The organism is Litoribacter populi (assembly GCF_007483685.1).
Classification (GTDB): Bacteria; Bacteroidota; Bacteroidia; order Cytophagales; family Cyclobacteriaceae; genus Litoribacter; species Litoribacter populi.
Genome location: NZ_VMKN01000001.1, coordinates 3,393,440 through 3,508,782, shown reverse-complemented (window position 1 = coordinate 3,508,782; position 115,343 = coordinate 3,393,440). Strand labels below are relative to the sequence as shown.

Genomic DNA, 115,343 nt, shown 5'->3' with positions numbered 1-115,343 from the left:
TCGAAAGATACTTGGATTCAGAAGTGGAGCTGGAAGTCGCTGTCGGCATAATTCTTTGATCTGAAAGTTTATGATCATAAAATTAAATGTATCTTTCGGCAGAATTTTGAATTTGATAATGATGAAATTGTCGGATAAGTTGATCCTTTTATTTTTGGTTTTCTCTTTTGGGGCTGGGCAGATGGTTTTTGCCCAAGAGGAGGAATATGAGCTTCGCTATAAACTGAAGTCTAAACAGCAGTATACATTAAATGTAGTTTCTCAGCAGGTAATTGAGCAGGATTTGGACGGGATGGCCCAAACTATTCATAACCTTTTTCAAAGTGATTTGGATATTTCGGTAGACCGTGTCATTTCTGACACTATTGGCCTTTCAATCAAATATAGAAACCTGCACCTAGAAGTTCAGGGGCCAATGGGTGAGGAGATGATTTTGAGCAGTGAAGGAAATATGGAGGATCCAATCAACCAGCTGATGAGAAAAATGATCAATCAGCCAGTTCAAATTGCTATTAGTCCCCGAGGGGAAATCCTGGAGGTCCATGGTGTAGAGGAGATGATGGACAGCGTAATGTTGGGTCTTGAAGAGCTGGATGAGTCTCAGAAACAAAGTTTAAAAGCAAGCTTGGATAACCAGTTTGGCAAAGAAACCTTTAAAACCTCAATCCTTTCCGGTTTGATCATATATCCTCAGAAGCCGGTAAATATAGGGGAGGAGTGGACTTGTTCAAGAGAGGAGTTTGCCACTGTACCAGTAGTTACTGAAACTTCGTGGAAATTAAATAGAGTCAGAAGAGGACAGGCAGAACTTGCAGGCTCCTCAATACTTACAAGTTTGGACTTGAAAAGCAGCGATGAGGTGAAAATGGAAGGTACTCAGGAAATTACCGCATCTATTGATTTGTCTACAGGTTGGATGACAGAGTCCAATCAACAATCAGAAATTAATGGTATAATGACCTTGCCAGCAAATGAATATTTTGATGAACCGGTTGAGATTCCATTGAATATTAAAACTGTCACCAGAACAAGATTAAACAAAAAATGAGGCTCAAAAGCCTCATTTTTTGTTTTTAGTTAGATTCTCCACGTATTTTAAAAACCGCTCCATCAAGTTCCTCGCTGATCCTAACCTGACAAGCAAGTCGGCTGGTTGGAGTTGGATTGGGAAGATTGTCGATTTGATCTAGTTCCACATCGGATGCCTCTCCAAGTCCATCTTTACCTTCCAAAACCTCCACATGGCAGGTGGCACAAAGGGCCATACCGCCACAGGTGGCTAAAACTGGATATTCAGAAGCCTTCAATACTTCCATTAAGCTGAGCCCCATGTCTTCAGGGACCTCAATTGGATGACGTGTACCGTCCTCGTGTTCTATATGAAAAGTTACCATAATACGATTAGAATGAATTTACACCGTTTACAGTGGTGTATTTAAAGCTTAATTTTTGGTCTGGGTAAACATATTTGAAAGCACTGTGCATCATGATGGCAGCTTCATGGAAACCGCAAAGAATCAATTTCAACTTACCTTCGTAAGTGTTGATGTCACCGATGGCATAGATTCTTTCCACACCCGTAGAGTAATCACGAGTATCAACCTCAATGGCGTTTTTGTCAATAGTCAAGCCCCAGTCGGCTATAGGTCCCAATTTTGGGCTTAGGCCAAACAATGGAATAAGGTAATCAATGTTAAGCACAATTTCTTCCTTAGCTTTGTTTTCCAGCGTGATGCTGTCAAGTTTTCCGTTGCCGCCAAGTGATTTAAGATTGGCACTCAAGATTAGGTCAATTTTACCGTTGTTGGCAAGATCAAATACTTTTGAAGCAGAATCTGGTGCACCTCTGAAAGTTTCGTTTCTGTGAACCAAAGTTACCCTCTCAGCCACATCCGCTAAATAAATGGCCCAATCCAATGCAGAGTCGCCACCTCCTGCCAATACTACTTTCTTGTTTCGGAACGTCTCAGGGTTTTTCACCATGTAGGTGATTCCTTTTCCTTCAAACTTTTCCAAGTTTTCCAAAACCGGCTTTCTTGGCTCAAAACAGCCTAGGCCCCCAGCAATGACAATAACCTGAGCATGTACCTTAGTTTTATCGCTTGTGGTCAGGACATAAGCGCCGTCTTCTTGTTTAGTGATGTGATCGACGCGTTCACCCAAAGAAAAAGTTGGGTTGAAAGGCTTGATTTGCTCCATCAGATTATCTACAAGTTCTTGAGCTTTAACTTCTGGATAGCCCGGGATGTCATAGATTGGCTTTTGAGGATATATTTCAGACAACTGCCCGCCTACCTGTGGCAGGGCGTCAATCAAATGACAACGCATTTTCAGCAATCCTGCCTCAAATACTGCAAAAAGACCCACTGGGCCAGCTCCTATTATGCAAATGTCAGTAGTAATCATGATGTCGTATTTTTTGAATAAACCCTTGCGGGCAAATTATGTTCGTACAAATATAGTTAGTATAACAACTATTCCCACGGATGAGACAAATTATCTATTCGAGGTTTTCATAAATAGTGTTGAGAATGCGCTTAAATTCCTGAAAGTCCTTTTCATCGAGGTTTTCCCAAGCTTTTTCTCGGATGGAAACAATCTGTGGTCTGAGTTCGGAAACCTTAGATTTACCGTCTTCAGTGAGCAATAGTTGAAAGCTTCGACGGTCATTTGGATGAGGAAGCCTTTCTACATAGCCCTTTTTACAAAGGATGTCGATAATTCGGGTAAGGGTAGGATGGTCCTTGAAAACCAACTGGGCCAATTCCGTCTGGCTAAGAACTCCGTTTTCTGATAGGTTCTTGATGACCAGCCACTGATCCACCGTTACGTCAAAATTGCCGTTTTTGAATTTCTGCTGCGCGTATTGTTTTACCCGCCGGGCAGTCCTGTCAAGGAGGAATGAATATTTGCTAAATTGCTCGTATGTCATGCTAATAGTTAGTGCGACAAATATATGGATTTTTGCACAAACCGTTTTCTTCTGATAAGCTATAATTTCCGTTTAGACAAAAAATTGAAGAGACTTCAAAGGATGGTAAGTCATTGATTAGTAGTAAGAAAAATAATAACCTTGGTGAAAATAGGGCTTGCTGATAGTATATTTGTAGTACTATGAAAACTTTATCAATAAAATTAGACGACGAAATTTTTGAGGATGTGAAATACATCATTAAAACGAAAAAGATGGGCCGAAACCGTTATTTCAACCAGGCTTTGGACTTTTATAACAAATATCACAAGCGTGAAATCCTAGCCAAAAACATCTCTGAAGAAGGAGCTTTGGTTAAGGAAGAGTCTATGAGTGTTTTAAGAGATTTTGACAGTTTGATTGATGGGGATTAGGCAGCGATTGAAAATAAATGAATGATAGAAAAAATCGGGCAATTTCCACATGATTTGGCAGTGAAGGTTAAGGAAAACCTTCAGATAATACTTGATTTGGATTTTTGAATATGCTCAATCATTTCAGTAAGGGATGAATGCATTGTTTTCCCTGAGCTATCTGTTACTTCATACCGCAAGGGAGCTTCTAGAATTTGGATTGAAAAATGTCGGTTAAGAGTCTGAGTGGAAATGTTTTTTTTCTTCAAGGCACTATTCACCCATTGAATCAAATGAGCAGGACCTTTTACATCAATTGATGGGGAAGGAGCTTTGATCTGTACTTTTCCAGACACCAGGCTAAAATAGAGTTGGTCGCTTTGGAGGAGCTGATCGATTTTGTCCTGAAGTACTAGCTCCTCTGGCAGCCCGGTAATCAACGGTGCTCCACACTGCATTATCCAAAATTGATCTGCTGTCTCCAGTGCTATGTCCAAATCATGGGTCACAACAAGGATTGCCTTATTTCTGGTTTGAGCAATTTGGCGAAGCAAATGCATGATTTCATAGCGATTAACTAAGTCCAGGTGAGCAGTAGGTTCATCCAGTATCATCAGTTCACCGTCTTGGGCCAGGGCCCGGGCGATCATTACTTTTTGCAATTGCCCATCGCTTAGTTCCGAAAGACGCCTATCGTGCAGGTATTCCGTATTGGTGGCTTTAATGGCATTTTCCACAATTTCTTTATCTGTTGGATTCAATCTACCTAACCAGCCCGTATGCGGAGTCCTTCCCAAGGCTACCAATTGCCCGACAGTGAGGTTTGCGCTGGTGATTTTTTCGGTTAACACAACAGAGATTTTTCGGGCCAGATCCGTTTGGTCAAAACTGGATAGCGGTTTCCCTTCAAATAATAGGCTTCCCTCTAAAGGTGGGTTCTGCCCGTGTATCGCTTTTAAAACTGTAGATTTCCCCACGCCATTTGGACCCAGCAAACAGGTCAGTTCCCCAGTTTTAAGTTCAAAGGAGATATTTTCGGCCACTACAGTTTCTTTTGGGCCTTTTCTGTAACCTAGCTTTAGGTCTTTAGCTTGCAATATGGTTTTCAGATTACTCAAAATTCTTTGCTGAAATTTCTCCTTAAAATTAACCAAATAACCATAGGGGCGCCAATAAGGGATGTGACCGAATTTATGGGTAGGGTTTGTGCTGAAGAAGGCATTTGGCTGACTGCATCACACAATAGTAAAACGGCCGCGCCAATGATGGCCGAGGCTGGGAAAAGGATTCTATGGTCGCTGGTTTTGAAAACCAATCGTGCAATGTGAGGTACCGCTATACCGATAAAAGCAATGGGCCCGCAAAATGCAGTAGTTGCACCGGCCAAAATCCCTGTACTGATAATCATCGCCCAGCGGAGGCGATGTATATTTACTCCCATGCTTTCAGCATAAGTTTCTCCCAAAAGCATGGCATTGAATGATTTCAGAAAAACAATCACTGGAATTACTCCAATCAAGATGGCCAATAGAAACACCTGTAGTTGTCCATAATCCATACTGCCCAAACTTCCCATGGACCAAATAGTGAAAGTTTTGAGTTGCTCAGCATCACTGAAGTAGGCCAGGACGCTTATAATGGCCGATGTGGCACTGCCAAACATTAAACCTACAATCAGCAAAGTCATGCTGTCCTTGACCTTCCAGGCAGTCAGGCTCATTAGCAACAAAACTGATATAGCTCCAACTGTAGCTGAAATAATAGTAGCCCAAATGCCCACACCACCTCCAAAGAATGTAAAACCGAATGCTGAACCCGCCATCACTAAAATAGCAACACCCAAACCCGCCCCCGAACTGATACCCAGTACAAAAGGGCCTGCTAAAGGGTTTCTGAAAAAGGTCTGCATTTGTAAACCACTTATGGAAAGGCCGATTCCAGCCAAGATGGCTGTAAAAGCTTTCGGGATGCGGTAGGTATTGATAATCGTTTCCCAGCTTGACCTGCTGAATTCCCCGCTCCAAAGACCTTGAAAAATTTCTCCCACGGGGATATAGACTGAACCTATGCTAATGTTCAGCACAAAGAGGGTTAAAGTCAAAACCAATCCCGCAACAATCAATATGGTCGAGGAGCCGCCTTTATCCATCTATTTGAGTGTAGAAATACAGTTGATAATCCGGCAAGAGTTCAGGATGAAGAATCTTGATTAGGTCCTTCAAAATCAGGTCTGGGCGCATGTAACCCAATTCAAAATACTCCACTCCACCTGTTTCTCCTTTTTTTGAAGTGTAAGTGTAAACCTGTTTTTCTTGGACAGGGCGGAGGTTGGCATATCTGCGGTCAGTACTGGTGATGTCACTCAAGGATTTGAAGTCAGCCGCTCCGATCCAAAAGTCCGCTTCATCGGTATTTTCCAGCACATATTCGTAACTGAGTTGAACACTGCCAGTTCCTTTTTGGTCCTCAAAAATATATTGACCGCCAGCTGCTTTTAGTAACTTGGTGCCCCAAGAATCATTTCCAGGGGCATACCAGATATCCTTATACATCACCCCGCTCATCACCTTCGGTAAATTGGCGTTTGGGAGATTAAGGGTAAGTTTTTCTGCTTCTAGGTACTCTTTTTCTATGTTTTCAAAAACTTCCGTTGCTTCTTCCAATTTTCCAAAAAGTGCACCAGTGAATTTTATCCATTCTGCTCTTCCCAGTGGATTTTGCTCTACATACTCTCCATTGAGTACTGCCGGAATCCGCGCAGACTTAAGCAGTTCCAAATTTTTTACCTCATCACCCAAAGTAGAAATCATAATCCAGTCGGGCTGCAGGTCAATAATCATTTCCACATTACTCTGAGCGGCTCTACCCAAATCTTGTATAGAACCGTCTTTTATTAAGCTTCTGACTTCTTTTGAAGAAATCAGGTCAAGGTTTGGAAAACCGATCAGTTTGTCTGTTTCCTCAAGATAATCAAGATGGGGGATATGAGTAGTGGAGGTGAGGATGACTCTTTCAGCAGGTAATAAAATTTTTCCGTCAAACTTTCTTGTAGGAATTACTACATTTTCACTTTCCTGAATTAAGTACCGGTATGGTTGGTGCTTTTCAGGAAATGCTTTCAATACTTCCAGTACTTTGAAGCCTTTTCCTTGATAGATTTTGAACCCCTTCGCATAGCTCAAATTGATTTCCTCCATCTCCTCCGATTGCTCACGTTCCTCTTGAGGCTGACAGGAAAGCAGGCACCAAGCTGAAATTACAGCGATGATAAAAGATGTGAATTTCCCCTGTGGATGAATCATGATTAATCTTTTTTGTTGAGCGAAAGAAAGCTTGGATGGCCTTGCATTCGGAAACAAATCTTCAAAGAAAATTTTTCCAAAGCAATTTTTACGTTACATTTACAAATGAAATTGGTTCACAGTTGTCGCTTCAAGGCAACTGGGATTAAAATGGGAATCCGGTTAAATTCCGGAGCTGTCCCCGCAACTGTAATCCCGATCTGATACTTCAGATCAAGCTTTTGTCCTTCTAAACCATTGTTCCGAGTGTCGGGATGAGAAGGTCGGCAAAAGTCGGGAAAGCCAGGAGACCTGCCTTTTTCAGACAATTCAAAGCTTTCGGGAGAAAGGCTGAGGTGGATACCGTTTCGAGATTAACCGCAAAGGACGCAAAGAGTCGCATAGAAAAGCTTTCAGGTTAATTTTGATTTTCAGTTAATATCTCAATTTTACTACTTGAAATGGCTTTGGGTTAAATATTTGGTTTTGTTCCATATTTAATTCAAAAGGCATTGTATTTCGAAAATGTAACTAGGGTTATATTTATAACCTGCTGTTTGCTTCTGGCAGTTTCTTATGTAAAGGCCCAAGAAAGATCCCTCGACATGTCGGTAGATACGGTCGCACTGGATAGGGTTGACGTGTATGCCCCGGATTACAAAAAGTATTCCCTTGGACATACGGTCAAGTCCGTGGCTAAAGAAAATCTGCAGGAGTTCCAGGGGCAAGACCTCGGATCTCTACTACAACAGCGTTCGGGAATTTTTGTACGCCAATACGGTCCCGGAATGCTGGCATCGGTTACCATGCGCGGGGCCTCGGCCGGACATACGGCTGTTTTTTGGAATGGCCTCCCTATCAATAGTCCCTCTTTAGGGCAAACCGATTTTTCCATTCTCCCCGTAAGTGGCATCGATCAAGCCACTATCCATTTTGGTGGCTCAGCAGCCTTGTATGGTACTGATGCCATAGGCGGGTCCATTCACTTAGGCAATGAATTAAAGTTTAATCAAGGCCATCATGGAGAAATCCAGCAAGGACTTGGAAGCTTTGGAAGGTTTAATAGCCAAGTCAAATATGGTTACTCCAACGGAATAATCGCCCTTCGTACCTCCGCTTACCGAAATTCTGCTCAAAATGATTTTCCCTTTCGAAACAGGTCAAAATTAGGCCAACCTATAGAAAGACAGGTCAATGCTGCCATTGAGCAATATGGGGTCAATCAGGATTTCGGTTGGAATGTTGGAACTAGGTCACAGATTAAAAACAGCATTTGGTGGAACCTTACAGACCGCCAACTTCAGCCTCTGATGGGTTCCAATGCCAGGGAAGTACAAAAAGACCAAAACCTAAGATGGGCAATGGACTATTTGCTTTTTGGTGAAAAATCTCTTCTGAATTTAAAAGCAGGGATTGTTCGTGATGAGATGATTTTTGACAGAAATTCAAGGAATCTAGTGACCCAATACCTTTTTTCCACAGACATCGAAAAGCAAATAGCTAATAATTGGGACTCCAAGAGTGGAGTTCGCTACACTATAATCGATGGTAACCTGAGCAGTTATCGGGCAACCGACAACCGTTTAGAAGTTTATCATAGCTCCAGTTTTCGATTTACGGATAGATTTAGTACTTCGTTAAACTTGCGACAATTGGTTTATGAAGGTAATTGGGCTCCATTTACGCCTTCATTGAGTGGAACTTATCGTCTTTTCAAAAATGAGAGACATCAATTAGATGCAAACACTGCACTTTCACGCAATTTCAAAGTTCCTACGCTTAATGACCGTTTCTGGCAGCCAGGAGGCAATCCGGACTTGTTACCTGAAGACAGCTGGAGCAGCGAGATCGGACTTTTGCATAATTGGGACCTAGAGAATACCCAAGTGGAAACCCGGGTTAATTATTACCGGATGACAGTGGAAAACTGGATTATTTGGCAGCCGACGGGTAATTTTTGGTCACCCTCAAATATTCGAGATGTGACTAACAGTGGAGTGGAAACCTTTCTGGAAATGAGGCAGAAAGTTGGGCTGGGGGTGATAGGTTTAAACCTGAATTACAATTACACTAGTGCGCAGATTTCTTCTGATGATAATGAATCTACTGTAGGAAGTCAGTTGCCTTATACTCCACTGCATAAAACCAATTTGCAGATTAGCTATAAATTAAACTCTCTGCGGGTATTTGCAGCCCAAACCTACGTAGATGAAAACTTTGTCACCACTGACAATAGCCTTGAAATCCCTTCTTATACCCTTTATGATATTGGGGCCATTTGGGATTTGCAGCTTTTTGGACAGGACTTGATGCTTCAAGGCCAGATTCATAATCTATTAAATACCGAATACCAAGTCCTAAGACAACGGCCCATGCCTGGAAGAAATTATCACGTTAATATTCATTTTAAATTTTAATACATGAGAATCAATCAGAAAATCACAACCAGCTTACTTTTCAGTGCACTAATAGCGCTGGCTTCCTGTAATAATGATGCGGAAACCATCAACAATGCAGACACTCCTTTTGGAGAGGGGGTTTTTATTGTCAATGAAGGCAACACCCAAACCAACACGGGTGAAATTACCTTTTATAATCCTTCGTCTGGCGAAAAGTCACATAATATTTTCACCAAAGTAAATGACATGGATTTGGGAATTTATGTGCAATCAATTAGTGGACATCTAGGGAAAGGCTACATTGCGGTGGATAATATGAATCGTATGTACGTAGTTAACCTGGATGATTTTGAAATGGAAGGAATCGTGGAGGGAGTAGAAAAGCCTCAGACTTTCGTAGGCCTGAATGAACAAAAAGGGTATGCATCCCTTTGGGGAGAATCAGGGACTGGTAATGAAGTAGCCGTAATTAATCTGCAAGACCTTTCTGTGTCAAAAAAAATAACAGTAGGTACCGGGCCAAAAAATATGCTAGTAAATGGGAATGATTTGATTGTATTGAATTCGGGCGGATTTTCAAGTGACAACAGCATAAGTATTATCAATACCCAAACTGATCAAGTAACCCAATCAATTGCTGTAGGCGATGGACCTAACAGTGTCGTAGTGGATAGAAATGGGCAAATATGGGTTCTTTGCGGCGGAAAATACAAAGCAGATTGGAGCGGCCTTGAAACTCCTGGCCAACTTTATAAAATTAATGGCTCTAATTACAATATCGAAGAAGTCTTAGAATTTGAAAGTGAGTTTTCGCAACCGAGTAAGTTGAGGATAAATGGTGGTGGCGACGAATTGTATTTTACCTATGATGGGGGCGTGCACCGGTTATCTGTTGACCAAGAACTTGAGTTAGGTGATCCTGTGCTGAATAGGAGCTTTTATGGGTTTGACTTAAATCCTAAAGACGGCTTGCTTTACGGAACGGATCCTAGAGATTTCGCATCTGCGGGTTGGGTGATTCGTTTTACCCCAGAGGGAGTATTGCAGGATTCCATCCAGGCTGGAATTATTCCAAGTCAAATGTTATTCAATTATTGAAATAGAAAGAGGGAAATATTCAGGTAATCTGGATATTTCCTTTATTCAATTGGATAAAAAAGATTTGTTTCCAGGCTAAAATCTCCATAGGTTTGTTTCAATAAGTTGACCCCAAAATGCCCTACATTCAAAAAAATAACCCCATTAAAGTTTCTCTAAGCTGGTCCGGAGGGAAGGATAGTGCTTTTGCACTTTGGAAACTCCAAAAGGACAAGCGCTATGAGGTGGTGAGTTTGCATACTGCTTTCAATGAGGAAACCAGACGGGTAGGTTTGCATGGGACACCCGAATATCTAATAGAAACGCAAGCTGATGCAATTGGAATTCCTTTAGAAAAAATATTCTTCCCCAGCGAAGCCACCAATGAGGCTTATGAAAATGCTATGGAGGAATTTTACGACAAAATGATATCTGACGGGGTGCATCACGTGGCCTATGGTGATATTTTTCTTGAGGATCTTCGTAAGTATAGAGAGGATCAGCTTTCTAAAAAGTCACTTCAGGGAGTTTTTCCTTTATGGGGCAGAAATACCGAACGGCTGATTCATGATTTTCTTTATAATGGTTTCAAAACTTTGATATGTGCAGCTGATGGAGAAAAAATAGAAGAAGAGTGGGTGGGGCGCACCTTGGATAATAATTTTTTAAAAAACTTACCTCCCTCTGTAGACCCTTGTGGGGAAAATGGAGAATACCATTCCTTTTGTTTTGCTGGACCGGTTTTCAAGAAAACAATACTCCCAAAAGTGACTGAGGTGATCCCAAAATCCTATACGATTAAACTTGAAAATGGTAAAGTTGAAAAAAGATGGGTTTGGTTTGCAGACCTTGAAATGGCGGATTAACTAGCATCTTCCTCAATCTTTTTCATTTTCCTTTCGAAATTTTCCAAATTGATAATAAATTTCTTTGAAGTCTTTTCCATCAATGATTTATTGATGTCCTCATTATAAAGGGGAGAGGCTTTAATTCTGTCAATTATCATTTCTAGCCAATTTTCCCCATCATCTATCAAGTCAGAATGGAAAGCCTCGACAGTGAGGTCTCGAGGTCCTGTGATACCGGTGTGGCCAAGTTCTCTGAAATATTCAATCATGGTATTGAGGGCCATCTCATGGGTGAGTTCAAAGGAACGTATGATTTTATGCTCCAACTTTTCCGAGAATCCTTTTCGCTTTAATTCGTCCAGATATTCTCTCAATTCAGAAAGCGCGTCCGAAAAATCTTTAAGTCTTTTGTGCCAATTCACCACGGGAGTTTTCATCTTAATTTGGGTTTTATTAAAAATAGAAATTTAAATACAAGGGTCAAAGAAAGTACATGTTTTATTGGTAGTACAGTCGAATAACCATTAGGGGGAATAAGGTTTGGTTAAAATGAACATATACTTTTGTTAAAAGTATATATCTCCTAATTATAGTTAAGTGTAAGTGGTATTTATAATCTATGTAAAACCATTAATTAACCAATGTCAGACTTTTCTTAGACTGGTTAAACACTGGTTTTACATTGATTTAAGACTGGTTCAAAGAGAGATAAAACTCAGCTGGTTATCTGAACAAACTGCCTACTATAACTACTTTCCTACCTTACGTTATAAGATTGCATAAACCTCTGACCATTGGGAGAAACTCCCTCCAAAAGAAGCCGCCCGCTATATTTTTCCAAAAACTCACCAATTTCAGTAGGATCCGTGGCTGGTTCCTTATTGATATGCGTGATAATAAACCCATCTGCTAGCCCTAGTTCTCTTAAGTATCCTCTTGTAATAGCTGTGATTTTAATTCCATGATCAATGTCCAGTCGATCCCTTTCGATGGCGTTAACAGCCTCCAGTCTTCCACCGAGAACATTTGAGCTATAAAATTCCCTTTTCACCACTCCTGTGCCACCTTCAAGATTTAGTAGGGTGACATTTGCAACGTTTCTGCTATTGCCTCTTAGATAGTTAAATTGAATCTTGTCTCCTGGGTAATAGTAGGAGATCGCCTCCTCAAAGCTGCCCTTTCCAGAGACATTGATGTCCTCAATTTGGAAGATTACATCGTTTTTACGGATGCCTGCTTTTTCTGCTGCCCCGTTTCTTTGCACATGGGTAACGATTACCCCATCCATGGATTGGAGGTTCATTTCCTCGGCAAGTTCGGGAGTGATTTCTACCACATCTACGCCAGGAAGGGCTTTCTGTACTTCACCAAATTTGATTAAGTCATTGGCCACCTTCACGGCAATGTCCACTGGCACTGCAAAACCATATCCAGTATAGGACCCAGTTCTGGAAAGGATAGCCGTATTGATTCCGACTAGTTCCCCTCTAGTGTTGACTAGGGCTCCTCCGGAATTGCCGGGATTAATGGGAGCGTCTGTTTGGATAAATGACTCCAAGGGAAAATCACCTCCAAGGATGTTAATCTGCCTTTCTTTTGCTGACACAATTCCAGCGGTAACCGTGGAAGTAAGGTTAAAGGGGTTTCCTACTGCAATTACCCATTCGCCGATTCGGAGTTCGCGGCTGCTGCCTTGGGGTATTGCAGGTAAATTTTCGGCCTCTATTTTTAATACCGCAATGTCTGTGTTCTTATCCGTGCCTATCAATTTGGCCTTATAAGTCCGTTTTTGATGCACCACTTCGATGGTTTCTGCACGATCAATTACGTGGTTGTTGGTGACAATGTAGCCATCACCGCTAATAATGACCCCTGATCCAGTGCTAACACGCTGGTTTGGTCCGGTGCCGAAGAAATAATCAAACATACTGTTCCGACGGGGGTCCGTTCCTGAAAAGTTTTTGATGAAGACCACCGAGTTTTTGCTTCTTTCGGAAGCTTCCACGAAGGAAACTGGAGGGTTGTAATTGGCTGGTTCAGTAAATTCAGCCCGGCTGACTTGCTGAGAGAAATTCTCTGTGGGGTAAACCATTTGGGATATTTCTGTTTGGGGTGTCATCTGATTGAAAAACCAAGCCCCTCCTAAACCGGAGAAAAAGGATACAAGAATAATTTTGATGTTTTTCATAAACTTACCTTATAGAGTAATTCCACTTAATGTGCTTTCATTTACGATAAAAGAAAAAGCCGCGGACATCTTTTTTAAAAAAGAGTTTTTGGGCCTGTTTCGACTTCAAATATAATTTACAAATCGACTCCCAGCCGTTAAAAAGTGTCAAAAAACACAGGAAAAGTCTTTTAACCTTGTAAATTTGTTGGCATATTGGAAAACTTTTAGCTGGCAAATGCCATTTTAACTGCAATCAACTGAGTCCGAGAGATTAATAATTACATGTCAGAAAAGAAAAGAGTAGCCATATTGGGCTCGACGGGAAGTATTGGAACTCAAGCACTAGAGGTCATCGAAAGTCATTCAGACAAATTTGAGGTAGAAGTTCTGACCGCTCAAAACAATGCAAAACTTCTGATTGAACAAGCTATAAAATTTCAGCCCAATGCAGTGGTGATTGCCAATGAGCAATTTTACGATGAAGTGCGGGATGCCTTGTTCAGCCATGATATAAAAGTTTATGCTGGTACAAATGCCCTTGCCCAAGTGGTGGAAATGGAAAGTATCGATGTGGTACTTACCGCGCTAGTGGGGTATTCAGGTCTCATGCCGACCATCAAAGCTATCGAGGCGGGTAAAAGTATTGCTTTGGCTAATAAGGAGACACTTGTGGTGGCCGGTGAAATGATCACTAAGATGGCTAGGGAGAAAGGGGTTAATATTTACCCTGTGGACTCCGAGCACAGTGCGATATTTCAATGCCTGGTTGGGGAGTTTCACAACCCAATTGAAAAAATCATACTGACCGCATCAGGAGGGCCTTTTAGGGGTAGAGATAGAGATTATCTGCATCATGTTACAAAGGAGCAGGCACTTAAGCATCCAAACTGGGATATGGGAGCTAAGATCACTATTGATTCTGCTTCTATGATGAATAAAGGGCTGGAAGTAATCGAAGCAAAATGGCTTTTTGGGCTAAAAGCTGAGCAAATAGAAGTAGTGGTTCATCCCCAGTCCATCGTACATTCCTTAGTGCAATTTCGTGACGGATCTATAAAAGCGCAACTCGGACTGCCAGATATGCGTATCCCCATACAGTTCGCTTTGAGTTACCCCGATAGGTTTGATTCCACATTTCCCAGGTTTGATTTTCTGCAATATCCAAACCTGACCTTTGAGCAACCAGACCTAAAGACCTTCAAAAACCTTCAACTGGCTTATGATGCCATGGAAAAAGGCGGAAATGCGCCATGTGTACTGAATGCTGCTAACGAGGTGGTGGTCGCTGCTTTTTTGAAAAACGAAGTGGGCTTCCTAGAAATGTCGGACTTGATCGAGGAAACTATGCATGCGGTGGACTTTGTTAAGCATCCAACTTTGGACGACTTTGTCGCAACTGACAAAACGTCAAGAATTAAAACTGAAGAATTAATCAAGAGTAAAGTATAAATAATGGATACATTGATCATGGTGGCCCAGTTATTACTGGGATTATCTATATTGGTAGGATTGCATGAGTTGGGTCACCTGCTCACGGCGAAGATGTTTGGAATGAGGGTTGAGAAATTCTCTATAGGTTTTCCCCCAAAGATCATAGGTTTTAAATACGGAGATACAGAGTATTCTATTGGAGCAATTCCATTAGGTGGCTTTGTGAAAATCTCGGGGATGGTCGATGAGTCCATGGATACCGAGCAGCTTGCCCCCGAGCCACAGCCTTGGGAGTTTCGTGCCAAGCCGGCCTGGCAAAGATTAATCGTAATGCTGGGTGGTATTATTGTAAACGTGATTACCGGTGTGGTGATCTTTACTTTCTTGATTTACGATCGAGGAGACACCTACTATTCCAGAGACCAAGTTATAGAGCATGGTATCGAAGTACGTTCCATAGGTGAAGAAATAGGTTTCCAGGATGGAGACAGGGTGTTAGATATTAATGGTGAGCCCTATAAGAGATTTGATGATTTGAGCGGGGGAGAAGCCCTTTTAAGCAGTGGAGGTTATTATACTGTGCTTCGAAACGGGGAAGAGGTCAAAGTAAATATTCCTAGAGGATTTATAAATTCCTTTTCTAATGAAGATGCACTTTCCAACTTTATTTCTCTGCGTACTCCGATGGAAGTCGGAGAGGTGGTCAAAGGAAGCCCGGCCGACGAAATGGGGGTACAACCAAAGGATAGAATAGTTGCAGTTAACGATCAAGAAGTCGTTTATTTCAATGATATTTCAGGTGCTTTGGAACAGCTTTCTTCAACAGAGACGAATTTGACGATCGATCGTGGAGGAGAGTTAATTACTTTAAGTGGCACGGTCAAATCCGATGGTACTATTGGCGTATATTTTAACCCACTGTTGGAGCCTGTTAGAGAAAAGTATTCGTTTATTGAATCCATCCCCAAGGGCACAGAGAGAGCTTTCAGCGCGGTAGTAATCAATGCTAAAGCTTTGGGCAGAATGTTTACCGGGGAGGTTTCTGCCAGAAATGTCAGCGGACCTATCGGGATGGCAAAAATCTACGGCAATACTTGGGATTGGGTTAAATTCTGGAGTATTACAGGGTTGATTTCCATGATCTTGGCATTTATGAATTTGTTGCCAATCCCGGCACTTGATGGAGGACACGTAGTCTTTCTTCTATATGAGATGATTTCAGGTCAATCTCCATCTGAGAGATTTCTTGAAAACGCTCAAAAAGTCGGAATGGTCTTGCTGCTGGCCTTAATGGTATTCGCCATTGGAAATGATATTTTAAAAATCTTTACCGGCTGGTAAAACTTATTTAAATAAAGAAAATAAAAATGAGTTGAAGGCTGACTTCAGCTCATTTTTTATATCAAGTTGTTTTTTTGAAACCACTTTTAGGTCAGTAATTTCCCTCGAGACTGCCAATTTGTGTTTATTAGAACATTGGCATATCCATTGAGTTTTATAGGGGAATTGCCCTAAAAGGGAAAACAAAGCATTTACACATTATACATGGCAGTCAAACTGTCAGTTTGTCTTTTATATGAATAAATTCGAAAACCAATTTTACCAATCGCTTATGTTAGGAGATTTTGCCGGAGAGGGGGATTTGATTCAGCTCATTACCGATGATGAGTCCGAGGACTTGATCTCTCAGGAAGATTTCTCTGATGAGATTCCTATTCTGTCGGTTAGAAATACAGTACTTTTTCCTGGCGTAGTCATCCCCATCACGGTGGGTAGACAGCGCTCTATCAAACTAGTCAAAAAAGCTCAGAAGGGCGATAAACTTATAGGCGTTTGCGCCCAACTCAACCCCAACGTGGATGATCCCTCATGGGAGGATATTTATCAGGTGGGTACACTCGCCAAGATCATCAAAATGATAGTGCTTCCTGATGGCAATACAACCATCATTATCCAAGGAAAGAAAAGATTTGAAATCTCCGAACAAGTGACTGAGGATCCATATTTCTTGGCCAAGGTGAATTATTTGGAGGAATCTTTTCCGGAGGGTAACAAAAAAATTGAAGCCTTGGAGGAATCCCTCAAGGATGCAGCTGCCAAAATTCTGGACTTAAACCCTGAAATCCCACGAGAAGCTCAGGTAGCACTTGAAAATATCGACAACACCGCATTCCTGACACATTTCCTTTCTTCCAATATTAATGCTCCTGTGGAATCCAAACAGCGGCTTTTGGAAATCAATGATGGCATTGACCGGGCTACTCTTCTTCTGGAGTTTATGATGAAGGATATCCAAATGTTGGAGTTAAAAAGCGAAATCCACAAGAAAGTTCATACTGACATTGATCAGCAGCAAAGGGATTATTTCCTGCGCCAACAGATGAAGGTTCTTCAGACTGAACTTGGAGAGGAAGGTCCTGAAAAGGAAGTGGAAGAACTTCGCTTGAAAGGCAGAAAGAAGAAATGGCCAAAAGAAGTGGCCAAACATTTTGAAAAGGAGCTGGACAAAATCCTTCGCATCAATCCCCAGGCTGCCGAATACCCGATAGCGTTGAATTATGCAGAACTGATGGTCGAACTCCCTTGGAATGAGTTTACTGAGGATAATTTTGACCTAAAGCGTGCCAAGACTGTTCTCGACAAGGATCACCATGGCTTGGACAAGGTGAAGGAAAGGATCATCGAATACCTTGCTGTGTTGAAATTGAAAAACGATCTAAAAGGTCCGATTCTATGTTTATATGGACCTCCGGGTGTTGGTAAAACTTCTTTAGGAAAGTCAGTTGCCAAAGCATTGGGGAGAAAATATATCCGAATGTCACTAGGAGGCCTGCATGATGAGGCTGAAATCCGTGGTCATAGAAAAACGTACGTAGGCGCCATGCCTGGTAAGATTATCCAGAACATGAAGAAGGCCAAAACCTCCAATCCTGTTTACGTATTGGATGAAATTGACAAGCTTTCATCTGATTTCAGGGGAGATCCATCTTCCGCATTTTTGGAGGTGCTTGACCCTGAGCAAAACAGTGCGTTCACTGATAATTACCTTGAGGTGGACTATGACCTCAGCAAGGTGCTCTTTATAGCTACCGCCAACTCGTTGGATAGCATTCAGCCGGCCCTGAGGGATCGAATGGAAATTATCGAGGTGACTGGGTATACATTGGAAGAAAAGGTTGAGATAGCCAAGAAACACCTAATTCCAAAGCAGCGTAAGGAGCATGGTTTGAAAGGAAAGGACATTACGTTCGATTCAAAAGCTGTTGTGAAAATTGTGGAGGACTACACCCGGGAATCCGGAGTAAGAAGCCTTGAAAGAAATATAGGCAAGGTGGTGCGAAATGTGGCCAAATCCATAGCTATGGAAGAGGAATATTCTAAACGCATTACTCCAGCTTTAGTGAGAGAAATCCTCGGTGGCGAAGTGTTTGATAAAGAAATTTATCAAGACAACAGTGTGGCAGGTGTAGTGACAGGGTTGGCTTGGACTTCTGTCGGAGGCGAAATTCTTTTCATCGAAAGTTCCTTGAGTAAAGGGAAAGGAAAGCTTACCCTTTCTGGACAGCTAGGCGATGTGATGAAGGAGTCAGCTATGACTGCCATTTCTTACTTGAAATCGAAAGCTGAAAAGTTAGGAATTGATCATCGCGTATTTGATCAATATGACTTGCATATCCACGTGCCTGCTGGAGCTGTGCCAAAGGATGGACCTTCGGCCGGTATTACTATGATGACTGCTTTGGCCTCACTATATACTCAAAAGAAAGTGAAAGCAAAAGTTGCAATGACCGGAGAGATCACCCTAAGAGGTAAAGTGATGCCTGTAGGAGGGATTAAGGAGAAAATCCTTGCGGCAAAGAGATCAGGGATTACCGAAATTATCCTTTGCAAGAAAAATCAGAGAGATATTGAGGAAATAGACAAAAATTATTTGGAAGGGCTAAAATTCCACTTCGTCGATAATGTGGATGAGGTGTTGGATATTGCCCTTATGGATGAAAAGGTGAAGGATCACATAGTGTTTACTTTTGAAAAAGAGAAGGAAGCGCTAGAAACCAGAGTTTAATGAAGTGAATAAGGCATGCCCAAAGGTGTTCCTTAGTACATAAACCTCTAAATGAGGGGAAATTTGAACCCAAAATTATGGATAAGATAAAAGATTTAACGCCAAAACAGATTGTTGCGGAATTAGATAAATATATCATTGGACAGCAAAATGCCAAAAGGAATGTGGCCATTGCCCTGAGAAACAGAATCAGAAGACTTATGGTCAAGTCTGATCTTCAGAAGGACATTGTGCCTAACAATATTCTGATGATAGGTTCGACCGGTGTGGGTAAGACTGAAATCGCCCGAAGGTTAGCCAAAATAGCTAATGCGCCATTTACCAAAGTGGAGGCGTCAAAGTTTACCGAAGTTGGTTACGTTGGCCGAGATGTGGAAAGTATGGTCCGTGATGTGGTGGAACAAGCTGTTCACTTGGTGAAAACCAAAAAGAATGAGGAGGTAAAGGAAAAGGCTGCTGTTATTGTCGAGGAGATAATATTAGACATCCTTATTCCTCCGGTAAAAAGCCCTTCTTTTTCTAAATCTACAAGTGGGGATAATGACTTTAATCCGGAGACGGCATCAGAGAATGAGTTAAATGAGAAGACCCGTGACAGATTTAGGGAGAAGCTTAAAAACGGTGAGCTTGAGGAGAGAAAAATTGAAATTAATGTCAAACAGTCTTCTTCTGTAGGTGTAGGAATGATCGGCAACGGCATGATGGATGATGCCAGCATGGCTGGGCTTCAGGATATGATCAGCGGAATGATGCCGAAGAAGACCAAGAAAAGAAAGCTAACGATAGCCGAGGCAAGAAAAGTGCTGATGGAAGAGGAAGCCTCCAAATTGATCGATTTTGACGAGGTCAAGGAAGAAGCTATTCAATTAGCAGAAAACAACGGGATTATCTTTATCGATGAGATAGATAAGATTGCCTCCAAAAGCGGAAAAGGCAGTGGTGGACCAGATGTGAGCCGAGAAGGAGTGCAACGTGACCTTTTGCCAATTGTAGAAGGTAGCGCAGTGACCACTAAATACGGGGTGATCAATACAGACCATATTCTTTTCATTGCGGCAGGTGCATTCCATGTAAGCAAGCCATCCGATTTGATACCCGAATTGCAAGGGCGTTTTCCAATCAGAGTGGAGCTTAACAGTCTGACTCAAGAAGATTTCCAAATGATCCTTAAGGAGCCGAAAAATGCGCTTACAAAGCAATACAAGGCATTGTTTGAGGCGGAGGAAGTTTACTTGGACTATGCCGATGATGCCATTGATGAGATTGCGAGATTGGCTTTCAAAATCAACGAAGAAGTGGAAAACATTGGAGCGAGAAGGCTTCATACCGTTATGAGTCACTTGCTCAACGACTTCTTGTTTGATGTGCCCGACACGATTGAAGCTAATTCAAAAATTATGATTACCAAAGATATGGTTACCGATAGGTTGAGCCAACTGGTTCAGAATCGAGACCTATCGCAGTACATACTTTAAATATTGATATGCCTGCCCCTTACCGGGCAGGTCTTTTTTATTATGGAAAACCTAGTAATAGTAACAGGCTCAAGTCAGGGGCTGGGTAAGGCCTTGGTAGAGCTCTTCTGCAGTGAGAAGCACAATAGGGTTATTGGTTTATCCCGAAGTGGGCTCAATTATGATTCAACCAATTTTTCAGACCTGAAAATTGACCTTTCCGATTTTGAAGAAGTAAAAACCAATTTGGCTAATATCTTTCCTAAGGGAGATTTCGAGAATATAACTTTGATCAACAATGCCGGATGGATAGGGGAGATTGCCCATTTTGGAGATCTTTCAGCAGAAGCCATTACCAAAATCCATCTTATAAATACTATTGCTCCAGCTGTTTTGATGAATGAATTTGTCAAATCATATAAGGACAATCCTGCGATAAAAACAGTTGTCAATATCAGCTCAGGAGCTGCAGAAAAAAACATTGACGGTTGGTCGGGTTATTCCAGTAGCAAGGCAGCTGTTAACCGATACACGGAGATTGCACAGGAGGAAAGTGATATGAATAAGTGGGAGATAAAGTTCTATGCCCTTTCCCCTGGAATCATTGATACGGGTATGCAAAAGGATATTAGAAGTGCTAAACCTAATGGTTTCAGCAGACTGGAGGCATTCAAAGGTTTTAAAGAAAACAAAGAACTTGCAACGCCAGAGGAAGTGGCTGAAAAAGTGAAGTTTTTAATTGACAATCGGGATGATTTTAAATCGGTAATGCAAGATGTTCGTCAATTCTGATCCGGTCTGTTCTTCGGGAAGTCGAAAAACCAGGTTTTGGCGTTCTTTTTACCTATGTCAGCCCAGTCTTCCACATCGAAGGTAAAACCAAAAATACCAGCAGTAGGTAAATTTTCTAAATCCTCCCCAAGTTCTACTACCAGGTCAGTAAATCCGGGGTTATGACCGAAAATGAATAGTGTATCTACAGATGAAGAAGTTTTGCGGATATGTTTGAGTATTTCTGTCGGTGATGCTAGGTATAGTTCCGAAGTGAGTTGAAGGTTGTTTTTACCAACCCCTAAAATATCCGCAAAAATCTTTGCGGTCTGCTTAGCTCGTTCTGCATTAGAGGAAATAATTAAATTTGGTAAAATTTTTTTTGAAGCCAATCTATAGGCCATTTCTTTTGAGTTTCTAATCCCTCGGGGCGCTAGAGGCCGTTTATGATCGGCTAAAAAGGGCTTATCCCATGAGGATTTGCCGTGCCTACAAAGAAAAAGTCGCTTCATAAAGGTTTTTCTTATATATTTTTTTGCATAATTTAACATAAATTTTTACATTTATTATTCATTTAACCACATATTTTAAAATTACATTATGCTTACTGGAACAATTAAATTTTACAACGATTCAAAGGGGTTCGGTTTTATCATTGATGACCAATCTCAAAGTGACATTTTTGTGCACGCGACTGGGCTGGTCGACAAGATAGCTCAGAATGACAAAGTTTGTTTTGACCTTAAGGAAGGTAAAAAAGGGCCTAATGCCATCAATGTGAAAAAAGTCTGATTTTTTGAGCATTAGGAAAAAAAAAGAGTCTTGATACAGGGCTCTTTTTTTATGCCCAAAAAAGGCAGACCTTATAGTGGGGCCTGCCTTTTTTTTATTCAATTTAGGTTAAAATAAGCGGTACCTCAGCCCAACATTCATTCCGATGCTATTGAAGAATGTGGTAGTTACCAACTCATCCATTGGACGATTTTGGTCGACATTTGGGTTAAATTCAGCATTGTTGCTAGAGGGGGTCAATTCAGTTACATAATTCGTTTCTCTTGAGTAAGTAGGCAATGCATCTAAACCGTCTTGACCTCCCACTCTAAAGGTCACCGTTTCGGAAACTCGTCTTGGTACGGCTAAGTGAATGGCTTCAAGTTCCCCAAATATTTTCAAACGGTCGTAAACCTCATATTCAGCACCCAAAGTTCCAGAGAAGCCAACTGTGAACTGTCCTCTGACTTCTTCCACTTCTAATACAGAATTACCGCTAGTGGATAATGAAGCAGGAACTCGATATTCTAAAGATGTCACTCCACCTACTGGCAGTACTAGTCCTAACCTCGAATAGGCGCTTAAAATTTGGTCGCTACCTGTGGAAAATACGATAGCAGGGTTAATTCGAGCCTGCCTGGTATGCCCGGATACGGCCAGGACATCACCGCCTACTCTGAATTCAGAAATCGGGACTTTATTGCCGATTAAATAATTCAAGCCGATATCTGCACCTACGTTAGGAGTGATCATATAGCCAGCTCTAACCGTAATGGGTATTCCTCCCCCCAATTTGTTGTTTACAGCTTCAATACTTGTGGGGACACCATCAGGCCCAAGGGTAGTGATATCACCGATTGCGCTACTGGAGGTGGGAAGTGCAAAACCACCCCCAATTTGGAGATAGGTATCCTGAGCCATCAATTTTGAACTGGCAAACGCCATGATGACCATGGCTAGCATTTTTAAGTTTAATCTCATAATTACTGAAATTGGTTTAAATCAGTAACTATGCAAAAACGATACAAAATTTGTTAAAATATCAATAACCTACCTGCCTAAAGGTGGTTTAGAATTCGTGGACGATTGTGAGGGCAGGATCCAGCGACATTCCACCAGGATTCAGTCCGGGCTCCCCTTCTGGTATTTCGATGCCCAAATCCTCAAAATAGCTTTCTCAGATACCGAAAGTCTCACCAGTGTCAGGGTCTTCGAAAGTCATCGGGTTGATTTCAAATATTGGGTTGCCAAGATTGGCCTTTTGAAAGGCGAAGTGAATAAGCTCGGAACAATAATAAGCGTCATTGTGAAGGTTGAAAGCGGAGTCATAAGGCTTTCCTATCAGGGTTCTGGCATAATTTAACGCAGTGGGAATAAGATGTTGATATTCCCCGGTTACCCTCCCCACTATTACGCGAGGTGAACCATCTTCATTTGTGTGGCGGGTAAGAAATTCATGCAAGGGTGTTTGGGAAACGCCTTTGGAAATAGCTTCCAAGACATACCAATCCCCATTTTCTTGCATCAATAGACCATTGTGGGAAAAGTCCCTACCGTCATAGCCATCGGTAACTTTGCGGATTGCCTCACAGAAATCCCCGCAGTCCCCGTCTTGAAACAAGATATCTCCCTCTTTCCAGGCAAACTCATATTCTGTTTGGCAACCTGCAAGAAATCCGATGAGTATTGCAGCTATAATTAAAGGTCTCTTCATTAAACAGCCAGGATAAAAAACATAATGGCCACAGTTAAAATCAACGTCATTTTTTGAGCTTTTTCTTTTATAGTAGGCGCAATTTTTCTTTTGCGAAGCACCAAAACAGCGATGCTCAAGGCAAACATTTGGGCAGCAAGCCCCACTCCATGGACGATGTTGATAATATTATTTGCCGCAAAAGGGCTGTAATTTTGGTACAAAGGCACTAGGCATAGGATAATCCCGGCAAGGCCAACAGCAAAGGACCGCTTTAAAAGCAGGTTTTCATCTTTATCGAAATACTTCATCAAATCTTGGATTGAGTGATTTACTTTTTGATTGTAGCTTTCCTTTTCTCAAAGTAGACTTCCATTTCATTTTTATCGAGGGCATTCAAGGTCATATCCTTGGATAACCCGCCTTTTCTTCCTACCAAAACACCGTAGTGCATATGATTGTAGGTGTTTTTATCATGGGAATCTGGATTGATAGCGATCATCACATTTTGAGTCAAAGCATAATGAACCCATCTCCAGTCCAAGTCGAGCCTCCAAGGATTTGCATTTATTTCAATAGCCACATTATGCTTGGCACAAGCATCGATTATGGTTTTGTGATCGATTGGATAACCGTCCCTTCTAAGTAAAAGTCTTCCAGTCGGATGTCCTAATATTGTCGTATATGGATTTTGAATCGCTCGAAGCAGTCGGGCCGTAGCTTTTTGGGTGTCCATGTTTAGCACACTATGGATTGATGAGACTATGAAGTCAAATTTCGCCAAAACTTCATCCGGGTAATCTAAGCTTCCATCTCCTAAAATGTCACTTTCAATTCCTTTGAAAATCTTAAATGGTGCAAGTTCTTTGTTAAGCTCTTCGATTTCCTGATGCTGTCTTTCAATTTTGGCAACGTCCAATCCCCCTGCATAAACTGCCGTTTGGCTATGGTCGGAGATTCCCAGGTATTCATATCCGAGGTCCCTGCATTGCTCAGCCATTTCTCGAAGGGAATGTTTTCCGTCACTGTAAGTGCTGTGGTTGTGCAGAATGCCTTTTAGGTCTTCGTTTTCTACCAACTTCGGAAGCTTATGCTCCTTGGCGGCTTCCACTTCAAAGTAACCTTCTCTTAGCTCGGTAGGGATATATTGCATACCTGCTTCTTCATAGGCTTCCTCCGGAGAGGTATATGCTTTCTTCCTATAAATATGGGCCATTGTTTGCCCATCGTTTGCCGGAAAATTAAGGTGTTCTGGACTGGAAGTTCTTATCAAAAATTCATTTACAAACATCTCCTCAGGATACAGCCTGAAAGTAAGTGCAATTTCGGGATCATTGAGATGACCATTCCAGGTGAAAGGGGAGGAGAGTCTATAGTTTTGGGTCAAGCCTTCAAACTCATTCAATTTTGTGTTCGCTTCAGACCTGTTTTCAGTTTTGATCAACCACTCAAGATTGGAAATGATCTCCAGGTTTCTTGCAAAATCTCCAACTCGCACCACATTGTTTTCTCCAAAAACTTCCTTAAGGTTTCCATCAAGTTGAAAAGCCAATTCTTCGATTTCCGCATAAAGGTATTTTCCCAGATTGGACGCCTGAAATTCCAAAGCTGCGATAATGGTGTCTTGAGTCTTTTTTCCAAACCCCTTTAAATCTGCTACTTGGCCGGATTGGCATGCTTCCATCAGTTCGTGGGTGGAGGTGATGCCAAGTTCTTTCCAAAGGGTCTTGATCTTTTTAGGGCCTAGACCTTTGAGTTGCATTACCTCCAAAAGCCCCTCGGGGGTGTTGGACAACATTTCCTCCAAATAGGGAAAAGAACCGGTCTCGATAATAGATCGAATGACTTCGGCGATGCTCTTGCCGATACCATTGATTTTTTGAAGTTCTTCGGGGTTCATTTCCATTAGACTAATTTCTCCTCTATCAATGGTAATGACGGCCGACTGGTAACTTCTGATTTTGAATGGGTTTTCTTCGTGAAGTTCCATTAACTGAATGGTCAACTTCAGTTTTTTGATAATGCTCTTGTTGTCCAATTTTAAGTGGGTTTCTTTGAAGGATAAGGCAAATGTCCACAATAAATGTTTCAAATTAAAATCCTAAGACGTATCTTAATAGCTAGAAGCAAAAAATATAGGAATGAAATATTGGCTGGTGAAGACAGAGCCCGAAACTTATGGTTGGGATGATCTCGAGTCGAGAAAAGAAGATATATGGGATGGCGTCAGGAATTACCAGGCCAGGAATTTTCTGAAGGAGATGCAAGAGGGTGATGCGGTTTTGGTGTATCACAGTGGAAAGCATAGAGAAGTGGTAGGTGTGGCAAAAGTTAGTAAAGCAGCTTTTTCTGATCCTGCGGATAAGGAGGAAAAGGGTTGGGTCGCCGTGAAACTTGCTGCGGAGAGAAAGTTGGATAGAGCGGTTTCACTTCAGGAGATTAAAAGTCAGGCGGAATTGTCCGAGATGCTTTTGCTCAAGCAATCCCGCTTATCAGTGATGGGGTTGACAGCCGGTGAATTTGAGTACATTTTACAATTAGGGGAAAAATGAAAAGCTTATTTTCAGTAGTAATTTTATTTTTTATATCATTTGAAGGCTTCTCCCAAGTTCAATTTATAGAGCGGTTGGAAATAGAAACCAAACAGAGCGAGGAGAATTTCATGATTTTTCCTTATGGGAGTGGTGTTTTGGGCTTCAGGGTGCAAGGTGATCGTGGACTGGTACTCAAACGTAAATTTCAATATTTCTTGGGGTCCTCCAACTTACAGAAAGAGGAACTGCGTGAAGTGGAGTTGCCAGATTATCATGACTTGATAGCATATGATTTTGAGGAGGAATATTTATATCTGCTGATTGGCAGGAGTAATATTGGTAAAGAAAGAAAAATCTTCCGCATTAACTTAGAAAACTCCGCACTCGATAAGTTTGATGTAGGTAATACCTTGCAGATAGACCTCCAGGATTTCCAAGTGCTGGATCAAAGAGCGATTATGATGGGGCTTTTGGAGTCCCGTCCGGTGGTACAGGTTTTTGACATTGAAGAGGAAAGTGTATTTACTCTACAAGGCATCTATTCTAATGATGCTAAAATAATACAACTCCAAAAGCAATCTGAATTCGAGGTATTTGATGTGGTAATGAGCCGGCGGGATATGTATAAAAATAAGCTCATTTCAGTGCTGACATTTGATTTGGATGGACAGAAACTTAGAGAGGTGAAAATTGACAAACTTGATGATCCTAAGTTCGAGATTTTGGAGGCTGTACTTACTGAGCCAAACGCTTACAGACAGGCAATGTTTGGTCCTTATGGTCTTCGCAAAAGAGACGCGTTTCAAGGTATCTATTTTGCCAATATCAATGAGTTTGGAGAGTATTACAACCATTATTACAACATGGAGGACTTTCCGAACTTCTATAATTACCTTCCTGAGCGGGCACGGAAAAGGAAAAACAGAAGTGTGGAAAGGGCAATCGAACGGGAAAAGAGCATTACCATTCCAAATGTTTTAGCCACCAGGGAGGTCATGGCAATTGATGATGGATATCTAATCTACAATGATTATTTTTCTCCCTCATCTAGCAGATACATGCAGAACAGAAACTTCTATCCTGGTTCTGAAGCCTACCATAACCAGCATCAGCGTATGTATCCTCCATTGGGTACAGGAATGACTACAGGGGGCTTTGGCCGTCCTGTTTATTTTCAGTTCAAATATATGGCCGCCCAGTTTATGTTTGTGGATTCACAAGGGAAGCTTTTATGGGAAAACTCACTTCCCCTCGGTAACAAGATCAGTGAGTCAGATAATAAATTTGGGCAAGTCAGTTTTGATGGTCAAGATCTTTATTATCTCTATTTGAACAAAACAGATTTGGTCCTTAGCCATATCAGAGACGGGGATGTGATAATGGAAAACGAAAAGTTTGAAATTGAACTTTTGGACGAAAATGAAAGGATTCGCGAGACTCCAGAACATTCACTTTCATTGATGTGGTGGTACGACAATTACTACTTGCTTTCTGGAACTCAAAAAATCAGATACCAGACCGAAAGCGGCCGTGAATCCACCCGACATGTGTTCTTCGTGACTAAAATTAAGGTGGATAATACTGAGATGCGGTTTGCAGAAGGGGGGTAGGGTTTTATCCCGTTGATGATCTTTCCAAAAGTGTGGCAGGCAATTCTTTCTTGACAACCTCCATCTTTCCTTTTAGCTGGGTTAGGATAATATCCATAAGGTTTTTGGATATGTCGTCCAAAGGTTGAACAAGCGCTGTAATAGACGGGTCATAAAGAGAGAAAAGTATATTATCATCAAAAGCCACCACGGCTAGGTCTTCAGGTATTTTCCGCTTCAATCTCTTGATAGCACTGAGTCCATTGATGGTTAAATAGTTTGTGGTGAAAAACAATGCGTCCAATTGGTCATTGGTCACGATAAACTTTTCAATTTCCCTGATTACTTTTTCTGAATTGAAATCATCGAAGCTTACTTCTTTGACGAGAGGCCTTAGATTATTTTCGATCAGGGCATCAAGATATCCATCAAGCCTGTCAGCCATTTGAGTTTGGGTGCTCTTCAGAGTAACCAATCCAATTTGTTTGTAGCCTTTTGCAATTAAGAATAGGTTGGCATCTTTGGAAGCCTGATAATTATTAATGACGACGTGGCTAGTCTCTACTTCTGGGAAAAATCTGTCAAACAACACCACAGGAATATTTTCACTCATTAGACTTTTAATGTCCTCCTCTATCCCCTCGGTGGGTGTAATAATATAGCCATCTGCATGTCTTCCCTTGAAAAGTCTGATGAGTTCTTGCGCCTTCTCCTTTTTGTTGTCAGTACTGCAGTATATAATTTTATAATCATTTTCGAGAGCCTTGCTTTCAATATTTCGGGCAATATTAGAAAAAAACGGGTTAGAGATATCCTCAACCATGAATACTATGATCTTGGATTTTCCTGTTCGAAGGCTTTGGGCAAGCTGATTAGGCTTATAACCTACCTTTTTCACATGCTCAAGGACTTTTTTTGTAAGCTTCTCAGAGATCCGGTTTTCCCTTGCTTTTCCATTTAATATAAAAGAAACAGTGGTGATCGAAATGTTAAGATCATTTGCAATATCCTTGATTGAGTACTTCCTTTTCGCCATAATGGCGGCAAATTAATTAAATATTTGCTTTGACGGACAATTTTGAAGTCATTTCAATCTGTTTTCTTGATTTTATAACCGTTAATTCCGAAAAACATGATATATAAATAACAGGCTAGCGGGACGATGAAAGAGAATTGGACGCTGCCAAAATAATCAGCAAACAATCCCTGGATCGGAGTGATTATAGCCCCCCCCACAATTGCCATCACCAAGATCGAAGATGCCTGGGAGGTGGATTTTCCCAATCCCGAGATCGATAGAGTGAAAATGGTTGGAAACATAATGGAGTTAAACAATCCTATGGCAATCAAGGCCCATAAAGCCAGGTATCCATCTGTAAAGATGGTTATGGAGAGCAAAACGATTACTGCAGCGGCAAAAAGCCATAATGTCCTTTGAGGAATGAATTTGCCTATGACCAAAACTACTACATTGACCAATATTAAAATGCCTGAATAAAGTGCTGCTTGTAAACCATAAATGGATGCCACTGCCAATAAAGCCACCAGGAATATAATTGATATCAGGAGTAGCCTTTTCTGTATATCCTTGCCACTTGCCAGGGCTATAGCGCCAAAAAACCGTCCCACCATGGCTCCGCCCCAGAAGAGAGCAAGAAAATGACTGGCCTCAGCTTCACTTAGACCTGCAATATGAGGGAGGCGCGCGAAGTTTATAATATTACTTCCTATAGCTACCTCTCCGCCTACGTAGGCAAAAATAGCAATGACTCCAAACACCAAATGGCGGTTTTTGAACAGACGGGAACTTGTATGCATGCTTTGGCTAAGCTGAATTTCTGGCAAAGGGAAAAGCTTTATTGCTAATGCTAAGACAATCAGTGTGGCCGACAACCCCAAATAAGGCAGTTTGACGGAGGAGGCATCAATTATTCCTTCACCTACTGTCTGGAATATGAGATAGCCCCCAATTACAGGAGCAAGGGTGGTTCCGAGGGAATTGAAGGCTTGTGTCATATTCAGTCGGCTGGAAGCTCCATCAGGTGGGCCTAAAATTGCTACATAAGGGTTGGCTGCAATTTGAAGTAAAGTGATTCCACAGGCTAACACAAATAGGGCAAAAAGGAAAAAACCATAGCTCAGCATGGTGGCGGCAGGCAGAAATAGTGCACAGCCGATGGCTGCTATCAAAAGCCCCAGTACAATTCCGTTTTTATAGCCAATTTTGCCTATAGGGTCAAATTTCAAAACCGAGAATGCATAATATCCCAATGATACCACAAAGTAAGCCCCAAAGAAGGCCGTTTGCACTAGCATAGCCTGCCAGTTTTTAAGCGTGAAAACTTCTTGCAGGTGGGGGATGAGGATGTCGTTCATGCAGGTAATGAAACCCCACATGAAAAACAAAAGAGTGACCACCGCTAAAGGGGCAAAATAGTTTTCTGCCTTTTTCGATTTACTTTTTGCTGTTATCTGACTCATTTTTTTGATTGATTATGGCTGAAACTTGCCGCGCCAACGATGGTCGCCCACTCCCCAAGTTCAGTTACTTTAACCTCTACCAAGGCGCTATATTTTTTCAAATAGTAGGTCAAAGATGGGAGAAAAAGATGGCTTGATTTGGCAATATTTCCTCCAAGAATTATGGTGTCGGGTTTGATATTTTCAATTAAAGGCAAGAGGAAGTCACCGAGGTTTTCGCCAAATTCCGCAAACAGCTTTTTAAGAGCCTCACTACCTTCTGCAAGTATAGCAATTTCCTGGACACCTAGGGCTTCCTGGCCTGTTCTGTCTTTGAATTGTTTAAGAAACCATGCGGTTGAAAAGTAGTCTTCAGCAATTCCCTCCCTGAAATTGCTTTCCCATAAGGCGGCATCACTTGACTTGCCCGAAGTGTAAATTGCAGAACCTAAGCCCGTTCCTAAGGTAAGCCCTATGGCTGTTTGGCTGCTTTGGGCCACACCACAGGTGATTTCACCTTGGAGAAAACATGCGGCATCATTGACAAAAGTAATCTGTGAAGGTGCCAGGTTTAATTTTTCGGATAACATTAATTTGATGTTCTTGCCATAAAGATTCTGGAATTTACCTTGGGTCTTAATTTTAGAAATGCCGTTTTTATAATCAAATGGGCCGGGAAAAGCAATTCCAATCGTGCCATCGAACTCCTTTTCATGAAGTACCTTTTCGATGGAACGGGCCCAAGTGAAGATAATTTCCTCAGCCGATCCATCAGAACCAAGTTCTACGCGGTAAAGCGACTGAGGGTATATTTTTAATTGGTTAAGGTTAACAAATCCGGAGGTGAAGTGGGAGCCCCCGATATCTATTCCCATAGTTTTTGCGCTGTACATTTAATAAGTAATTAGGGTGCATTCAATCAGTTTTATTCGATAAAGAGTAAGGGAAATCATTTTGATTTACCTGTACAGATTTTAGAGGTTGGTCAGCCATGTCAAAACTAACCACGGCGCCATCCATAAGGTCAAAATAATTGAAATACAATGGGGTGTATTCTTGCCCATTTAAAGTTACTTTTTGTACAAACTTATTGTCAACGCTATTTTCTGGGGCATTAATTTCTATTTTCTTGCCGTTTTGCAAGTGTAGGGTCATTTTTTGGAAAAGAGGGGCGCCCAAAACATACTCATCGGTCCCAGGTGCCACAGGGTAAAAGCCCATTGCCGAAAAGACGTACCAGGCAGATGTCTGGCCGTTGTCCTCATCACCGCAATAACCATCAGGAGTTGGCTTGTACATTCTGTCCATGGTTTCTCGTACCCACTGCTGTGTTTTCCATGGCTGTCCTGCAAAGTTGTAAAGATATATCATATGCTGGATGGGCTGGTTGCCATGAGCATATTGTCCCATATCGGCAATCTGCATTTCACGAATTTCATGGATGACCTGCCCATAATAGCTTTCATCAAAAATTGGAGGCAATTCGAATACCTTATCTAGTTGTTCAGCAAACTCATCCTTGCCTCCCATGAGTTCCATGAGACCATTAATGTCATGAAATACAGACCATGTGTAGTGCCAGCTGTTTCCTTCCGTGAATGCGTCGCCCCATTTGAAAGGATTAAATGGGGACTGAAAGGTGCCATCCTCATTTTTGCCTCGCATTAGGTTATGTTCTTTATCAAAGAGATTACGGTAATTGAGACTTCTCTTTTTATAAAGCTCGATTTCTTCTTTAGGTTTGTTTAAAGCTTCTGCCAGTTTATAAATAGTAAAATCATTGTAGGCATATTCCAAAGTCCGGGCGGCATTTTCATTAATACCCACATCATATGGGACATAGCCCAACTCGTTGTAATAATCCACTCCAGCTCTCCCAACGGCGGTAAGAGGTCCCGCATTATTTGCACCGTGGATCAAAGCCTCATAAAGGGTCTCTATATCATAGTCAAAGTCCTGTCCGATCTTCAAATAAGCATCTGATACAACCGATGCCGAATTGTTACCTATCATGACATTTCGCAAGCCCGGGCTTGCCCATTCCGGTAACCACCCACTTTCCTTGTAGGCATTGGCCAATCCTTCTTGCATTTGAGCGTTAAGTTCAGGATACATGAGGTTTAGGAAGGGAAAGAGTGATCTGAAAGTGTCCCAAAAACCGGTATCAGTAAACATATAGCCAGGTAATATTTCGCCATTGTAGGGACTATAATGGATAACTTCCCCATTCTCATCGTATTCAAAAAATTTCCTTGGAAACAACAAGGACCTGTACAAACAGCTGTAAAAGGTTTTAATCTGGTCCACATCACCACCTTCAATTTCAATTCTGCTCAATTCCTGGTTCCAAATAGACCTTCCTTCCTTTTTCAATTCTTCAAAATCTCTGTCAGCAATTTCATTCTGCAAATTTCGCTCGGCTTGTTCATAACTGATGAAGGAAGAAGCAACTCTTGCCTGGACCGTTTTTCCGTTTTCTGTATCGAAGCTTACTACAGCTTTAGCATGGTTTCCTTCTAATTCATTTCCTGAACTTATCTCATTACCTTCATAAACTTGCGATTCGGTAAAGGGTGTGTCAAAGTAAATGACGAAGTAATTTCTGAAATTTTCTGGTACTCCACCACTGTTTTTGGTGGTATACCCAATCACCTTATTTTCTTCAGGGATAATTTTTATAAAGGATCCATCGTCAAAAGCATCAATTACAAGGTGAGCATCCTTAGTGTCTGGGTATGTTATTTTAAATCTAGCGGCTCTTTCAGTAGGGACAATCTCCGTAGTCACATCGTGATCAGCCAAATAAACCCTATAATAATAAGGTTTGACTTCCTCCGATTTATGAGAAAACCAACTCGCCCTTTCATCTTCATCCACTTTAATGTCACCAGTAATAGGCATGAGGGAAAACTGGCCATAGTCATTCATCCAAGGGGATGGCTGATGGGTTTGTTTGAAACCTCGAATTTGGTCAGCTCCATAGGTGTAGGCCCATCCATTGCCCATTTTACCGGTTTGGGGTGTCCAGAAGTTCATGCCCCAAGGCAAAGCTATAGCAGGGTAAACGTTTCCGTGCGATAGGCTCGGTTTTGAATCCGTTCCCATCAATGGATTTACCCAGTCAACAGGGTTTTCCACTTTGTCAACCAATACATTTTGAGCAGAAGTTTGTCCAATAATTATAAAACAGAATAGCAGGATTAAATGCCTCATAGGTTTAGCTTTCATAATTTAAAGATATAAAAAAGATATAGCCCAAAGGGCTACATCTTTTCAATAGGTAATTGTAGGTTTAATATAGGTTTTAATATCCTTGATTTTGTGTCAAAGCTGGGTTTCTCTGCAATTCGGTTTCCGGTATTGGAAAAAGAAGATGCGTTTCTGCAAAGGTTCTTCCCCAACCGTTTGGCTGACCGATCACGTCCACATAATTGATAACGCCACCCTCTTCCGTGATTGGGTATTGGCGCGTCCTCTGTATGTCAGACCAAAGGTGGAATTCAAAAACTTGTTCCCTGAATTTTTCCTTCCAGACTTCTTGAATGAATTCTTGTGTAGATAGGGAACGTAGTTCAGCTTCTATTTCTCCCCTTTCAATAGTAGGGTAGGCCCGAGATCTTACATCGGCTAGGTACCTCACAGCTTCATCACTTACTCCCTCAGATTGGGCAATAGCCTCTGCTCCAATTAAAAGAATGTCTGCATATCTATACACTGCGACATCTTTTCCGGATGCGGCTGTTTCACGGATGGCAGTTTCATCATGCCACATGTAAGGGGCCGTTTCGAAGGTAAAGGTGTTGCCTTGATTGTTGGTATAAGAGGAATGAAAATATTGCTTTTCCTGAACCCTCAAATCATTTTCAGGGTCATATCCATTCAATAACCTTGTGGAAGGTTGGTAAGCGCCATTTGTAACCCCGTATGCAGCCTCTGAAGTTACAGACACTGGCATGGTATATACAGGGTAGGTGTTGTTGGCGATGCCAACGGTGTATTCAACAAAATAAATGTATTCGGTTGGAGATACACTTGCTCTTCTGATCTTATTAAATGCACTGTTGGCGGGAATGACATTTCCCTCGGCATCCCGATCATGGTCTATAAGTGCATAACTCCCGCTGTTGATGACATTTCTAGCCATGGAAGCTGCATTCTGAAAATTATCTTGCTGTAAAGGGTAGCCGCTCATGGTGAGGTAAACATCTGCCAGTAGGCTTTCCGCAGTCCCTTGAGAGATTCTATTGCCATTGTTAGCCATGCTGGATTGGGAAAGGCCCCCTTCATTAACTGCAAATTCCAAATCAGCAGTGATCAAAGCATAGACTTGGTCAATAGGAGCTCTTTCAAGATAGAGGTTTTCCAATGATTCGTAAGGTTCTTCTACTAGCGGAACTGGCCCAAACATTTTGACCAAATAGAAATACGAGAAAGCTCTGAAAAATCTTGCTTCTGCAAGCAGGGTCGCTGCTTCGTCAGCTGGAAGTCCCTCTACATCCGGAATGTATTTAATTGCATTATTGGCTCGTGCAATCCCTCTATAAAGATCAGCCCAGGTATTCCCTAAATAGGTAGCAAGATTAACGCCGTTTAAGGTCAATTGCTGAGTGTGCTGTACATGTGGTTCCTGCCCTCGGTACTCATTGTCAAAATAACCTGACATATAATTGCCCAACATGGCCCTTGACCCTCCGTAGGAGGCGGCAGAATTGACAATTTGTGGAGCTCCGTTGCGGTAAAGAGAATTGACAGCATCATGAGCATGCTGCGGAATGGTAAAAAACTGCTCTGAGGACATTTCATCCCTTGGCACTTCCTGGAGAAAATCCGAACAGGAAGAGCAGATGCCTGCTATCAGTATGGTATATATATACTTTTTCATTTTGATCAAATTTTAGAATTGTACACTTACTCCTAGCGTGAAAGTTCTAGGTCTTGGGTATTGGAAAAAGAAGATATTCTGGCCCCATTGGTTTCCTGCCCATGAGGAAGATTCAGGGTCAAACCCCTGGAAATCGCTACTTGTGAGTAAGAATGCGTTTTGGACGCTAGTATACACTCTCAAGTTATTCATGTTGAATCTAGATACCAGCTCTCTGTCAAAGGTATAACCCAATGAAATAAGATTACCTCTTATATATGAACCGTCAGCCACCCAATGGTCATCAATCTCACTGTTCTGTCCAGAATAGGCGGCATTTCTGATCTGCTGCACATTGGTGTTTTGGTTTTCTGGAGTCCAACTGTCATACAGGGAAGTTCTAAGTGTGTTTGCTATACCAGTTCTGTCTTCTACGGAGTGCAAAAACTGCTGCAATACATCTACTCCGTACACGAACTGAAGTTCAAGACTGAAATCCCAGTTTTTGTAGCGTACATTGTTAATCCAAGAGCCAGTCCAATCTGGTAGACCGTTGCCAATTATAGTTGGGTCCTCAGACCTCTTGGCCTCTCCAGGTACTCTTCCGACTGCGGCGGCTTCAGCTACCTCATCGGTACCCCAAGTGCCCAATCTTTGGAAGCCCCAGAAGGAACTCAAAGGCTCACCCACTCTCAGGATCGTCTGTGAACCGGATACCCAGTTTGGACCAGGAAATATGTCTTCATTATTTTCACCGAGTGATTCAATTCTATTGATGTTGTAATTGAAGTTTATAGTGGTTTCCCAATGGAAATCCGGTCTGTTAATTGGGTAACCGGTTGCCAAAAATTCAATACCTCTATTGGAAATAGAGCCTATGTTATCCCTTACTCCGGAAAATCCAGTATGGTAAGGCACAGGTCTATCCAAGAGCAGATCGGAGGTCAATTTATAATAGTAGTCAAAACCAAGTGTTAATCTTCTATTGAATAAACCCATATCAAAACCTACATCAAATTGGTTTGTTCTTTCCCAGCCTAGGTCAGGGTTTGGTAGTCTATTGATAAAGCTGTGTGAGGCTCTAGAGCCATCTAAAAGGACTGTTCCAGAACTTACCGTGCCAAGAGATTGATACATTGGGATTTCGGTGTTCCCCGTGATTCCGAAGCTTGACCTAATTTTCAGTTCATCAATTCCGGTTGCATTTTCCATAAAGGATTCATTGCTTAATATCCAGCCTAGTCCGGCTGAAGGGAATACGCCATATTTATTGTTATCTCCAAATCTAGATGAACCATCAATTCTTCCGGTTAAGGTCAATAAATAGCGGTCTTTTAGTGTATAGCTACCTCTTAAGAAATAAGAGTTCATGGTCCAGTTGTTGAAATTGGACTGAGGGGCTTCCGGCTGGCTGGCCGCCTGAATTCGGTTGAACCTGAAAAAGTCATCAGAAAAACCTCTCGCTTCTACAAAATTCCCCTCAAAGGTTCTTCCTTGCCAGCTCAATCCCAACACAGCATTGATCCTATGATCACCAAAGTCTTTGTTGTAAGTCAAATAAGTTTCCTCTTGCCAGTAAGTGCTTCTTTGGTTATTGATGGAAGCATAGCCTAGTGGTGCTGAGATGTTGATTAAGTCCGTCGGGCCGTAATCTTGAAATTTCCTGTCATGAACGTCAAAGCCAAACTGCGTTCTTAAATCCAAACCTGGAGCTAAATGAAAAGTAACATGTGTGTTTCCAAATATCTGAGTACGGTTTCTTAGACGGTCCTGAGTGCTCAAAACATGGACAGGGTTGGCCATAGGTTCTATATTATAGGGGTCGCTAATCATGGAAGAGTTGCTCCATGTGCCATCGGGAAACTGAACGGGAAAAATGGGGGGCATTTCCAGCATGGTCCGTCTAGGAAATTGACCGCCACCGCCTTCTTCGACCTCATTTTCCTTGGTATGGTTAACCATTAGGTTCATCCCAATTGAAATCCAGTCTTTTGGTGTTGCATCATAGGTGATTTTTCCATTAATTCTTTCCATCCAGCTATTAAGCATAATACCTTCCATTCTAGAATAGTTGACAAAAGCACCAACTGAACTTCTGTCGCCCCCTTGCTGAATGGATATCTGGTGATTATGCGAAAGTGCCGTTCGAGTGGCTTCTTTTTGCCAATCTGTATCATACAAAGGATTTCCGTTACTATCAAAAAGCCTAGGATCCTCTCTGCTAAATACTGGAGGGGTGCTGCCCGAATATTGAGGGTGATTAGCAAAACCTCTTTCCACCACTTCCAAATATTCCTCTGAATTCATCATGTCCATGCGGGTAGGTAAAACTCCAACATTTACAAATCCCTCATAACCTACGACGATTCCATCGGTTTTAGTGCCTCTCCTGGTCGTGATCAATATTACTCCATTAGCCCCTCTGGAACCATAAATCGCAGTAGCGGAGGCATCTTTCAAAACCTCCAAGCTTTCTATGTCATTTGGGTTCATGAATCTAATGTCTTCCATTACCACTCCATCAACTACATAGAGAGGGTCCGAAGAGGCATTTACAGTTCCTAAGCCTCTTATAATTACTCGTGGGCTACTAGTAGGTGAACCTGAGTTAAGGCTTACATTTACACCAGCCACTTTGCCTTTTAGGCCTTGAAGTACATTTCCCACAGGTTCGCGAAGCAGATCTTCAGATCCCACTGTTCCCACAGATCCGGTAAGGTCAGATTTTCGTTGGCTACCATAACCTACCACTACTACCTCATCCAAAGCACTTGTACCTTGATTTAGCACAACTTCAATATTAGTCTCGTTGCCTACTTGGATTTCCTTACTTTCCAAGCCGACAAAGCTAAAAACCAATATCGACGTTTCTGAAGGTACTTCTAATGTGAAATTACCGTCAATATCAGTGACGGTTCCCAAAGATGTTCCTTTTACCATAATAGAAACCCCTGGAAGAGTCTCGCCGAACTCATCTCTTACAGTTCCCCTGATTAGGATTTCATCTTGTTGCTTGTCGATTATAACTTCTAAAGGTTGAGAAATATTTGGCTCGCTAGCCAAGGCTGCATGCATGGGTAATATTGAAACGCCCATGATCATGGAATTACGGAGAAACCTCCATACAGGGATTTTTCGCTGAAGTGGAGGAGGGAGTAGTTTTGTGTTCATGTCATTTACTTTGGGTTAAACTAAATTGTTTTAGCAATGATAGATAATTATTAATTTTATGTCATCGCAATCGATTTCCATAAATGGTTAAAAAAGAGCTTTCCAATACCTGAAAGGTTTTAGCTATTTTATAGATTTTGAGGTGGATTGAGATCAAAACAAGTTTATTTTCAGTTGATTAAATGGATTTGTGACAGCTATACTACATAAAAATTTTAAATTATCACAAACCTTTAATCAAAAATTATAAGGAAGACTTTAGTCGAAACCCTTAATTATCTAGCAGGAATCTGTCTTTTAAACCTGAAAAAGCCATTTATCACTCATTTAGATAAATTTTTAGAATTTATGTTTGAAATAGCAGAAGTATTAAACATATTTGTTGCTAATAAATCGTTTTAGTCGTGGAGATTAATGCGTGGGTCCTCTTATAAATGGTAGGATCCAATAAACCATAACCCAAGTACCCTATGAGTTTTCAGATTAAAGAATCAGCGCAGGAATACGATGTTATCATCGTGGGTTCTGGAGCTGGTGGTGGGATGGCTTCCAAGATTCTTTCAGAGGCCGGATTTTCAATAGCTGTAGTAGAGGCAGGAGGCGATTTTGATCCTGCTAAGGAAGAACATCGGACCCAGTTAAGGTTTCCTTGGGAATCGCCCAGAAGAGGAGCGGGCACTATTCGCCCATTCGGTGATTTTGATGCGGCCATAGGGGGCTGGGATATCGAAGGCGAACCATACACCAGAAATACCGGGACACGGTTCGATTGGTTTAGGTCCAGAATGTTAGGTGGTCGTACCAACCACTGGGGACGGATCTCCCTCCGGTTTGGGCCAAATGATTTCAAAAGAAGCAGTATAGATGGGTTGGGAGATGATTGGCCAATTGGTTATGATGACCTCAAGCCCTATTATGATAAAGTTGACAAGTTGATAGGAGTATTCGGAACAAAAGAGGGTATTTATAATGAACCTGATGGGTTTTTTCTACCGCCTCCAAAGCCAAGACTACATGAATTGTTGATCAAGAAAAGTGCAGACAAAGTTAACATCCCAGTTATTCCTTCTCGCTTATCGGTGCTCACTAGACCAATTAACAATGAACGTGGGGTTTGTTTTTTCTGCAACCAATGTAATAGGGCCTGTCAGGCGTATGCAGATTTCTCCTCAGGAACCTGCCTTGTCAAGCCTGCTATGAAAAAAGGCAAAGTGGACCTTTTTACCAATTCTATGGTGCGTAAGGTAACTACCAACGATAGGGGGGATGCCACTGGGGTTTCCTTCGTGAGCAAGATGGATTTGAAGGAATATAAACTTAAATCCCGAGTGGTAGTCCTGGGCGCTTCTGCATGTGAGTCTGCCAGAATCATGCTCAATTCTAAATCTAAAACCCACCCCGATGGATTGGGTAACCAGAGTGGAATGGTAGGTAGGTATCTTCATGACTCCACTGGGGCGGACCGCATGGCTGTCATACCTGACCTGGTAGATAGGGATCGCTACAATGAGGACGGTACAGGCGGAATGCACGTCTATACACCTTGGTGGCTCGACAACAAAAAGCTCGATTTTGCGCGCGGGTACCATATTGAATTTTGGGGTGGTATGGGAATGCCTTCCTATGGATTTGGAACGGGCATGGACACTTTGAGAAGTCATATCAAAGATGAATTTGGAAGCCCAAGTCCAAATGGAGGTTACGGGACCGGATTGAAAAAGGATATCAAAAGGTTTTACGGTACCACTGTTGGTATGTCAGGCAGAGGTGAAAGTGTCCCTCAGTATGATAATTATTGCGAAATTGATCAAACAACCGTGGACAAATATGGTATTCCGGTATTGAAATTCAATTATAATTGGACTGACCAAGAGCTTAAGCAAGCCAAGCATATGCATGAAACCTTTGAGGAAATTCTGTTAGGAATGGGTGGGAAGCTGTTGGGTGCCAAACCAGGCAAGGAATCCCAGTACGGCCTACATGCGCCGGGTAGGATTATTCATGAGGTGGGTACCACCCGGATGGGGAATGATCCGGCTTCCTCGGTTTTAAACAGTAATTGCCAGGCGCATGACTGCAAGAATCTTTTTGTCGTGGATGGTGGGCCATTTGTATCGCAAGCTGATAAAAACCCCACTTGGACTATACTTGCTTTGGCATGGAGGACTTCCGATTATATAGTTGATCAATTGAAGAAAAAGAATATTTAATCATAAGGGATAGGTGATGAATAGAAGAGAAAATTTAAAACTGCTCTTTACCGGAGCTTCAGGTTTTTTACTGGCTGGCTGTAGTGTCGAGGAAAGTGCAGTCGAAGAGGTTCCTGTGAATGCAGGATTTTCTACCTCAGGTAGGAGTCCAGAAGAGATTGCCATTGACAAAAAGTTGCTTTCAGAAACCTTTTTTACTGAAAAGGAGGTAGAAAAGCTCAATTATTTAGTAGAGGTCATCATTCCAGCCGACGAAGACTCTGGGAGCGCACTCGATGCAGGTGTGCCTGATTTCATTGAGTTTATGGTAAAAGATATACCCGCTTACCAAACACGTATGCGTGGAGGACTGAGTTGGCTTGACAATCATGCCTTGGATAGGTTTGATAAGATATTTATGGAGCTATCAGGAAATGAACGCATATCTATCATCGATGAAATAGCCTATCCAGACAAAGCGACCCCGGAAGTTATAAACGGCGTGAAATTTTTCAACTTATTGAGAGATTTAACTACTACAGGATATTTTACTTCCAAGATTGGCTTTGATGATTTAGGATATGTGGGCAATAGGCCCAATGTATGGGATGGGGTTCCAGAGCATGTCCTAGAAAAGTATAAGGTTTCCTATGATCCAAAACTAGCAGACCTATACCTCAAACCTGACCAACGGGGAGTAGTGGCTCAATGGGATAATGATGGCAATCTTATAGGTTAAAACATTTAAAGATGCATATTTGAATTTTGGGTTTATTGATAAAAATGGCTTGAGCAGTACTTGAGCCTTTTTTTGTGCATAGAACCCACCCAGTTTGTATCCTTGTAAAAAGCAGGATATATTTGTATCCAAATTAGAGCTATGCAAAAAAGACTTGTCCTTGACCACAATCAGATTGCAATCATTTTGCGGCGTTTTTGCCATCAGCTGATTGAGAACCATGATGACTTTGATAATACGGTATTTTTAGGCTTACAGCCTCGGGGGCCTATAGTTTTGGACAAGTTAGTAGCCCTTTTGGAGGAAATAAGTGGAGTGAAAGTGCCTTTCGGTTATTTGGACGCCACCTTTCACAGAGATGATTTTAGAAGAAGGGACTTACCGCTGACAGCCAACGAAACCAAAATCGATTTTTTAATAGAAGGCAAAAAAGTAGTTCTTGTTGATGATGTGCTTTACAAAGGCCGTTCCGTGAGGGCAGCCATGGATGCCATGATTGCTTTTGGAAGGCCGCAAAAAGTAGAATTGATGATTCTTATCGACAGAAAATATACCCGGGATTATCCCATCAAACCTGATTATTTTGGAAGGCAGGTCAATACCTTGGAAAGCCAGCATGTGAGCGTGGAATGGAAAGATAAGGGATTTGAGCAGGATGCCATTTGGATTACAGAAAAAGATAAAAGCTAAACATGTCACAGCTGAGTACCAGACACCTGTTAGGAATCAAGGATATCACTGAGCAAGATATTCATACCATCTTTGACACCGCTCAAAATTTCAAAGAGGTCATAAACCGGCCGATCAAAAAAGTACCTTCCCTCAGGGATATCACAATCGCCAATATCTTTTTCGAAAATTCCACCAGAACCAAGCTTTCATTTGAGCTTGCCGAAAAAAGGCTTTCTGCGGATGTTGTCAACTTTTCCTCCAGCAACAGTAGTGTAAAGAAAGGGGAAACCCTCATAGATACCGTCAACAACATCCTGTCCATGAAAGTGGACATGGTGGTCATGAGACACAGCAGCCCGGGAGCTGCACATTTCCTTTCGCGTAACATTAATGCCAATATCGTCAATGCAGGCGATGGCACTCATGAACATCCCACCCAAGCACTTTTGGACGCCTATTCCATCAAGGAAAAGCTTGGAGATGTAGCGGGGAAAAAAGTTGCTATTATTGGAGATATCCTGCACTCAAGGGTTGCCCTTTCCAATATCTTTTGCTTGCAGAAACTTGGGGCTGAAGTGATGGTTTGCGGCCCGATTACGCTTTTGCCCAAGCATATTGCAAGCCTCGGGGTGAAGGTGGAATACGATGTCCAAAAAGCACTGGAGTGGTGCGATGTGGCAAACGTTCTGCGGATACAATTGGAAAGGCAGCAGATCAAATATTTTCCTTCTCTACGGGAATACAGCCTTTATTATGGTATCAACCGAAAAATGCTAGACAGGCTAGATAAGGAAATAGTAATCATGCACCCAGGCCCAATCAATAGGGGAGTGGAATTGAATTCTGACGTGGCTGACAGCGAGCATTCAATCATCTTGCATCAGGTTGAAAATGGAGTGGCGGTAAGAATGGCCGTGCTTTATCTTTTGGCTGGGGCGAAATAAAAAAGTCCGCTCTGGGAGAGCGGACTTAATTAATGTACTCGGAAGTATGATTATTGGACAGCGATTTGAATATCGTTGGCTACTCTAGCGTCAACAGCATAACCTTTTGGTATTACTGCATTCTTGCCTTTCATAGTTAAGAATAAAATACATACCAAAACACCTAGTGCTATTGCTGCAACTTGTCGGTCGTCTCCCTCTTCAGTAAGTCTACCGCCTGTAAGAAGTATTTCTGAACCATCAACTGCTTCAACAGATCTGATTTCAACCTCTACAAACCCTTCTTTTCCGAGACCTTTGGCTCTTTGAACTCTCAAAACCTGACCTCTGGCAAGAGCACCTCTTTTTACCACTGTTTGACCCTCAACCTTGATGTCTTGTCTTACAAAAAAATCTAAGGTCTGACCCGCGGTCAGAGTAGCTGAATTTATCTCATTTGCATTCTCTAAAGGAATAATGGTTCCTGAAGAAAGGGTTACTTCCTGATAGCCTTTAGTTGAAAAAGACATGGTAAGTATGGAAACGATCATTAGAAAACACGTTGTCCGAATCAATCTTGAATTGTAGATATTCTGTATCATATTACATTATTTGGGATTAAATTATTTATTTGTTGAGTACATTAATTTTCTTTTAAGTTGATCTTTTTTAGCCTGGTTGTATCTATGGGCGGATTTAGCTCCTCCAGTAATATTGCCTATATAGAATGATGCAGAAAACACTCCCGTGAGAATGCCCATGCCGTAATTTTCGGTTTTAAAGCTTGTGTAGGTAGCGTATGCAAAAAGCGAATTAAGTAAAAGAGAGCTGATGGCTGTAGTTCGATGACCAGTATATAAGTACCCAGCACCTGGGATAATTCCTAAAGCTCCTGCGAGAGCTGGACTTTTCTTTTTGAGTTTAGCAATATCTTCAACTACACGGGTATTCTGGGAAGCAAAATCATAGTAAGCGTATTCCGTGTCTACTTGATTAAATTTATTTATAGCTTCATCATAGTTGTCCTGATGTGCTAGCACATATCCTCCAAACAACTTGGCGTTATTAGAGAAAGAGGACGAGGCGGGAATTTTTGAAGCGTATGTTAAGGCTTCAGGGTAGTTATTTAAATGATACCATGATTCCCCGACCTCCAATAAGATCAAGGGATGGGTCTTAAGCTCAGGATTGAGCTTAAATTCAAAATCGTAAATGATCTTTTCATATTCTCCAAGAGCTGCTAAGCTCGAATAGTAGTTGTACTCCAAGATCAGGGAGGGAGGTTGGCTCTCTCCGAAGTGTTTCATTCTTTGATATTCGGTTATCGCGGACTCATATAATCCTTCATTAATTAGGCTGAGGAAAAATGTTGTGTCATTTTTTTGCCTGAAAAATTCCAAATTTTTCCCAAATCTTTTCGAAGGCCGACCTAATTTCAAACTATCTAACTCCCCAACAACTACTGGGTCTAGCAATTTAGCTTGATTACCCACAATAGACATCGGATAATAAGAATGTTCATGACCGCATCTCATCAGCCTGTCGGCTGTATTAAACCAGCCAATTAAAGCGCCGTGATTCTGAAATGAGGAGATCGAGTACTTAGAGCAACTTGGGTACATGGGGCAGCTGCTTCCTCTCGTGTCGCTGATGTAATCCTGATAAAATTTATAAAGGTCTTTTATCGCCTCATCTTGAGCGATAGCTTTATTGCCACTGAAATACAATAAATTAAAGAGACAAAGTATTTGTAAAAACTTCAAATTGAGAACTATTAATCCTTTTTATAATGCAGCAATATTAGTAAAAAAAACCTTATAAAAAAGATAGGAATTGGCTATTCAACCCTTGATCTTTTAAGATTTACTTGTTTTTAGTTTTAAGTAGAGAATTTGCGAAGCCGAAAAGCAAAAAAGATAGTTTATAAAATAATAAATTATTTATTAAGAACTTGATTTAGTAGATTGATGTTGGGTTAGAATTGGGGTGGGTTTTTGAAATTTTGTTTGGAAATTTCCGTATTAATTGCCCTTTTGGTTTAGAAAAAATTTGTAAATTGCAGGCAAAGAAGATTTTAAAAAATGATTTATAATTCCATTATCGAAACCATCGGCAACACGCCTATGGTCAGACTTAATAAGGTAAATGCCGGAATCAAGGGTGAAATCCTGGTAAAGGTTGAATATTTCAACCCTGGCAACTCCATGAAGGACCGTATGGCCATCAAAATGGTGGAGGATGCGGAGAAGGAAGGTATCCTAAAACCGGGTGGAACCATCATCGAAGGGACCAGTGGAAACACAGGGATGGGCTTGGCCTTGGCCGCCATCGCCAAGGGTTACAAATGTATCTTTACCATGGCCGATAAGCAATCTAAGGAAAAGATAGATATTTTAAAGGCTGTTGGAGCTGAAGTGATCGTTTGTCCTACAAACGTTTCTCCAGAAGATCCTAGGTCGTATTATTCTGTTGCCAAAAAGCTCAATGAGGATATCCCAAATTCTTTCTACCCAAACCAGTATGATAACCAGTCCAACTGGAAGGCTCACTACGAGACTACTGGGCCGGAAATCTGGAATGACACTGAAGGAAAAATCACCCATTATGCAGCTGGAGTGGGAACAGGTGGATCCATGTCAGGTACTGCTAAGTATCTGAAAGAACAAAATCCCGATATTGTAACTGTAGGAATTGATACTTATGGTTCTGTATTCAAGAAATATAAGGAAACAGGCGTTTTTGATGAGAAAGAAGTATACCCATACCTTACTGAAGGTATCGGAGAAGACATCCTTCCCAAAAATGTTGATTTCTCTGTAATAGACCATTTCATCAAAGTGACGGACAAGGATTCGGCAGTGATGACCCGTAGACTTTCCCGTGAGGAAGGTCTTTTTGTGGGCTGGTCGTGCGGATCAGCCGTACACGGGGCTTTGGAATATGCTAAGGAGAATTTAAAAGAGGGCGATAGAATGGTTATTATCCTTCCCGATCACGGTACCCGTTACTTGGGCAAGGTATATAATGATGAATGGATGCGCAATCATGGTTTCCTTGAAGATAAAAGTTACTCCACTGCAAGAGACATCATATCCGGCCGAAATGGTTCTTTTGAACTCTCGGTGATTAAAAAAGATGACAGCGTTCGATCTGCCATACAGTTGATGAATAAAAAAGGTGTTTCCCAGATTCCAGTCGTTGAAGAAGGAAATGTAGTGGGCAGCCTTACTGATAGTAAGTTGCTCAATAAGTTAATAGATAATCCACAGTTAAAGGATGCACAGGTGTCTGAAGTAATGGAAAATGCGATGAAATTTGTCGCATTGGATAGTACCTTGGATGTGCTTTCATCTTTGGTAGAAAGAGAGAAGGCTGTTTTGGTAAGAGATCACCTTGATCAGATCCACATCATTACCAAGCATGATATACTAGAAGCAGCTACCAAGTAATTTAAATAAAAACACACTTACCCAAATGCACAGAAATTTTTTCTGTGCATTTGTCATTTTCTACAAATGGAAAAGAAAAGTATTGAAAAGCTCTTGGAAAAGGGCTATGACTTTGATATTGAAATTGCATTCAGAAAAGCTTGGGAGATGTTTTCCCAAAATGCCATCAATTCTGTGGCATATAGTTTGTTGATTTTGTCGGTGCAGCTTCTGGTGGCCACTTATGTACCCGAATTGACATTGGTTTATAGTATTTTTCTTTTCCCGGCGTTGGTAGGAGGGTTTTTTCTCGTGGCCAACAAAATCAGTCAAGGGGAAGGGGTGGTTTATCCAGATTTTTTCCAGGGTTTTCAATATTACATTACACTGGTTTTGATCAATCTCGTAGGGCAGGTCCTGGTAGCTTTGGGGATAATGGTCTTGATTATACCCGGAATGTACCTCTTGGTTGGATACATGTTCTCATTTCTGATTGCCATTTTTGCAGGAACTGACTTTTGGCAGTCCCTAGAATTAAGTCGAAAACTGATTCATAAGCGCTGGTGGAAATTTTTTATACTGTTTTTGGTGTTGTTGGTTTTAAACGTGGTGGCCGCCCTACCTGCGTTGTTGGGATTATTGGTCTCACTGCCGTTGAGCATGTATGTGATCTATAACGTTTTTGAAATGGTTACCGAAAACGTATATGACTCAGAGGAATAGCAATGGTATAAATATTGGGATATAAATTCTAAACAAGCAACTTGGATACTTCACATAATTCCTATAAAACTAGGGCAAGGGTAATTGCCGGATTTGTATTGGCGCTTGTACTGATAGTGGGAGTAAGTATGGTTACTTATTTTTCTGTCCGTAAGCTCCTGGATACAGTGGAGGCCTTAGCCGAACCTAGCGAGAGGTTGCGTCACCTTAATGGTCTATTGGCTGATATTTATCAGCTGGACAGGGCCCAGGGCCGTGTGGAGGAGGATACCCAAAATGGGAGTAATTATCTTCAAAAAATCGAAGAGAGGCTACTTCAGCTAGAAGAGTATGCTTCTGATAGCACCGAAGTAGAGCAACTCAAAAAAATCAGTTTTAATGTAAACGAATTATTATTAGTTCACAACGGATTGGATGAGGTAAAATTTAACCTCATAAACAGGAATTTCAGCTCCGAAGCGTTGAAGAATATTGAAACCAAAATCCGCCGACAGGAAGAAATAAATCGACTTCAGACTATTGGTAGGATTAAACTTAATCAACCTTCTACTCGGAGGGTCCTTCCGGACACTGGCCGGGCAGAGGGTGATACTTTGCCGCCACGTAGGATAAGGAGGGATACTACAGCTGGAGTAAATGAATTGCTGTCAGCTCAGGAGAGATCTAATTTGCGGCAGTTGCTGTCCACTCTCAACATTAATCCTGCACGTGGAGATACCACCCCCGCACGTATGAATCAAACTCAGTCGGATTCAATCCTGTATGCGGTTCGAAATACGATCTTGGACATCAACACGGAGGAACAAAGGCTTAGGTCCCAATTGGCAGCATTGGAATTTGACCTAGTAGAGAAAAACAAAATCATTATAGCGGATATCCAAACAGTAATCTCTACCCTTCAGCAGGAGGTATTAGCGGAGGCTAGGTCGCAAAATGATGATGCATATGAATTGACCTTCAAGGTTTCCATTTTGCTTATCATATTAATTGTGATTGGGGTGATTGGGTCTACTGCATTTATTTATAGCATACTTTCTGAGATTAATAAGGCACAAGATTACAGAACCCGGTTGGAGGAGGCTAAAAGGCGTTCAGACAACTTAGCCAAGGCAAAGCAATATTTTCTGGCTAACATGAGCCATGAAATACGGAATCCACTTCATGCTATACAGGGGTACAATGAGGCCCTAAAGAAGACCTCCTTGAACAGTGATCAGGCGAGTTATGTCAAAATGGTTGGCTTTGCTTCCCAAACGCTTTCCTCAATTGTAAACGACATTTTAGACCTTTCTAAGCTCGAGGCTGGAAAGATCACATTTCATCCCGAACCATTTAATCCTCATCAGCTTTTTAGAAATATCAAAGATTTCTTTGAACTAAAAATAAAGGAAAAAGGGGTTCGGTTTGTGTGGGATGTTGATTTGCCCCGTGATAAATGGCTGGTTGGAGATGAGCTACGGATTAACCAAATTATGAATAACCTGATCAGTAACGCTTATAAGTTTACCGACAAAGGCATGATCAAGGTCAATGTCAATTATGATGGGGGGAAGCTAAGACTTGCTGTAATTGACAGCGGCATGGGGATGACTAAGGAGGTAAAAGATAATATTTTTACGGAATTTAATCAGGGCGATAGTTCAATCACTAGGAAATTTGGAGGAACGGGATTAGGCCTATCCATTGTCAAAAAAATGGTGGATCTGCAGGAAGGGGAGATTTCTTTTGAAAGTGATTTGGGTAGCGGTACAGCTTTTTATGTGGAATTGCCTGTTCCATTGACCGATGCGGTGGATGATAGCCATGATATTGATGCAGAACTGACGTACTCCATAAAAGACATAAGGGTTTTGTTAGTTGATGATGATCCTATAGGGATTAAGTTTGCCAAACTTCTTCTTGAAAGCAACGGGGCTAAAGTATCAACTTATATAGGGGGGGTGGATTTTAGGGATAATTTCGTGAAGGAGCCTTTTGATATAGCGCTTCTTGATATTCAAATGCCCGAAGTTAGTGGTTATCAGGTTCTGAACCTGTTGAAAGAAAACTATCACTATGACAATCTGCCCATATTAGCGGTGACGGCAAATGTATTTGCCGATGAAAAGGACAGACTGAGCAATCATGGTTTTGATGGGATTTTACTCAAGCCTTTCAAAGAAGCAAGCTTAGTGGAAAAAATTGCTACTTATCTTAATATTGAACCAACTAAAATGGAAGAAAAAGCACCACAAAACGAGGCTGGAAACAGCTCTTATTCACTCAGCGACTTAGAAAGGTTCTGCATGGGGGATGAGGAATTGCTGCAGGAAGTTGTTCAGGAGTTTTATGAAGAAACTTATAGCAATCTTATTGATATACAGCGCCTATCTGACTTAAAGGAATATCAAGCAGTCATGGAAATTGCCCATAAGCTCTCTAGTAGGTTAGGACAGTTAAAAATCAATACTGCCGATCTGGCAAAAAATATCGAAATTACCATCAAGCAGGAAGAAACCTTAGAGATTGAGGAAATGGTTAGAGAATTGGTGGAAAGGACCTTTGTAGTTCTGGAAGAAATTCAGAAAAAAGAAAATATCTCTTCCGCAGGTTAGGAAGAGATATTATACTTTTCGATTTTGTTGTAAAGAGTTTTACGATCCATATTTAGAATTTTGGCAGCTTTGGACTTGTTGAATTTTACCTCTTCCAAGGTCTGAATTATCAAGCTTTTCTCTTTCTCCTCAAAACTGCTTTTCAGATCCTTAGCGGCACCGGTTTCCTGCGAAGAATTTTCCGGCAACATCAGCTGGATAGGGAGCACCTCTTTTTCTACAAGTCCCTTTCCGGTCAATAAAACCGCGCGTTTTACAATGTTTTTTAATTCACGAAGATTTCCAGGCCAGCTGTAAGTCTTAAATATTTCCTTCACTTCCTCCGAAAATCCGGATACTGATTTATTAAGGTAAGTATTGCTTTCCTCAAGAAAATTGTGTGCAAAGTCAAATAACTCTGCCCCTCTATCCCGTAAAGGGATGGCTTGGATGCTAAATTCATTCAACCTGTGATATAGATCCTCCCTAAACTCTCCCCTTCTAGATGCCTCAATTAAGTCCTCATTCGTTGCCACGATAATTCGTACATCAATAGCAATATCATTATTGCCCCCCACTTTACGGATCTTCCGTTCTTGGATTGCTCGTAGAAGTTTTATTTGGACATCATAGCTTAAGTTGCCGATCTCATCTAGAAAAATGGTTCCACCTTTAGCACTTTCAAAATTGCCTACTTTGTGATCAAAGGCGCCCGTAAAGGCTCCTTTCACATGGCCGAACAATTCACTCGCCGCTAATTCTTTGGACAAAGCACCACAGTCAATAGCGACAAATGGACCGTCCATACGGCTAGACTTTTGGTGAATTCTTTTGGAAATATACTCCTTACCCGTCCCGCTTTCTCCCAAAACGATTACACTCATATCTGTAGGTGCCACCAAATCAATATAATCCTCCAGCTTTTTAGAAGCGTCAGTAGTTCCGGTGACATAATGGTCCCCGTGTGCAAGTTGCGTTTTTGGCGAGGAGGGAGCTTCGGTAGGTACTTTCTTTTTACTCTTTTGCTTGAAGGCTTCTTTTACGGTTGCCAACAACTCATCAGGGTTTACAGGCTTGGTAATATATTCAAAAGCCCCCATTTTCATGGTTTTCACTGCCGTGCGTATATCGGAATAATTTGTGATCAAAATCACGGGAACGGCTAATTGGGAGTCGATTATTTTTTCCAAAATCTCCATACCCGTCCCATCTGGTAGCCGATAATCAGTTATGATTAGGTGAGGTGTGTTTTTCTCAATGGCATGTATGGCCTCCGATACTTTTTGGATAGACTGAACAGCATATTGATTTCGTTCTAAAAAATTTTTAATGATTTTTGAATAGGTGAGGTCATCTTCTATCAAAAGGATTCTTTTCATAAGTGCATATTCGGGTGGTCTTTTTACTAAGTTGTGAAATTAGCAAAAATAAAATGGCATCAGTATTTCTACCGATGCCAATTTAAACAGAAATTATGAGTATTTGGTTTAGTCTTCTCTTACTTCATTGCCTTGGGCATCATATTTCTTAGATACCGCCTCACCTTCTTTATCAAAATGTACCTCATAATGAAGTTCACCTTCCATGTTGGTCACCTGATAAGCTTCGGTGATTCTAAGGTCTCTCACATCATCTTTTTCACTGATGGAATTTCTTACTGCTTGAGGAAGATCATCCGGAGCGATTTTAACTCTGTCTTGATTAATCTCCGTCTGTGGCTCAGTAGGAGGGGTAGTGGTTTGTGCCTGTACACCGACAAAGGCAAATCCACAAAGGGCGAGTACTAACAATCCTTTTTTCATAGTTTTATGGTATTTAATTAAGTGGTTAATGATTTATTTTATTTCCTTTTTGGTCAAACTTCACCGACTTGGTCCAGTTTCCTCCATAGCTGTTGAAGGTCAGGTCATAGATCAGTGTATCTTGGACCTTATACTTTATTATATTATTAAGCTCCATATAGCGAAGCCTTCTGTCATTTTCAATCTTGTTAACTATAGAAGTTGGCAACTGTGTCAGTAGCTTGTCCTCATAAATATCAGCCGTTCCCACTTGTTGTGAGGAATCCGAATCTGCACCGAAACCTGCTTTGATAAAATCAGGGTTTGAAATATTTCCCTGACAGGAGGATAAGGCCAATAGCCAAAATAAGGGTAGATAAAACAGTTTTTTCATATCGGTGTTTGTTTAGGGTCGCTATCTATTCATATTCCATAGTTTGCTTCATGGTATAAAGTGCACTATCTGAATCTTCATATTGAAAGTTATTGTGTTCGAAATTTTGAAACTTCAAATAGGTTAGAAGGATCATAAATACGAAACCAATTGCCATACATAATATCACGATTAGCTTTTTCATACTTTTTATCCGTTTCGTTATATTAGTCACCAATTGTGCCAGAAAAAAATATGCCGTTTTTGAGAATAATACAGAACTTTTCAATAAAAAAATGGGTACGGTGTCCACATGTTGGGGAAAATACTAGGTACAGTTTATTCGTGGGTCAAAATCATCGCTTCCAGCCTATTATAAGATTTGGCTTTTAATTGGGCAATTCCTTCTTCGTGGGTCACTGTGGGGACGATAGGCTTGGAAAAATACACATCGATGGTACCAGGCCTCATCAACAGGGAATCTTTTCCCATAAGTTTTCCTGCTCCGATCACTGCCATAGGCATTATTGGAACCCCAGTCTCCACAGATAATCTGAACGCACCATTTTGGAAAGGCATCAAGGAATCATTAGAGTTTCGGGTTCCCTCAGGCGCTACTACCACACTGACACCCGAATTCAATACTTTTCTAAGTCTGACGATACTTTCTTTCCTTGATTCGGGGCTTTGTCTGTCAACCCAAACAGCAATTTTGCTGATCATGAAGCCAAATAGGGGGATTTTAGAAAGTTCTTTTTTGCCAAGAGCGCGAATCTCATGTGGTATGGCCATTGGAATAGTAGGGGCGTCTAGATATGAAGTATGATTAAAAATGTAAATATATGGCTTATCGGCTTCAATATGCTCCATTCCATGGATACGGAATTTGATCCCAATAAGAAAAGACCACACGATTGCCCAGCAGCGTATGAAGAAAAAGGTGATGTGTCCCCAATTATTTGATAACAACAGCGGTATGAAAATAAATGGGGCGAAAATGATCATGAAAATCCAAAACAATAGTAAAGCATAAAGGGTATAAATCGCTTTGATAATTTTCATTTTGGTCTAAAATTTGATACTTTTGAAATGTAAAATAAATCTTAACTCTTTGCTTGCAATAGCCCTTGAACGCGTGAGTTCAAGGGTTTCTTTTTTTTTGCAAAATTATAAATTTCATCCAAAATTCTTTAACAGTCTCAAAATTGACTTCCCTTACCTGTTAAAATATTTAAATCAGAATAGCACAGTTGAATTATAATCGCCAATTATAAGTTACCATATCGCCTGATCGTATCAGGTTTACAGTAAAAATCATTTACATTTGCAACTTCTTGTATAAAATCTAGCTACACCCAATGAGTGACCAGATCAAACACGAATGCGGGATAGCCATGCTAAGGCTTCGCAAACCACTCCAATACTACATCGATAAGTACGGCTCCCCTATGTATGCGGCAAACCGCTTGTATGTGCTCATGCAAAAGCAAATCAACCGAGGACAGGATGGCGCCGGCCTTGCCAATATCAAAATCGACACAGCCCCAGGTACCCGATATATCAGTCGGTACCGCTCGGTGCAGCCCCAGGCTGTCAATGAGATTTTTGGGAAAATTTCCAAGAAATTCAAAAAAGCCTACAAAATAGGTGGTGAGGGCGTTGAAACGGATGGAGATTGGCTCAAAAATAATGTTGCCTTCAGTGGCGAAGTTTGGTTGGGACACTTGCGCTATGGTACCCATGGTGAAAACAGCATTGAAACCTGCCACCCTTTTCTAAGGCAGAACAATTGGAGAAGCCGTAACCTAGTCATGGCGGGCAACTTCAATATGACTAATGTGGAGGAGCTTTTCGGGAGGTTGGTTGAATTAGGTCAGCATCCAAAGGAAAAGACTGATACCGTAACCGTCATGGAGAAAATCGGCCACTTTGTGGATGAAGAAAACCAGCGGATATTTGATAAGTATAAGAAGGATTATTCCAATCAAGAAATTACGGGCGTTATTGAACGTGAGCTTGATGTGGCCCGTATCCTTAGAAGATCCTGTAGGGATTTTGATGGGGGTTATGCCATGGCTGGCATCATTGGCAACGGGGCGAGTTTTGTGGTACGTGATCCATCAGGCATCAGGCCCGCCTACTATTATGCCGATGATGAGATTGTGGTAATCGCTTCGGAAAAGCCAGCCATCAAAACAGCTTTCAATATAGATTATAAGGAAATCAAGGAAATACAGCCTGGGAATGCTTTGATTATAAACAAGGATGGTTCCTATGGCGAGTTTGAAATTACCCCGCCTAGAGTTAAAACTTCCTGTTCATTTGAACGCATTTATTTCTCTAGAGGAACGGATCCGGATATTTATTCTGAACGGAAAAACTTGGGAAAACTTTTGATTCCCCAAATTCTGAAGGCAATTGACTTCGATCTCAAAAATACGGTGTTTAGTTATATCCCAAATACAGCAGAAACTGCCTTTTTGGGTATGATTGAAGGTTTGGAAGATTATCTAAGTGCCAAAAGGAGAGAAGTGCTGCTTGAAGGAAAACCACATATAGGAGATGTCGAGGATCTATTGCATTTCCGCCCACGGGTAGAAAAGCTAGTGAGTAAAGATGTCAAGTTGCGGACTTTTATCACTAGCGACAGCGAGCGTGATGAGATGGTTTCCAATGTTTATGATACTACCTATGGAGTAATTCGATCAGGGATTGATACTATTGTAGTAATCGATGATTCTATCGTTCGGGGAACCACCCTTGAGAAAAGCATTTTGACAACCCTAGATAGGCTTCAACCAAAGAGAATTATCATCGTGTCCTCTGCTCCTCAGATCCGCTTTCCGGATTGTTACGGTATTGATATGTCCAAAATGCGTGAATTTATCGCATTTAGAGCTACCCTTGAACTTCTGAGAGATCATGGCAAGTCCCACATCTTGGATCAAGTCTATGAAAAGTGCGTGGCTGAGCCCAATTCTCCGTATAATTTTGTGAAGGAAGTGTATGCACCATTTACAGATGAGCAGGTTTCGGAAAAGATAGGGGAGATAATCACCTCGCCATCTATCAATGCGGAGGTAAAAGTGATCTATCAAACAGTTGAAAACCTAAACAAAGCCTGTCCAGAACATTTGGGTGACTGGTATTTTACCGGCAATTTCCCGACTGAGGGCGGCATGAGGGTAGTGAATAAATCCTTTGCCAACTTCATGGAAGGCAAAGTGGTGAGAGCTTATTAAATTTTAAAGTATTATCCATTTTGTTATGAGAAAAATTGCAAGCGTATTTTTATTGTTATTAATTTCCTCTGGAGCATTTGCCCAAGGAGAAGTTTTGATGTTTTTGGAAAACCTTCAGCCACTGTGCGGAAAGACTTTCGAAGGAAAGTTAGTCTATCCTGAAGAAGGCAGAGAACCATTTTCTAGCAACCCTCTGTCAATGACTGTGGCTGCTTGTACTGAAGATACCGTGAAGATTCCATTTATTGTGGGAACGGACAGGTCCAGAACCTGGGTGTTATCACTGATGGAGGAAGGCTTGCAATTGAAGCATGACCATAGGCATGAGGACGGCACTCCGGATGATATCACCAACTATGGTGGAGTTGCTTCCTCCGAAAGTACTGCCTGGGAAGTTCATTTCCCAGCTGACGAGGAAACTGGCGAAATGTTACCACGATCCAAAAATGCAACTTGGTCCATGATCATCAATAGAGATGCTAAGGTTTTCAGTTACATTCTTTCCGTAGATGGTAAAAAGTCAGTCCAAGTTGACTTTGATATAGATTTGGGAATCGAAAGTGGATTATAAAAAAAGAGCGGCCAATTGGCCGCTCTTTTTTTTATAAGTTTTTTATTACCTCAAGCAATTCATCCGGATTGATAGGTTTGCTCACATAGGCATCTGCTCCAAGGTCAATAGCCTTGTTGGCAACCTCTTGGTCACCATAGCGGGTGATTAAGATAACTTTGCTTACTTTATTGTTTTCTTTTATGCTTTCCAAAATACTCAACCCATTTTCATCAGGCAGTCTATAATCCAAAATAGCCAGGTCAAAGGTATGTTCTTTCAAAAGTTCAAAAGCTTGTTTGGCCGATTGAGCATCATTGGTGGTATAGTTGTTTTTGGTCAAAAACCTTGTCAGAAGTTTGCAGAAAACCACATCATCCTCTACAATCAATATATTTTTTATCATGTTCATCTTAATTGATCGGTTAATTTAAACAATACTGGCTTTCTTATCAAATGTATGGATAGCATTTTGATCAATGGCATACACAGCCATCACGCTCTGTATAAAACCTCTGATCAATTCATCTATTCCCAAACCTAATAGCCCGAAGTTCCTTATATCAAAAAGAATCAGCCTTTCATCCGCATACGTCCAGCCATCATCACCCTTAATAGAGAGATTGGTTCCATAAACTTCCCAAGAATTCATGTCTTCCGGCAAGGGTTGATTTAGCGGAAAGCCTGACTTCCTACTGTATATCGCCAAGGGACGTATACCCTCCTCTGTTGCGTGCATCATCATTCTCAAATCATAGGCAAAGCTTCTACCTTTGTTGTCTGGAATAGTGCCTAAGTGGTACCAGGTATCCGCTGGATCCTTGCCTTCAGTATAGTTGCTATGGATCAACTCCTGTACAATAAATAGCTCCTCAGGATCATGTGCAAGTTCGGACAGTGCAAAATCCATTTCTCTTTGATTGACTATCGTGTATACTCCTTGTCCGGCATTGGAATCAGGAACTTTGATCACCATACTTCCTCCCAGTTTCTCATAGTAAGACTGAAGTTCATGATATGCCACATTTCTGAAAGTCTTTGGAGTAAAAATGCTGATACCTTTGGACTCAAACTCCTTATTGAAAAGATCGTAGGCCCTACTAGCTACTTCCTTATTTCGGCCACCAGCCAAGCAAGCCTCAATGGGGTTTAAAAGTAGTGTTTTAGGATTTTTGGGGAGTCGATCCCAGGGCTCCTGAGTAACATATCTAAATGCGGCTCGAATTTCTACCCATTCTTCTTTTTCACCTCGGACAAACATTTTTCCATCCCTGAATTCCACCGGGGGATCAGTGTCCTCAAGTTTAAATTGAGCTAGATATACATTTTCATCAAAAACTTCAGCAACGGTGGCTGCGTACCCCACATTTTCCATTGGGTTCTTATCATAGATTACCGCCAAAGCTCCCTTTTCAGGATGGTTATCTACCATCGGCTTAAAGGTTTTTTCAATCAACCTTCTATAACCTCCCTGCTCGAAGTTAAAGTCCAATAGAGGCATAGACTTTTGTCCACTTGGGCAGCTATTGGTTTCTATCAGAGTGAGTTTTCTTAAACCTTCATTGTTGGTCACATGCATAAGGTCGGTGCCTGCCCATCTAAAATATTTGGGTTGGTACTTAAGCAACTTCATTACTGTGTCATAGTCCGCTCTGGGATTGAGCCGACAAAAGCGGGCTACCATTTGCTCGTGGCTGAGGTTCAGAAAAGTAGCGACCAAAGGGTGGATATTTGAATTTAGCGCCCTGGGGTACCAGTGATCAGCCGGTTCAAAATCACCGGGTTCTACTAGGTGCACATTTGAGGAAATAGAAAGCTTCATATTAAGGGGAATTTATTTCTAATTGGAATAGATTTTAAAAGAGATTATGATTTATAAATAAGCTCCATGATAAACTGTTTGTTTTGCCAAAGCATGAGTACTCCACTCACTACCATGCTGGCAACCACGATTTTACGAAATAGCTCATCGGACATTCTACCCAAAATCAACTTGCCGACATAAATTGCCGACATGGAGACAATGCCTATCATTATACCATACTTCAGCACTTCACCATTTACATAGCCTAGATAAGCATAGGAGATGATTTTTGTTAGGTGCAAAAGGATAGCGTTGGCAGAACGAGTACCTAAAAGCGATTCTTTGGAAATACCATAGCTCAGATAGGCTGAATTCATCAGCGGGCCAACTCCTCCGATCAAACCGGAAAGAAAAGCCACTCCAAGACCCATGGGGGCGAAGTGCCAGGCCTTAACCCTGAATTTGCTGGGTTTGTCCTTTTTCTTAAACTGAAAGACGGTAGAAACCAACAACAGTCCAATCAATATTTGTATATAGTCAGATGAAAGCTCGGCAAACATCCTGGCACCAATGATGGAGCCCACAATAGTGGAAGGAAAGAGCCAAATAAACAGCTTCCAATCGATATCTCTCCAGAAGAAGAAAACTTTGGAGGTACTGCTCATGCCGATACTGATGGTCATCACCGGTGCGACCGCCTTCACACCCACTACTAGTGCCACAAGTGGCATAAGGAGCAGACTGGCTCCACCGCCACTGAGGGTACTTAGGATAAAGATGATGAAAGCCCCGATCAGGACTAAAATGATTTGGATCATTGAATAAGGCTACAATATTTTAATAACTTTGTTTGTGTATTTACACTTGAAAAATATATGCCAGTTTCCATTATGGATTGTCTTAGATAAAAAATTGGGAGAAAAACTTTTACGTCATTTATTACCAAAAAGAAGCTTATATGGACATAGACCTGTTAAAAAATGTATGCGAAGTACCCGGAGCGCCGGGATTTGAAGCTCCTATTAGAAACTATATTTTAAAGGTATTGGATAATTTGGTCGATGAGGTCAAAGTGGACAATATGGGGAGTATCATCGCCATAAAAAGGGGTAAAAATAACACAGACGGCAAAAAGGTCATGGTAGCCGCTCACATGGATGAAATTGGCTTTATCGTGACCCATATCGATGACCAAGGTTTTGTACGCTTCCATCCGCTTGGAGGCTTTGATCCTAAGACGCTGACTGCCCAAAGAGTAATTATCCACGGTAAGAATGATGTCATAGGTGTAATGGGTAGCAAACCAATCCATGTGATGAGTCAGGAGGAGCGAGGTAAACTTCCTAAACTGACCGACTATTTCATTGATTTGGGTATGAGCAAGGAAGAGGCTGAGAAGGTTATCAAAGTGGGGGATCCCATTACCAGAGAACGCCATCTGATTGAAATGGGAGATTGCGTCAATTGTAAATCCATCGACAACCGAGTTGCTGTTTTTATTTTGCTGGAAACTCTACGTACGGTTGGAGATATGCCGTATGATCTTTATGCTACTTTCACCGTACAAGAGGAAGTGGGAATTAGAGGAGCCAACGTAGCCGCCCACCAGATCGATCCGGATTTTGGGATTGCCTTGGACACCACCATTGCCTATGATGTGCCGGGTGCCCAAGCACACGAGAAAATTACTGAATTAGGCAAAGGAACAGCCATCAAGATCATGGATGCCATGACCATATGTGATTATAGGATGGTAGATTTTATGAAGAAGACAGCTGATGAAAAGCAAATTGCTTGGCAGCCTGAGATATTGACCGCTGGAGGAACTGATACGGCGGGGTTGCAGCGGATGGGCAAGCAAGGAGCCATCGCTGGTGCTATATCCATCCCTACTCGCCATTTGCATCAGGTGATCGAAATGGCTAACAAAAAGGATATTCAAGCAAGCATTGATCTACTGAATGACTGTTTGGAAAATTTGGATAAATACGAGTGGACACATTGAGGGTAAAAAAATAAGGCTCCAATTGGAGCCTTATTTTAGTTTTTTTCTCGGAACTTTCTTTCCCAGATAACTAGCCAACTGGCCGTAATTGGTATGCTCATGATTGCTGAGGCTAAATGAAGTTTGGTCGGCAAAAACAATAGTCATTTGCCTGAATTCTTTTTTGTTCGTCACAATCACCTCTTCCTGCCAAGCTAATATATCCTGCAATTTGTAACTTTTTTTTAACCCCCTGAGTGGCAATCGGACATTCAGACTTTCCTTGCCAGCAGATATGAATCTAAAGCCCGCCATCATTTTTACCAAAATAATTAGAAGAACCACAGTGAGTAAAGTGGCACTGAAAAGGTAAAAAACAAATCCATAGGTTTGCTTTTGGGCAAAATCAATCAGAATATAGATCAGTCCTGAAAAAAGGATCAGGACCACTATAGACAAGGAGAAGTAAGTTCCGGTTTTCGGTTTGCAATCAATCATACTTTTTCTTTCAGCTCTTCCAGGTGTCGCTTGGAGAATTCCACCAATTGGGGGAAAAACCTGTGGAAAGGGGCTTTGATTTCTTCATAGTGTTCCTGTAGAAAAAGATGGGAAGTCTCCATTTTACTTTCAAAAGTTGTCCGGTTGGCCATTCCTTTCATTGCTTGTTTCATGCCTGCAATAGTGGTGTAGGACATCAACCAGTCGTTTTTGACCATCAGGTCAAAGGCAATGTTGAACTTTTCGGGAAGTGGATGCGGATGATCGACTGTAAATTGGGTCATGACTTTGTACACCTCCTGGGAAAATTCCTTGATTGGTACGTTATGATACTCGCTCCAGCTTACAGCCAGAAAATGATCAAAAAACATGTCCGATATAACAGAAGAATATCGGGCGTAGGCCGGTTTCAATAGTTCCTGTACGGCTTTCACTTCAGGGTGGCTGTCGGTGTAAGCATCAATTGCCCGGTGGAGCTTTACCCCGATAATCACTTCGGTATCGTAGGTTTTAGTCAGGTCACCCCTGACGAAATCCGCTATAAAGTTACCGATCAGCACCTTAGGTTCTCCAAAAGACAAGTATGCGTGTGCTAGAAAATTCAAAATTTACAAACTTAAGGTGTTGATTATACTTTTGACAACCTAAATATATTAGTTTTCAAGACTAAAGTTACATTTTTAGAAGAAATATCCTCGTTATTATTGTCCTTCCATCGCAGTAATTTTCACATTCTTAATCTTCCAAGTGGTCTTTTTGAATTTCGAACTGTGCTCTTCCAACCCTTACACTTCTATGTACCTTCAAATATTTTGCAGTACTTTACTTTAGATTTACTAAATATCTATGGCAATACACGCGGAATTGGAACAAACGCTTCTCCTTCTCCAGATAGAGTGGGATGAAGATTATAAGGGATTTATCAAAAAATCCCAGAACAAATCTCTTCAGGAGAAAAAGCAGGAGGGAGTGTGTTTATATCCTTTGCAGCTCAAAAGTCAGCGGTTTTTGCTCGGGGATCGACTCATGTTGACTTTTGAAGGTGATGGACTCCGGGAAGCCAATCAGTTTCAGTCCGGGAAATCAATTTCCTTGTTCTGTCTGCAGGACTTTGTCTCTACCGAAGAAGGAAGACTTGGTGGCGTAGTCAATTCCGCCAATAAAAATACCATAACGGTAACCTTCAACTCCTCTTTTACTCCCGATTGGCTTAAGTCTGGAAAGCTAGGCATGGACCTGCTGTTTGATCAAACCTCCTACAAAGAGATGCAGGCAGCCATGAAAGCCTTGCAACGGGCAGAAAAGGGCAGGACTGCAGAATTGCGTGATATCCTTTTAGGTTACAAAAAGCCTGTATTTTCCTCGGTGGACATTTCCCCCGACTCGCATTTGAACTCTAGCCAGGTGGAAGCTCTTCAGAAAATGGCTGATGCCCAGGATGTAGCTATCATTCATGGCCCTCCAGGCACGGGCAAAACCACTACCTTGGTAGGCGCCGTGGAGGAAAGCCTGAAGCTTAATCCTCAGGTATTGGTTTGTGCACCAAGCAACGCAGCAGTGGATTTATTGGTTGAAAAGCTACTAGATAAAAACATCCAAGTGGTGCGTTTGGGGCATCCGGCTAGGATAGAAGACCGGATCATCGAAAATACTTTGGATTATCAGGTAGCCTCCCATCCAACTTATAAAGATTTGAAAAAACTGAAAAGGGATGCCAACGAATTTAGGACTGTAGCCCGCAAGCATAAGCGGAATTTTGGCCATGATGAAAGGATGCAGCGCAAAAGAATGTTTGAGGCTGCAACCAGATTGAAGGATGAGGCTGCAATGCTTGAAGATTACATTCTGCAGGACGTATTGCAGAACGCCCAGGTGATCGCCACCACTTTAGTTGGAGCCAATCATACGGTTTTGAAGGATAGAAGCTTTCCAGTAGCTTTTATTGACGAAGCTGGTCAGGGTTTGGAGCCAGCCACTTGGATTCCGATTTTGAAAACAAGGAAGGTAGTAATGGCTGGGGACCATTGCCAGTTGCCGCCGACAGTCAAATCGTATGAAGCTGGAGAAGCAGGCTTAAAAATCACCTTGTTTGAGAAAACCATTCAACGGCAACCTGAAGTGGCCACGATGCTGACCTTGCAGTACCGCATGCCTAACCTCATCATGGGTTTTTCCAATCAAGAGTTTTATCAGGGGCGCTTGATCGCTGAAAACTCTATTGCGGAAAGGACCTTAGATGATGGGGAGCCCGCCATGCTTTTTATCGACACGGCTGGAAGTGGTTTTGGAGAACAGATCGAAAAAGACAGCTTGAGCAAGTTTAATTCCGATGAAGCTCACTTTGTGCTTTCCCAATTGGAGAAAACTATAGAAAGGGTGAAGGCAGAAAAGGTAAATCATCATCAATGGACCATTGGAATAATCTCACCTTACAGGGCTCAAGTGGCCAAACTCAAGGAATTGCTTGATGAGGAAAGCTTTCCGTATCTGAATGCGGTCAAGAATGCTATAACAGTAGACTCCATTGATGGATTTCAAGGGCAGGAGAGGGATATCATTTTCATAAGTTTGGTGCGGTCCAATGCAGATGCGGAAATCGGCTTCCTTTCGGACACCCGACGCATGAACGTTGCCCTGACCCGCGCAAAGCGAAAGTTGGTGGTGATAGGGGACAGCTCCACCATCGGTAACCATCCTTTCTATCAGAAATTCCTAAATTATGCGGAGCAGAACAACATCTACCGAAGTATCTACGAATACGGTATTTTTGATTAAACTCAATAATGAAATAATCAATCCATCACTGATTCTCCGCGGTTTTTAAGTATTTCATTTACTAAGGTATTATTCCCTGCCGCGATAAAATCATATTGCCCCTCCAGGTCAATGGCGCAGTTTGTAAGGTCACGCCCTGCCAAATCCGTCAAAACCCCACCGGCTGCCTTCAGAATAGGAAAAGCCAGCAAGTTATAGAAGTCAGACAGCTTGCGGGCCTCGATGGAAAAGTCCGCTGCTCCTCGGGCAATTTCACAAAGGTCCATTCCGCTGTTATCAATGGCCCGGATATCTTTCACCAAGGGATAAATTGGCCAACAATAGTCAAAATGCTCTTTGGTGGCGGAATAACCTGGTTTCAAATAGGCATGTGCATCTGAAAGTCTCATGGCTGAATTTTGTGTGTTGATCTCCACTTCCTTTTGTAGTAAAAACGAATCAAAGATAGCTTTTCCTTCTTTTACGAAATATTGGTCTTGGGAATGGTAACCCCCGATAAAGGCAAAAAATAGGTTGCTGAACTTGAGGTTTTCCTTCGCCTCGCTTATCGCAAGACATAAAGATGGGTCACCTACTCCGCGATCCCAGTTCCTGCTTCCATCCACCGGGTCTATATAAAAGTTGTATTTTGCCCCTTCTGCCATTATCGCCGGGAAGCCCTCCATGAAAATATTGATAGGGAGATCCAAAAGTTCTTCCTTTATAACTTCAAAGGCCACTTCATCTATCAGATGGGTGGCCTTCACTTCCTTATCCGAAGCATTGTTGAGACCAAAAAGCCCCTTTTGTCTGCGGTGTAAATTGAGTTTTTCCTGAAGGGATGAAAATAGGGTTTTGCTGATCTGAATAAAATCCATGGGTTACTTTATCGTTTGGAGCAGTCCGATCAGGGTTTTCGCATCCTTGAAACCATGGTTGGCCAGTCTCCTTTTTACCTCTTCTTTACTGAGAAAAATAAGCTCAATGTGCTCGTTTTCCTCTTCCGCTCCGCCGCCTTTTTCAATCTGCCTGTCGGACCGTGTCTTGCAAAGATACAGATGGATTCTTTCCGAGGTACCTCCTGGGCTTACAAAAAAGGAATTTAAGAAAATAGGGTCGTCAGTCTCAAAGCCAGCTTCCTCCAAGATTTCCCTTTTCAGGGTCTCCTCCGGAGACTCACTGTCCTCCATTGTCCCTGCCACCAATTCCAAAATCCAGCCATCGACTTTATGAAAGGTAGGGTAGCGAAACTGCTTGGTGAAAAGGTATTCGTCTTTGTCCTCGAGGTAAATTACCGCTGCAACAGAATCTGCCCGCTCAAAATTCAACCTGTCCATTTCATTGCTCCATTCCCCGTTGGGTTTGGTAATCTGCAGAGTTGCTTTTTTGATCTTAAAGTGGTCATCAAATACGATTTCCTCCTTGATGATTTTAGCTTGGTTATCCTCCATATTGTTTAAAGTTGGTTGGAAAAAATGGAACAATATAGAGGAGTGTATGTTATAATTTCATCACAAAACAACCCGAAATATTATGACCCAGACTAAAAATGAGGAGTTGAAAAGGCTCCGTGAACTTATAGAAAAAATAGAATTGGCCATGATGGTAACACAGGACGGTGAAGAGCTCCGTGCTCGTCCTATGACTACCAGCCAAATGGATGAGGCTGGCCATTTATGGTTTTTTACCAACGAATTTTCCTCCAAAACCGGGGAAATACTCGAGCATGACGAGGTCAACCTCAGCTATGCCGACAAAGGTTCCAATTCATACGTTTCCATCAGCGGAAAGGCATCTTTGGTGCATGACAAAAACAAGGTCGACGAACTTTGGAGTCCCATATTGAAAGCGTGGTTTCCCGAGGGAAAAGAAGATCCGGATTTGGCTTTGATCAAGGTTGTTCCCCATAGCTCAGAATTCTGGGACAGCAATGCTAATAAAATGGTACAGCTCTTCAAGATTTCGAAAGCCATTATAAAAGGTGAGACTTATCAACAGCAGGCTAGCGATGACGAGAATTCAAAGTTAGATTTGTAATTTTTATAAAACCACAGAGGCACAAAGGGCTTAGAGTATAACCTCATGACACCTGCCAGGTTTTTTTGAAACCTGGTAGGTGTTTTTTGTAAAGATCTTTTTCAATTACCCTGGACCCATTTATAAAATTCCAGAGCATCTTCTATAGTGGCTTCTTTTGCAAAAAAAAGAATACCGTTTTTTGTAATCGTAGGGTCCATGTCAATTTCCGGTTCGAGTTTAAAAATATCCTTAAGGTTTAATTTTACATCGTAAGTTAAAATGTAATGGTTATCATACCGGAATCTTGCGAGCCTTTTGTTTTCCCCGTAATCTATATATCCTTTATATATCTGGATGAAGTGACTTTTAATTGGATCATATTTTAGGTTAAAGAATCTAGGAGAGTTGGCTTGATAAGTGAAAATCCCGGCCTCCCTCATGTTTTTGTTACCTATAATTAAGGGATCTGGTTTATCAAATTCTAGATGATCGCCTATTTTTTTAACTGTAGCTGTGTGGTTTTTTAAGTTGAATAAGTATAGGCTATCTATAGCAGGGTAGGTGATTATTAAAGTTTCTTCTGCCAACGCTAAATAGGGTTGAGTAAGGGTGGGGAACAGGGTGCCTGTTTCTCCTTTTAGATGGCTTGGGTAATAAACTGGAAGCTTTTTAGCCTTTTGGAGTTTTAGGTCAAATTCTGCAATATGACTTCCATCAAAAAAATCAGGAGAGGACTCCGTTGTAAACTTATAGACGTTTGTAATTATTTTATCTGGTTGATAAATTATTAGATCATCACTTGGTAAATCTTCAGAAAGAAAACCTGCTGGGGCCAAAGAAAAATCTGATTTTACTTTTGTAGGGTCCCCTATCACTATTTTATTTTCAACTACATAGGAAGATTCATGGGAGTTGATTCTCATTTTATAAATTCCAATAGTTGTCTTTACATAAAGGTGGTCAAAGCTATATGAAAAGGATAAAATAAAACCATTGATTGCATTTGGTCCATCCGGCTCTAGGGTAATATAAAAGCTACTTTTATCCTCCGTGGAGATAAAGTCAAAACTACCTCTTTTGAAGTTATATCCTACTAAGTATTCACTTTCATCAACGGGGGCAGTAACCATGCCTCCGGTATACTTCGTTTTGAAATTCAGTTCTGGATAAAAAATGGTTTTTGAGAAGTTTGTTATTTTTGCTACCTCCTCATATCGGGTTGGAAGTTTAGAATTACAGCTAGCAAAAAGAAAGATAAAAATCAATAGTTTAGGTTGTTTCATAATAATAGAGTAAAAAAGGCCTTCAGGAATCTGAAGGCCTAAATCATTAAACATTAACCATTACAGTCTTCTTCTGATGGGAAATAAATCAATACATTATCTCTCCCGCACTCTGCTTCAGCATTGTCCAATATTTCTTCTTGTTCTTCTTGAGTACATGCCCACCAATAGCCGTTATAATCACAAGCCATAATACTTGTGCCTCCCAACAGGCCTACGGTAAAAATAGTTAAAAATAACATCTTTTTCATTTTAGATTAAATTTAAAGTGTAAATGCTTTTTACTAAAAAAGGAAGCAATATTAACCTTGGGAAAAGTGTCGACATCATTCCTGTGCCCAAAGTAAGTGAATTAAAAAAAACCAAGTATTTAGCTATAAAAATAAATATACCGTTTGAAAATTAACTGTACAACTTCCTAACTTAGATGAGAGGGGCTCACTTTTTCCTTTCCATATACAAATGATTCAAGTATCCCAATACCGCACCGAATGCAGAAGTGGCCTTTTCAATCTCTTCACTTACGGTCTTGCCAGTAAGTCTGGCTAAAAGAAGACCGTAAATTCCATTTAGGCAAATTTGTATCTCGTGGCCAATGTCCTGACCGTTTGAGGAGGAGATGAAGTCTAGGATATAGGGCTTAGCTTGGTCGTATATTTGAAAATACTCCTTGTCGGTTTTTAGTAGCTCCCAATGGAGATCAGCGAGCGCATTCACATAAAGCTGCACATCTGATAAGTGGCCGTTTTCCACCACACCCTCATCCTGCATCTTGTCTCCCAAGTCGGTAAACCATTCATAGATTTCATCCTTCTTATCCTCTTCTACAGGATAATGGGCTACCACATATTTCTGGATGTCCTCCATGTTAAACTGGTAAGACCTGATCAGATCCTCCATCTGATACATATAGATAATATATTCACCGATGTTGGTGCTTTTCTTCTTTTCCGCTATATCTTTCATAAGTATTTAATTTTTGTTATCCGAAATTATGCTAAAAGCCTATTTCCCACTTATTGGCAGGACGGAAGACCGAAGACCGAAGACCGAATAAAGCGCCATCCTAGCATCAGGCCTAGAACCTTTCGGTCTCCCGTCTTCCGTCCTCGGTCTTCAAAACAAAACTACAAATTCCTACCTGGAAATCTCCTTTTCAAAGAAATTGTCCCATTCCTTTTGCCTTTCCAAATCCCGAGGATTGGTGGTTTCATAATCGTAGGCCCGCTCCATCTCCCGCCATTCTTTGTAATGTTCTTGCACCAGACTGTCAAATTGCTCCTGATACCTGTTTTTGTCAAACTCAAATGTTTCTATGGCATTCAGGAGCTGCTTGCCTATGAGTTGGGCAATTTTGAAGTGGCCGTTTTCATGGTTGAGCACAGCTTCTTTAGTGGCTTTGTCGGAGCGGGAAAGAAAACCTAAGGAAACCTGAGTTTGGTCTGGGTCAATACCAATTTCTATCTTGGGGCTGATGCGGATGATTCCATTTTTCTCGGATGCTGAACCGATTTTGGGTTGTACGTAGGTTACTGTTCGTGCATTCACCCCGGGGCGGTTGTTGATTGTTTTGACCTGCTTAAAGTCCCGCCATACTAAGTTGCGGTCAGGGGAAATACTTATCCCCGACTTTGCCCGGAAAGCCTGGACACCAAATGCCAGCAGGAAAATCAGTGTCAGTCCCAAAAGAAAATATATCGTGTGGAGGCGGTTAATTCGCATTAGGGGTTCATTTGTAGATTTAAAACCTTCCAAAGCCTGTGAAGTTAGAAAATAAGGGGAGAAATCAATGTAAAACCCTAACTATTTACTAATTTTGCCCTCAGAATGGATATGCAAAAAATAAGAAATTTCTGTATCATAGCCCATATTGATCATGGGAAGAGTACATTGGCAGATCGCCTATTGGAGTTTACCCACACGGTGACCGATAGGGAAATGCAAAATCAGTTACTGGACAACATGGATTTGGAGCGTGAGCGCGGTATCACGATCAAATCTCATGCGATCCAGATGAAATATACTTACAAAGGCGAGGAATACACCCTCAACCTTATCGATACACCAGGCCACGTGGATTTTTCCTACGAGGTTTCCCGTTCCATCGCAGCTTGTGAAGGCGCGCTTTTGATCGTGGATGCTTCTCAGGGGATTGAAGCCCAGACTATCTCCAACCTTTATTTGGCCATGGGGCATGATTTGGAAATCATTCCTGTTTTAAACAAAATTGACCTTCCTGGAGCTGAACCCGAGGTGGTAGCCGATGAGGTTATCGATTTGATCGGTTGCGACCGTGAAGATATCGTGCTTGCTTCAGGGAAAGAAGGACTTGGTATCGAGGACATACTCAATGCTGTGATCGAAAAAATCCCTGCGCCAAAAGGTAATGCGGATGAGCCTTTACAGGCCATGATTTTTGACTCCGTCTATAATCCTTTTAGAGGGGTTGAAGTTTTGTTCCGTGTATTTAACGGTACTATTAATAAGGGGGATAAAATTAAATTTGTCAATACCGGTAAGGAATACGATGCAGATGAGATCGGTATTTTAGGTATTCAACAGAAACCTCAACAGTCTTTAGCCGCAGGAAATGTGGGTTACCTGATTTCAGGTATCAAAGTGGCTAAAGAGGTGAAAGTGGGGGATACCATTACCCATATCAAAAGACCTTGTACCACTTCCATCAAAGGTTTCGAAAACGTAAAGCCGATGGTTTTTGCTGGGATTTACCCAGTTGATACCACCGAATTTGAAGAACTTAGAGCCTCTATGGAAAAACTGCAGTTGAATGACGCTTCCTTAGTTTGGGAACCGGAGACATCTGCTGCTTTGGGCTTTGGCTTCCGTTGCGGTTTCTTGGGTATGCTCCACATGGAGATCATCCAGGAAAGGCTGGAAAGGGAATTTGACATGACTGTGATCACGACGGTGCCTTCAGTGCAGTTCCGCGCCATGATGAATGACGGTGAATACAATGTAGTAAATGCCCCTTCCGATATGCCGGAGCCAAATATGTTCAAGCATATTGAGGAGCCATTTGTGAAAGCCTCAATCATCACCGCTGCCGATTATGTCGGTCCGGTGATCCAGCTTTGCATGGACAAAAGGGGGCAGATTAAAAATCAGGTTTATCTGACAGCTGAGCGGGTTGAACTTACTTTCGATATGCCATTGGCAGAAATTGTATTCGACTTCTTCGATAAATTGAAAACCATATCCAGAGGCTATGCTTCTTTGGATTATGAACTAAAAGGATTCCAACAGTCACACATGGTGAGATTGGATGTGATGCTGAATGGCGAAGTTGTAGATGCTTTATCGGCAATTGTCCACAGAGACAAGGCGTATGAGTGGGGCAAGAGGCTTTGCGAAAAGCTAAAGGAACTTGTACCAAGACAAATGTTCGAAATCGCCATCCAAGCCGCTATCGGTACCAAAATTATTGCTAGAGAAACTGTCAAAGCTCTTCGTAAAAACGTACTTGCCAAGTGCTACGGCGGGGATATCTCCCGTAAGCGTAAGCTCCTCGATAAGCAGAAAAAAGGCAAGAAACGAATGAGACAAGTAGGAAATGTGGAGGTGCCTCAGGAGGCATTTATGGCGGTATTGAAATTGGATTAGACTTTACTTCATCATTCATTATTCGGCGTTCATTATTCATTATTTAATGATGAATGTAGAATGATGAATGATGAAGTGGGTTACCCAAAACTTTTTGCCATCCTTAAACATTATTTTTTATGAATCGGATATACGATTTGGAGGAGCGATTAATCAATTTTGCTGTGTTGGTCATTCAAGTGATCGATAATATAGTAAGCAATAAAGCCGGGAATCATTTGGCTGGCCAACTATTGAGGTCAGGAACCTCGCCGGCGCTGAATTATGGGGAAGCACAAAGTGGAGAATCGAAAAGGGATTTTCTTCATAAGATAAAAATTGTGTTAAAGGAGCTTAGGGAGACCTTGGTTTGCTTAAAACTAGTTTTTAGATCGAAGCTTTATAAAGATGAAGCTTTGGTGAACACTACAATGAAAGAATGCAATGAGTTAGTTTCTATTTTTGTAAAAAGCGTAGCAACAACTTCAAAAAACTTGATATAGATGTTTTTAAGTGTGAGGCGATAAAAGGTCTTATCTTTCTCTGCGCCTCTTCGGTTATTTAATTTTATATAAACTATCAACCATGCCTATAATTATAGACGGAAAATCCACCTCAGAAACAATCAAAACCGAAATCGCTGCCCGTGTGGCCGAAATAAAGCAGGAGGGTGGAAAGATCCCGCATTTGGCTGCTGTGTTGGTGGGCCATGATGGGGCTAGCCAGACTTACGTCAATGCAAAGGTGAAATCTTGCGAGCAGGTAGGTTTTGAGTCGACACTGGTGAGATTGGAGGATACGGTTTCTGAAGAGGAGCTATTGAAGGTGGTGGAAGACATCAACCAAAACCCGGAAATTGACGGACTGATCGTACAATTGCCATTGCCTAAGCATATTTCGGTGGAAAAAGTAACCGAAATGATCAAGCCCGAAAAAGACGTGGATGGTTTTACCCCAGCAAATGTTGGGCGTATGGCCTTAAACTGGCCTACATACGTTTCTGCAACACCAAACGGCATCATGGAGCTTCTTAAGCGCTATGGCATTGAAACAACCGGCAAAAATTGCGTGGTTATCGGAAGAAGCCATATTGTAGGTTCTCCGATGAGTATCCTGATGGCCCGTAACGGGAATCCAGGAAATGCGACGGTGACGTTGACCCACAGCCGTACCCAAAACCTCCCTGAGATAGCCAAGCAAGCTGATATTCTTATCGTGGCACTAGGTAAAGCAGGATTTGTGACCGCCGATATGGTTAAGGAAGGTGCTGTAGTAATTGATGTGGGGATTCACAGAATTGAGGATTCGAGCAAGAAGAGTGGCTTCAGATTGGTAGGTGATGTTAAATTCGAGGAGGTATCCCGAAAAGCCTCCGCCATTACTCCTGTTCCCGGAGGAGTTGGTCCTATGACAATCGCCTCCTTGTTGAGCAACACGCTGCTGGCAGCTGAGAAGAAGATTTATAAGTGAAAAGCAAGCGGTTGGAAGTAACTAGATATTGCAGCTTTACATCAGGGTTAATATAGGTTTAACATGGGATAAACACGGGATAAACACGGGATTTCCCCCTTTGCATTGTCCATGTTGACCACCTATATTCCAAAGGGGATATGCTTATGAGGTTTTAAAATGAGATACCATGCAGTTGGATTTAAGTGAGCTTTCAGATCGAGAATTCGATGCTCTTTATCCTCTAAAGATTAATAAATTATCCTCTACCCATTGGACGCCGGTAGTAATTACCAAAAAGGCCATTGGTTTTTTGGTAAGGGACTCTGAGACAAAAGTTTTGGATATTGGCTCTGGATCCGGTAAGTTTTGCCTTGTAGCTGCAAGCTGCTCAAACGCTCAGGTATATGGGGTCGAAAAAAGAGAAAGTCTAATACGCCTTTCTCGAAAAATGGTTGCACAGCTGGGCCTTCGAGTGAATTTCATTCATGCTGACATCAAAAGCATTAACTTTCAGGAATTTGATGCATTCTACTTTTTCAATTCCTTTGGTGAAAGCATTGATCTGACCGACAGCCTTGATCGGGAAAATTCAATTGATGAAAATGCCTACCTTGAGAATTGCGGATTTCTTCATCGTCAATTGGAGGGAACCTCAAAAGGGACAAGGGTGGTAACCTATTGTGGAGGGGAGGAAATAATCCCTGATCATTATAGGTTAATCAGTTCGGAGGCAAAAGGTAAGCTCAAGTTTTGGGAAAAGGAATTTTAAGGAGGAAGTTTCACGCGGCGGTCGCTGGGATAGCCACGTGAAACTTCCTAGTTTCAGCCTTTTTCACCAAGCGACCTTTTTTAAAAATGCTGGGGTGTTAAGCTTTACCTGATGAGAAATCTTTTCCGTAATGGTTTTGGGTTTGGAGTCCATGCCGGACTTCACCAACATGTAGGCGCTAGCGACCAAGCCGGCAACCACTAGACCCCAGCCCAAAGTTACACCGTCGTCTTTTTTGGATTTGTCTTCAGGAAGCCAGCCTCCGCTGATGGTGGCCCTGCCGTTAGTGGTGTACAGGTTTCCGGTGGATTTTGCTGAAGAGGATTTTTTGAAATGGTCCTTTAGAATTTTTTTTCTGATCTGATGATCAAATTTAGGGGAAGAAGCATTTTTCAAAAGTTTGGCCACCTTACCTTGGTATCCTACGACCACTTCTTTTTGGGGATGTATAACCAGGTCCATGATAGCTTCTGCAACTTTTTGAGCAGAAATCACCGGCTCAGGGGCTTTAATTTCCTTGCCCATATAATTAGCAGCAGATTGGAATAATGGAGTGTCAATCACGGATGGTAATACAGAACATACGTGGATGTCCTTCACATCGGAATATTCTTGCTCAAGACTAAAGCTCAATCCTCTGATTGCAAATTTGCTGACCGTGTAGGCTGCCGAGAAGGGCTGGCCAGTCAGGGCCACCATGGAGGAGACGTTGATTAGGTTGCCGAAGCCCTGCTTTTTAAAGATGGGCATGACCGCGTGCGCGCCGTTCATATAACCCATTACATTTGTTTCGATTACCTGTTTGCTGTCTTTGAGGGGCGTTTTTTCAAATGGTCCAAGTAATGTGATAGCCGCATTGTTGACCCAAACGTCAATTTTCCCATACTTATCCATCACTTGTTTGACCACTGCTGTAAGTTCTTTTTCCCGACAAACATCGGCAGGGGCGGCCAATGCTTTTCCCCCGTATGATTCGCATTCATGAGCCAACTCTTCCAGGACAGTTTTTCTACGGCTGACCAAGACAACAGTGCCTCCGTTTCTAGCAATTTCCAGCGCGGTGGCTCTTCCGATGCCGCTTGAGGCTCCAGTGATTACGACTACTTTATTTTGGATGTTTTTCATGGTTGGACAGGTTTAAAGTTAATGGTTGCATAAAATCTGTTAATAGAAATCAAAACCCATTCCCAATTATAAGTATTGTATCTTTCAGTGTTTTATAAGATAAGGATGAGGGAAATGCATATTGTATTTGCTGGGGTGCTTAGGAGAAGGTCTGAGAATGTCACCGTAAAGAAACAGTTTGAGTGGGAATTAAGCATTTATCAATTTAGTAAAAGGAATATTTATCGTACCTTTGCAAGCTTAAATGTTTTAAACCCAGCGGTTCAATCACCCGCTTAATCAAAAATTGATATGAAAATCAAAGAAGCCGTAGCCAGCGGCACTATGCTTCCTGTCATGGAAGCTTTTTATACTATTCAAGGAGAAGGGACATTTACCGGGCATGCTGCCTATTTCATCCGCCTGGGCGGTTGTGATGTTGGTTGTGTGTGGTGTGACGTGAAGGATTCATGGGAAGCCGAAAAATGGCCTGTTTTACCCGTTGAGGATATTGTGGCGCAGGCGGAGCAGTATCCTGGTAGGCTGGTGGTAATCACCGGGGGAGAACCCTTGATGTATAACCTCGGACCTCTTACTGAGCTTTTGAAGGCAAAAGGATTTCAGACTAATATTGAAACTTCCGGTGCTCATCCTTTTACAGGAACTTTCGATTGGGTCTGCTTTTCACCCAAAAAATTCAAAGAACCCCACCCGAGTATCTATCAAGAGGCTGATGAGCTGAAAGTTATAATTTTTCACAAAAGTGATTTTGAATTTGCCGAAAAACACGCTTCACAGGTAGGAGAGGGCTGTGTTAAGCTTCTTCAGCCGGAATGGAGCAAGGCTGCTACCTTTACCGAGCAGATAGTAAATTATGTAAAAAGTAACCCAAATTGGAAAATATCGCTACAAACTCATAAATTTATGGATATTCCATAAATTATGAAGAAGTTACTTTTGCTTTTAACGTTTTTTTTCTCGGTATTTTTAGTGCAGGCGCAAGAATATTCTGTAATAGATAGACGCGCGATCAAATTGCATGAAGAAGGTGAAGAGCTTGTATTGAAGCGAAGGTATGATGAGGCGATCCAGAAATTTGAGGCCTCCATCAATAGAAGTAGTAATTTTTTTGAATCCTATATACGCTGGTCCCAATTGCTGTTGATGAAGGGAGATCCGGATAGAGCAATGGCGGTGGCCGAAAAAGGGGCCGCAAGGGTCAAAAACAATCCTAAGATCAGCGGAGACTTTGGTTGGTTGAAAGCCAACATTCTGATGAAAACCGGAAGGTTTGATGAGGCTGTTTCTGTTTTTGAAGAGAGTGACCCCTTATTTACTGACAGATTCCGCACCTCGTCACATTATAGGGATTTTGTGGAGCAACTCGACTTTGTCAAAAAACACATCGCCTCTCCCTTGGACATCACCAAGGTAAAACTCCCCTCCCCACTCAATAATTTTAACCTCCAATATTTCCCTGTTCTCACCGCCGACAGCCGAAAGATACTATTTACCAAGCGTGACGGACTTTCTTTTCAGGATAATGAGGATATCTATGTGAGTTATTATGAAGAGGAGGGTTGGACTGAACCGATTCCTATTGCGGAAACAGTCAATACTAATTACAACGAAGGTACCTGTACCATTTCAGCAGATGGGAACATATTAATATATACGTCCTGTGATGCTCCGGACTCTTTTGGGAGCTGCGACCTCTATGTCACTTATAAAGTAAATGGAAAATGGCAAAAGCCCACCAATATGGGTAAAAATGTAAACTCCCGCCAATGGGATTCCCAACCTTCCCTATCTGCTGACGGAAGCATTCTGTTTTTCTCTTCCAACAGGAGAGGAGGGTATGGTGGAAATGACATCTGGTATTCGGTAAGGCAGGACGACGGAAGCTGGGCCGAGGCCAAAAATCTCGGAGAGGGCGTCAATACGCCCAAAGATGAGGTGAGCCCATTCATATATTTCAATAATGAGTTGTTGTTCTTTGCCTCCAATGGACATTTGGGTTTTGGGGGAATGGATATCTTTATGTCCCGAATGGAAAAGGGAGTATTTACCGAACCGGAAAACCTGGGCTATCCTATCAATGATCATCAGGATCAACTGGCGTTATTCATTACTGCACAGAGAGATTTTGCTTATTACACTGAAAACTCTTTCAAGGATGGGAGACTGGATGCTTCGTATCTGTACAGATTTCCTTTCCCGCAAGAAATAGACCTTGGGGAAAAAATATTGGTAACCGAGGGTAAGGTGCTGGACAGCAAGACCGGTAAGCCTCTGGATGCACGCTTATCCTTAGTTAGTTTGGCCAATGATAGCATAATCTACCAGTTTCGATCGGACGGGGAGTCAGGCAAGTTTATGATGCTGTATCCCGACAAGACTTTTTCAGGGCTCTATGTGGAGAAGAAAGGGTTTCTGCCAAAGATTTATAATGTGGAGAAGGATAACCTCATGGATCGGTCGGATATGGAGATTGAGCTGACGCCTGTTGCCTCTGGGGAGCAGTTTCTTTTTGAAAACGTATTTTTCGATTTTGATAAGGCGGATCTCAGGCCGGAATCAAAGAGCTCCATCGGCAGGTTGCGCAATTTCCTTTCAGAAAACCCAGAAGTCAACATTCTCATAGAGGGGCATACAGATAATGTAGGCAATCAAAATTATAACCAGCAACTGAGCGAAAAAAGGGCCATTTCAGTCAAACAGGAGTTAATTTTGTTGGGGATAGCAGAAGCAAGAATTTCAATTAAGGGGTATGGTGACCAAAAACCCGTCGCACCTAACGACACTTCTGCAAATCGTTCAAAAAACAGAAGAATTGAGATTGTGGTAGAGTAAAAAAAATAAAACTAAAAAACATCATTTACCCTCGAACCTTTTTAGTTGCCTTCTCGTAAAAATTTTAGAAGTTTTTTTTCAAATTGACCTGATTATTAAAATAATATTTTAATAATTTGTCTTTCGTAATTTTGATCGTTTTAGTTTGAATTTTCTTAACCTAACTCTTAACTATATGAAAAATTCATTTTTGGTGTTTCTGGTGGTTATTTTCTTTTCTTGTCAGACCGATAAACCCGAGGACCCAAGTTCCAATTTGGAGTTGAAGCTTTCCCAATCTGCAGTTTGTGCGGGAAGTACTGTCACAGTGGAGCTTTTGCGAAACGGGTATAAATTAGATCCGAAAAATGTAACCTATTCTGTTGAACCTGTAAGTGCCGGATTTTTTGAGAATAACTCGACTTTTATAGCTGAATTGTTGGATGAATCCATAGAGGCAGTTATTACCGCAAAATTAAGGTACGAGCAGGGTAGCGCAACGGAAAACTTGACTATTGATGTCATAAGACAAAGAGATGTAATTACAACTGTTGATTATTATACAAATAGTCGGTCAACTTCAGTAATTAAACAACAGGCATTTCAAGATGGATATGTGAAAATTGGATCCTATGAAGGTAATTCTATTGTAAATGGAGAATTGGTTGTAATAAGGCAAGATGCTGAAGGGAATAAAATATGGCAAAAGACATGGGAAAGGGGGACATACTGGCACTCATTGGAGGTGAAAAACGATTTTATCTTTATTGGTGGCGATGCCTATCTTAGAGGTGAAATATATGCTTCAATTAAAAATATTGACAGGGAGGGAAATGAAATTTTCCAGCTAACGATACCAGGGGGCAAGCTGAAGGATCTGGCCGTAAATGAAAATTACGAGATATTGGCATTCCAGGAGAACGGAACAATTACCAAGTTTGATGCGAATGGCCAAGAGCTTTGGAAGAAAGCAAAAGATTTTGTTATAATGACAGCAGGTTTCAATAAGAACAATGAATTATTTGGGAGTATTTCCGATGGTGCCACAGGCAAAGTGTTACACTTGTCAGAAGAGGGGGAAGTCATTTGGGAGCAGCCAATTTCTTCCTATGCGTCAGAAATGGATTTTGAAGGGAATAATTTAGTGGTTGGTTATTATTCAAATCGAAGAGCAAGTGTGAAAAAATTCTCCCCACAAGGGGATGTATTGTTCGAAGGTGAATATCTGCCTGAAGGTTATGAAAGTTTTGTTTTTAGTGATCTTAAGGTTTTAGATGGCGGGGATATGCTTTTGTCAGGGGGCAAAAATTTTTATCATGACGCCGTAGTAATGAAAATTAATAAGGAGGGTCATCTTGATTGGGTGTGGGAAACTAACCGTATTTCCCCCAATACAAATACCGTAGCATTCAACGCCATAAAAAATTCTAAAGGTTATAGAGTGTTTTGTTTATATAAAACTTCTCTCTTCTTAATCCAACTGACCGAAGAAGGTGAACAATATGCTTGTGCAAATAGGTTTTGAGAACCACGTTATTTGATATTTCCCCAAAACTTTGGCTACCCTATTAAATAGGGTGGCCATTTTTTATTTGAGTGGCGTAATGCTGGCCAGAATATTTCCCTATATTTATGAACTAAATTTCTGTTTGATTTTATGAAGTTCAATTTTAAAGCTTGGGTAGGCTTACTGATGATAATGTTTTTAGCCAACACCCATGTAATGGCTCAGAGTGAAGGAAATGAAATAGGTTATCCAGGGTTGTTTCAAGGGGCAATTTATCCAGAGGTCTCAGTTGCAAGAGGTTCTTCATCCTTTCAAGAAAAAGGCTTTGTCGAAGGAAACCTCAAGTTTGAAGGTTATTATTTTTCCAACCTCGATTTGATGTATGATGTATATCTGGATGAGCTGGTCCTATTGACCCCAGATGAGAATCATAAGGTACTTGTTAATGGTACTAAAGTTCACTCTTTTGATTTTCCGGAAAACCGGACCTTTGTAAAACTTCATAACCCATCTTTATCTGCCCAACAAAAGAAAGGCTACTATGAGCTTTTGGCTGATGGTCCAGTCCAGGTATTAATCAAACACTCCAAGGAAATTCAAATTATATCTTCCCCAACTGAATTTTATAAAGTCTTTTCGGATAAGGCTATTTACTATTTGCATGATGGTTTTAAAATGAAAAACATCAATCGTCGAAAGGATGCTCTAGAGTTTTTTGGCTTGTCGGCTAAAGAGTTTAGAGCACATGCTAGCCGAAAATTAAGTTTCAAACGACAAAAGAATGATTTCCTTTTGGAATTAATTAAAGTGAGCGAAAAAATCAATAACCAGCAACATAATGAGTAGGTATGTTTTTATAGTCATTTTACTGTTGTTTGGTTTTCAAATGAAGTTAAATGCTCAAGATCAGTCAAAAAGGATATCGGGTACTTTTTTAGGATACAGTTTTGAAAGGTTTGTTGAAAGAGTAGAAAAAGAAACTGGCTATCAGTTTTATTTTGATCCATCATTGCTTGAGGATGTTAATGTGAGTTTGGTTGCTGAGGATAATACTATTCCTCAATTGCTGAATTCCATATTTGAAGGGACAAATTTAAAGTATTCCATTTTTGAGGATAAAAAGATATTCATTACCCCGGAGAAGGCTATGCGGACAAGGTTTCCGAATGCTTTTTTGAAAGCCGATGAAGTTAAAAGGGATACCAGTGAACACAACCAAGAAGAAACTTACGGAATAGGAGCATTTGCCCAAAATACCGTGTGGAAAGTTGGAAGTCAAACAGATGCGGAAGTGGCTGAAATATCAGGAAAAGTACTTTCTGAGGAAAACTTGCCTGTCATTGGGGTTACCGTATCAGTACGTGGTTCCGATCTCAGGACTATTACAGATGAAAATGGTAAGTATGCATTGATTGTCCCAACTGGAAGACATGTAATTGACTTTAACAAATTCGGTGGAGATGGTGAGAGAAGAAATGTGGATGTGCAGGGGCCAGGAAGTTTTAATGTACAATTTGAAGAAGATTATATTACCCTCAATGAATATACGGTTACATACAAGGATACAGAAAACGTAAGTAAAGTCAGCTCTGGGACTGTATCTATGCAGATGAATACCATGAAGAAGCTACCGGCTGTGTTGGGTGAGGTGGATGTGATCCGTTCAGTGATGACTATGCCAGGAGTACAATCAGTGGGGGAGGCTAGCGTGGGTTTCAATGTCCGAGGTGGGGCTGCTGATCAAAACCTTATCATGTTCAATGATGCCACTATTTATAACCCAAGCCACTTATTTGGCATGTTCTCAGCATTCAATTCAGACCTGGTAGAAGGGGTAGAACTTTATAAAGCAGGAGCACCTATAGAATATGGAGGAAGGTTATCCTCAGTTTTGGATGTGAAAGGTAAATATGGCAATTCCGAAAAAATCAAAGGGAGTGGAGGAATTGGGTTGCTTACAAGCAGGCTCGCAATAGATGGCCCCTTAAATGATAAGACAACTTTTGCAGTAGGAGCTAGAACAACTTATTCTGATTGGATATTAAACCTACTGGAAGAGGGGACGGAATTCAAAAATGGAGCAGCCTCCTTTTATGATCTAAATTTGAGTGTCAAGCATACCTTAAATGACAAAAATGAAATTAGGTTAAATGCCTACTCCAGTGGGGACGAATTCCGGTTTACTGCAGATACCACCTTTTCTTATCAGAACAGAAATTTTAATATAGGGTGGAATCATCAGTTTAATGATGATTTCAGTGGGGATCTTGTAGTGGGCTATGATGCCTACGAATTTGGGATTGAAAGTAACTCTGATCCGAGCAATGCCTATGATTTTGGTTTTGGCATGTCCCAGTTTCATTTAAGAAATAATTTTGGGTATGACTTAAATAATAAGCATTTTCTAAAGTTTGGGTTGAGTTCCATTTTATATGATCTTTCTCCAGGAAGTTTAGAGCCACAAGCAGGTGAATCCCTTGTTTTGCCAGATAGGGTCCAATCTGAGCGTGCTTTGGAAACGAGTATTTTTATAGGGGATGAATGGGAAATATCTAATAAATTTTCTGTGGATGCCGGCCTGCGATATGTGTTCTATCAGTTTTTAGGTCCAAATACGGTAAGTGAATATCAAGAGGGGGTCCTTCCTACTGAAGGTTCTGAAATAAGGACAACAAGCTATGGATCCGGAGAAATCATCCAGCCCTACCATGGACCCGAGTTTCGGGTTAATGCCAGATATCTAGTGAACAACACTACCTCTATCAAAGCAGGAATCAACACATCCCGTCAACATATACATATGCTGACCAACACCTCATCAATTTCTCCAACGGATACCTGGAAATTGAGTGATAGGTTTGTACGACCCCAGCTTGGGCAGCAATATTCTCTTGGGATTTTTAAAAACATGAGGAAAAATCTTATAGAAACTTCCTTGGAAGTTTATTATAGAGATATGAGCAACCTTCTGGATTATAGAAGTGGAGCTACTTTAATTTTGAACAAAAATATTGAAAGAGAAATCCTGAGATCCCAGGGACGTTCATATGGTGCTGAGGTCATGTTGAAAAAAACTGAGGGTAGGCTGAATGGCTGGGTGACTTATACCTACTCTAGGTCTCAATTACGAACTGACCCAGGTGAGATCGGCCAAAAAATCAATAACGGAAATTTTTATTCCAGCAATTTTGATCAACCCCATGATGTATTGCTTTTTCTAAATTACGAATTGACTAAAAGGATATCCCCTTCTCTTAATGCAAATTATAGTACAGGGAGACCGATTACCTTGCCGGTAGCCAAGTTTGAATACCAAGGTTCAGAAAGGGTGTTTTTCTCAGAAAGAAATGCTCATAGAGTCCCTGATTTCTTCAGAATTGACCTCGCTGTAAATGTGGAGGGAAGCCATAAGCTGAAAAAACTGGCTCATGCTTCCTGGTCCTTTGGAGTTTATAACGTGTTGGGTAGAAGTAATCCGTATTCAGCATATTTCACTCCTGTAAACGGCGTTTTGCAGGGATATCAACTTTCCATCTTCGCCCGACCAATTCCATTCGTGACATATAATTTCAAATTTTAAGCAATGCGTAAATTTCATTATATATTAATACTTACACTTATCAGCTTAATAGGTTGTAGGGAATTGTATGAGCCAGAAATTCTGGAAATTGATTTTGGATATTTGGTAGTGGAGGGGTTTATAGAAATTGGACCCGGAGATACGGAAATACGTCTTAGCCAGACCACCACCATTTATGATAGTATATCCTCCGTTCCTGTAAGCAATGCCGAAGTGTTTGTAGAAGGGCAGCAGCAAGGCAATTGGCGGGTCATGCCATTGGGCAATGGAAATTACAGCCTAGCCGGAGCATTACCTGAAGGGCAGAACTACCGGTTAATTGTTTACCTTGACGATACTCGGAAGTATGAATCTGAATGGATAGAGCCATTGTACGCCCCTGAAATAGACCAGATTTTTTTTGAAAGATCAGATGATGGAGTAACTATATATGCAGATGGTAAAGGTGATGTGAATTCTCAATATTTCCTATGGACAGCGAATGAGACCTGGAGATTTCAAACACCTTTTATTTCAGGTTTCGAATGGGACTCTTTTAATAATAGAATCGTCCCCAGAGGCACTTCGGTCAATTTCTGTTATTCATCTCAAGTTTCTCAAAATCTTATTTTGACTGATGCTGCCAAAACGCAAAATCGGGAAATTAAGAATCTTGAGATATTAAGGATTCCGATTAATTCCGAAAAATTGGGATGGAAGTACAGTGTCGAAGTGAGGCAAAGACCTATTGATGCAAGAGCACATCAATTTTGGGATATAATCAAGCGGAACTCTGAAGATATAGGCGGGCTGTTTAGCCCTATGCCCTCAATAGTAGAGAGCAATCTTTATAATGTTAATAATCCATCCGAACCGGTAATAGGTTTTGTGGGCGTAGGTAAATCTGAGCGAAAAAGGATTTTTATTGAAACAGCCGAAGTTCGGCCCTGGGTGGTTTCTGTTCCGGAGTATGAAATCTGCGAAATTCTAGAAGTAGAGCCTTCCCGTTATCAAGAGATATTTTCGGGAGGCAGAGTATTGCCTCTTCAGGAAATTCCATTAACCGGTCCTCCAGGCCCTCCCCCTGGTTTTTACGGGGCTCGAAGAGTGTGTGCTGATTGCCGGGAACGCGGTACTCTAAACAAACCCGCATTCTGGGTAGATTAATTCAAAAAAGTAATGAAGACTGTTATTATACGTGATATGAATAAGTGTTTCTTTTGGTTAGTATTGGGGCTGGTTTTTCCTATCACAAGTTTTGCCGCCAATTCGGAGATGAAGCTCTCTTTGGTATTAGGTAAGGAGGTCGCAATTGCCGGAGATTATATCCCGGCGGCTGTTTTCCTTCAGAATGACACACGCACTAACCCTTCATCAATAGCATATTTGGAAATATTTAATGAAAAGGGGGATGCAATAGTTCAGCAGATAATCCCTTTAAAAAACTCCACAGGCGAGGTGCTTCTCAATATTCCATCGCAGCTTTCTACTGGGTACTATTTAGTAAGGGGATATACCAAGTCGTTGCTTGCATTGAACCCTAATGAGGTGTCCTATCAGTGGATTGCTGTCGTAAATCCTGAAAAACCATCCTCAGTAGTTAGCTCTTCTCAAGAAGATAATATGGAGTTAAGTGAATCGAAAAAGGTTGCCGTTTCTACCCCTCAAATTAGTAAAAGAGAAAAGCTGGAATTTTCTTCAGATTTAGTGGATGTAAAATTGGTATTGGCAAGAAAGCTTCACCGTGGGATTAAAATGCCATCAGCCTATGCTGAGCAAACCTCACTTCCACCGATGGAGGTTTTCAGGTCGATGGATGTTTTTGGCCATACCTTAGTTGTGGAGGGACTTAATGAAGGCGAAAAGCTTTATATAAGCACTTTGGGAGAAGATCAAAGACTATTCACGGTCAAGGGGAATGATAGGAAAGTAGCCTCTATTGAGTTAGGAAATATTAGTAACATTGAATCCCTTGTAGTTCAATCGGCGAAAGGTACGGATTCCAAAAACTTCAGGATACAATCTCCTTTTTGGAGACATAAACCATCGCTGGCTGACTGGCCCACTCTATTGATTCCCGAAAGTGTGGTAGAGGATTTTAAAATTGATTTTTTGCAAAGAGAAGTCAATAAGTTTTTTCATTTGCCTGATACACTAGTATCAGGCAGTCATTTTGAGGTATTTTCTCCTGAGAAGATATATATCCTTGATGAATATAACCGATTTGAAAACTTAGCTACTACTATTCGGGAATATGTCACAGAGGTGCTTATTCGAAATCAGAATGGCAGTAGGGGAATTAAGGTTATCAATAAAAATAACGGAGAAGCATTTGAGGAAAATCCTTTAATATTAATTGATGGAGTGCCCGTTTTCAATGTTGATGAGTTACTGAAATGGCCAGCACGATTTATTCAACGTCTTGAAATAATAGATCGACCTTACCTTCTAAATGGCGATGTTTATGCCGGAGTAATACAAGTGATAACAATCGAAGGTAATATGGCTAATTTTCCATTACCAGAATCTTCTTTGGTAATGTCATATCCCTCCATGGTAGATAGGGTTCGATTTAATTCTCCTGATTATTTTAACAGTGCACAAAAAAGAATACCGGACTTCAGGTCTCTGTTATTTTGGCAATTGGCAGGTGGTGAAGAAGGTATTGGGAGAAATCACCTTTACGCGTCTGATTATATGGGTGAGTATGAACTTCTAGTTTATGCTCTAGATGACGATGGAAAGCTTTCTTTATTCCGATCTAAATTTGAGATAATTGAATAATAATTCAAAAACAGCAGTTTAAGCGATCTTTATTTTTTAAACTATATTTTTTCAGGAAGGATAATATGTTTTGATGATTATTGTGGCAACTGAACATCTCTTCTTGCGTGAGTTAACAACTAGGTAATAGAATTTCAATTTCTCTATATCCTTTAAAAGGATAATTTTTCAATGATTTAATTCCAATTAGAAATAATTTACACTTCCATAATCTAATTTATAAGTCATATATCTCACTTATAGAATCTTGGATAAGTACAAGTAGCATTTTGTGAAAATTAACAATTATTAATTATTGTTAAAAAAAAATAATCTATGGTGATGAGGGTTGTATTTTTCATATTTTAAGTTTTTTTATGTATTTTAAATATTTTTTCAGAATATAAATTTGATAAAAGGTTTTTTTTAGATTTAAATCTAGACAATATTCTCAGTTTATAGACATTAATTTTCTTACATAATTGGATTATTAAAAGAGATGCGTTAAAATTGGAGATCGTTAAACCAAAAAAAATAATTTATGAGGAAAGTTTTACTTCTCGGGTTCATGCTTCTTTTCGCAGCTACTTCGGTATTTGCACAAGGTCGTGTGATATCCGGAACCGTTGCCTCCGATGAAGACGGGGAGACCATCCCAGGGGCAAGTGTGTTGGTCAAAGGTACCTCAGTAGGGGTTGCTACTGATATGGATGGTAGATTCACATTGACTCTACCTGAAAATGCTAATTATCTTGTAATTAGTGCAATGGGTTTTGAGACCCAAGAATTAGAAATTGGAAACAGATCTTCATTTGAGATTAACCTTTCTTCAGGAATGGCTAATCTTGATGAAGTGGTGGTGCAGGCACCTTACGGTTCCCTTCCGAAAACTGCTTTTACTGGATCTGAAGCTACCGTTTCAAGAAGAGGGTTGGAAAAACAACAAGTGACTTCTTTTACAAGAGCTCTTGAAGGTCTTGTACCAGGTATCCAAGCTACATCTGGTAGTGGACCAGGTTCTAACGCCGCTATCCGGGTTAGAGGTTTTGGCTCAGTAAACGCATCTAACGCGCCACTTTATGTATTGGATGGGGTACCTTTCACAGGTTCATTGAACTCCATTTCCAATGACGACATCGAGACCGTAACTGTACTTAAAGATGCTGCAGCTGCTGCTCTTTACGGTGCCAGAGCTGCTAACGGTGTAATCATGATTACCACTCGTCGTGGTAAAAAAGGTAGACCTCAAGTAAATGTAAACTTGAGAACTGGTATGATGAACAGATTTGTGCCGGAATATGAAAGGGTTGGAGAGAGAGATTACTATGAGTTGATGTGGGAAGGTACCAGAAATGCTTTGGTAAACCGTTCTGGAATGTCTCCAGCTGATGCAGGTGTTTCTGCTTCAAATAACTTAGTTGGTAATCTTGGTGGATATAACGCTTATAATGTTCCTAATGCCGAATTGGTTAATCCTCAGACAGGTCAATTGAATCCAGCTGCGCAATTGAGGTACAGTGATTCTTGGTCTGACGAAGTGTTCAGAACTGCTACAAGAAACGACTTCAGCTTAAACGCAAGTGGTGCTGTTGAAAAAGCTGATTATTATTTCTCAATGGGTTACATCAAGGAAGAGGGTATTACTAAATTCTCTGATTTTGATCGTTTCAACATGAGATTGAATGTGAATTCTGAGCTAGCTAGCTGGTTGAAAGGTGGTATCAATGTAGCAGGTGCTATGACTGAGCAAGCTAACTTGACCAGTGGTGGTACTGCAACTATTAACCCATTCTTCTATACTAGAAACATGGGGCCAATCTACCCTATCTGGTTAAGAGATGAGGCAGGAGGAATAATTAATGATCCAGCAACCGGAGGTCCTGCCTATGATTGGGGTGATGGCGTGATGGGGGTAAGACCTTATGCTGCTAACTCTAATATCCTAGGTTCATTGTCTTTGGATAATAGATCAGCTAAGATTTTCAATGCCAGTGCTAACACCTTCTTGGAAGCTAGATTCTTGAAAGACTTTACTTTAAGAACGACTTTGGGTTCTAACTTTTTCAACAGTAATGGTACTACATACCAAAATTCACAGTTTGGTGATGCAGCCAATGTTACAGGTAGGTCTACTAAGAACAACAACAGACAGTTGACTTTTACTTTCAACCAAGTATTGAATTATCAGAAGAAATTTGGCGAGCACTTTATCAGTGCATTGGCAGGACATGAGAACTACTCTTTTGAGCAGAATTTCGTTTCTACTACCAGAACAGGCTTTCCTTTCCCCGGAAACAGTGAATTGGCGCCTGCGGCAAACCTGACTGGCGGTACTTCTTACACTAATCTGCATAGAATCGAATCTTATTTCTCTAGTATCAATTATAACTTCAGAGAAAGATACTTGCTATCTGCTTCAATTAGAAGAGACGGTTCTTCAAGATTCGCAACTGAAAGCAGATGGGGTAACTTCTGGTCTCTAGGTGCAGGTTGGAGGCTTACTGAAGAAGCTTGGTTCAGAGATAAGAGGTGGTTAGATGAGTTGAAATTCAAAGTTTCTTACGGTGAGCAAGGTAACGAAGGTATCTTGAACCCTAACGGTAGTGCAAATTATTTCGCATATCAAAGTTTCTACGGCCTCGGATTCAACAACTTTGTTTATCCAGGTGCTGTAATTTCTTCTCTTGAAAACAGATCATTGAACTGGGAGAAAAACCAGACGTTCAACATGGGCTTTGACTTTGGTATCAACCAAAAGTTAGAAGGTACTATTGAAGTTTTCCAAAGAAACTCTACCGATCTATTGTTTGATGTACCTCTACCTGCATCTACTGGTATTAGCTCTATCACTTCTAACGTAGGTAGGATGAGAAACAGAGGGATTGAGTTGAACTTGGGTTGGAATGCCATAAGAACTATGGATTTCGATTATAGAATCGATCTTAATCTTACTCATTTTACCAACGTGATTACTGAATTACCTCAGGAAGAGATCATTCAAGATTCCAAGAATCTTCAGGTTGGTAAGTCCCTATATGAATTCTGGATTCGGGAGTATGCAGGTGTAGATCCTGATAACGGAGACGCTTTATACTACAAAAACATCATGAATGAAGAAGGAGACCCTTCAGGAGACAGGGAAACTACAAATGTGTTGGCCGAAGCTGACAGATACTTCCAAGGATCTTCAATTCCTGATTTAATCGGTGGTTTGACCAACTCATTCAGGTACAAAAATCTTGAATTATCTGTATTGACTTCATTCCAAGTTGGAGGATTGTTCCTTGATAATCAGTATTCAAGACTTATGCACCCAGGTAACTATGGTAGTGCCATGCATGTGGACATCTTGAACAGATGGCAACAGCCAGGTGATGTTACAGACGTGCCTCGTTTGGAAAATGCTAGTCCGAACATGAACGGAATTTCTTCAAGATTCTTGATCGATGCTTCTTATGTTAATATCAGAAACATAACTTTGGGTTATAAATTGCCAAACGTAACTGCTAATAGATTAGGTATTAGAGGTGGAGTGAAGGTATTCGGTTCTGTTGATAACGCCTTGTTGTTTAGTCAAAGATCAGGAATGGACCCTCAAACGGCATTTGATGGTGTAAATGATGCGGTTTTCCCTCCTTACAGAACATTTACCTTAGGTTTGAACGTGAACTTATAATTAGAGAAATTATATGAAAATATTTAATAAAGTAATAGGGGTATTGGTTGGAGCCTCCCTGCTCTTCGGCTGTGCTGAGGATTACTTGGAAACCATGCCAACAGATGCAGTGTCTGGAGACGAGGTTTTCAATACAACTGACGGTGCTTTAGTAGCGCTAAATGGAACATACAGAAGAATGTGGACTTCTACCACACACGGTCAATTTGGTCAAAAATCAACAGACCTTACTTTTGATCTAATGGGTGAGGACATGGTAGTTCACTCTCAGGGATATGGATGGTTTAATGCGGAATATAACTTTTCCCAAACCGTAAATCCTGGAAATGGTACTCGTTCGGATTATTTGTGGTCATACAACTATATCATTGCAAACAATGCATCTAGGTTGATTGCCAATACTCCAGATGCGGTAGGTCCTCAGGATGATAAGGATTACATCATAGGTCAGGGGCATGTGCTTAGAGCATATTCCTACTTCTATCTTGCAAATTCTTTTCAACAGAATGTTACTATTGATCCTTCCGCCCCAGGTGTGCCGATCTATAGAGAGCCTACTTCTGAAGGTGCTTCAAGAGCCCCATTGTCTGAAGTTTATGCCTTCATCAATGAAGATTTGGACAGAGGGATTGCTCTTTTAGAGGGCAAAGACAGAAGACACATCTCTCATGCTACAGCCGCTGTAGCCAGAGGTTTGAAAGCTAGAGTTGCCCTTCAAGCGGGTGACTATCCAGCTGCTGCTCAATATGCCAACGCAGCAAGACAAGGTCTAGGTTTGATGAATCCTGACCAATATAATGCTGGCTTTAGCAAGTACAATCCGGAGTGGATGTGGGGTCTTGAGATTATTGATGATCAAGCAACAATCTTTGCTTCATTCTTCTCACACTTAGATCCGATTATTCTTTCTTACGCCTCTTTGGGTGGTCAGAAGAAAATCAATACCAACTTGTATTCATACATGTCGGATACTGATGCTAGAAAAGCAAACTTTATTACTCCAGGTACTGGTGCTGGTACTACTCCTGATTATGCTTCTATTAAGTTTGTTGTCGCAAACCCAGGATCTTGGGATGCTGATTACCTTCTTATGAGAGCTTCTGAGATGTATTTGATCGAGGCAGAAGCCTTGGCCAGAACAGGACAGGATGGACCTGCCGCTGATCTTCTTAACGAACTTGTAAGTGCACGTGATGCAGCTTATAGCTTCAGTGGAGCGGGTCAAGCACTAATCGATGAGATCCTAATTCAAAGAAGGATTGAACTGTGGGGTGAAGGCTTTAGATACCTTGACATCAAAAGGCTTGATCTTGGTCTTGATAGAACAGGAACAATTCACAATCCAGCTTTAGCTCAGATCATGGAATTGCCTGCTAGAGATAACATGTGGATTTTCAGAATTCCACTTAGAGAAATCGATGCAAATGACAACATCGGTATGAGTGATCAGAATTAATTATCAATTCATTTTATTTAATATACAACAAGAAAGGCTATCATCGTTTGGTAGCCTTTCTTCTTTTTTGTTATATTCAAGCAATTAACATTATCCCCAAACAACCCCTTCCATTAGGAGTTTATTTTGTGATCTCTATCAAACCTACATTTTGTGAGCATGGGAAAAACTATAATTGTTTCAAATAGGCTGCCCATCAGCCTGGATTATAAAGATGGGAAACCAGATTTCAAAACTAGTGCAGGTGGCCTAGCCACAGGGCTCGGCTCCATTTTTGAGGATGCTAACAACATCTGGATTGGTTGGCCGGGAAACTATGTGGAGGACCCCGAGCAGCGCGCGGAAATATTTCTTGAGCTCCATGAGCATAAAATGGCTCCGGTGTTTTTGACTCAGGAGGATATTGAAGACTTTTACGAGGGTTTCAGCAATGAGACTTTGTGGCCTGCTTTTCACTATTTCACACAGTACATAGCCTATGAACGCCGATTCTGGGAAGCATACGTAAGGGTGAATGAGAAGTTTTGTGAGGCTATTCTCAAAAAAGCTGACCCCGATGATACCATTTGGGTGCATGATTATCAATTGTTGCTTTTGCCTAAAATGCTCCGGGATAAGTTGCCGAATGCTACCATAGCTTTTTTCCAGCACATACCATTTCCATCTTATGAAATCATTCGGATGTTGCCCTGGAGGCAGCCACTTCTTGAAGGAATGTGTGGGGCCGATCTGGTAGGCTTCCATACCTATGACGATATGCGTCACTTTCTAAGTTCGGTAGGCCGTATTCTTGGTCTTTCCAATGAAAGTGGCTACATACAAGCCGAAAATCGCCTGATCAATGTGGATGCTTTCCCGATGGGGATTGATTATGCCAAGTATTCGGAAACGGCCGACAGTGAAACCACTTCCAAGGTGGTTCAGAAATTCAAAAAGCAACTTGGCGACCAAAGGCTCTTGCTGTCTATTGACCGCCTGGACTATTCCAAAGGCATTCCCCAAAGGCTGAAAGCTTTTGACGAGCTCTTCAAGCTTTATCCGGAATATAAGGAAAAGGTTTCTTTGATCATGGTAGTGGTGCCATCAAGGGATACGGTGAAGGAGTATCGTGAACTTAAGGAAGAAATCGACACTCTTGTGGGCCGAATCAACAGTACTTACTCTACCCTCAATTGGGTTCCGGTGCATTATTTTTACCGAGCTTTTCCTTTTGAAGAATTGAGTGCTTTCTATAAAATGTCCAACATTGGCCTGGTTACTCCGCTTAGGGATGGGATGAACCTAGTCTGCAAAGAGTTTGTGGCCAGCAAAACCGATCAGCAGGGCGTACTTATCCTTTCGGAAATGGCAGGGGCGAGTAAGGAACTGAAAGACGCCATTCTGGTCAACCCAAACAATATGGACAAAGTCACTGAAGCCCTCCATTTAGCCTTGAACATGTCGGAGGAGGAACAGCGAACCCGGCTGGTGTCTATGCAGGAAACTATTAAACGCTACGACATCCATCAATGGGTAAAGGTATTCATGGATAGGCTAAAAATCGTCAAGGAAAAACAGGCCGAATTCCAATCCAAGGATATGGATGAGGAAACTGTTCTTGAGCTAACCCGATATTTTAAGTCTTCAAAAAGCCGAATATTATTTCTTGATTATGACGGAACCTTGGTCGGTTTCAAAAACAAACCACAGGACGCCTATCCAGATTCAGAATTAAAAGATTTGGTTGAAAAGCTTACCAAAAAAGCCCAGGTTGTAATTATCAGTGGACGGGATAAGGAAACCCTAGGCAAGTGGTTTGAAGGACTTGATGTAGATATGATTGCGGAACATGGGGTATGGGTTAAAAACCGGAATACGGAAGCTGAATGGGATGTGTTTTCAGACGTAGACAATTCTTGGAAAGATGATATCCGCCATGTAATGGATTATTATGTTCAGAGGACACCGGGAGCTTTCATCGAAGAAAAACACCATTCTTTGGTGTGGCATTACCGCAAAGTGGAAAGTGGCTTAGGTGATTTGAGGATGAGAGAGCTATTCAGCCACCTTAAATACATGGCAAGTGGACACAATCTACAAGTGTTGGAGGGCAACATGGTCCTAGAGATCAAGCGGCCTGATATCAATAAAGGCCGTGCAGCTTTGGCATTTATGAAGGATAAGGAATATGACTTTATTCTGGCAATAGGAGACGACTGGACCGATGAAGATACCTTCAAAGCAATGCCCAAAAATGCTTATACCATCAGGGTTGGGTATAATTACACCAAAGCCAATTATAACATCAAATCCTCCAGTCAAGTGAGAGACTTGTTGAAGAGGTTGTTGTGAAGAAAGACGGGAGACCGAAGACGGAAGATCGGTCTTCTGTCTCCCGTCTTCTGTCCTTTTCAGAGGAAAGTCGGTCTATCCAGTTTGATTCCAATCCTATGAGCGGCATTCATCAAGCCCACATGACTGTAGGCTTGAGGGAAATTACCCCATTGGGAGCCTGTTTTTTGATCCACATCTTCGGAGAATAGTTTGAGATGGTTGCAGTATTTGATTAAGGTTTCAAAGCCCTCAACGGCCTCATCCAATCTGTTGACACATGCTAAAGCTTCGATATACCAGAAAGCACAGATTAGAAAAGTGGTTTCGGGTTTGCCGAAATCATCCTCGTGTTTGTATCTGAAGAAAAGATAGTCTTTGGACAGAAGCTCTTTTTCCAATTGCTTAAGATGGTTGTTAGCCCTTTCAATGTCTTTTCCAAAGTAGCCCATGGTAATCATTTTCAAGGTGCTGGCATCCATGTGTTTTACTCCTACAGCCTGTGCATAGGCTTTTAGATCGGGAACATAGCAGGATTCGATCTTCTTTATGGCCCTGTCTCGAAGCGATTCGGCCTGTTTTTTCAATCCATCATCATCGAGACGTTTGGCGATTTTTATACCGGCACTTGCACCTGCCCAGTGGAAAAGAAACGTATAGCAATGTTCCTGCTTAAGATTTCGAAATTCCCACAGGCCCGCATCCGGTTCATCCATGGTTTCATCAATCTTGTTAAGAAGGGTTTTAATCATGGGCCTAGAATGACTTTTCTCAGCCTCAATAAATCGCTTATCTGCATACAGTGGGAGCAAGCTGACTAGCACCTGTCCATAAAGATCATTTTGAATGTGTGTGTAGGCCTGATTGCCGAACCTTACAGGCTGGTTGCCTTTGTAACCTTCTAAATCATGTATAATTTCTGTGAGCTTGGCCTCTCCAGTTACCGAGTATAGTGGTTGGTATCTGCCGTTGGAATTGGTGGCCAGATTTTGAATGTATTCGAAGTATTTTTCCAATTCATCAAAATGCCCGATGTTGTTAAACGCATTCAAAGTATAATAGCTGTCCCTAATCCAGCAATAGCGGTAGTCCCAGTTCCGGGTGCTTCCTGGTGATTCTGGCAAACTCGTGGTGGATGCGGCTATGATGGCGCCGGTATCCTCAAACTGATGGATTTTCAGGATCAAAAGGGACCGGAGGACGTAGTCTTGATGGAAATTGGTGATACTGGTGGACTTGAGCCATTCTCTCCAATAAGCAGTTGTGGACTGTAAGAAGTCCTCTGCCGTCACCTCAATAGGCGCTTCTAACGGTCTTCCATAGGTAAACACCAGGTAAATGGGGCGCTGCAGCATGAAGCTTTTCTCCTCAACCACATAATTTAGGGAGGCATTGGTAGTCAGCCGGATTTCCTGCTCGACTCCCATATAGCGAATATGATTGCTGCCGATGGTGGGGGTCAGCTTTTTCTTGCCATATTCAGCCCTGGGTTCGCATTTGATTTTTACTTTTGGCTCTCCTTTTAACCTTTCAACCTTTCGCACCACCATCAATGGTTTATAATAGCGGCCAAAATTCCTGAATCTAGGAGCAAAATCGGTCACTTTATAAGCATGCTCTCCATTGTACTCAATGGTGGTTTCCAGAATGTTGGTGTTTTCTTTGTACCGCTGTTCGCAGGAAAATTCCTCAGTTTCAGGCAGGATGCTGAACTCACCTCCTTTCTCCTTGTCCAACATGGAGCCAAAAACAAAGTCGCTGTCAAAGCGGGGGAAGCATAGCCAGCTGATATTGGTGTTTTTCTCGATATGTGCTAGGTAGGCGCAGTTGCCGATGAGACCACTGTCATAGGTGTGTTTATCCATAAAACTAACTTTAATAGGTTTTTAGGTTCGAACCAAATTATTGCGACCCAATTCCAAAGGGGTGAATGTTTGAAGTGGATGCATTACTTTATAATCAAATACAGCGGTATGTGTTCAAAAAACAAACCAGTTTTGAAGGACGAAGTATGAAAGAAAAAAGGGGGCAAAGAGTTTCTCCGAGTTTTGCACAGAGTTTCTCAGAGTTCTTTTTTCAAAGGTTAAAAATGAAATGGGATTGCATTAAGAAAGGGGTTGATAAATCGAACACTTTATTATGGTCATATTATTTATGGGGGTATATTAAAGTATGGAACTATATGGTTATATTTACTAAGTTTCGGGGTTGTTTGAAAGAAAAATCCCGCATTTACTATTCATTCTAATTACAGTATAACTATGAAAAAGTCAAACATTCTGTTTATTGCTTTAATGCTCATGGGTTCTTTCTTTGTTTTCAGTTGTGAAGAAAGAAGCAATGAGACCGAAAAAGATGGTGAAGAGGAGGTTGTGGAAGATAGGAGAGAGGAAAGGGCCAGTCCTCTAAGAACGGCCGAAGGAACGGTAAACACCCGTGAAATCCGAGTGCAATACGGCGCCCCTTCTGTGAAAAACAGAAAAATTTGGGGAGACATTGCCCCTTACGATGAAGTTTGGAGAACAGGTGCCAACGAGGCCACTCATGTCGAATTTAAAGAAGATGTACAAGTGGAAGGGAAAAACATACCGGCTGGTAAATACTCCATTTTTACCATTCCTAAGCAACAGGGCCCCTGGACGGTGATTTTCAATTCCGAATGGGATTTGGAACATGGACATTTTCAATATAAAGAGGAAAATGATGTTTTAAGAGTGCAAGTGACTCCACAATGGGAAGATGATTTACAGGAACAGTTGACCGTAGCGGTGGAAGAACCTGGTATTGTAGTTAGATGGGAAAAGCTTAGGCTCCCAATCAGAGTAAATTAATTAGAGAGGCTTCGGCCTCTTTTTTCATTTTTGTAACCACCTTATTGAAAATACCATTTAATACCTTAAATTGGTTCCTGCATACAACTTTGGAACAAAAAATGGTCACTAAGGTCACAAAGTAATAAAGAAGTAGCACAAAGTGGATTGACAAAGAAAGGTCTACTTTGGGATAAAAATTGTTAGGGTTAAGCATCGGGCCAATTCAAGCCATAACATCTGACATCTGACATCCGGCATCCAAACATCGTAAACATTACTTGATGAAATATATTGTTTTTTTGGTATCACTGATCATCACTTTAGTTTTGGCTGTAGCACTTGCTATTAGCATTGGGCAGACACCACCATTAGGTCGTTTTTTGGATCCTTATCATGGAGTATGGCAAAACACTTACACCGAGGACTACAGCAACACTAACGAGTTTAAGCTTTCTGGACTTTCAGCCCAGGTCGAAATCGAATATGACACCAATTTAATCCCCCACATTTTTGCCCAAAATGAGGAAGATCTGTTTAGGGCTCAAGGATTTGTTACCGCTCAGCATCGTTTGTGGCAAATGGAGTTTCAAACTATGGCTGCAGCAGGTAGAGTTTCGGAAATTGTGGGTGGAGCCGCTTTGGAATTTGATAGAATGCAAAGAAGAAAAGGCCTCGGCTTTGGAGCAGAAGCCGGTTTGCAATATATCAAAGAGTCTGACCCTGATACTTACAAATTGATGGAAGCTTATGCTGATGGAGTCAATCAGTATATCCGCAGTCTTTCCTACCGCAACTTGCCAGTGGAGTATAAAATTCTTAACTATCGCCCTGAACCCTGGACAGTTTATAAAACAGCCTTGTTTCTAAAGTACATGGCTGACATGCTGGTTGGGGATAAGGACTTAGAATATACAAACTTGAGGAAATTAATCGGGGAGGATCTATTGGAAGAGCTTTTTCCTGACTTTCCTGAGGAAAATGATCCTGTTATTGAACCAAGTAAACGTTGGGATTTTACGCCCCTGCCAGTCAATAAGCCTGACGGGATTGTTTATCCAGATGACGAGCTTTTGGTAGATCCCATGCCTTCTCCAGAAGAGGGGGTAGGCTCCAATAACTGGGCAGTGGCAGGTTCAAAAACCCAAAATGGCCATCCCATTTTGGCCAATGACCCGCATTTAAACCTCAATTTGCCATCCTTATGGTACATCATACAGTTGAGTACCCCTGAATTTACCGTGAAAGGGGCATCCTTGCCTGGTGCTCTTGGCGTAATATCTGGTTTTAATGAAAATATAGCCTGGGGAGTTACTAATGCGACTAGGGACGTGAGAGATTGGTATAGCATCAATTTTAGAAACGAAGACCGTACGGAATATCTTTACAATGATCAATGGATCAACAGTAGTTTGAGATTGGAAGAAATCAAAATCAAGGGAGAAACATCCTTTGTCGACTCTGTGGTATACACTCATTATGGCCCGGTTGTTTATGATCCAAGTTTCAGAGGAGAGAGTCAATTGAAAAACTTTGCCTTGAAGTGGACCGCACACCTGGGTTCCAACGAACAAAGCACATTCTTAAACCTCAACAAAGCCAAAAACCACGATGATTATCTGGCCGCTTTGGAGACATATGTTGCACCAGCCCAAAACTTTGTTTTTGCTAGCAAAACAGGTGATATTGCTATGAAAGTACAGGGTAGTTTCCCGCTTAAGTGGGACCAACAAGGAAAATTCCTAATGGATGGAAGTGATCCTATTTATGAATGGCATGACTTCATTCCAACGGAGCAGAATCCGGCTACGCGTAACCCATCACGAGGTTTTGTAAGCTCAGCTAATCAACATTCAGTCGATCCTTCTTATCCCTATTTCGTATTTGACAATAGTTTCGAACATTATAGAAACCGCAGACTCAACCGGCGCTTGGCTGAAATGTCTAAAATTACGGTAGAGGATATGATGGATCTGCAGTTTGATAACTTTTACCTCCATGCCTCCGAGGCTTTGCCCGTCATGTTGGATTATCTGCTTGAAGATACATTGATCTTGGAGGATGGCAATGTGCGCAGATTGGTACAGGATTTACAAAGCTGGAGTTTTCATACCCATCCGGAATTAACAGCCCCGCCGATTTTTGAAATGTGGTGGAAGAATCTTGAAGATAAAGTTTGGGGTAAATGGAGAAAACCTCAGGTGCCGATTGTCATTCCAAATAAATACCAGACTACCAAATTGTTAACCGATTCCCCGGATCATGAAGTATTTAACCTTCCCAATTCAGCAAATCGAGAGACTGCCCGGGATATGGTGAGAGAAAGTTTTGAGGCGATGCTGACTGAATATGAGGAATGGAAATCGGAAGAGGAAGAGCCCACTTGGGGGAATTATAAGCACACCACCATTCAGCATTTGGTACCTAACTTCAGGTCTTTCAGTGTAGAAAATATTAGCACAGGAGGAGGTAGAGGTATTTTAAATGCCACCAGTGAGCGGCATGGAGCATCTTGGAGGATGGTCGTGGAGATGGGTGAACAACCCAATGCTTTCGGAATTTATCCCGGCGGACAGTCAGGGAATCCAGGAAGTAGATACTATACCAATATGGTCGACAAATGGGCAAGAGGTGAATACCTGAATGTTTCCCTGAGGTCTCTCGGCCAGGATGAAGATCTATTGTACACCGTAACTTTGACGCAAGACTGATGAAATTTATACTGCTTTTAATATTTTCGGCTATACTAGCTTTGATTTTAGGGCCATTTGTTCCTTTTTATGGATTGATGATTGCCGTGGCCTTATTGGCAGCTTTGATTGGCGGAAATCGAATTGTGGCTTTTGCGGCTAGCGGATTGGGTGTAGGGTTGGTTTGGATAGTAGTGCCGATGTGGGTTACCTTACAGACAGAGTCACAATTACCGGCTAAGATTGGTCAGATCATGGGTTTGGAAAACCCTATCATATTGGTATTGGCCACCGGGTTTCTAGGCTTCTTAATTGCAGGTTTCAGCGCCTTGACGGGGAACAGTTTCCGGAAAATTTTTGAGGATACCGGATCTCCCTATTATAGGTAAGACTTACTAAATACTGTAGGATAAACAGGCTTGTTTTATTTAGATAAGCATAGGGGGAATTTGAGGTGTTACGAACCAAAAAGAGCTTTTTGCATGTGTTTATAATTCGTCAGATAATTTTTTGTGACCCTATAGGCTTCCGTATCCTCATATCTTATTGCTTGGATTCCTTGATCTGTAAATTCAAATATGTCTGCTCCTGGATATGATAATAAAATTGGAGAATGGGTGGCAATGATGAATTGAGAATTTCTTACAATTAAGCTATGAATGAACGCTAATGCCTCAATTTGCCGATTAACACTTAATGCTGATTCGATTTCATCAAATAAATATAAGCCGTTTCCAAATAGTCTTTTCTCTAAAATTGTCATGAATGATTCTCCATGAGAAATCGTATGAAGACTCTTGTTTCCATAATATTTATGTATATCGTCTTTAATTTCATCTATTTCAGTCGCTACATTATAAAAAGATTCAGCGCGGAGAAAATAACTGTCTTTTGGTCTAATATGGGATTTAATTAACTTTATATTTTCATGAAGACTGCTATGGGTATCAGAAGTATTGAAATTAAAATTTCGGCTTCCTCCTTCTGGGTTAAGCCCTGAATTTATTGCTATTGCTTCCAGAAGAGTTGATTTACCACTGCCGTTCTCTCCCACGAAAAAGGTTATTGGTTTGTCGAATTTTAGCTGCTTTAATTTTGAAATAGAAGGGATGGAGTAAGGGTATTCTGTGCTTTTAGTACCTAATTTTCTAATCTCTTGGATATAGTTCAGATTCATTTTTTTAAATCAGTAAGATGGGTTAGGAGTATATTAATGAAATAGGGATCCTATAGGATCCCTATTTTTTAATTAAATTAATCTTTTTTCTTCCAGTTCTTTTTTTAAACTTAAATAACTTTTAAGTTTTGCTTGTGTAATAAAATCATCTTGATCTATATTGTAGTCTTTGATTTTTTCTGGCTTACTTAGCATCGATTTGTCAAAAACATTAGTTATTTTAATTGAAAAGCAATCGTCTAAGTCTATCAGTCTATTTATAAATTCATGCTTTATGTTGTTATTGCTTAAACTTCCAAGACTTGCAGAGATCTCACACTCATTCTCGAAATTTTTCAGTGAAATGATAAGTGAAGATATACCATTCTCTTCACCAACGAGGTATTTTTTATTGTTGAATTCTACTTCTAATACTTTCATATTTTTTAATTTGGCATACTACATTTGTAAAAAGGCCAATCCCCATCATCCTTTTGGCATTCTTGAAGACAGTCGTAACAGTTACCGTACCCTTAATTTTTTTGCTTACATTGGAGATATAATCTTTGGCATATATCATATATCTCTTGTACTGTCGTTAACAGTTGCAAAATAATAATGTACTAAATCATAAACATAAATAGTAGTTACTACTACAACCACACCGCCAAATATTATTTCTCCAATAAAAGTAGGTTCTAACGCGGCGACTCCACCGACAAGAGTAAGTACCTGCCCATTGAAGGAAGGAAATGTATGAGCGTTAGAAATAGTATATCCCAAATCAATCAGGCCTTGAAATTCAGGCATCAACCACCCATCTAACGATTGATTGTAAGTAAAGGTAATTTGATTGCCATTTGGGTAAGTTTTTTGTAAATCTATCTTTATTTGATGGTTGGCAGTTGGTTCTGCTCCCTTTAAAGAAATGCATTGTCCTGTATTTGTAGGACATGTCAATCCCTCTACATCAGTCCGGTCCAGCACCTACGACTTTCTGAAGGTAAATTGGTATATCAAATTTTAATCAATTGATTGCTAGAGCCACCCTTACTTATATTCCTATTTTTAAATGGAATTCCGATTTAAGCTATTAAGATAATTTTGTGCCTGATTCCTAAAAAAACCTACTTTTTCATGTTTTATATAATTTTCCAATTTTTTTTTCAATAAATTCTGATTTTTCTCAAATATAATATTTGAAAACTCTTGATTAGCCCTTCTAAATTCTTTTTCCAAAAATAAAACTTTGTTATTACTGTTTTCATGAAGATTTATAGGAGTTCCCATATTTCTTTCAATTTCATTTATTTTATTAATATATTTGTGAAGGTTAGTGCCACTATTGGATTTAATTAAATAAGTGAGTATACTTAGATTAGTTCCCCAGCTAAAGTTATAATTTTTTAATATGTTGTTCGATAATTTGTTTACTAAATTTAATTTTCCCATAGCAAAAAGTGATTTTAGAATACTTATGTAATGGGTTCCCAATATGTCGAAATTTGTATTTTTTTTATTATTTTCCTTTTGTATTAAACCTTTATAAATCTTGATAGATTCTTCAAGTCTGTTCAATCGATAAAGGTATAGACCTTCTTTATGAAGTAAAAGTTCCTCAGTTTCTGAATCATCATTCCATGATGAATTTAATTTTTTAAATTCATTTATTTTTTCTAAGGCATCTTGGTCGCTTAATGAAATAATATTTCTAAATAAGTTAATTAATTCTTTTTGCAATTTATTCATCATTTAAATTCATTATTTTACCATTACATCGGGACAATCAGAATCCCAGTATCCATTTGCATCACAATATCCTAAACATTTTCCACAGGGTAAATGCGGTTTGTTTTCTATACAATTCTCATACAGTTTCATGCAGTGCTCGAGGTTAGAAAGTTTGTCCTGAGTTGCAAAATAAAATTTTGCTAGATCGTAGACATAGATCGTAGACATTATAATCACTGCGCTTCCAAATATTATTTCTCCAATGAAGGTAGGTTCCAAAGCTGCATTCCAAGCTATAAGTGTAAGTAATTGCCCATTGAAGGAAGGAAAAGTATGGGCATTATCTATTGTGTATCCCAAATCAATCAGACCTTGAAATTCAGGCATCAACCACCCATCTAACGATTGATTGTAAGTAAAGGTAATTTGATTACCATCTGGGTAAGTGACAGTAAATGTGTCTCCATCGGATGGGTTTGCAGGAAAGCCAAAGGAAGTATATGGTTCTGTTCCAGGTAATGGGATACACTGTCCAGTATTTGCGTCACAAATCATTCCATCTTTATCATTTCCAGGACCGCCCGGATAATTCCCACCTGTACCTCCTCCCCCAGACTCCGGTGGGCCTGAAGATCCGCCATCCGGAAGATTGGAATAGCAAATTTCTACCATTATGGATTGGCTAGAGCCCACCCCTCCCTCTATTGGATAATAGTCGAAATCTAACCAATATGTAGTGCAAGTGGTTTGAGAGTTAGTATTAATATTTTCTTTATTATTTTCTTTTCTATTGTAAACTCCTTTTTTTGTCAGTTTTCCCTCCTCTACCAAAAAGCTCTGGATATGATAATCCGAAAACCCATAGATGTCTATAGTTCCAGACCAATCAGAGGGGATTTCAGAATAAGATATTTCATTGAATTTTTTTAAGTTTTCGTTGTTTTTTGGATAATACCTGACAAGGTAAATATCATAACCTTCCTCTTTTTCGATAAAAAGAGCATTTTGAAGAATTTTCTCTTTTATATCTTTTTCTCCTAAATTGTGTTTAACCCACCTTGGAAGAACCAATTCGTTATTTTTTAAGCTTAATTCATGAACTTTTCTTCCATCCGGGAAAAACCATGTGTGGTGTTTTGCCCAGTCAATATAGCGTTCTACAAATGGAATTCCCAGTTCCCCAACACTATGGGATAATCTCAATGCCTTATTTGGAGAAATGTAATTTGGAAGTTCTGCTTTATTAGTAGAATACCATTCAAATGGTTTTTTTAGATCACTCGGTATTTCAATTGTTAACTCTTTATCGCTATTTTGATCTAAAAAAGGATCAGAACAGGATGAAAATAATAAACAGGTAATCAAGCAAAGAAAACAGGACTGGGAAAAGATTAAATTAGCTAATAATAATTTTTTAGGGGGGGGGTAAATTTGTTTTCATATTTATAAGATTTAGTTAAAGAGAAAGTAATGTAGTGGATAATTGTTTAGTTTCAAAATTTATTTCAGAATAATTTGTAAAATAAGGATTGACTGTTGCTTTTTGGGCTAATTTCATTGGATCAACTTCCTTCAAAGAAATGCAAGTTTTTTGGCAAAGAAACAAGTTAAGAGAGAGCAATAAAATCAAGCTAGGAAGTGATGGTAGATGGTTTTTTGAATAGTTGTGTAATGGTGTTGTATCCATGGGGATAATCTTATTCTTTTTACTAAATTTGCACCTTCAATAAGAAGGAGTATGATTTACGTTTGTAGGAAGGAGCATTTTAATGCAGCTCACAAGCTGTGGAACCCCAATTGGAGCGAGGAAAAGAACAAGGAAGTCTTTGGCCCTTGCGCCAACATCAACTGGCATGGGCATAACTTTGAGTTAATTGTGACGGTAAAGGGCAAGCCTGATGCTGACACCGGTTTCGTAGTGGACCTCAAACAACTCAGCAACGTCATCCGAGAACATGTCATCGATAAGGTGGACCACAAAAACCTCAACATAGATGTGGACTTCATGACAGGTAAAATGGCCAGCTGTGAAAACCTCATCATGGAATTCTGGAAAATCCTAGAACCCAAAGTCAAACAAATCACCCCACACGGTGGGTTGTATAAGCTTACGCTGTATGAAACACCGAGGAATTTTGTGGAATATTATGGCGAATAAAAAATAAAATAACCGCAAAGAAAAAGAAGGTACGCAAAGGAGTTTTGTTTCAAAGAGGTTTTTTAATGTAAGAATTAAAGAGTAATTTTTCCATAATTTAATCATTCACTTTTTAATGTAGATGCTATGGACGAAAATCAACTTTCTAAAGTCATTATTGGATTAGCTATAGAAGTACATATAGCATTAGGTCCAGGTTTGCTAGAAAGCACATATCAGGAATGCCTATTTTATAAGATTCAAAAAGCTGGACTTAAGGTCGAAAAAGAAAAAGTATTACCGGTGATTTTTGAGGAGGTTAAAATCGATTGTGGTTATAGAATAGATTTGTTGGTGGAGGACAAGCTTATCTTGGAGCTTAAAAGTATTAAAGCTATAGACGAAATTCATTTAGCTCAAGTATTAACTTACTTAAAACTAAGCAAATTAAAACTTGCACTTCTTATGAATTTCAATGTTATAAAACTTAAACAGGGCATAAAGAGAGTTGCAAATGGGATTTGATATCTTCCATAATATTGTAGGATACCTCTTTGCGATTCTTCTTTTCTTTGCGGTTTCATTATTATTTTCTTGGGTTTAAATTTAATTTACCTTGAAGTTTTACATAATTGCTGGTGAACGTTCGGGAGACTTGCACGCCGCCAATTTAATCCATGAAATTAAAAAACTCGACCCCAACTCGGAGTTCAGAGGAATGGGGGGGGATTATGCTGCGGGGGAAGGCGTGGAGATTTCGGTTCATTATAAAGAAATGGCGCTGATGGGGTTTGTGGAGGTGGTTTTGGGTTTTCGAAAGGTGCTGAAGTACCTTGCGCTGATCAAAAAAGACCTGCTTGACTATAAACCGGACGCGCTTATTTTGGTGGATTTTGGTGGTTTTAATATGAAGATAGCTAAGTTTGCCAAGGCTAACGACATCCCTGTTCATTACTACATTCCTCCCAAAGTATGGGCGTGGAACCAAAAACGGGCCCTGAAGCTAAAGGCATACACAGATCAAATCTACACTATTCTGCCCTTCGAAAAAGAGTTCTTCCGCAAGTTTGCCATGGAAGTCCATTATGTGGGCAATCCTCTTTTGGACGAAATCAGGAAGTTCAAACCGCATGATTTTTTCCATCAAAAAAACCAACTCAATTATCAACCCATCATAGCTTTACTGCCTGGAAGCCGCAAGCAGGAAGTGAAAAACATGCTTTCCACCATGGTTGGTGTAATTCCCAAATTTCCCAATGCACAATTTGTCATCGCCGGCGTAAGGAATTTGGATCAGCAAATCTACCAAGAGGCTTTAAATCTAGGGGTAAAAATCGTTTTTGATCAAACCTATGATTTGCTACACCATGCCACGGCAGCCATCGTCACCTCGGGTACGGCAACATTAGAAACCGCTCTTTTTAGAGTGCCCCAGGTGGTGGTGTACAAAACCAGCGGAATCAGCTACGCCATAGCCAAAAGGCTCATTAAAGTCCCATACATTTCCTTGGTTAATCTAATAGCGGAAAAGGAAGTTGTGAAGGAGCTGATTCAGGGAGATATGAATGTTGACCGGGTGAGCTCAGAACTGAATGCCATATTGGCATCGATTCCGAGAAAAGCGGAGATATTGGATGGGTATACGTCCGTAATGGAGCGAATAGGGGAGAGTAATGCCTCGGAGGTGACTGCCCGACTAATTCTAAAACTTTAGCCCTCTACTGGGCCTAGTCTCCGAAATAAAGGGTATATGTCATGTTTTCAAAACCAATTACCTTTAAGACTTTAACTAAACTTAATCATGTTCCCTAGGTTTATTGGCGGAGACATTAAACCTAATTTTATGACTGACTTTTCCATCGGTGAACCTTAAGCCATGTAAGGCGTTTTCATCCCAATCAAACCAGTTATAAGTTCCGGTGAAGTCTTTAGAAACTTTTAAGTATCCAAAATCATCTCTGTTGAAATTGGGGTTATTATATTCAACGGCAGGAACAATCTTTAATATAAACACATCCAAATTTCCCGTTTGAGTTTCGATAATTAGTAGCTCAGTGACAACTTGCTCTTTTATACGTTCATATATGAATGGAATGTCTGCTTTAGTAGGGGCTTCGATATTAATGGGAAAATACACATCTGTATAGGAAAGTCCAAAAATGTGCACTTTTTCATTTTTCGGGTTAATCTCGTTTCTATACTTATCCCAATGTATAGTCCTGTGCAAGGGTTGACTCCCAGCTTCAGATGTTTTTAAGAATACTTGCTTTTGTTCAAGCTCCTCAAGCTTTTGTAATATTTGGCTATCTAATGCAGGGTTTTTATTAGCGGTGTTGGGAGTTGTTTCTGATTTGACCACACATCCAGTGGTAATAGTTACTGCCAAAATCAAAGCTCTATCACGCTTTAAAGCTTTAATATAAGGGATAAATCTCATAATTGATCTCATTATATAAGTTTGTTACCAAAAGTTGGTGGGAATATATGGGATTACAAATTTAGTTCAAAAGGAATGAATCTAAATTTTGGGACCGGGCATATGTCCCTAAGTAATTTCAAAGGATATTTTTTGCTTTGGGATTGATTGACTTGGTAAGTTGTTTATTTTAAGATAGGGGTCATTTGTTTATAAAATAAGATAATTTGTTTATTAGGGAAGGTTTAGTCTAACTTCTACGCTTCAGATTTAAACTATTTCATTTAAGATATTTTGGCGCTGGTTTAAATTTAATGTAATTTTAACGATATTAATTTGACTTATGCTGTTTAAGAAGATTCTAATAGATTGCAGATGAATATAGATATTAAAACTAAACACAATGTCACCCGTGCCGGGAATGGAAGTCAGACCATCATGTTTGCCCATGGTTATGGATGTGATCAGAATATGTGGAGGTTTGTTGCCCCTGCTTTTGAAGATAAATATGATGTAGTTCTATTCGATTATATTGGATCGGGGCAAACAAATGATGATTTGTATGATTTCGATAGGTACAGTTCCTTAGAGGCCCATGCGGAGGATATTATTCAAATATGTGAAGAAATGGAACTGAAAGATGTCATTTTTGTGGGGCATTCGGTGAGTTCCATGATCGGGGTTTTGGCAGCGGGCAAAAGACCGGAGCTATTCAACCATCTGATAATGATCGGTCCTTCTCCTTGTTATATTAATAAGGATAATTATTATGGGGGCTTTTCTAAGGAAGATATTGACGAACTCGTTGAGACTTTGGAAAGCAATTATGTGGGATGGTCCAGCTTTATAACACCAGTCATAGTTGGCAATCCCGATCAACCCGAGTTCACCGAGGAGTTAAACAGCAGTTTCTGCCGCATGAATCCGGATATTGCCAAGCATTTTGCAAAAGTGACCTTTCTTGGAGATAATCGAGAAGATTTAAACAAGGTTTCTGTGCCATCTTTGGTTATACAATCCGATCCTGATTCCATTGCTCCGGTAAAGGTAGGTCAGTATGTACATCAAAACCTCCCTAACAGTACTTATAAGAAGCTGGAAGCCTCAGGACACTGCCCCCATCTTACTGCACCAGGTCAGGTTATTAATGTTTTGAAGGACTATTTAATTCATAGCAATTGAAACCTATATCAAATATAGAAGATACTGAAGAATTGTATCAAAATGCACCATGTGGTTATTTGTCCATTTGGTCAGATGGAAGTATTTTCAATGTCAACAACACATTGCTTAAATGGTTGGGGTATCAGAGGGAAGAAGTGCTTTCTGGCAGGTATTTTCAGGACTTCCTGACAATTGGGGGCAAATTGTTTTTTGAAAGCCATTTGATACCTCTATTGCAGATGCGGAGTGAGGTTTCCGAGATTAATATCGAGCTGAAAGGAAAAGATTCAAAAAAAATCCCGACCCTAGTAAATTTAAAAAAAATAGAAAGTCCACTCAAGAATAAAGAGGTTTTTTGGATATCTGTAATTAATATTGCTCAACGGAACCTGTTTGAAAAAGAGCTTATTAAAGCAAAAAAAGTGGCTGATGAGAATTCCAAACGATTGATAGAGTTGACCCAAAACTTGGAGAAATTTGCAAGCACTTCAACTCATGGCCTACAGGCACCTATTCATGCCATTGCAGATTTAATTTCACTCTTGGAAACTAATAACTTAATCAAGCCAGGTTACGAAAGTCAGCGGATTATTTCTATGATGAAAACGAACTCCACTCGGTTAGATAGAATGATTCTCGATTTGGTAGATTATTCTCGAATCCTTGATAAGGAAATTTGCTCAGAAAAAGTACCTCTAAATGATGTTTGCAATAAGGCCCTAGATTTCATTGATAAGGAATTTTCAGTAAATAGAGCTCATTTTATTATTCCAGAGTTACCCTTGGTGCTAGGAGACCCTGATCAACTTGAGTTGCTGTTATATCATATTTTCAAAAATGCGATCAATTATAGATCAGAGGCTGTACCTGTAGTTAAAGTTACTTTTACCAAAAAGGATAAATTTTATGTGATTTCGATAAAGGACAATGGCATTGGAGTGGAGCCTGAAAATCTAGGAAGAATATTTAATTTCTTGGAGCGATTACATACTTACGAATCAATACCAGGAACAGGACTTGGGTTGGCGATTTGTAAAAAAATCGTAGAAAACCATGGGGGAGTTATAAGGGCAGATTCAGCATTTGGCAATGGCAGTCTTTTTTATTTCACTCTGCCTATTGAAATATGATTGCCCACATTAATACCTAAAAAAAAGAGATGTTACATTGTACATGCAACATCTCTTTTTTTAATTAACATTTTCGTATTCCTATTTTCTATCGATTGGGTCTGCCAATTCATCCAAAGTAATTACGTCATCCATAATATGGATTACTCCATTTTCAGCATCAATATCACCAGTTAAAATTGATGCTCCTCCAATTAAGACTGTTGTTGGTTTTCCTGCTGGAGTAACAGCTCCGTCGATATCTACACTGATTTCTTCACCGTGCTCAGTTCCCAATACTTGATTATTGTCAAAATTGGACATGTAAATTTTTTGAGGAACGATATGGGCTCTCACTAATCTTAATAGTTTTCCGGAATTCTCGTCTTCTAATAAAGAGTTATATTCTTCCACTGATAATCTTTCAAATGCGTCATTAGTAGGGGCGAAAACCGTAAATTCTTCTCCATTGGATAAATTCGGTTCAATTCCCGATTTTTCAAGTAATTCTGCAAAAATAGAAAGTTTTTCTTCTTTTTTTATTAATGAAAGAACATCATGATTCTCTTTATTGCTTATATCATTGAAAAAGCTAAGCTCATTTTCATCAACTTCGGAGATTTGTGTATCGGTAGTGGTATTTACTTGGGCTACTCCTGCGAAGCTGACCAAAAAAGCCAATAGAAGTGATAAACTAATTTTACGGATTAAATTTGTTAGGTTATTCATATGGTTAAATTTTATGGTGAATAATTTGGTTTTCTTAAAATTATCAATAATTGTACCTAACTTATTGAGTATAAATAAATAAGGCGAACCTGAATACAGATCCGCCTTATTTAGTTTAATGTAAAATTGATATATTTTGATCCTTAAGCCACCTGCAACTTTTTAAACTTAGATTTATCAAACTGCTCACGGGCATATTTTTCATCTATGACCAATTCCTTGACAGACTTGTCGGATGGCAACTCATACATGGCATCAGTGATTATAGCTTCACAAATGGAGCGCAGACCTCGGGCTCCTAGGTTGTATTCCATAGCCTTTTCGACGATATAGTCAATTCCGCTTTCCTCAAAGGTTACTTTAACATTTTCCATTTCCAGCAATTTTCTATATTGCTTGGTAAGGGCGTTTTTAGGCTCAGTAAGGATGCTCTTCAGAGTTGCTTTGTCCAAAGGATCCAAGTGAGTAAGCACCGGCAATCTACCGATCAACTCAGGTATCAGTCCAAATGACTTCAAATCCGGCGCTGTTACATACTGGAGCAAGTTATCTCTATCAAGTTGGTTGAATTCCGTTTTTTTAGAAAAACCAAGTGGTTGGGTATTCAACCTGTTTGCTATATGTCTTGCGATTCCGTCAAAGGCTCCACCACAAATGAATAAGATGTTTTCGGTATTTACCGCAATCATTTTCTGGTCTGGGTGTTTTCGTCCGCCTTGTGGTGGCACGTTTACCACAGTGCCTTCAAGAAGCTTTAGTAAAGCCTGTTGTACACCTTCCCCACTTACATCACGTGTAATGGACGGGTTGTCAGATTTCCTTGAGATTTTATCAATTTCATCAATATAGACAATCCCTCTTTCGGCGGCTTCTGTATCGTAATCGGCAGCTTGGAGTAATCTTGTCAAGATACTTTCCACATCCTCACCTACATAGCCTGCTTCAGTAAGTACAGTGGCATCAGCTATACAGAATGGGACTTCCAAGATCTTGGCGAGAGTTTTGGCCAGATAGGTTTTACCTGTACCAGTATCACCTACCATGATGATGTTGGATTTCTCAATCTTAATTTCCTCTTCCTCGTCAATTTTCTGATCCAACCTTTTGTAATGATTGTAGACGGCCACGGATAGTACCTTTTTGGCATCCTGCTGTCCGATCACATAATTGTTGAGGTATTGGGTAAGCTCCTTGGGCTTTTTAAGCTTAAACTTGAATTTCTTGTCTTGCTTTTTGGTTTTTTCCTCTTCACCAAGGATCTGGTTTGCTTGGTCGATACAATGATTACAGATATGAGCTGAAATCCCTGAGACCATGAGGTCCACATCCTTTTTATTCCTTCCGCAAAAGGAGCATGTAACTTGAGCCATATTTATTTCTTTCTAACTAGTACTTCATCGATAAGGCCGTAAGCCTGGGCTTCTGGGGCTCTCATCCAATAATCTCTATCACTGTGTTTTTCGATCTCTTCAATATCTTTGCCTGAATGAAGGGCCAAGATTTCGTATAATTCCTGCTTGAGAATCAAAATCTGACGTGCTGTGATCTCAATGTCAGAAGCTTGCCCTTGGGCTCCTCCCAATGGCTGGTGGATCATCACTCGGGAATGTGGCAAAGCTGACCGCTTACCTGCTGCACCCCCGGCTAACAATACCGCTCCCATAGAAGCAGCTAAACCGGTGCAAATAGTTCCCACTTCCGGGGCTATATATTGCATGGTATCGTAAATGCCCAAACCTGCATATACAGATCCACCTGGACTATTGATGTATAGTAGGATATCCTTCTTGGCATCCACTGATTCCAAGAATAATAATTGGGCAGTGATGATATTGGCAATATGGTCATCTACCTGTGTGCCTAAGAAAATAATCCTGTCCATGATCAACCTCGAAAAAACATCAATTTCGCGGAAATTCGTAGGTCTTTCCTCAATAACCGACCTTGTCATGTTCTCGATATGGCTGGTATATTGGTCAAAAGCTGTACCGCTCACCCCTTGATTATGAATGGCGTATTTTCTGAATTCGTCTTTGTTAATCATGCGTTGTAGTTTTAGTCTATACAAAAATAAAAAAAGCCCTTAGAAAAGGACTTTTTATTAACGATATTTCTAACAATTAGTTTGCCAAAAGCTCCTTGAATTCGTCAAGGCTAATTTTTTCTTCTTTCATCTTGATCTTCTCTCTGACAAAGCCCAAAACCTTTTCGTTTTGTACCGAGGTCATCATTTGCATGTAATTCTGTCCCTCGTTGCCTTTAAGGTAATTATCAACGAACATGTCCATATTGTCTTCCATCTGTGCTCCTAGGCCAGATGAAGCCAATTGCTCACGAATCATTTCCTTTGTTTTCTCGATCACATCCTCATGTTCAGCTTTGATCTCATTGTCATTGGCGATCTTGTTGGAGATCAATGACCAAGTCAATTGCTTCGCGTACATGGGATATTCTTTTTCGATATCTTCTTGGCTAACCTTGTCATTGGCTTTAGCCAACCACTCTTTCAAGAATGCTTCTGGAAGTTCTATTTTGGCATTTTCTACCAATTTATCCTTGATTTTTTCTTCTGTATAGGTTTGGGTTTCTCTGTCATAGTTTTCAGACATGATTTCCTTTACCTTGTTTTTGAACTCCTCTTCAGTGCTAACTTCATTAGGGCCAAATACCTTGTCGAAGAATTCCTGATCCAATTCAGCCTCTTCGGTTCTATTGATGTTCTGAACAGTAAAAGTATAAGTACCGGAAATTTCGGCAGCCTCTTCTTCTGACATACCTAGAACTTCAGCTAGGTCAGTCTTGATAGCTTTAGAAGGATCAAATTCGATTTCAGCGCCTTTTTCAACTCCGATAAATTTCTTCACTGATCTACCATCCATTTTAGAAAGCGGTAGGGAAAGAGTTTTTTCGAAGGAACCGTCAGCAGATTTCAAATCCCCGTAAAGAAAGTCATTTTCTTCACTGACTTCAGGATTAGTCATCTTGCCGTACTGCTTCTTAAGGTTTTCAATCGCCTCGTTCATTACCTTATCATCTACTTCAATTGAGTAGGCAGTAGCTTCCATGGATTCGTCTACTTTGATGTCAAGGTCTTCTACGAATCCGATTTTGTATTCGAATTCAAATTCCTGCTGATTCTTCCAATCAATATTTTCAGCGCTTTCTATCACAGGAAGTGGCTCGCCCAGGATTCGGAAAGACTGCTCCTTGATATACTCATTCAGCGATGAAGAAAGGATGTCGTTGATCTCATCCACCAGCACAGATGTGCCATAAAGGTTTTTCACCATAGAAATGGGTGCCTTACCTGGACGGAAGCCTTTAATATTGGCCTTCTTGGCATAGTCCTTCAGTTTTGCATCAACTTTTGGTTGATAATCTGCCTCAATTAAAGTAATTTTAATGGAGGCTTCATTTGCAGAATGCTTATCTAATTTGATTTCCAAGGTAGTATTGATTAAGTTTCTATGAATGAACTAAAAACCCTCAACCTCGATCCTGAGTTGTGTCAGGACCGTGATCGAGGGTCTGTAAGTGCGGATGAAGGGACTCGAACCCCCATGCCTCGCGGCGCTAGATCCTAAGTCTAGTGCGTCTACCAATTTCGCCACATCCGCGTCTCTAATGTGAGTGCAAAGGTAATAAAGAAATTGTTTCTGGCAATAGTTCCAGAGATAAAATCCGATAAAAAGTTGAAAAAAAATCCCTCAACATACCGGCCTCAAATAGTGTTGTTATACTATTTGTTTGAAAATGAGAGTCTTGTTTAGAGTCCTGAAAAATATGCAAATCACCCTTATCAATAAAAAAAGTTTTGTTATAACTTCGATTATATGATTAAAGTAGACCTAGAGTTAGAAAGGAAAGAAATTCTAAAAAGATATAGGAAGTTATTACGGATGGCCAAGCCGGTTTTGAAGCCTGGGGACGCCAAAATTATCAAGAAAGCTTTTAACGTATCCAGTGAGGCCCACAAGGAAATGCGGCGCAAATCAGGGGAGCCATATATTTACCACCCTTTAGAAGTAGCCTTGGTCTGTGTTGAAGAGATTGGACTAGGTACCACTAGTATTGTGGCGGCCCTGTTGCATGATGTAGTTGAAGATACAGAATGGGAGCTGGAAGATATCCAGCGGGAATTTGGGACCAAAGTTACCCAGATCATTGATGGATTGACCAAAATTTCGGGAGTGTTTGAGTACGGTAGTTCTCAACAGGCCGAAAACTTCCGGAAAATGTTGCTGACTCTTTCAGATGATGTTAGAGTGATATTAATTAAGTTGGCAGACCGGTTGAATAACATGCGGACTTTGGAAAGTATGCCCCGGCACAAGCAGCTTAAAATTGCATCTGAAACGATGTATCTGTATGCTCCACTAGCCCACCGATTAGGTTTGTATGCCATCAAGTCTGAGCTTGAAGACCTATATCTTAAATATACGGATACCGAAACCTATGAATTTATTGCTCAAAAAATCAGTGAGACAAGACTTTCTAGAAATCGTTTTATCAAAAACTTCATAGCACCTATAGAAAAGGAATTGACGGTTTTAAATTTTATTTATAACATTAAAGGAAGACCAAAGTCGATTTACTCTATATATAATAAGATGAAAAAACAGAACATCCCTTTTGAAGAAGTGTATGATCTGTTTGCCATAAGGATAATCATCGATACGCCTTATGAGAATGAAAAAGCAGATTGCTGGCAGGTGTATTCTATTGTCACGGATTTTTACAGACCCAATCCTGATCGCTTGAGGGACTGGATAAGTACACCTCGGGCTAACGGCTATGAATCTCTTCATACCACTGTTATGAGCAATACCGGGCAATGGGTGGAAGTGCAGATCAGAACTCAAAGGATGGATGATATTGCTGAAAGGGGATATGCTGCACATTGGAAGTATAAGGATAAAGATTCGCCAAGTAAGGCCAGTCGGGGATTAGACGAATGGATCACCCAGGTAAGGGCACTGATGGAGACCAATGATGGTTCTGCTATCGAATTCATGGATGATTTCCGCAGCAATCTTTTCCATGACGAAGTATTTGTGTTTACCCCAAAAGGGGATCTGAAAGTTTTGCCTTTTGGGGCCACAGCTTTGGATTTTGCTTTCGACATTCATACCGAGGTAGGGGCTAAATGTATCGGTGCTAAAGTCAACCAAAAACTCGTCAGTATTAGTCACCCTCTGAAAAATGGTGATCAGGTTGAAATCCTGACTTCCAATAAACAAAAGCCCAATGAGGACTGGCTGAAATCGGTAGTTACTTCCAGGGCTAAGGCTAAAATCAAGGATGCCCTTCGGGAAGACAAGAAGTCCACCATTATGGATGGGAAGGAAATTGTTCAGAGAAAACTGAAACAGATGAAAATGGATTTTTCTTCTGTGGCAGTAGAGCAACTCCGAGCTTTTTTTGAAACCAAAACTGCAAATGAATTTTATTATAAGGTAGGGAAAGGAACTATTGACCCTACTTCCATCAAAAGTTTCAAGGAATTTAAGGATACCAAAAAGCAAAAGAGCAAATCCGAAACGGCCCATAAGATCGTAGATGAGCCGTCCTTTGTCAAGGAACTAAAAAACCTTAAAGGACCGAGCCATGATCAATTGCTTATTGGTGAAGATATGGATGTGGTGGATTATGTCCTGGCCAAATGCTGCAACCCTATCCCCGGGGATGATGTGTTTGGGTTTGTTACTGTCAATGAAGGTATCAAAATTCACCGTACATCTTGTCCCAATGCTTTAGAACTGCTTTCCAATCATGGTAACAGGGTGATTAAGGCAAGGTGGACTAGCCAGCAGGAAATCGCTTTCCTTGCCGGACTCAAAATCGTGGGGACGGACAGGGTAGGACTGATTAACGATGTAACAAAAGTGATTTCAAATGAATTGAAAGTTAACATGAGATCCATTACTGTGGATTCCGATAGCGGCATATTTGAAGGTTCTATTAAGTTGTACGTACACAGTACTCAGCATCTTGACAACCTAATAAAAAACCTCATGAAGGTAAATGGCGTAATCAAGGTGACGCGCTTTGATTAGAATGGAATCATTTCTGATTTTCTCATGTATATTTGTAGAAATAACAATCCAAATAACGAATGGCCCTAAACGAAACCCTCTTTGAGGAAGTAAAAAAAATCTTTACAGCCTATCTAGAGAATAAAAAGCTTAGAAAGACCCCAGAGCGGTATGCAATTTTGGAGGAGATCTATGGTAGGGGAGGTCATTTTGATGTGGAATCGCTCTACATCAGTATGAAAAATAAAAACTACCGGGTCAGTAGAGCTACCGTGTATAATACATTGGACCTTTTGGTGGAATGTGATTTAGTGACCAAACATCAGTTTGGAAAAAACTTGGCCCAGTATGAAAAGTCTTATGGTTATAAACAGCATGATCATTTGATATGCACAGAATGCCACCAGGTGATGGAATTCTGTGACCCCCGTATCCAAAACATACAGAATACTGTGGGGGAGGTTTTGAATTTCAGCATCATTCACCATTCATTAATATTATACGGAAATTGTAACAAGGAAAACTGCGAAAATAGACCTGCATATGAAAGTTAGCTATGAGGCCATCAAAGAGGATGGTTTATTAATTTTGAAGATCCAAGGGGATCTTATCGGGGATGAAATTGGTCCCAGGTTGGTTGAGGTGGTATCGGATGCAGTAAATGAAAAGATCAAAAGGTGTGTGATAGACTTGAAAGATGTCAGGTACATTAGTTCAAGTGGGATTGGAGTGCTGATCACTATGCTCACCAAGATGAGGAATGCTGATGGAGAGGTTTACCTTACTTCCCCTTCTGAGCATGTGAAAAAATTGCTTATAATTACAAAGTTGAATAATATCTTCAATGTTTTTGACTCGGTAGAGGAAGCCAAGGAAAAAATAAGCGCATAATACATTTAATGTTTTATTATATGGAAGCCTTGTTTCGGTTGAAGCATGGCTTCTTTGTTTTTGGCGGGAGTGCTTAATTGAGGCTTCAGTAAATAATAAATACCTGTTTTTACTTGTAATATTTTCAATGAATCGCAAACTTCACGCCTCAAAAGAAAATAATCTACTTCAAGATAATTATATAAATATGAAAATGGACGTTCTTTTAGGTCTACAGTGGGGTGATGAGGGAAAAGGGAAGGTGGTAGACTACCTTGCGCCAAAATACAATGTGGTTGCCCGATTCCAAGGCGGTCCAAATGCAGGTCATACGTTAGAATTTGACGGCATAAAACATGTTCTCCATCAAATTCCAAGTGGCATTTTTAGAGAAAACCTTAAGAATATCATAGGAAACGGGGTGGTATTGGATCCGGTAGTGCTCAAAAGGGAGATTGAAGGACTGGGCAAATTCAATATGTCTGTGAATCAAAACCTGTTTATTTCTAAGAAAGCAACTATTATAATACCTACCCATAAACTTTTGGATGCCGCTTATGAAAAATCCAGAGGTGAAAATAAGATCGGCTCTACATTAAAAGGCATAGGTCCAACCTATCAGGATAAAATAGGAAGAGTTGCTTTGCGGGTAGGGGACATCATGAGTCCCGATTTTGATAAGAAATACAATGAGCTTGTAGAGAAGCATAAGTCCGTTTTAGGATTCTATGAATATGACGTAAAAGATCTTCCAGAATTAGAAAAGGCTTTCTTCGATGCGGTGGAGTTTTTCCGAGAACTAAATCTCATCGATAGCGAATATGAAGTGAATGAGGAGTTGGCAAATGGCCAAAGGGTGTTGGCTGAAGGAGCGCAAGGATCATTATTAGATATTGATTTTGGAAGCTATCCTTTTGTAACCAGCAGCACCACCATGACTGCCGGTGCCTGTACCGGTCTTGGAGTTGCGCCATCAGTGATTGGGGAAGTGTTCGGTATATTTAAAGCCTACTGCACCAGAGTAGGGAGCGGGCCGTTCCCTACTGAGCTTTTTGATGAGGATGGTGAAAGGATGAGAAAAGAAGGAAATGAGTTTGGCTCCACAACCGGTCGCCCACGGCGATGTGGCTGGATTGACCTTCCTGCCCTCAAGTATAGCATTATGATCAATGGGGTGACTCAATTGTTTATGATGAAAGCAGATGTCCTCAATATATTCGAAAATATCAAAGTTTGCACTCACTACGAGCTGCCTGACGGTTCTACGATTGATAAATTGTCTTTTGAAATTTCAGAGATTGACGCTAAGCCCGTTTATCAGACCTTGAAAGGCTGGAATTGTTCTTTGGCTGAGGTAAACAAATACGAGGAAATGCCTCAAGAGCTAAAGGATTACGTCACTTTCTTAGAAAAGGAATTGAATGTATCCATTAAAATGGTTTCAGTAGGTCCTGACAGGACTCAGACTATAATGAAGTAATAATAAAAATCCGGCCTCGGCCGGATTTTTACTTTTGTTTGGAAACTTTTTAATTGCCAAAAAACTTTTTAAAGTTGATCTTCAGCTAGTTTAGGAAAACCCACAATTTTAATCTGATTAAACAGTTGCCAAATCCATAAAGGTTGTGCACCTTTGCATTCCCAAACGAGGGAATTACAAATTGAAATAAAGAGAATAGCTTAATAAATATTTGAATTATCGCCCAAAAAGAAATATAATTTTATTTGGGAATTGATTTTGAAAATAAAGTTTTTCTCATCACCTTTGCAAACCCAATCGGAAAAAGGGTTGTTCAGTGGAAAAGTCCACTGGCGGAAAAATTGAAATACTGCAAAACGCGGATAAAAATATTACAAATTTTATTCTCCAAAATTTTGCAGGTTTGAAAAAAGGAGTTACCTTTGCAACCCGTTCAGCAGGAATGGCATTGTAAAACCCACAGGTTGATGATTTAACCTCATTTGCCGGAAACGTCCGGCGAGAAGTTCTTTGAAGTACTGTAAGACAAAATACGACAAAACATCCAAGCATA

General features: G+C 40.8%; 101 protein-coding genes, 1 tRNA gene and 1 riboswitch (1 of these 103 cut by a window edge). Of the genes, 53 read left to right on the top strand and 49 right to left on the bottom strand.

The window, feature by feature from the left end; genetic code table 11:
* Positions 1–59: the final stretch of a TIGR00341 family protein gene (locus FPL27_RS15220; protein ID WP_143961910.1), read on the top strand. The gene continues 1,825 nt to the left of window position 1, outside the view; only the last 59 of its 1,884 coding nucleotides appear in the window; its start codon lies beyond the left edge, outside the window; it ends in the stop codon at positions 57–59.
* An 11-nt stretch (positions 60–70) separates the two neighbouring features.
* Positions 71–1,048, top strand: a complete 978-nt coding sequence (locus FPL27_RS15215; RefSeq protein ID WP_143961908.1) for a DUF6263 family protein — start codon at positions 71–73, stop codon at positions 1,046–1,048.
* 25 nt (positions 1,049–1,073) lie between these two features.
* Here the strand turns inward: FPL27_RS15215 and FPL27_RS15210 are convergent, their stop codons facing one another.
* From FPL27_RS15210 to FPL27_RS15200, 3 genes are all read right to left on the bottom strand, one after another.
* A complete protein-coding gene (locus tag FPL27_RS15210; protein WP_143961906.1) occupies positions 1,074–1,394 on the bottom strand; it encodes a 2Fe-2S iron-sulfur cluster-binding protein in 321 nt (106 codons plus the stop codon).
* A 7-nt stretch (positions 1,395–1,401) separates the two neighbouring features.
* Entirely contained in the window at positions 1,402–2,406 is a 1,005-nt protein-coding gene (locus FPL27_RS15205) for an NAD(P)/FAD-dependent oxidoreductase (RefSeq protein WP_143961904.1), read from the bottom strand.
* Positions 2,407–2,500: 94 nt separating this feature from the next.
* Positions 2,501–2,932 (bottom strand): MarR family winged helix-turn-helix transcriptional regulator, encoded by a 432-nt coding sequence (locus tag FPL27_RS15200; protein WP_143961902.1) that lies wholly within the window; start codon positions 2,930–2,932, stop codon positions 2,501–2,503.
* 182 nt (positions 2,933–3,114) lie between these two features.
* Between FPL27_RS15200 and FPL27_RS15195 the strand changes: the two genes are divergently transcribed.
* Positions 3,115–3,345 (top strand): hypothetical protein, encoded by a 231-nt coding sequence (locus FPL27_RS15195; RefSeq protein WP_143961900.1) that lies wholly within the window; start codon positions 3,115–3,117, stop codon positions 3,343–3,345.
* Between the two features lie 80 nt (positions 3,346–3,425).
* Here the strand turns inward: FPL27_RS15195 and FPL27_RS15190 are convergent, their stop codons facing one another.
* From FPL27_RS15190 to FPL27_RS15180, 3 genes are read right to left on the bottom strand one after another with little or no spacing between them, the layout of a single operon-like run.
* A complete protein-coding gene (locus FPL27_RS15190) occupies positions 3,426–4,442 on the bottom strand; it encodes an ABC transporter ATP-binding protein (RefSeq protein WP_235893455.1) in 1,017 nt (338 codons plus the stop codon).
* Positions 4,439–5,473, bottom strand: a complete 1,035-nt coding sequence (locus FPL27_RS15185; protein ID WP_143961898.1) for an iron ABC transporter permease — start codon at positions 5,471–5,473, stop codon at positions 4,439–4,441. The genes FPL27_RS15190 and FPL27_RS15185 overlap by 4 nt, the downstream gene beginning before the upstream one ends.
* Entirely contained in the window at positions 5,466–6,626 is a 1,161-nt protein-coding gene (locus tag FPL27_RS15180; protein WP_143961897.1) for an ABC transporter substrate-binding protein, read from the bottom strand. The genes FPL27_RS15185 and FPL27_RS15180 overlap by 8 nt, the downstream gene beginning before the upstream one ends.
* 95 nt (positions 6,627–6,721) lie before the next feature.
* A riboswitch (cobalamin riboswitch) is annotated at positions 6,722–6,939 on the top strand.
* 223 nt (positions 6,940–7,162) lie between these two features.
* On the opposite strand from FPL27_RS15180, the gene FPL27_RS15175 reads away from it, so the two are divergent.
* The 3 genes from FPL27_RS15175 to FPL27_RS15165 all read left to right on the top strand — a co-directional run bounded on the left by FPL27_RS15175 (position 7,163) and on the right by FPL27_RS15165 (position 10,947).
* Positions 7,163–9,022: a TonB-dependent receptor gene (locus FPL27_RS15175; protein WP_235893454.1), complete on the top strand. Its 1,860-nt coding sequence runs from the start codon at positions 7,163–7,165 to the stop codon at positions 9,020–9,022.
* A 3-nt stretch (positions 9,023–9,025) separates the two neighbouring features.
* Positions 9,026–10,102, top strand: a complete 1,077-nt coding sequence (locus FPL27_RS15170) for a YncE family protein (RefSeq protein WP_143961895.1) — start codon at positions 9,026–9,028, stop codon at positions 10,100–10,102.
* Between the two features lie 116 nt (positions 10,103–10,218).
* Positions 10,219–10,947: an adenine nucleotide alpha hydrolase gene (locus tag FPL27_RS15165; RefSeq protein ID WP_143961892.1), complete on the top strand. Its 729-nt coding sequence runs from the start codon at positions 10,219–10,221 to the stop codon at positions 10,945–10,947.
* Here FPL27_RS15165 and FPL27_RS15160 read toward each other — a convergent pair.
* Together FPL27_RS15160 and FPL27_RS15155 are read right to left on the bottom strand one after the other, a co-directional pair.
* Positions 10,944–11,366: an HI0074 family nucleotidyltransferase substrate-binding subunit gene (locus FPL27_RS15160; RefSeq protein WP_143961890.1), complete on the bottom strand. Its 423-nt coding sequence runs from the start codon at positions 11,364–11,366 to the stop codon at positions 10,944–10,946. The two genes, FPL27_RS15165 and FPL27_RS15160, sit on opposite strands and share 4 nt — an antisense overlap.
* A 320-nt stretch (positions 11,367–11,686) precedes the next feature.
* Entirely contained in the window at positions 11,687–13,117 is a 1,431-nt protein-coding gene (locus FPL27_RS15155; protein ID WP_143961889.1) for a S1C family serine protease, read from the bottom strand.
* A 264-nt stretch (positions 13,118–13,381) separates the two neighbouring features.
* Between FPL27_RS15155 and FPL27_RS15150 the strand changes: the two genes are divergently transcribed.
* The 5 genes from FPL27_RS15150 to FPL27_RS15130 all read left to right on the top strand — a co-directional run bounded on the left by FPL27_RS15150 (position 13,382) and on the right by FPL27_RS15130 (position 20,842).
* Positions 13,382–14,548, top strand: coding sequence for a 1-deoxy-D-xylulose-5-phosphate reductoisomerase (locus FPL27_RS15150; RefSeq protein ID WP_143961888.1), 1,167 nt, complete (start codon positions 13,382–13,384; stop codon positions 14,546–14,548).
* Positions 14,549–14,551: 3 nt separating this feature from the next.
* Positions 14,552–15,871: an RIP metalloprotease RseP gene (gene rseP / locus FPL27_RS15145; protein WP_143961887.1), complete on the top strand. Its 1,320-nt coding sequence runs from the start codon at positions 14,552–14,554 to the stop codon at positions 15,869–15,871.
* A 235-nt stretch (positions 15,872–16,106) separates the two neighbouring features.
* The gene (gene lon, locus FPL27_RS15140) at positions 16,107–18,596 is read left to right on the top strand and encodes an endopeptidase La (protein ID WP_143961886.1); all 2,490 of its coding nucleotides are present in this window, start codon (positions 16,107–16,109) and stop codon (positions 18,594–18,596) included.
* A 77-nt stretch (positions 18,597–18,673) separates the two neighbouring features.
* Positions 18,674–20,071, top strand: a complete 1,398-nt coding sequence (gene hslU / locus FPL27_RS15135) for an ATP-dependent protease ATPase subunit HslU (RefSeq protein ID WP_185974389.1) — start codon at positions 18,674–18,676, stop codon at positions 20,069–20,071.
* Positions 20,072–20,113: 42 nt separating this feature from the next.
* Positions 20,114–20,842: an SDR family NAD(P)-dependent oxidoreductase gene (locus FPL27_RS15130; protein ID WP_143961884.1), complete on the top strand. Its 729-nt coding sequence runs from the start codon at positions 20,114–20,116 to the stop codon at positions 20,840–20,842.
* On the opposite strand, the gene FPL27_RS15125 is transcribed toward FPL27_RS15130, so the two are convergent.
* Positions 20,833–21,372, bottom strand: a complete 540-nt coding sequence (locus FPL27_RS15125) for a SixA phosphatase family protein (RefSeq protein WP_235893453.1) — start codon at positions 21,370–21,372, stop codon at positions 20,833–20,835. The two genes, FPL27_RS15130 and FPL27_RS15125, sit on opposite strands and share 10 nt — an antisense overlap.
* A 49-nt stretch (positions 21,373–21,421) precedes the next feature.
* On the opposite strand from FPL27_RS15125, the gene FPL27_RS15120 reads away from it, so the two are divergent.
* On the top strand, positions 21,422–21,613 hold the full coding sequence (locus FPL27_RS15120) for a cold-shock protein (protein WP_143961883.1): 192 nt from the start codon (positions 21,422–21,424) through the stop codon (positions 21,611–21,613).
* A gap of 108 nt (positions 21,614–21,721) precedes the next feature.
* Here the strand turns inward: FPL27_RS15120 and FPL27_RS15115 are convergent, their stop codons facing one another.
* The 4 genes from FPL27_RS15115 to polX all read right to left on the bottom strand — a co-directional run bounded on the left by FPL27_RS15115 (position 21,722) and on the right by polX (position 25,323).
* Positions 21,722–22,573 (bottom strand): outer membrane beta-barrel protein, encoded by an 852-nt coding sequence (locus FPL27_RS15115; RefSeq protein ID WP_143961882.1) that lies wholly within the window; start codon positions 22,571–22,573, stop codon positions 21,722–21,724.
* A gap of 196 nt (positions 22,574–22,769) precedes the next feature.
* The gene (locus FPL27_RS15110; protein ID WP_235893452.1) at positions 22,770–23,306 is read right to left on the bottom strand and encodes a YiiX/YebB-like N1pC/P60 family cysteine hydrolase; all 537 of its coding nucleotides are present in this window, start codon (positions 23,304–23,306) and stop codon (positions 22,770–22,772) included.
* On the bottom strand, positions 23,306–23,596 hold the full coding sequence (locus FPL27_RS15105) for a hypothetical protein (RefSeq protein ID WP_143961881.1): 291 nt from the start codon (positions 23,594–23,596) through the stop codon (positions 23,306–23,308). Before FPL27_RS15105 ends, FPL27_RS15110 begins: the two co-directional genes overlap by 1 nt.
* Before the next feature lie 20 nt (positions 23,597–23,616).
* Complete coding sequence (gene polX / locus FPL27_RS15100) at positions 23,617–25,323, bottom strand: DNA polymerase/3'-5' exonuclease PolX (RefSeq protein ID WP_143962189.1); 1,707 nt, start codon at positions 25,321–25,323, stop codon at positions 23,617–23,619.
* A gap of 103 nt (positions 25,324–25,426) precedes the next feature.
* Here polX and FPL27_RS15095 point away from each other — a divergent pair, with 103 nt between their 5' ends.
* The gene (locus tag FPL27_RS15095) at positions 25,427–25,837 is read left to right on the top strand and encodes an EVE domain-containing protein (RefSeq protein WP_143961880.1); all 411 of its coding nucleotides are present in this window, start codon (positions 25,427–25,429) and stop codon (positions 25,835–25,837) included.
* Positions 25,834–27,429, top strand: coding sequence for a transcriptional regulator (locus FPL27_RS15090; RefSeq protein ID WP_143961879.1), 1,596 nt, complete (start codon positions 25,834–25,836; stop codon positions 27,427–27,429). The genes FPL27_RS15095 and FPL27_RS15090 overlap by 4 nt, the downstream gene beginning before the upstream one ends.
* 4 nt (positions 27,430–27,433) lie before the next feature.
* Here the strand turns inward: FPL27_RS15090 and FPL27_RS15085 are convergent, their stop codons facing one another.
* From FPL27_RS15085 to FPL27_RS15060, 6 genes are all read right to left on the bottom strand, one after another.
* Positions 27,434–28,444: a LacI family DNA-binding transcriptional regulator gene (locus FPL27_RS15085; RefSeq protein WP_143961878.1), complete on the bottom strand. Its 1,011-nt coding sequence runs from the start codon at positions 28,442–28,444 to the stop codon at positions 27,434–27,436.
* Between the two features lie 53 nt (positions 28,445–28,497).
* Positions 28,498–29,889: a sugar MFS transporter gene (locus FPL27_RS15080; protein ID WP_143961877.1), complete on the bottom strand. Its 1,392-nt coding sequence runs from the start codon at positions 29,887–29,889 to the stop codon at positions 28,498–28,500.
* Positions 29,886–30,743: an ROK family protein gene (locus FPL27_RS15075; protein ID WP_185974388.1), complete on the bottom strand. Its 858-nt coding sequence runs from the start codon at positions 30,741–30,743 to the stop codon at positions 29,886–29,888. The genes FPL27_RS15080 and FPL27_RS15075 overlap by 4 nt, the downstream gene beginning before the upstream one ends.
* A 40-nt stretch (positions 30,744–30,783) precedes the next feature.
* On the bottom strand, positions 30,784–33,081 hold the full coding sequence (locus FPL27_RS15070; protein ID WP_143961875.1) for a GH92 family glycosyl hydrolase: 2,298 nt from the start codon (positions 33,079–33,081) through the stop codon (positions 30,784–30,786).
* A gap of 91 nt (positions 33,082–33,172) precedes the next feature.
* On the bottom strand, positions 33,173–34,750 hold the full coding sequence (locus FPL27_RS15065) for a RagB/SusD family nutrient uptake outer membrane protein (protein ID WP_143961874.1): 1,578 nt from the start codon (positions 34,748–34,750) through the stop codon (positions 33,173–33,175).
* A gap of 12 nt (positions 34,751–34,762) precedes the next feature.
* On the bottom strand, positions 34,763–37,900 hold the full coding sequence (locus tag FPL27_RS15060) for a SusC/RagA family TonB-linked outer membrane protein (protein ID WP_221936605.1): 3,138 nt from the start codon (positions 37,898–37,900) through the stop codon (positions 34,763–34,765).
* 470 nt (positions 37,901–38,370) lie between these two features.
* Here FPL27_RS15060 and FPL27_RS15055 point away from each other — a divergent pair, with 470 nt between their 5' ends.
* From FPL27_RS15055 to FPL27_RS15040, 4 genes are all read left to right on the top strand, one after another.
* Positions 38,371–40,110: a GMC oxidoreductase gene (locus FPL27_RS15055; RefSeq protein ID WP_143961873.1), complete on the top strand. Its 1,740-nt coding sequence runs from the start codon at positions 38,371–38,373 to the stop codon at positions 40,108–40,110.
* A gap of 16 nt (positions 40,111–40,126) precedes the next feature.
* Positions 40,127–40,828, top strand: a complete 702-nt coding sequence (locus FPL27_RS15050) for a gluconate 2-dehydrogenase subunit 3 family protein (RefSeq protein WP_143961872.1) — start codon at positions 40,127–40,129, stop codon at positions 40,826–40,828.
* 141 nt (positions 40,829–40,969) lie between these two features.
* The gene (pyrR, locus tag FPL27_RS15045; protein WP_143961871.1) at positions 40,970–41,518 is read left to right on the top strand and encodes a bifunctional pyr operon transcriptional regulator/uracil phosphoribosyltransferase PyrR; all 549 of its coding nucleotides are present in this window, start codon (positions 40,970–40,972) and stop codon (positions 41,516–41,518) included.
* 2 nt (positions 41,519–41,520) lie between these two features.
* Positions 41,521–42,444: an aspartate carbamoyltransferase catalytic subunit gene (locus tag FPL27_RS15040; RefSeq protein WP_143961870.1), complete on the top strand. Its 924-nt coding sequence runs from the start codon at positions 41,521–41,523 to the stop codon at positions 42,442–42,444.
* Positions 42,445–42,494: 50 nt separating this feature from the next.
* Here the strand turns inward: FPL27_RS15040 and FPL27_RS15035 are convergent, their stop codons facing one another.
* Both FPL27_RS15035 and yidD read right to left on the bottom strand, forming a co-directional pair.
* Positions 42,495–42,974 (bottom strand): hypothetical protein, encoded by a 480-nt coding sequence (locus FPL27_RS15035; RefSeq protein WP_185974387.1) that lies wholly within the window; start codon positions 42,972–42,974, stop codon positions 42,495–42,497.
* A 72-nt stretch (positions 42,975–43,046) separates the two neighbouring features.
* Complete coding sequence (yidD, locus tag FPL27_RS15030; protein ID WP_221936604.1) at positions 43,047–44,186, bottom strand: membrane protein insertion efficiency factor YidD; 1,140 nt, start codon at positions 44,184–44,186, stop codon at positions 43,047–43,049.
* 318 nt (positions 44,187–44,504) lie between these two features.
* Between yidD and FPL27_RS15025 the strand changes: the two genes are divergently transcribed.
* The 3 genes from FPL27_RS15025 to FPL27_RS15015 all read left to right on the top strand — a co-directional run bounded on the left by FPL27_RS15025 (position 44,505) and on the right by FPL27_RS15015 (position 49,168).
* On the top strand, positions 44,505–45,872 hold the full coding sequence (locus tag FPL27_RS15025; protein ID WP_143961868.1) for a cystathionine beta-synthase: 1,368 nt from the start codon (positions 44,505–44,507) through the stop codon (positions 45,870–45,872).
* Between the two features lie 66 nt (positions 45,873–45,938).
* Positions 45,939–46,574: a hypothetical protein gene (locus tag FPL27_RS15020; RefSeq protein ID WP_143961867.1), complete on the top strand. Its 636-nt coding sequence runs from the start codon at positions 45,939–45,941 to the stop codon at positions 46,572–46,574.
* A gap of 41 nt (positions 46,575–46,615) precedes the next feature.
* Complete coding sequence (locus FPL27_RS15015) at positions 46,616–49,168, top strand: ATP-binding protein (RefSeq protein ID WP_143961866.1); 2,553 nt, start codon at positions 46,616–46,618, stop codon at positions 49,166–49,168.
* On the opposite strand, the gene FPL27_RS15010 is transcribed toward FPL27_RS15015, so the two are convergent.
* The 4 genes from FPL27_RS15010 to FPL27_RS14995 all read right to left on the bottom strand — a co-directional run bounded on the left by FPL27_RS15010 (position 49,165) and on the right by FPL27_RS14995 (position 52,363).
* Positions 49,165–50,526, bottom strand: coding sequence for a sigma-54-dependent transcriptional regulator (locus FPL27_RS15010; RefSeq protein WP_143961865.1), 1,362 nt, complete (start codon positions 50,524–50,526; stop codon positions 49,165–49,167). The genes FPL27_RS15015 and FPL27_RS15010 overlap by 4 nt on opposite strands.
* 108 nt (positions 50,527–50,634) lie before the next feature.
* Positions 50,635–50,949, bottom strand: coding sequence for a hypothetical protein (locus FPL27_RS15005; RefSeq protein WP_143961864.1), 315 nt, complete (start codon positions 50,947–50,949; stop codon positions 50,635–50,637).
* Positions 50,950–50,974: 25 nt separating this feature from the next.
* Positions 50,975–51,322, bottom strand: coding sequence for a hypothetical protein (locus FPL27_RS15000; RefSeq protein ID WP_143961863.1), 348 nt, complete (start codon positions 51,320–51,322; stop codon positions 50,975–50,977).
* 318 nt (positions 51,323–51,640) lie between these two features.
* The gene (locus FPL27_RS14995) at positions 51,641–52,363 is read right to left on the bottom strand and encodes a lysophospholipid acyltransferase family protein (RefSeq protein ID WP_143961862.1); all 723 of its coding nucleotides are present in this window, start codon (positions 52,361–52,363) and stop codon (positions 51,641–51,643) included.
* Positions 52,364–52,659: 296 nt separating this feature from the next.
* On the opposite strand from FPL27_RS14995, the gene FPL27_RS14990 reads away from it, so the two are divergent.
* Together FPL27_RS14990 and FPL27_RS14985 are read left to right on the top strand one after the other, a co-directional pair.
* Positions 52,660–54,543, top strand: coding sequence for an amidophosphoribosyltransferase (locus FPL27_RS14990; RefSeq protein WP_143961861.1), 1,884 nt, complete (start codon positions 52,660–52,662; stop codon positions 54,541–54,543).
* 25 nt (positions 54,544–54,568) lie between these two features.
* Positions 54,569–55,114, top strand: a complete 546-nt coding sequence (locus FPL27_RS14985) for a hypothetical protein (RefSeq protein WP_143961860.1) — start codon at positions 54,569–54,571, stop codon at positions 55,112–55,114.
* A 31-nt stretch (positions 55,115–55,145) separates the two neighbouring features.
* Here FPL27_RS14985 and FPL27_RS14980 read toward each other — a convergent pair whose 3' ends face one another.
* From FPL27_RS14980 to FPL27_RS14970, 3 genes are read right to left on the bottom strand one after another with little or no spacing between them, the layout of a single operon-like run.
* Entirely contained in the window at positions 55,146–55,499 is a 354-nt protein-coding gene (locus FPL27_RS14980) for a response regulator (protein WP_143961859.1), read from the bottom strand.
* Between the two features lie 24 nt (positions 55,500–55,523).
* Positions 55,524–56,915, bottom strand: coding sequence for an ATP-grasp domain-containing protein (locus FPL27_RS14975; RefSeq protein WP_143961858.1), 1,392 nt, complete (start codon positions 56,913–56,915; stop codon positions 55,524–55,526).
* A 44-nt stretch (positions 56,916–56,959) separates the two neighbouring features.
* Positions 56,960–57,715, bottom strand: coding sequence for a sulfite exporter TauE/SafE family protein (locus FPL27_RS14970; RefSeq protein ID WP_235893450.1), 756 nt, complete (start codon positions 57,713–57,715; stop codon positions 56,960–56,962).
* A gap of 140 nt (positions 57,716–57,855) precedes the next feature.
* Here FPL27_RS14970 and FPL27_RS14965 point away from each other — a divergent pair, with 140 nt between their 5' ends.
* Positions 57,856–58,902: a M42 family metallopeptidase gene (locus tag FPL27_RS14965; RefSeq protein ID WP_143961857.1), complete on the top strand. Its 1,047-nt coding sequence runs from the start codon at positions 57,856–57,858 to the stop codon at positions 58,900–58,902.
* A 30-nt stretch (positions 58,903–58,932) separates the two neighbouring features.
* Here FPL27_RS14965 and FPL27_RS14960 read toward each other — a convergent pair whose 3' ends face one another.
* Both FPL27_RS14960 and FPL27_RS14955 read right to left on the bottom strand, forming a co-directional pair.
* Positions 58,933–59,379 (bottom strand): hypothetical protein, encoded by a 447-nt coding sequence (locus FPL27_RS14960; protein ID WP_143961856.1) that lies wholly within the window; start codon positions 59,377–59,379, stop codon positions 58,933–58,935.
* Positions 59,376–59,984 carry an acyl carrier protein phosphodiesterase gene (locus tag FPL27_RS14955; RefSeq protein ID WP_143961855.1) on the bottom strand — a complete coding sequence of 203 codons (609 nt, stop codon included), beginning with the start codon at positions 59,982–59,984 and terminating at the stop codon, positions 59,376–59,378. The genes FPL27_RS14960 and FPL27_RS14955 overlap by 4 nt, the downstream gene beginning before the upstream one ends.
* Before the next feature lie 241 nt (positions 59,985–60,225).
* Between FPL27_RS14955 and FPL27_RS14950 the strand changes: the two genes are divergently transcribed.
* Positions 60,226–62,154, top strand: a complete 1,929-nt coding sequence (locus FPL27_RS14950) for an AAA domain-containing protein (protein ID WP_143961854.1) — start codon at positions 60,226–60,228, stop codon at positions 62,152–62,154.
* Between the two features lie 17 nt (positions 62,155–62,171).
* Here FPL27_RS14950 and FPL27_RS14945 read toward each other — a convergent pair whose 3' ends face one another.
* Together FPL27_RS14945 and FPL27_RS14940 are read right to left on the bottom strand one after the other, a co-directional pair.
* A complete protein-coding gene (locus FPL27_RS14945; protein ID WP_143961853.1) occupies positions 62,172–63,011 on the bottom strand; it encodes an inositol monophosphatase family protein in 840 nt (279 codons plus the stop codon).
* Between the two features lie 3 nt (positions 63,012–63,014).
* Positions 63,015–63,584 (bottom strand): NUDIX domain-containing protein, encoded by a 570-nt coding sequence (locus FPL27_RS14940; RefSeq protein WP_143961852.1) that lies wholly within the window; start codon positions 63,582–63,584, stop codon positions 63,015–63,017.
* Positions 63,585–63,666: 82 nt separating this feature from the next.
* On the opposite strand from FPL27_RS14940, the gene FPL27_RS14935 reads away from it, so the two are divergent.
* Positions 63,667–64,170 carry a pyridoxamine 5'-phosphate oxidase family protein gene (locus FPL27_RS14935; protein WP_143961851.1) on the top strand — a complete coding sequence of 168 codons (504 nt, stop codon included), beginning with the start codon at positions 63,667–63,669 and terminating at the stop codon, positions 64,168–64,170.
* A 101-nt stretch (positions 64,171–64,271) separates the two neighbouring features.
* Here FPL27_RS14935 and FPL27_RS14930 read toward each other — a convergent pair whose 3' ends face one another.
* From FPL27_RS14930 to FPL27_RS14915, 4 genes are all read right to left on the bottom strand, one after another.
* A complete protein-coding gene (locus FPL27_RS14930; RefSeq protein WP_143961850.1) occupies positions 64,272–65,435 on the bottom strand; it encodes a hypothetical protein in 1,164 nt (387 codons plus the stop codon).
* 53 nt (positions 65,436–65,488) lie between these two features.
* A complete protein-coding gene (locus FPL27_RS14925; RefSeq protein ID WP_143961849.1) occupies positions 65,489–65,686 on the bottom strand; it encodes a hypothetical protein in 198 nt (65 codons plus the stop codon).
* A gap of 187 nt (positions 65,687–65,873) precedes the next feature.
* Positions 65,874–66,401, bottom strand: coding sequence for a DUF4924 family protein (locus FPL27_RS14920; RefSeq protein ID WP_143961848.1), 528 nt, complete (start codon positions 66,399–66,401; stop codon positions 65,874–65,876).
* 171 nt (positions 66,402–66,572) lie between these two features.
* Positions 66,573–67,157 carry a DUF922 domain-containing protein gene (locus FPL27_RS14915; RefSeq protein ID WP_143961847.1) on the bottom strand — a complete coding sequence of 195 codons (585 nt, stop codon included), beginning with the start codon at positions 67,155–67,157 and terminating at the stop codon, positions 66,573–66,575.
* Positions 67,158–67,262: 105 nt separating this feature from the next.
* Between FPL27_RS14915 and lepA the strand changes: the two genes are divergently transcribed.
* The 4 genes from lepA (at position 67,263) to FPL27_RS14895 (ending at position 71,256) form a co-directional block, all read left to right on the top strand.
* Complete coding sequence (gene lepA, locus FPL27_RS14910; RefSeq protein WP_143961846.1) at positions 67,263–69,056, top strand: translation elongation factor 4; 1,794 nt, start codon at positions 67,263–67,265, stop codon at positions 69,054–69,056.
* A gap of 119 nt (positions 69,057–69,175) precedes the next feature.
* Positions 69,176–69,538: a four helix bundle protein gene (locus FPL27_RS14905; RefSeq protein ID WP_143961845.1), complete on the top strand. Its 363-nt coding sequence runs from the start codon at positions 69,176–69,178 to the stop codon at positions 69,536–69,538.
* Between the two features lie 82 nt (positions 69,539–69,620).
* Complete coding sequence (folD, locus tag FPL27_RS14900) at positions 69,621–70,505, top strand: bifunctional methylenetetrahydrofolate dehydrogenase/methenyltetrahydrofolate cyclohydrolase FolD (RefSeq protein ID WP_143961844.1); 885 nt, start codon at positions 69,621–69,623, stop codon at positions 70,503–70,505.
* Between the two features lie 169 nt (positions 70,506–70,674).
* On the top strand, positions 70,675–71,256 hold the full coding sequence (locus FPL27_RS14895) for a class I SAM-dependent methyltransferase (RefSeq protein ID WP_235893449.1): 582 nt from the start codon (positions 70,675–70,677) through the stop codon (positions 71,254–71,256).
* A 63-nt stretch (positions 71,257–71,319) separates the two neighbouring features.
* On the opposite strand, the gene FPL27_RS14890 is transcribed toward FPL27_RS14895, so the two are convergent.
* Entirely contained in the window at positions 71,320–72,381 is a 1,062-nt protein-coding gene (locus FPL27_RS14890) for an SDR family NAD(P)-dependent oxidoreductase (protein WP_143961843.1), read from the bottom strand.
* Between the two features lie 291 nt (positions 72,382–72,672).
* Here FPL27_RS14890 and FPL27_RS14885 point away from each other — a divergent pair, with 291 nt between their 5' ends.
* The 10 genes from FPL27_RS14885 (at position 72,673) to FPL27_RS14840 (ending at position 90,484) form a co-directional block, all read left to right on the top strand.
* Positions 72,673–73,299 (top strand): 7-carboxy-7-deazaguanine synthase QueE, encoded by a 627-nt coding sequence (locus FPL27_RS14885; protein ID WP_143961842.1) that lies wholly within the window; start codon positions 72,673–72,675, stop codon positions 73,297–73,299.
* Positions 73,300–73,302: 3 nt separating this feature from the next.
* Complete coding sequence (locus FPL27_RS14880) at positions 73,303–75,213, top strand: OmpA family protein (RefSeq protein ID WP_143961841.1); 1,911 nt, start codon at positions 73,303–73,305, stop codon at positions 75,211–75,213.
* Between the two features lie 256 nt (positions 75,214–75,469).
* Positions 75,470–76,717 carry an outer membrane protein assembly factor BamB family protein gene (locus FPL27_RS14875; protein WP_143961840.1) on the top strand — a complete coding sequence of 416 codons (1,248 nt, stop codon included), beginning with the start codon at positions 75,470–75,472 and terminating at the stop codon, positions 76,715–76,717.
* A 132-nt stretch (positions 76,718–76,849) separates the two neighbouring features.
* Complete coding sequence (locus tag FPL27_RS14870; protein ID WP_143961839.1) at positions 76,850–77,545, top strand: hypothetical protein; 696 nt, start codon at positions 76,850–76,852, stop codon at positions 77,543–77,545.
* A complete protein-coding gene (locus FPL27_RS14865; RefSeq protein ID WP_143961838.1) occupies positions 77,538–80,279 on the top strand; it encodes a TonB-dependent receptor in 2,742 nt (913 codons plus the stop codon). Before FPL27_RS14870 ends, FPL27_RS14865 begins: the two co-directional genes overlap by 8 nt.
* 3 nt (positions 80,280–80,282) lie before the next feature.
* Positions 80,283–81,425 (top strand): DUF4249 domain-containing protein, encoded by a 1,143-nt coding sequence (locus FPL27_RS14860; protein ID WP_143961837.1) that lies wholly within the window; start codon positions 80,283–80,285, stop codon positions 81,423–81,425.
* Between the two features lie 12 nt (positions 81,426–81,437).
* Positions 81,438–83,042 (top strand): hypothetical protein, encoded by a 1,605-nt coding sequence (locus FPL27_RS14855; RefSeq protein WP_143961836.1) that lies wholly within the window; start codon positions 81,438–81,440, stop codon positions 83,040–83,042.
* A 520-nt stretch (positions 83,043–83,562) separates the two neighbouring features.
* Entirely contained in the window at positions 83,563–86,697 is a 3,135-nt protein-coding gene (locus tag FPL27_RS14850; RefSeq protein WP_143961835.1) for a SusC/RagA family TonB-linked outer membrane protein, read from the top strand.
* Between the two features lie 13 nt (positions 86,698–86,710).
* Positions 86,711–88,153: a RagB/SusD family nutrient uptake outer membrane protein gene (locus FPL27_RS14845; RefSeq protein WP_143961834.1), complete on the top strand. Its 1,443-nt coding sequence runs from the start codon at positions 86,711–86,713 to the stop codon at positions 88,151–88,153.
* A gap of 159 nt (positions 88,154–88,312) precedes the next feature.
* Positions 88,313–90,484 (top strand): bifunctional alpha,alpha-trehalose-phosphate synthase (UDP-forming)/trehalose-phosphatase, encoded by a 2,172-nt coding sequence (locus FPL27_RS14840; RefSeq protein ID WP_143961833.1) that lies wholly within the window; start codon positions 88,313–88,315, stop codon positions 90,482–90,484.
* Positions 90,485–90,543: 59 nt separating this feature from the next.
* On the opposite strand, the gene FPL27_RS14835 is transcribed toward FPL27_RS14840, so the two are convergent.
* Positions 90,544–92,328 carry a glycoside hydrolase family 15 protein gene (locus tag FPL27_RS14835; protein WP_143961832.1) on the bottom strand — a complete coding sequence of 595 codons (1,785 nt, stop codon included), beginning with the start codon at positions 92,326–92,328 and terminating at the stop codon, positions 90,544–90,546.
* Positions 92,329–92,724: 396 nt separating this feature from the next.
* Between FPL27_RS14835 and FPL27_RS14830 the strand changes: the two genes are divergently transcribed.
* From FPL27_RS14830 to FPL27_RS14820, 3 genes are all read left to right on the top strand, one after another.
* Positions 92,725–93,294, top strand: a complete 570-nt coding sequence (locus tag FPL27_RS14830) for a DUF2911 domain-containing protein (RefSeq protein ID WP_143961831.1) — start codon at positions 92,725–92,727, stop codon at positions 93,292–93,294.
* Between the two features lie 263 nt (positions 93,295–93,557).
* Positions 93,558–95,984, top strand: a complete 2,427-nt coding sequence (locus tag FPL27_RS14825; protein WP_143961830.1) for a penicillin acylase family protein — start codon at positions 93,558–93,560, stop codon at positions 95,982–95,984.
* Positions 95,984–96,352, top strand: a complete 369-nt coding sequence (locus FPL27_RS14820; protein ID WP_143961829.1) for a hypothetical protein — start codon at positions 95,984–95,986, stop codon at positions 96,350–96,352. The genes FPL27_RS14825 and FPL27_RS14820 overlap by 1 nt, the downstream gene beginning before the upstream one ends.
* A gap of 68 nt (positions 96,353–96,420) precedes the next feature.
* On the opposite strand, the gene FPL27_RS14815 is transcribed toward FPL27_RS14820, so the two are convergent.
* The 5 genes from FPL27_RS14815 to FPL27_RS14795 form a co-directional block, all read right to left on the bottom strand.
* Positions 96,421–97,140 (bottom strand): AAA family ATPase, encoded by a 720-nt coding sequence (locus tag FPL27_RS14815; RefSeq protein WP_143961828.1) that lies wholly within the window; start codon positions 97,138–97,140, stop codon positions 96,421–96,423.
* Between the two features lie 72 nt (positions 97,141–97,212).
* A complete protein-coding gene (locus FPL27_RS14810) occupies positions 97,213–97,560 on the bottom strand; it encodes a hypothetical protein (protein WP_143961827.1) in 348 nt (115 codons plus the stop codon).
* Positions 97,561–97,695: 135 nt separating this feature from the next.
* Positions 97,696–98,106: a hypothetical protein gene (locus tag FPL27_RS14805; RefSeq protein WP_143961826.1), complete on the bottom strand. Its 411-nt coding sequence runs from the start codon at positions 98,104–98,106 to the stop codon at positions 97,696–97,698.
* 81 nt (positions 98,107–98,187) lie between these two features.
* Positions 98,188–98,871: a hypothetical protein gene (locus FPL27_RS14800; protein WP_143961825.1), complete on the bottom strand. Its 684-nt coding sequence runs from the start codon at positions 98,869–98,871 to the stop codon at positions 98,188–98,190.
* Between the two features lie 9 nt (positions 98,872–98,880).
* Positions 98,881–100,215, bottom strand: a complete 1,335-nt coding sequence (locus tag FPL27_RS14795) for a hypothetical protein (protein ID WP_143961824.1) — start codon at positions 100,213–100,215, stop codon at positions 98,881–98,883.
* 373 nt (positions 100,216–100,588) lie between these two features.
* Between FPL27_RS14795 and FPL27_RS14790 the strand changes: the two genes are divergently transcribed.
* The 3 genes from FPL27_RS14790 to lpxB all read left to right on the top strand — a co-directional run bounded on the left by FPL27_RS14790 (position 100,589) and on the right by lpxB (position 102,701).
* Positions 100,589–101,008: a 6-pyruvoyl trahydropterin synthase family protein gene (locus FPL27_RS14790; protein WP_143961823.1), complete on the top strand. Its 420-nt coding sequence runs from the start codon at positions 100,589–100,591 to the stop codon at positions 101,006–101,008.
* A 126-nt stretch (positions 101,009–101,134) separates the two neighbouring features.
* A complete protein-coding gene (locus FPL27_RS14785; RefSeq protein ID WP_143961822.1) occupies positions 101,135–101,512 on the top strand; it encodes a GxxExxY protein in 378 nt (125 codons plus the stop codon).
* Positions 101,513–101,603: 91 nt separating this feature from the next.
* A complete protein-coding gene (gene lpxB, locus FPL27_RS14780; RefSeq protein ID WP_143961821.1) occupies positions 101,604–102,701 on the top strand; it encodes a lipid-A-disaccharide synthase in 1,098 nt (365 codons plus the stop codon).
* An 81-nt stretch (positions 102,702–102,782) separates the two neighbouring features.
* On the opposite strand, the gene FPL27_RS14775 is transcribed toward lpxB, so the two are convergent.
* Complete coding sequence (locus FPL27_RS14775) at positions 102,783–103,436, bottom strand: hypothetical protein (protein ID WP_185974386.1); 654 nt, start codon at positions 103,434–103,436, stop codon at positions 102,783–102,785.
* Between the two features lie 342 nt (positions 103,437–103,778).
* Here FPL27_RS14775 and FPL27_RS14770 point away from each other — a divergent pair, with 342 nt between their 5' ends.
* Together FPL27_RS14770 and FPL27_RS14765 are read left to right on the top strand one after the other, a co-directional pair.
* The gene (locus FPL27_RS14770) at positions 103,779–104,585 is read left to right on the top strand and encodes an alpha/beta fold hydrolase (RefSeq protein ID WP_143961819.1); all 807 of its coding nucleotides are present in this window, start codon (positions 103,779–103,781) and stop codon (positions 104,583–104,585) included.
* Positions 104,582–105,697, top strand: a complete 1,116-nt coding sequence (locus FPL27_RS14765; protein ID WP_143961818.1) for a sensor histidine kinase — start codon at positions 104,582–104,584, stop codon at positions 105,695–105,697. Before FPL27_RS14770 ends, FPL27_RS14765 begins: the two co-directional genes overlap by 4 nt.
* An 81-nt stretch (positions 105,698–105,778) precedes the next feature.
* On the opposite strand, the gene FPL27_RS14760 is transcribed toward FPL27_RS14765, so the two are convergent.
* The 5 genes from FPL27_RS14760 to FPL27_RS14740 all read right to left on the bottom strand — a co-directional run bounded on the left by FPL27_RS14760 (position 105,779) and on the right by FPL27_RS14740 (position 110,022).
* On the bottom strand, positions 105,779–106,405 hold the full coding sequence (locus FPL27_RS14760; RefSeq protein ID WP_143961817.1) for a fasciclin domain-containing protein: 627 nt from the start codon (positions 106,403–106,405) through the stop codon (positions 105,779–105,781).
* A gap of 143 nt (positions 106,406–106,548) precedes the next feature.
* Positions 106,549–107,775, bottom strand: coding sequence for an ATP-dependent Clp protease ATP-binding subunit ClpX (clpX, locus tag FPL27_RS14755; RefSeq protein ID WP_143961816.1), 1,227 nt, complete (start codon positions 107,773–107,775; stop codon positions 106,549–106,551).
* A 2-nt stretch (positions 107,776–107,777) separates the two neighbouring features.
* The gene (locus FPL27_RS14750) at positions 107,778–108,449 is read right to left on the bottom strand and encodes an ATP-dependent Clp protease proteolytic subunit (RefSeq protein WP_143961815.1); all 672 of its coding nucleotides are present in this window, start codon (positions 108,447–108,449) and stop codon (positions 107,778–107,780) included.
* A 76-nt stretch (positions 108,450–108,525) separates the two neighbouring features.
* A complete protein-coding gene (tig, locus tag FPL27_RS14745) occupies positions 108,526–109,851 on the bottom strand; it encodes a trigger factor (protein ID WP_143961814.1) in 1,326 nt (441 codons plus the stop codon).
* Positions 109,852–109,940: 89 nt separating this feature from the next.
* A tRNA-Leu gene (locus tag FPL27_RS14740) sits at positions 109,941–110,022 on the bottom strand.
* A gap of 216 nt (positions 110,023–110,238) precedes the next feature.
* Here FPL27_RS14740 and FPL27_RS14735 point away from each other — a divergent pair.
* The 5 genes from FPL27_RS14735 to FPL27_RS19850 all read left to right on the top strand — a co-directional run bounded on the left by FPL27_RS14735 (position 110,239) and on the right by FPL27_RS19850 (position 115,244).
* A complete protein-coding gene (locus FPL27_RS14735) occupies positions 110,239–112,461 on the top strand; it encodes a RelA/SpoT family protein (RefSeq protein ID WP_143961813.1) in 2,223 nt (740 codons plus the stop codon).
* Between the two features lie 59 nt (positions 112,462–112,520).
* Entirely contained in the window at positions 112,521–112,994 is a 474-nt protein-coding gene (locus FPL27_RS14730) for a Fur family transcriptional regulator (RefSeq protein ID WP_143961812.1), read from the top strand.
* Positions 112,984–113,331: an STAS domain-containing protein gene (locus tag FPL27_RS14725; protein ID WP_143961811.1), complete on the top strand. Its 348-nt coding sequence runs from the start codon at positions 112,984–112,986 to the stop codon at positions 113,329–113,331. Before FPL27_RS14730 ends, FPL27_RS14725 begins: the two co-directional genes overlap by 11 nt.
* A 187-nt stretch (positions 113,332–113,518) precedes the next feature.
* Positions 113,519–114,790, top strand: coding sequence for an adenylosuccinate synthase (locus FPL27_RS14720; protein ID WP_143962184.1), 1,272 nt, complete (start codon positions 113,519–113,521; stop codon positions 114,788–114,790).
* A gap of 316 nt (positions 114,791–115,106) precedes the next feature.
* Entirely contained in the window at positions 115,107–115,244 is a 138-nt protein-coding gene (locus FPL27_RS19850; protein WP_185974385.1) for a hypothetical protein, read from the top strand.
* Positions 115,245–115,343: the final 99 nt, after the last annotated feature.

Excerpts from the sequence above, each read along its gene's own strand:
- FPL27_RS15075 (WP_185974388.1), bottom strand. The coding sequence starts at position 30,743 with ATGGGAATAGATATCGGGGGCTCCCACTTCACCTCCGGATTTGTTAAC.
- FPL27_RS15165 (WP_143961892.1), top strand. The coding sequence starts at position 10,219 with ATGCCCTACATTCAAAAAAATAACCCCATTAAAGTTTCTCTAAGCTGG.
- FPL27_RS15130 (WP_143961884.1), top strand. The coding sequence starts at position 20,114 with ATGGAAAACCTAGTAATAGTAACAGGCTCAAGTCAGGGGCTGGGTAAG.
- FPL27_RS15085 (WP_143961878.1), bottom strand. The coding sequence starts at position 28,444 with ATGGCGAAAAGGAAGTACTCAATCAAGGATATTGCAAATGATCTTAAC.
- FPL27_RS15090 (WP_143961879.1), top strand. The coding sequence starts at position 25,834 with ATGAAAAGCTTATTTTCAGTAGTAATTTTATTTTTTATATCATTTGAA.
- FPL27_RS15195 (WP_143961900.1), top strand. The coding sequence starts at position 3,115 with ATGAAAACTTTATCAATAAAATTAGACGACGAAATTTTTGAGGATGTG.
- FPL27_RS15070 (WP_143961875.1), bottom strand. The coding sequence starts at position 33,081 with ATGAGGCATTTAATCCTGCTATTCTGTTTTATAATTATTGGACAAACT.
- FPL27_RS14815 (WP_143961828.1), bottom strand. The coding sequence starts at position 97,140 with ATGAATCTGAACTATATCCAAGAGATTAGAAAATTAGGTACTAAAAGC.
- FPL27_RS14840 (WP_143961833.1), top strand. The coding sequence starts at position 88,313 with ATGGGAAAAACTATAATTGTTTCAAATAGGCTGCCCATCAGCCTGGAT.
- FPL27_RS14965 (WP_143961857.1), top strand. The coding sequence starts at position 57,856 with ATGGACATAGACCTGTTAAAAAATGTATGCGAAGTACCCGGAGCGCCG.
- FPL27_RS14850 (WP_143961835.1), top strand. The coding sequence starts at position 83,563 with ATGAGGAAAGTTTTACTTCTCGGGTTCATGCTTCTTTTCGCAGCTACT.
- FPL27_RS15210 (WP_143961906.1), bottom strand. The coding sequence starts at position 1,394 with ATGGTAACTTTTCATATAGAACACGAGGACGGTACACGTCATCCAATT.
- FPL27_RS14785 (WP_143961822.1), top strand. The coding sequence starts at position 101,135 with ATGGACGAAAATCAACTTTCTAAAGTCATTATTGGATTAGCTATAGAA.
- FPL27_RS15000 (WP_143961863.1), bottom strand. The coding sequence starts at position 51,322 with ATGAAAAAACTGTTTTATCTACCCTTATTTTGGCTATTGGCCTTATCC.
- FPL27_RS15180 (WP_143961897.1), bottom strand. The coding sequence starts at position 6,626 with ATGATTCATCCACAGGGGAAATTCACATCTTTTATCATCGCTGTAATT.
- FPL27_RS15065 (WP_143961874.1), bottom strand. The coding sequence starts at position 34,750 with ATGAAAAAGTATATATATACCATACTGATAGCAGGCATCTGCTCTTCC.
- FPL27_RS14885 (WP_143961842.1), top strand. The coding sequence starts at position 72,673 with ATGAAAATCAAAGAAGCCGTAGCCAGCGGCACTATGCTTCCTGTCATG.
- FPL27_RS15025 (WP_143961868.1), top strand. The coding sequence starts at position 44,505 with ATGATTTATAATTCCATTATCGAAACCATCGGCAACACGCCTATGGTC.
- FPL27_RS15120 (WP_143961883.1), top strand. The coding sequence starts at position 21,422 with ATGCTTACTGGAACAATTAAATTTTACAACGATTCAAAGGGGTTCGGT.
- FPL27_RS14860 (WP_143961837.1), top strand. The coding sequence starts at position 80,283 with ATGCGTAAATTTCATTATATATTAATACTTACACTTATCAGCTTAATA.
- FPL27_RS14750 (WP_143961815.1), bottom strand. The coding sequence starts at position 108,449 with ATGATTAACAAAGACGAATTCAGAAAATACGCCATTCATAATCAAGGG.
- FPL27_RS14940 (WP_143961852.1), bottom strand. The coding sequence starts at position 63,584 with ATGGAGGATAACCAAGCTAAAATCATCAAGGAGGAAATCGTATTTGAT.
- FPL27_RS14770 (WP_143961819.1), top strand. The coding sequence starts at position 103,779 with ATGAATATAGATATTAAAACTAAACACAATGTCACCCGTGCCGGGAAT.
- FPL27_RS15050 (WP_143961872.1), top strand. The coding sequence starts at position 40,127 with ATGAATAGAAGAGAAAATTTAAAACTGCTCTTTACCGGAGCTTCAGGT.
- FPL27_RS14725 (WP_143961811.1), top strand. The coding sequence starts at position 112,984 with ATGAAAGTTAGCTATGAGGCCATCAAAGAGGATGGTTTATTAATTTTG.
- FPL27_RS14845 (WP_143961834.1), top strand. The coding sequence starts at position 86,711 with ATGAAAATATTTAATAAAGTAATAGGGGTATTGGTTGGAGCCTCCCTG.
- FPL27_RS14995 (WP_143961862.1), bottom strand. The coding sequence starts at position 52,363 with ATGAAAATTATCAAAGCGATTTATACCCTTTATGCTTTACTATTGTTT.
- FPL27_RS14920 (WP_143961848.1), bottom strand. The coding sequence starts at position 66,401 with ATGAAAGATATAGCGGAAAAGAAGAAAAGCACCAACATCGGTGAATAT.
- FPL27_RS14835 (WP_143961832.1), bottom strand. The coding sequence starts at position 92,328 with ATGGATAAACACACCTATGACAGTGGTCTCATCGGCAACTGCGCCTAC.
- lepA (WP_143961846.1), top strand. The coding sequence starts at position 67,263 with ATGGATATGCAAAAAATAAGAAATTTCTGTATCATAGCCCATATTGAT.
- FPL27_RS15125 (WP_235893453.1), bottom strand. The coding sequence starts at position 21,372 with ATGTTAAATTATGCAAAAAAATATATAAGAAAAACCTTTATGAAGCGA.
- FPL27_RS15205 (WP_143961904.1), bottom strand. The coding sequence starts at position 2,406 with ATGATTACTACTGACATTTGCATAATAGGAGCTGGCCCAGTGGGTCTT.
- FPL27_RS14970 (WP_235893450.1), bottom strand. The coding sequence starts at position 57,715 with ATGATCCAAATCATTTTAGTCCTGATCGGGGCTTTCATCATCTTTATC.
- FPL27_RS15105 (WP_143961881.1), bottom strand. The coding sequence starts at position 23,596 with ATGAAGTATTTCGATAAAGATGAAAACCTGCTTTTAAAGCGGTCCTTT.
- folD (WP_143961844.1), top strand. The coding sequence starts at position 69,621 with ATGCCTATAATTATAGACGGAAAATCCACCTCAGAAACAATCAAAACC.
- FPL27_RS15080 (WP_143961877.1), bottom strand. The coding sequence starts at position 29,889 with ATGAGTCAGATAACAGCAAAAAGTAAATCGAAAAAGGCAGAAAACTAT.
- FPL27_RS14915 (WP_143961847.1), bottom strand. The coding sequence starts at position 67,157 with ATGCGAATTAACCGCCTCCACACGATATATTTTCTTTTGGGACTGACA.
- FPL27_RS15215 (WP_143961908.1), top strand. The coding sequence starts at position 71 with ATGATCATAAAATTAAATGTATCTTTCGGCAGAATTTTGAATTTGATA.
- FPL27_RS14825 (WP_143961830.1), top strand. The coding sequence starts at position 93,558 with ATGAAATATATTGTTTTTTTGGTATCACTGATCATCACTTTAGTTTTG.
- FPL27_RS14830 (WP_143961831.1), top strand. The coding sequence starts at position 92,725 with ATGAAAAAGTCAAACATTCTGTTTATTGCTTTAATGCTCATGGGTTCT.
- FPL27_RS14890 (WP_143961843.1), bottom strand. The coding sequence starts at position 72,381 with ATGAAAAACATCCAAAATAAAGTAGTCGTAATCACTGGAGCCTCAAGC.
- FPL27_RS15160 (WP_143961890.1), bottom strand. The coding sequence starts at position 11,366 with ATGAAAACTCCCGTGGTGAATTGGCACAAAAGACTTAAAGATTTTTCG.
- FPL27_RS15035 (WP_185974387.1), bottom strand. The coding sequence starts at position 42,974 with ATGATCGTTTCCATACTTACCATGTCTTTTTCAACTAAAGGCTATCAG.
- pyrR (WP_143961871.1), top strand. The coding sequence starts at position 40,970 with ATGCAAAAAAGACTTGTCCTTGACCACAATCAGATTGCAATCATTTTG.
- FPL27_RS15110 (WP_235893452.1), bottom strand. The coding sequence starts at position 23,306 with ATGAAGAGACCTTTAATTATAGCTGCAATACTCATCGGATTTCTTGCA.
- FPL27_RS14760 (WP_143961817.1), bottom strand. The coding sequence starts at position 106,405 with ATGAATAACCTAACAAATTTAATCCGTAAAATTAGTTTATCACTTCTA.
- FPL27_RS15020 (WP_143961867.1), top strand. The coding sequence starts at position 45,939 with ATGGAAAAGAAAAGTATTGAAAAGCTCTTGGAAAAGGGCTATGACTTT.
- FPL27_RS14865 (WP_143961838.1), top strand. The coding sequence starts at position 77,538 with ATGAGTAGGTATGTTTTTATAGTCATTTTACTGTTGTTTGGTTTTCAA.
- FPL27_RS14950 (WP_143961854.1), top strand. The coding sequence starts at position 60,226 with ATGGCAATACACGCGGAATTGGAACAAACGCTTCTCCTTCTCCAGATA.
- FPL27_RS15200 (WP_143961902.1), bottom strand. The coding sequence starts at position 2,932 with ATGACATACGAGCAATTTAGCAAATATTCATTCCTCCTTGACAGGACT.
- FPL27_RS14925 (WP_143961849.1), bottom strand. The coding sequence starts at position 65,686 with ATGAAAAAGATGTTATTTTTAACTATTTTTACCGTAGGCCTGTTGGGA.
- FPL27_RS14720 (WP_143962184.1), top strand. The coding sequence starts at position 113,519 with ATGAAAATGGACGTTCTTTTAGGTCTACAGTGGGGTGATGAGGGAAAA.
- FPL27_RS15185 (WP_143961898.1), bottom strand. The coding sequence starts at position 5,473 with ATGGATAAAGGCGGCTCCTCGACCATATTGATTGTTGCGGGATTGGTT.
- FPL27_RS15155 (WP_143961889.1), bottom strand. The coding sequence starts at position 13,117 with ATGAAAAACATCAAAATTATTCTTGTATCCTTTTTCTCCGGTTTAGGA.
- FPL27_RS14730 (WP_143961812.1), top strand. The coding sequence starts at position 112,521 with ATGGCCCTAAACGAAACCCTCTTTGAGGAAGTAAAAAAAATCTTTACA.
- FPL27_RS14775 (WP_185974386.1), bottom strand. The coding sequence starts at position 103,436 with ATGAGATCAATTATGAGATTTATCCCTTATATTAAAGCTTTAAAGCGT.
- FPL27_RS14930 (WP_143961850.1), bottom strand. The coding sequence starts at position 65,435 with ATGAAACAACCTAAACTATTGATTTTTATCTTTCTTTTTGCTAGCTGT.
- rseP (WP_143961887.1), top strand. The coding sequence starts at position 14,552 with ATGGATACATTGATCATGGTGGCCCAGTTATTACTGGGATTATCTATA.
- FPL27_RS15170 (WP_143961895.1), top strand. The coding sequence starts at position 9,026 with ATGAGAATCAATCAGAAAATCACAACCAGCTTACTTTTCAGTGCACTA.
- FPL27_RS15115 (WP_143961882.1), bottom strand. The coding sequence starts at position 22,573 with ATGAGATTAAACTTAAAAATGCTAGCCATGGTCATCATGGCGTTTGCC.
- FPL27_RS14990 (WP_143961861.1), top strand. The coding sequence starts at position 52,660 with ATGAGTGACCAGATCAAACACGAATGCGGGATAGCCATGCTAAGGCTT.
- FPL27_RS14800 (WP_143961825.1), bottom strand. The coding sequence starts at position 98,871 with ATGATGAATAAATTGCAAAAAGAATTAATTAACTTATTTAGAAATATT.
- FPL27_RS15150 (WP_143961888.1), top strand. The coding sequence starts at position 13,382 with ATGTCAGAAAAGAAAAGAGTAGCCATATTGGGCTCGACGGGAAGTATT.
- FPL27_RS14975 (WP_143961858.1), bottom strand. The coding sequence starts at position 56,915 with ATGAAGCTTTCTATTTCCTCAAATGTGCACCTAGTAGAACCCGGTGAT.
- FPL27_RS14810 (WP_143961827.1), bottom strand. The coding sequence starts at position 97,560 with ATGAAAGTATTAGAAGTAGAATTCAACAATAAAAAATACCTCGTTGGT.
- FPL27_RS15005 (WP_143961864.1), bottom strand. The coding sequence starts at position 50,949 with ATGAAAAAAGGATTGTTAGTACTCGCCCTTTGTGGATTTGCCTTTGTC.
- FPL27_RS14820 (WP_143961829.1), top strand. The coding sequence starts at position 95,984 with ATGAAATTTATACTGCTTTTAATATTTTCGGCTATACTAGCTTTGATT.
- FPL27_RS14870 (WP_143961839.1), top strand. The coding sequence starts at position 76,850 with ATGAAGTTCAATTTTAAAGCTTGGGTAGGCTTACTGATGATAATGTTT.
- FPL27_RS14895 (WP_235893449.1), top strand. The coding sequence starts at position 70,675 with ATGCAGTTGGATTTAAGTGAGCTTTCAGATCGAGAATTCGATGCTCTT.
- FPL27_RS14980 (WP_143961859.1), bottom strand. The coding sequence starts at position 55,499 with ATGATAAAAAATATATTGATTGTAGAGGATGATGTGGTTTTCTGCAAA.
- FPL27_RS14735 (WP_143961813.1), top strand. The coding sequence starts at position 110,239 with ATGATTAAAGTAGACCTAGAGTTAGAAAGGAAAGAAATTCTAAAAAGA.
- clpX (WP_143961816.1), bottom strand. The coding sequence starts at position 107,775 with ATGGCTCAAGTTACATGCTCCTTTTGCGGAAGGAATAAAAAGGATGTG.
- FPL27_RS15095 (WP_143961880.1), top strand. The coding sequence starts at position 25,427 with ATGAAATATTGGCTGGTGAAGACAGAGCCCGAAACTTATGGTTGGGAT.
- FPL27_RS15060 (WP_221936605.1), bottom strand. The coding sequence starts at position 37,900 with ATGAACACAAAACTACTCCCTCCTCCACTTCAGCGAAAAATCCCTGTA.
- FPL27_RS15040 (WP_143961870.1), top strand. The coding sequence starts at position 41,521 with ATGTCACAGCTGAGTACCAGACACCTGTTAGGAATCAAGGATATCACT.
- lon (WP_143961886.1), top strand. The coding sequence starts at position 16,107 with ATGAATAAATTCGAAAACCAATTTTACCAATCGCTTATGTTAGGAGAT.
- hslU (WP_185974389.1), top strand. The coding sequence starts at position 18,674 with ATGGATAAGATAAAAGATTTAACGCCAAAACAGATTGTTGCGGAATTA.
- FPL27_RS14880 (WP_143961841.1), top strand. The coding sequence starts at position 73,303 with ATGAAGAAGTTACTTTTGCTTTTAACGTTTTTTTTCTCGGTATTTTTA.
- FPL27_RS14905 (WP_143961845.1), top strand. The coding sequence starts at position 69,176 with ATGAATCGGATATACGATTTGGAGGAGCGATTAATCAATTTTGCTGTG.
- FPL27_RS14935 (WP_143961851.1), top strand. The coding sequence starts at position 63,667 with ATGACCCAGACTAAAAATGAGGAGTTGAAAAGGCTCCGTGAACTTATA.
- FPL27_RS15010 (WP_143961865.1), bottom strand. The coding sequence starts at position 50,526 with ATGAAAAGAATCCTTTTGATAGAAGATGACCTCACCTATTCAAAAATC.
- FPL27_RS14985 (WP_143961860.1), top strand. The coding sequence starts at position 54,569 with ATGAGAAAAATTGCAAGCGTATTTTTATTGTTATTAATTTCCTCTGGA.
- FPL27_RS14855 (WP_143961836.1), top strand. The coding sequence starts at position 81,438 with ATGAAGACTGTTATTATACGTGATATGAATAAGTGTTTCTTTTGGTTA.
- FPL27_RS14960 (WP_143961856.1), bottom strand. The coding sequence starts at position 59,379 with ATGATTGATTGCAAACCGAAAACCGGAACTTACTTCTCCTTGTCTATA.
- FPL27_RS14790 (WP_143961823.1), top strand. The coding sequence starts at position 100,589 with ATGATTTACGTTTGTAGGAAGGAGCATTTTAATGCAGCTCACAAGCTG.
- FPL27_RS14945 (WP_143961853.1), bottom strand. The coding sequence starts at position 63,011 with ATGGATTTTATTCAGATCAGCAAAACCCTATTTTCATCCCTTCAGGAA.
- FPL27_RS15055 (WP_143961873.1), top strand. The coding sequence starts at position 38,371 with ATGAGTTTTCAGATTAAAGAATCAGCGCAGGAATACGATGTTATCATC.